The sequence below is a fragment of the Glycomyces sp. NPDC049804 genome (genome assembly GCF_040674615.1).
Classification (GTDB): Bacteria; Actinomycetota; Actinomycetes; order Mycobacteriales; family Micromonosporaceae; genus Glycomyces; species Glycomyces niveus.
The window spans coordinates 383,315-474,890 of record NZ_JBFAMQ010000002.1; the positions used below are offsets into that span (position 1 = coordinate 383,315).

Genomic DNA, 91,576 nt, shown 5'->3' on the forward strand with positions numbered 1-91,576 from the left:
TTTGGGCCGGCCGATGGGGGCGTGGGCGGCGTGGGCGACGGCGAGTTCGGCGTCGTCGAGTTCGTCGAAGCCCGCGAGGGCGGCGGCGCGCAGGGCCGCGAACGTGGCGTAGGGGCGGCCGGAGGCGAGCTTCGCGGCCCAGGCGCGGGAGGCGCAGCACGCGGTGAGCGCGGCGACCGCGTCGCCGGTGCCGGCGGTGTTGAACGCTCCGAGAGTCCACATCGGCGTCTCGCGCTCCCTTCCCTGTAGACGGCGGGTCGCCCTCACCGTCGCACGAACGGGCCGTGTGGGGTAAGTGAAGCGGAAAGCCGGGGCCGGGGGCACTGTGTTCGGCTATGAAAGCTTGGTTTCCCGGCCGTTAAATGCTGGAGGATCGTCCAAAGGCGCCTGGTGGGCGGCGCTATGGTGGAGTGGCCTACCGCGTCCCGACGCGCCTGCGAAGGCCGGACCCCTGGGGGCCACCATGCGACTCCGTTCACTGCTGCAGATGCCCGAGCTGGGTTTGACCCTGGTCTCGGGCCGCCACCACCTCGACCGGGAGATCCGGTGGGTGGTGCCCACCGACATGCACGACCCGCGCCGGTACCTCTCGGGCGGCGAGCTGGTGCTCACCGGCCTGATGTGGCGCCGGGCCGAGGCCGATTCGGATGCGTACGTGCGCAACCTGATCGCGGCGGGGGTGACGGCGCTCGGCGCGGGCGACCACCCGGAGTTCCCCTCGGTGCCGGCGGATCTGGTGGACGCGTGCGCGCGGCACGACCTGCCGCTGTTCGCGGTGGACGCGGCGGTGGCGTTCGCGGAGATCACCGAGCGGATCGTGCAGCGGCTCTCGGCGGGCCGCTCGGGCGACCTGGCGTCGCTGCTGGACCGGCACCGCCGGTTGATCGCGGCCGACGGGATCGGGCAGATCCTGGAGCTGATCCGCGCTGAGCTGGGCATGGAGTGCATGGTGCTGTCGCCGACGGGCCGGGCGCTGCGCGGCGGGCTCGAACTCGGTGAGACGGACCGGGCCGCGGTGGTCGCGCGGGCGCACGCCTCGGAGCGGCTGCCGCAGAAGGTGACGCTCGACCGGCACCGGGCCTATTCGGTGTTCGGGATCGGCTCGACCCTCCACACGGGCCGGTTCCTGGTGATCGACGACGACCACACGCGGTGGGCGCCGGAGCGGCGGCTCGTGGCCGAGCAGCTCGCGGCCCTGCTCATGCTCGAACTCGACGACCCGGCCGTGCGGCCCGCGCCGCACGTCGAGCTCGTCACCGCCCTGCGCGAGGGCCGCGTCGACGAGCACCTGATGCGCTCGGCGGGCCTCCCTTCGGGCGGGAGCGTCACCGTGATCGCGGCCGTGGGCGAACCGGCGGCGCTGCGGGAGGTCGTGGTCGCCGAAGCGGTCGCGGTCCAGGCGGGCGACTCGCTGGAGGCGCCCGTCGCGGCCTGGGCGAGCTTCGGGGACGAGACGGTCGCGGTGCTCGCGGGCGAGGCCGGCTCGGCCGAGGAGCGGCCGCGGCTCCTGGAGTGGTCCCGGCAGTGCGCGAAGGTCCTGTCCGGGCTGGGCGGGGGCGGCGCGGTCAGCGTCGGCGTCGCCGACCCGGTGCGCTCCCCCGCGGGCCTGTGCGGGGCGCTCGAGCAGGCCCGGCACACGGCGGCGCTCGCGCAGCCGCGCCCCGGCGGCGTCGACGTCGCCGAACCCGACCACCTCGTGTCGCACCGGATGCTCCTGGCCGCCGTCCCGGCCGACGTCAGCCGGGCCTTCCGCACCCGCGTCCTCGACCCGCTCCTCGAATACGACGCCCGGCACCGCTCCGACCTGCTGCCGACCCTCCGGCGGTTCCTCGAATGCGACGGCTCCTGGCGCCAGTGCGCCGCGAGCCTGCACCTGCACGTCAACACCGTCCGGTACCGCATGCGCCGCGTCGAAGAGCTCACCGGCCGCGACCTGCGCAACCCTCTCGACCGGATGGACCTCGCCCTCGCGGTGAGCCTGGAGTGAACGCGGCCCCGACCCGGGGCCGTGGAAGGGGGGAACACATGAAGAACACTGCGGGGCTGGTGCTCGCCGCGGGCGCCGGACGGCGCTTCGGCGGACCGAAGGCCCTGGCCGAGTTCGACGGCCGCAGCCTGCTCGACCGGGCGGTCGCGACCCTGCACGCCGGCGGGTGCCGGCAGGTCCTCGCCGTGCTCGGCGCCGGGGCCGAGCAGGCGCTCGCCGCCGCCACCGAGGCGTTCACGCCGGTGCTGAACCGGCGGTGGGGGCAGGGGCTCGCGACGTCCTTGAAAGCGGGGCTCGCGGCGGTCCCGGAGCGGTACGACGGGGTCGTCGTGACCCTCGTCGACCAGCCGCGCATCGTCCCCGAAGCGGTCCGGCTCGTCATCGCCGCCGCCGAAGAGGGCGCCTCGGTCGCCGTCGCCACTTATGAAGGCCGGCGCGGGCACCCGATGTACTTCGCGCGCGAGCACCTTGACGCGATCGCCGCCGGCGCCTCGGGCGACCGGGGCGCGCGCGACTTCCTCGCCGCGCACCCGCGGCTCGTGCGGGAGGTCCCGTGCCCGGGCGACCCGCTCGACGTCGACACGCCCGAGGACCTGGCCGCGCTCATCCGGCCCACGTCGCCGCCGAACCTGGTGGGCCGCAGTTGATCCCGTGAGAGACTCCGCGCCGCTGCCAGCGGCCTCGGCGAAGCTTGCGAGCCGTAGATTCGCAGCTGCCAGCGGTGCGGTCCTAAGAGGCGAACCAGAGGTCGATCTCGCGCTTCGCGGACGCCTCCGAGTCCGAGGCGTGGATGAGGTTCTGCTGGTTCGACACGGAGAAGTCGCCGCGGATCGTGCCCGGCTCGGCCTTGCGCCCGTCGGTCGCGCCCGCCAGCTTCCGCACCACCGGGATCGCCTCGTCTCCCGAGACGACCAGGGACACCAGCGGCCCCGAGGTCATGAACGTCTTCAGCCCGTCGTAGTACTCGCGGCCCACGTGCTCGGCGTAGTGCGCGTCCGAGAGGGCCGCGTCCATCGTGCGCAGCCGCAGCTCCTCGACGCGCAGCCCCTTGCGCTCCAGGCGGGACAGGACCTCGCCGATGAGCCCGCGCCGGACGGCGTCGGGTTTGATCAGGACGAGCGTGCGCTGTTCGGCCACGGGAGGACTCCTCGAAAGTCTCGGTCGGATGCTGGCTGTCATCGTAAGGGATGTTGTGTCCGTTGCCTCACCCACGTACGATTCACGTTGCAACCCGGTTCTCCCAGTTGTGGATGAGGTGTCCCCGATGGCGCGTGGCGGAAGCCAACCCCCGAGGCCGGCCCCGCGGCCTTCCAAGTCGCCCAGCAGGGGCGGCGCGAAAGGCGGGGCCGCGCGCGGCGGCGCGAAGAGCGGCGCCAAGGGCGCCGTCCCGAAGAAGGGCGCGCAGCCTGGCGCCCGCAAGGCCGCACCCGGCAAGGCCATGCCCCGCACCGGGCGCCAGCCGACCGCCCGGGGCATGACCGCCGAGCAGCTCCGGCAGCAGCGGCTCCTGCTCGACCAGCAGCGCCGCTCCCGCGAAGCGCGCTGGTGGGCGATCAACCAGCACGCCTTGAAGGACCTCCACGCCCGCCAGCACCACTCGGCCGGGGGCGAGGCGATCGGCACGACCCTCAACGGCGACAGGCGGATGCGGTGGCGCACCTCCCACGCGGTCGGCGCGATCACTTTACTGGTCGTCTCGCTCTTCCTGGCCTCCATGGCGGTCGGGGCGCAGAGCATGGTCATCGCCGTGTTCGCGTTCGCCTGCTTCGCGGGCTGCATCGCGTTCGTCACCGTCGAGCACTCGGCGCGGCGCTTCCCGCAACCGGTCCCGGTCCCGCCGCACATCGGGCAGCACCGACTCGAGGACCTCATCGTCGAAGACGACCCGCCGCGCCCCGCCGCGGTCAAGGAGCAGGCGCCCGGCTCACTGGACGACCTGTTCGAGCCGTCGCGCCCCGAGACCGCGCCCACGGCGACCGCGACCGCGCCGGTGGAGGAGGCGCTGAAGGTGCCGGCGCCGCAGCCCGAGCCGGTGCGCGCCCCCGAGCCGCCGCCCGCCGTCGTCATCGTCGAACCCGTTGAGCCCCAATCAGACACGGTTATCGCGGCCGCACCCGGGCGGACGCTCATCACCGAACCCGTCGACGCCGAACTCATCGAGGAGGAGGACGAGCCGCCTGCCGCGCCGCTCGTCGAATCCGCGCCGCTGCCGGGCCCGCCGCCGAGCAGCGCGCCCGCCGGGGCGTTCACGCTCCCCAGCGACCAGATCGGCGGCGACCCCAAGGGCGGCACCGGGAACGGCGGCACCGCGACCGCCGCCGCGCCGCCCGCGCCCGAACCGACCCCGCCCAAGGGGCCGATCGCCGAAGCCGTCACGAAGCTCAAGGCCCCGACCCCGCCGCGCCAGCGCACCTCGGAGGAGGGCAGCAGCCTCGCCCAGGACCTGGCCGGCCTGCTCCTCTCCGAGCAGCGCGTCGACGGCACCGACGTCACCGACGTGGCCGCCACGCTCGTCGTCGCCGACCTGCAGCGCTCCGTCGAGTTCTACACGGACGCTTTGGGACTCCACATCGCCGACCGCACCGACGAGGCCGCCGTCCTCGACGCCGGGTTCGGCAAGATCCTCCTGTGGGAGCGGCCCGACGCGCCACCCGGCGAGACCGGGGTCATGCACCTGACCTTCGAGGTCCGCGACATCGACGCCACATTCGCGGAGATGAACGAGGCCGGCGTCGAGTTCCTGCACCTGCCGCGCACCGCGCTGCTGGGCCAGAACTACCAGATGCGGGCCGCGGCCTTCCGCGACCCGGACGGCCACGGCCTGGCCATCACCGAGCACCGGGAGCGCGACTAGCGAGAGCCTTCCGCCACAATGCGAACGGAGCGAACGCCCATGCTCGTCGTCGGCGAGATCCACACCGCCCTGCTGCCGCACTCGCGCCCGCTCACGCCCGAGGAGGCCCGCGCGGCCCTCTCGCTCGCGGTCGGCGAGAGCGTCGTCCAATGGGCGCGCCCCGTCCCGCACACCGCCTCGCCGGTGCTCCTGCACGGCGTCGACTGCCGGTTCCCGCTGGGCCCCAAGCCCGACAGCCACCAGGGCGAAGCGGACGACCGCAACGGCTCGCTCCGCGCCGTCGGCTCCGTCGCCTCGCGGGCGGTCCTCACCGGCGGGCAGCTCCTCCAAGGGTCGGCGTGGGCGTCCGTGTCGCTCTCGCAGCACCCGCGCCGCATGCCCTGGTCGTACTACCTGTCGAAGCCCGGCACGCTCGAGACCATCGGGAGGTTCGACGCGCACCGCCTCGCCGAGGGGTACCTCATCGCCGAGCAGCGCGCCGACCGCGGCAAGCTCCTCGACACCGCCGCGGTCGCCCGGCACTCGATCCACGACGTGCTCGCCCGGCCCATGTTCGACCAGCGACCCCCGATCAAGACCGGGTCCACCCGGCTGCGCTGGGCCGCGATCACCGACCCGTCGAAAGGCGAGACGGTGGCGTTCCGGCTGGCGGGCAACGACAGGCGGCGGCTGCGCATCGTCACCGGCCCGGTCGACCCCGAGCAGGTGGCGGCCGCGGCTGAGGACCTGGCCGTCCACGACTGGCTGCTCACCGCCGTCGCCGCGCGGGTCGCGCTCGCGAAGATCGGCGAGGACTCGCGGCACACGCTGCGCACGCTCCGGCCCGTCGTCGACCACCTCCTGCACCTGTGGTCGGCGGGCGCCCGCACCGCCCCGGAACTCGAGTTCGTCTGGGACGCACTGGAACGGCGGCCCGGCCTGACGCGGCAGTGGACGACGATGACCGAGCGCGTGCGCTCGCAGATCGACTACGGCGCGGCCGATCTCGCCGCGCAGATCCTCGACCTCATGGAGCAGCGGCAGCGGGGCGGCTCCGGAGGCGCGTACCGCCGCTGAGACCTACAGCGGCCCTTGGAAGATGTAGGAGAGGCGGTCGGTGATCTCCTCGGGGAGGACCATGCCTTCCCGCTCCGCGGACTTGCGGATGATCTCGACCGCGCTCGCCTCGGGCCGCACCGAACCGCAGATGACCCGCACCGCGTGCTCGACCTCGATGTAGTTCACCGAGAGGATCGAGACGGTCCGGTAGGCGGGGAACGGGAACGCCACCGGCTCGAGCTGCAGGATCGGCGGCATCGCCTCCCACGTCTCGGGGAAGCGCGCCCGCGCGGGCCGGTCCGGGTCGTGGCCGTGCTCGTCGGGGACGACCGCCTCGACCGCCTCGGGCACGCCGATGCGGCGGCCCTGGTTGCGCAGCACGCCCAGGCGCAGCAGCTGCCAGACCGCGGCGAGCATCGGGCAGGACCAGCGCCGGCCCTCCTCGCTGTCGCTCCACAGCTCGACGTCGAGGAACACCGAGTGGTCGCGTTTCGCGTTCTGGCTCGGCGGCTTCCACTCCCCCGGGCCGACCATCGCGACGCCCTTCGGCTTCGGGCTCGGCACGCCGTTGCACAGCCAGCCCGAGCGGGCCACGCTCGGCCGGGAGCCGTTCGCGCCCGGCGGCGGCTCGAACACGATCCGGTCGGCCACGAGCCCGGCGAGCTCGAGCGGGCCCATGGTGGCGCACGCGGATTCGCGGGCGAGGTAGTCGATGCGCAGCCCCGCGTCGGCGGCGGCCTCGGTGATGACGGCGATGAGCTCCTCGGGCGGGGGCATGCCCTGCTGGCTGTAGTCGTCGACGAGGTAGCAGGTGCTCACGCGCGGGCGGCGCCCGCCGAGCCGCTTCGACAGGGCCTCGGTGGTGCCGTGGACCCAGGCGGCGGCCGAGGCCATCTCGGCCTTGAGCGTGTCGGGCCGGGCGAGGTCGTCGGCGTAGAGGTGGCCGACCTCGATCGACAGGTGCGACATGCCGAACCGCTCGGTCCGCTGCTTCGCGCTGGTCTCTTCGTACGTCATGGGACCACTCGATCGATGCCGCGGGCGATGGCCTCGAGTCCGGGCACGAACAGCTCCTCGGCGGAGCGCACGGCTAGCTCGGCGAAGGCCCTGACGGTCTCCTGGTTGGCGATGTCGAGCGTGACGGTGTCGGCGTCGGTGATGATCTGCTCGCGCCACTGCAGGACCGGGTCGAGCGGGACCGACCCGAGCAGGTTCATGCGGCCCAGCTTGAGGCGGGCGGCCATCTGGTGGAGGTCGGCGTCGATCTTGCGCAGCCAGCGCACCTGGGTGGGTTTGAGGCCGGAGAGGTCGGCGCCGTCGGGGTCGACGACGGCGGTGCGCACGTAGCGGATCGAGGCGAGGAGCTTGCGCTGGTAGTCCTCGCCGAGGGCCTTGCCGGTCTCGACGAGGCCGCGTTCGCCGTAGACGAGGGAGTGGGCGGCGATCACGTGCTGCTTGGTCCAGCGGTGGTAGACGATCCAGCGCCAGGGGAGGTTGGCGAGCTCGGGGCGGGCGGTGGCGGCCATGACCATCTCGGTGGCGTGGGAGCGGCCCGCGGAGAGGTCGACGATGACGAGGTCGAATTCGCGCGAGAGCTCTTGGAGGAGGTTGACGCAGCGGTCGATCGTGGTCTCGTCGCCGGGGAACTCGGAGCCGTCGGCGTCGCCGGGGCAGAGGACGAGTTCGCCCGCGCCGTCGGGCCGGGCCCGGAGCTCGGCGCGGTCGCTGGTGGCCCATACGGAGTGGCGCTCGGGCTCGGAGGCGAGGTCCTGGAGGTACTCGTGGATGCCGGCGCCGGGGGTGCCGTGCTCGAGGTCGTCGATGGCGAAGATCGCGCCCGCGGTCGGCGAGCCGAAATCGAAGTCCACATAGCACACGTTGGCGCCTTGGAGGGCGCGGCGGTATGCCAGGTTGGAGGAGGAGACCGAGCGTCCGGTGCCGCCCTTGTCCGAGGTCGCGAAGAGCAGCATCGTCACACTCCGGTCTCGGCGTCGCGCCCGGCGGCGATGAGCCGGTCGAGGTCGATGAGGGCCTTGACGCCGAGCGCGAACGCGGTGCCGGGGCGCTCGTCGACCACGTCCTTGGCGTGGCGGATGGTCAGGCCGACCGAGCGGATCTCCTGTGCCAGTGCGGGTCCCGCGGTGCCCGAGCCGCGCAGCAGCTCCTGGTCGTAGACGTGCTCGGCCTCGACGAGGAGTTCGTGCGCGAGGTCCTCCAGGCCGCGCGAGCGGGCGGGCTCGGAGGTCGCGAACTGGGCCGCGAGCACCATGGCCTCGACGACGCGGATGGTGAAGTGCCAGGAGGGGTCCTCGAACCAGTTGCCGAGCTCGTCGTAGACCTGCTTCGGCTGGTCCCACAGGCGGGCGGCCGCGCCTTCGCGGATGCGCCTGCGCGCCAGGTGGTCCCACACGAGGTCGGCGACTTCGAGCAGCTGGGCGCGGGCCTCGATCGTCACGAGCAGGCTCGCGGCGTGGTAGAGGCGCTTGAGCAGCAGGGGCGCGAAGTCGACCATGTTCCAGACCATGGCCGGGCCCTCGAGCTTCTCGATGCCGACGAGCTCGGCCTTCACGCCGGGGTAGTGCATCTCGACGGCGCGGTCCTCCCGGAGGGCGCGGCGGGTGATGCGGCCTCGGTTGCCGAGTTCGATGAGGACGTCGCCGAGGCGGATGAGGTCGTCGTCGCCGCCGCGGGAGGCCCCGAAGGTGTCGGTGGCGACCGCGCACACCAGCAGCGAGTAGTAGTCGTACTCGAGGCCGTCGGTGGTGCGCCAGGGGACGTCTTCGAGGGGCCACTTCGAGCCGCCGCCGAAGGAGGCGACCATGGCCCAGTAGCGGCGGGTGACGTCCATGCGCAGCTGCAGCGACTGGGCGAGGCGCTGCTCCTCCTGGGTGAGGAGGTTGCGGCGCATGACCTTGGGCGAGAACAGGGCCTGGATGGCTTCGAGGGCGACCACGGTGAAGTAGAGGTACGGGACGTCCTCGGCGCGGCCGACGCGCTGGGTCGAGGTGTCGGAGACGTCGGGGATGTCGGGGGCCTTCTCCACGACCGACCAGGACCACCCGATCTCGAAGAGCTTCGTGGGCGCTTCGACGCCCGCCGTGCCGCCGGAGCCGACGGTGATGGTGCGCAGGGTGGCGATGATGTCGTCGGCGCTCTCGCGGAAGCGGCGCACGATCTTGCGGTCGGCCTGGCCGTCGACGTTGATGAGGGCGAGGAGTTGCCTGCCGAAGTCGTCGTCGGCGTCGAAGGTGGACACCGCGAAGGAGCGCAGCAGGCCGGTGATCGCGCCGAGGAGGCGCCGGTGGATGGCCTCCTGCACCCGCTCGAGTTCGCGGCCGAGGTCGCCGCGGCCCATGCGGTCCACCGTGGGCTGGAAGTCGGCGAGGAAGGCGAGGGAGGTCAGGCACAGCGGGATCGCGAGCGCGAAGCCCTCCGTGACGTCGATGGCGCGCTGCTCGGGGTTGGCCTTCTGGGTGCGGTCCTTGCGGTGCATGTTGGAGCCGCCGGAGTACACCGGGACGCCCTCGGCGTCGACGTGCTTCTCCATGTACTCCTGGACCAGGCGCATGATCCGGATCGGGATCTCGACGGCGTCGCCGAGCCCGGCGAGGGCCCCGAGGACGGCGTCGCTGGTCGCGTCGGGGTCGGCGTAGTTGAGCTCGGCGAGCTCCTGGGCGGGGAAGAGCAGGCACAGCAGCTGCTGGGCGTCGCCCACGGCGTCGGACTGGTTGCGGCCGCCCCAGTGCCAGGTCTTGCGCTTGCCGCCGTCCTCGGGCAGCCGCCAGCTGTAGGCCACCTGAGCGCGCCAGATGTCGAGGAGCTGTTGCCGAGGCTGCATCTTCACAGGGGATCACCGCCGAGCGCTCGCAAGGGCCGAATCGGACAGGTCCACTATCGCACGCCCATGTGACGCGAATAGCCTCGCAGAACGCGATTTGTCGCTTACCCGACAGACTCTGAGCGTCCGCTGCAGCGCCTTCGAGCGTCCTATGACTAGGGTCGGCAAACCGGGCGTACCGGTACCCTTCAGGCGCAAGGAGTCGAGATGGTCGAACTGATCCTCGCGGGCGTGATCATCGGTGCCGTCTGCGCCGCGGCCGTCGTCACGGGCGTCCGCGAACGGCGTCGCGTCGCCGTCCGGCCCGACGCCGACCGCGAGCCCGGCGGCGAGCCGATCCCGAGCGGCTGGACCGCGCACGGCGGCGAGCAGGGCGGCGACCGCACGGACCCCGCCGCTGGCGCGGCGCCAGTACGCTGAGGCTCCGAAGCTCTACTCCGGAGGAGTCCCGATGGGCGCCATCGTCATCATCCTCGTCTTCATTCTCATCACCGCTGCGGTCGCCGCCCTCATTGCAGCGGTCTTCGGATCCGTGAAGCGCGCGCACCGCAGCCACGGCGACTACGGCGGCGGCAGCTACGGCGGCGCACATCACTACAGCTGGACCGGCGGCTCCGACAGCAGCGGTACCAACGCCGGCAACGACTGCAGCCCCAGCTACAGCGACAACTCGGGCGGCGGCGGATTCTTCGGAGGCGACTCCGGCGGTGGCGGTGGCGACGGCGGCGGCTCGAGCTGCTAGAGCGGCGCCCTGCGTTCGTAGACGCTGCAGGGGACTTCGAAGTCCGGGACTACGGTCTCGCGTTCGAGGACCATGCCCAGCTTCTCGGCGACGCGGACCGAGGCGGCGTTCTCGGTGTGGATGCAGGAGACGACGCGGTCGAGTCCGAGTTCGCCGAACGCGAAGCCGACGACGGCCCGCGCGGCCTCGGGCGCGTAGCCGCGGCCCCACCGGTCGCGGCCGATGCGCCAGCCGACCTCGGTGGCGGGCAGGATCTCCGGCAGGAACGACGGCGTCGCGAGGATGCCCAGGCCCACCAGATCGCCGGTGTCCCGCTCGCGCACCGCGAACGTGCCCCAGCCGTGCGCGTCCCAGTGCGCGGCCGCCTTCGCCACCAGCGCTTCGGTCTGCGCGAGGTCGCGGGCTCCGCCGTCGCCGATGTAGCGCATGACCTCCGGGTCGGCGTTGATCGCCGCGAGCTCGGCGGTGTCGCCGGTCGTCAAAGGGCGCAACCGGAGTCGGTCGGTCTCGAGTTCGACGGTCATCGTTTCGGCGGCTTCCCCAGGGCGATCTTGACATACCAGCAGTAGGCCCACACGAGCCCGAAGACGATCCCGGCCACGCCGAGCGCCCAGTGGATCGGCCAGCACGCGATCACCGCGACCTGCAGCACCGCGCCGGCCTGCCACACCCACGGGCGCTTCGCCATGCCCGCCAGGACCACGCACGCGAGCACCAGGACGAGGATCGCGACGATCGCGAACGTGCTGTCGTCCAGGATCATCCGCATCGGGACGATCGCCAGCAGCAGCGCCAGCGCCTCGAAGCTGAGCGCCATCGCCGCGAGGCTGCGGGCCGCGCGGGCGGGGTCCTTCAGGCCGGAGCGGTCGTCCCGCGGTTCGGTCCAGGGGGCCTCGGCCTCTTCGCCGTGCTCGGGGTGGTCGTGCTCGGCCTGCTCAGCCACGGCGGCCCACCAGGAGCTTGCGGGCGTCGGCGACGGTGAAGACCGAGCCGGTGACGAGGACGCCGCCGCCGGACTCGTACAGGTCGTCGGCCTCCTCGGCGAGCTCGATGCCGCGCGCGAGCGCGTCGGTCAGGTGCGGGAGGACGGTGACGCGCTCCTCGCCGAAGACCTCCTTGGCGATCTTCGCGAGGGTCGCCGCGGGCATCGCCCGGTCCGAAGAGGACTTGGTGATGACGATCTCGTCGAGCAGCGGTTCGAGGAGTTCGAGCATGTGGTCGGTCTCCTTGTCCGCGAGCATGCCGACGACGCCCACGAGCTTGCGGAAGTTGAACTCCTCTTCGACGGCCTTGACCATGGCCTCCATGCCCGCCGGGTTGTGCGCGGCGTCGAGGATGACCGCCGGGGCGCTGCGCACGACCTCGAGGCGGCCGGGCGAGGTGAACTCCGCGAACGCCTGGCCGACCACTTCGGCGTCGAGGGCCTTCGGCTCGCCCGCGCCGAGGAGGACTTCGACGGCGGCGAGCGCGAGGGCGGCGTTGTGGGCCTGGTACTCGCCGTGGAGCGGCAGGAACAGGTCCTGGTAGCGGGCGGCGCGGGTCTCGATGGTGATGAGCTGCCCGCCCACGGCCACTTCGCGGGCGGTGACCTCGAAGCCGCGGCCCTCGGGCACGAGCTTCGCGCCGACGGCGTTGGCGCGGCGCAGCAGCGGCTCCATCGCGGAGCGCTCCTGCACGGCGGTGACGAGGGTCGCGCCCTCATGCACGATCCCGGCCTTCATCGTGGCGATCTCGGCGAGGGTCTCGCCGAGCCACTTGGTGTGGTCGATGCCGATGGGCGTGATGACCGCGACCTCGGCGTTGAGGACGTTCGTGGAGTCGGTCTCGCCGCCGAGGCCGACCTCGACGACGCCGACGTCGATCGGCGTGTCGGCGAACGCGCCCATGGCGAGCGCCACGGTCATCTCGAAGTAGGTGAGCGGCTCGGACGCCTCGCGGTCGACGAGCTCGGCGAGCGGCGCGATCTCGTAGTACTGGGCGGCGAGCTTGTCGGGGGCGATGGGCTCGCCGTCGATCGAGATGCGCTCGTTGACGCTGTTGAGGTGCGGCGAGGTGAACAGGCCGGTGCGCAGGCCGTGCCCGCGCAGCAGCCGCTCGATCATCCGCGAGGTCGAGGTCTTGCCGTTGGTGCCCGTGATGTGCACGGAGCGGAAGGACCGCTGCGGGTCGCCCATCATGTCGAGCAGCTGCTTGATGCGGTCGAGCGTGAAGTCCCAGCGGGAGAACCCGCGGGCTTCGAGGAGCGCTTCGACTTGCGCCAGTTCGGCGTTCAATTCTTCCCCCTACTCGGCGACGCCCGCGCGCATGCGCTGGGGCGCCAGTGCCGCGGCCGCCCGGAGGCGGCCGCGGCCTACCGTATTACGCCAGTCGTTCGAGCTGCGCGGTGATGCGCGCGATGTCCGCCTCGGCGGTCGCCTTGCGCGCCTTGATCTTGTCGACCACGTTGTCGGGCGCCTTGGAGAGGAACGCCTCGTTGCCGAGCTTCCCTTCCGCCCCGGCCAGCTCCTTCTCGGCGGCCTTGAGGGCCTTGTCGAGACGGGCCCGCTCGGCGTCCACGTCGATCGAACCGGACGTGTCGAGCGCGACCGACAGCTCGTCGGAGACCGCGAGCTCGGCGGTGGGCGCGAAGCCCTCGCCCGCGGGCTCGAGTTTCACCAGGCCGCGGATGAACGGCTCCTCGTCGGCGAGGCCGACCGCGTCGAGGCCCGACAGGCGGGCCGGGAGCGGCAGGCTCTGCTTGAGGTCCTGGTCGGAGCGGAAGCGGCGCACCTCGGTGACGAGGTGCTGGAGGGCGGCCACGGCCCGCTCGGCGTCCTCGTCGGTCCCGGCCGACGCCGGCCAGGCGGCGACGGTGAGCGAGTCGCCGCGCTCCTCCCCGCCGGTGAGGGTGAGCCACAGCTCCTCCGTCACGAACGGGATCACCGGGTGCAGCAGGCGCAGCAGCTGGTCGAAGACGTGGCCGATCACGCGGCGGGTGTCCTCCGCGCGCTGCCCGCCCGCGGCGAGCACCGGCTTCGTCAGCTCCAGGTACCAGTCGAAGACGTCGTCCTTCGCGAAGTGGAAGAGCACGTCGATCGTCTTCGCGAACTCGTACTGCTCCAGGTGCGCGTCAGTGGCCTCGATCGTCTTCGACAGGCGCGAGAGCACCCACCGGTCGATGAGCGAGAGGTCGGTGGGCAGGTCGCCTTCGACGGTGGCGCCGCTCATGAGCGCGAACCGGGTCCCGTTCCACAGCTTGTTGCAGAAGTTCCGGGAGAGCTCGGTCAGCTCGATCGAGGCGATGCCGTCGGCGCCCGGATTGGCCTCGCGCGCCAGCATGAACCGCAGCGCGTCCGCCCCGTACTGGTCGACCACCTCGAGCGGGTCGATCCCGTTGCCCAGGGTCTTCGACATCTTCACGCCGTTCTTGTCCCGGAGCAGCCCGTGCAGGACCACCTCAGAGAACGGCGCCTTGCCCATGGCGTAGGTCCCGAACATCATCATCCGGACCACCCAGAAGAAGATGATGTCCCAGCCGGTGATGAGCGCGGCCGTCGGATAGAACTTCTCCAGCGCCGGGGTCTCCTCCGGCCAGCCGAACGTCGAGAACGGCCACAGCCCCGAGGAGAACCAGGTGTCGAGCACGTCCGGGTCCTGCACGTACCCCTCGGGCGCTTCCTCGCCCGGGCCCACGCAGACCTCTTCCCCATTGGGGCCGTACCAGATCGGGATGCGGTGGCCCCACCACAGCTGGCGCGAGATGCACCAGTCGAGGAGGTTGTCCACCCACGAGAAGTAGCGCTTCTCCATCTCCGGCGGGTAGATCTTCGTCTCGCCGTTGCGCACCGCGTCCCCGGCCATCTTGGCCAGCGATGCGACCTTCACGAACCACTGCAGCGAGAGCCGCGGCTCCACCGTGGTGTCGCAGCGCTCGCAGTGGCCCACGGCGTGCATGTACGGGCGCTTCTCGGCCACGATCCGGCCCTCGGCCCTCAAAGCGGCGGCGATCGCCGAGCGGGCCTCGAACCGGTCGAGCCCCTGGAACGGGCCGTGCGCGGTGATCACGCCGCGCTCGTCCATGATGAGGATCGAGTCCAGGTGGTGGCGCTGGCCGATCGCGAAGTCGTTCGGGTCGTGCGCCGGGGTCACCTTCACCGCGCCGGTCCCGAACTCGGGGTCGACGTGCGCGTCGGCCACGATCGGGATGCGGCGGCCCGTGAACGGCACCTCCACAGTGGTGCCCAGCAGGTGCCGGTACCGCTCGTCGTCGGGGTGCACGGCCACGGCCGTGTCGCCCAGCATCGTCTCGAGCCGGGTCGTGGCGACCACGATCGACTCGTCCCCGTCGCCGTACCGCATCGACACGAGCTCGCCCGCGTCGTCCTGGTGCTCCACCTCGGCGTCCGAGAGCGCGGTCATGCAGCGCGGACACCAGTTGATGATGCGCTCGGCGCGGTAGATCATGCCGTCGTCGTACATGCGCTTGAACATCGTCTGCACCGCGCTCGACAGGCCCTCGTCGAGCGTGAACCGCTCGCGGTCCCAGTCGACGCCGTCGCCGATCTTCTTCATCTGCGAGGTGATGCGCTCGTGGTAGGTGTCCTTCCACTCCCACGCCTTCGCCACGAACGCCTCGCGGCCCAGGTCGTGGCGGGACAGGCCCTCCTTGTCGGCGAGCTGGCGCTCCACCACGTTCTGCGTCGAGATGCCCGCGTGGTCGGTGCCCGGCAGGAACAGGGCCTCCTTGCCGCGCATGCGCTCGCGGCGCACCATCCAGTCGATCAGGGTGTGGTTGAGCGCGTGGCCCAGGTGCAGCTGGCCGGTCACGTTCGGCGGCGGGATCACGATCGCGTAAGGGTCGCGGTCCGAGTCGTCGGCAGACTTGAAGCGACCGTCGGCTACCCACTTCGCGTAGCGTCGCGCCTCTACCTCTACGGGCGCGTACGTCTTCGGCAGATGGGTTTCCATGTCCGGTGTCTTCTTCGCTGCGTCTGTCACCAGTCAAGTGTAAGGAGGGCGCGGGCTGGCACGCGAAGCGGTTTACGCGGTGTCGCCCAGAACCCTCCGGGCCGCGCTCGCCACATCCGTCTCACCGTTCGCCACCGCCTCCGCCAGCGCCTCCGGCACGGCGAACCGGGCGCGGAGCTCGGCGTCGACGCGGGCGCGGATCTCCGCCGCGGCGCGGCGGCGGCGCTGCTCGGCGAGGCGGTCGCCGTCCGCGAGCCAGTCGCGGTGCTTGCCGATGGCGGCCACGAGGTCGTCGATCCCCTTGGCTTCGGAGGCGACGGTGGTGCAGATCGGCTGCCGCCACTCGCCGGGCTCGCGGCGCACGAGGCTCATGAGCGCGCGCAGGTCGCGCACGGTGCCGTCCGCGCCGGGCCGGTCGGCCTTGTTGACCACGTACACGTCGGCGATCTCCACGACCCCGGCCTTGACGGCCTGGATGCCGTCGCCCATGCCGGGCGCGAGGAGCAGCAGTGTGGTGTCCGCGAGCGCCGCGATCTCGACCTCGGCCTGGCCGACGCCGACGGTCTCGACGATGACCACGTCGAAGCCGACGCCCTCGAGGACGCGCACGGCCGCGCCGGTGGTGGCCGCGAGGCCGCCGAGGTGCCCGCGGGTGGCGATGGAGCGGATGTAGACGCCCGGGTCGAGGGCATGGTCGGCCATGCGGACGCGGTCGCCGAGGATCGCGCCGCCGCTGAACGGGCTCGAGGGGTCCACGGCGAGCACGCCCACGCGCAGGCCCTGCTCCCGCCACGCGGCGATCAGCGCCGACACGAGGGTGGACTTGCCGACGCCGGGCGAGCCGGTGACGCCGACGACCGTGGAGTCGCCGCCCTTGACCAGGCGCGCGACCTCAGGGGCGTCCGCGGTGCCGTTCTCGACGGCGGTGATGAGGCGGGCGGTGGCCCGGCGGTCGCCCGCCCGGGCCGCCGCCACCAGGTCGGCGACCGGCATCAGGCTCCCTTGAGGACGATCGCGTCGCCCTGGCCGCCGCCGCCGCACAGGCCCGCCGCGCCCAGCCGGCCCGGGCCGAGCTGGCGGGCGAGGGTCTGGACCAGGCGCGCCCCGGAGGCCCCGATCGGGTGCCCGAGCGCGATCGCGCCGCCGTCGGGGTTGACCAGTTCGAGGTCCACGCCGAGCGTCTCGGCCGAGGCGAGCACGACGGCCGCGAACGCCTCGTTCATCTCGACCACGTCGAGGTCGGCGGCGGCGGCGCCGGCCGCCGCGAGCGCCTTCGCGATCGCGTTGGCGGGCTGCTCGAGCAGCGAGTTGTCGGGCCCGGCGACCGTGGCGTACGCCAGGATCTCGGCGGTCCACGACCAGCCGTTCGCGATCGCCGTGGACTTCTTGGCGAGCACCAGCGCCGAAGCGCCGTCGGAGATCTGCGAGGCGCTGGCCGCGGTGATCGTGCCGTTCTCGGCGAACGCCGGGCGCAGCTGCGCCAGGCCGGCCGCGGTGGACTCGGGCCGGACGCCCTCGTCGGCGGTCACGAGGCCTTTGCGGGTCTCGACGGAGGTGATCTCCTCGGCGAGCCGGTCGGCGGCCTTGGCGGCGCGCTGGTGCGAGTAGGCGGCGAAGGCGTCCTGGTCCTCGCGGGTGATCGAGCGGCCCTTGAGGTGGCGCTCGGTGGACTCGCCCATCGAGATGCCGTCGTAGGCGTCGGTGAGGCCGTCGTAGGCGAGGTGGTCGAGGAGCACGGCCTCGCCGTACTTGAAGCCGCGGCGCGAACCGGGCAGCAGGTGCGGGGCGCGGCTCATGGACTCCATGCCGCCGGCGACGACGACCTCGGCCGCGCCGCCGCGCAGGAGCTGGTCTGCCAGGCCGACGGCGGTGAGGCCCGAGAGGCAGACCTTGTTGACCGACAGGGACGGGACGCTCATCGGCAGCCCGGCAGCGACGGCGGCCTGGCGGGCGGGGTTCTGGCCGCATCCGGCGGGCAGGACCTGGCCCAGGATCACCTGGTCCACGCGCTCGGGGGCGACCCCGGCGCGTTCGAGGGCGGCTCTGATCGCGGTCCCGGCCAGGTCGGTGGCGGGGATGTCGGCCAGCGCGCCGTTGAAGCGCCCGATGGGTGTGCGGGCACTGGCGAGGATGACGGTGTTGTCGTCGTTCATGGGAGACCTCCGTTGGTCGATACCCTGATCGTATGACGTTCACTGAGGGAATCGGCTTGCGGCGCATCGATCACGTCGGGATCGCGGTCCCGGACCTGGATGCGGCCCTGGAGTGGTATGCGGGGACGCTCGGCGGGACCGAGGTCCACCGCGAGGTGAACGAGGCGCAGGGCGTGGTCGAGGCGATGGTGGCCTGGCCCGAGGGCGGCGCGCAGATCCAGCTCCTGGCGCCCCACGGGCACGGGTCGCCGATCGCGAAGTTCATCGACACGAAGGGGCCGGGGCTGCAGCAGCTGGCGTTCACCGTCGAGGACGTGGAGGCGGCCGCCGCCGCGCTGCGGGCGAAGGGGTGCCATCTGCTGTATGACGAAGCGCGCCAAGGGACCGCGGGTGCCAAGATCAACTTCGTGCACCCGCGGGACGCGGGCGGCGTCCTGGTCGAGCTCGTCGAACCCGCTTAGCCACCAGGGGAAGTGGCCGAGAGCGACGGCCCGACGGCGGCCACTGTCAGATAGATGACGCCGTTCGGGTGACACCTGGAGGACACCGAAACTTCACCGCGCACGAGTTCCGTGTCGTTTCAAGGATTTCGACCGTTTTGCGGCTAGTGTTGCGGGTGATTCGCCCTCCACAAACCCCTGACCTTGCTGTCGACATTCCCAGTCGCGTCTGCAAGTATTGGTCCATGTCGCAGCAGCCCTCCAGCAGTACCTTTTTCGACAACGACCAATCGGTGCCGGAATTCCCCGTGCAGTTGCGGGGTTACGACCGCCACCAGGTGGATGAGTTCATCCAGAAGAACCTCGGGAAGCTGAAGCAGACCGAGTCGCAGCGGACCGAGGCCGAGCAGCGGATGACGGACGCCCAGCGTCGTCTGCGCCAGGCGGAGCAGCGCATCCAGGGTCTTGAGCAGCGCCTCGCCGAGCAGCAGAAGCAGCTCGAGGAGAACACCCGCCCGACGCTCTCCGGGCTCGGCACCCGGGTCGAGCAGATCCTGCGGCTCGCCGAAGAGCAGGCCAACGAGCACCGCGCCGAGGCCAAGCGCGAGACCGAGGGCATCCTCTCGGCCGCCCGCCTCGAGTCCCGCGAGATCACCGACGCCGCCCGCGGCGAGGCTGGCTCCCTGAAGCAGAACGCCGAGCGCGAGGCCAACACCCTCCGCACCCAGGTCGAGCGCGAGGTCGCCGAGCTGCGGACCAACGCCCGCCGCGAGTGCGAGACCCTGCGCGCCGACGCCGAGCGCGAGACCAAGCAGCTGCGCACCGCGACCGGCCACGAGGTCGCCGAGCTCAAGGCGTCCGTCGAGCGCGAGGTCGCGACCCTCCGCGCCACGGCGGACCGCGAGATCACCCAGCTGCGCGCCAAGGCCGCCCGCGAGGCCGAGGAGAAGCGCGCCGAGGCCGCCAAGCTCTTCGCCGAGGCGAAGGAGAAGCGCGACAAGGACCTCCAGGCCCTCGACCTCGAGCTCGCCGAGCGCAAGGAGAAGGCCGAGCGCGAGGAGTCCGACCGCCACACCCGCGCGGTCGCCGAGACCCAGAAGCTCGTCTCCGACGCCGAGAACCGCGCCCGCGACGCCGAAGAGCGCGCCAAGGCCGCGGAGACCCGCGGCGAGGAGAAGCGCTCGGAAGCCGACAACTACGCGCAGGAGACCACCTCCAAGGCGAAGAAGGACGCGCAGAAGCTCGTCTCCGACGCCAAGGCCGAGGCCGAGCGGCTGCTCGCCGACGCCAAGTCGGACGCCGAGCGCGTCACCACCGACGCCGAGACCAAGGTGGCCGAGCTCACCGCGAAGCGGGACCAGGTGCAGGAGACCCTGCGGAACCTCAGCGGTCTGGTCAGCGGCGCCCTCGGCGGTGCCCTTGGGCAGCAGGGCGACGACAAGTAGAAAAACAGGACGACAAGTAAACCTGGCGAATCCGCGTTACCGTCGAAGTCTGCGACAGTGAAGAATGATCGCAGGCGTAGGTCGACGGTGGAGGAACCACAGCTTCGGCCGCGTCCCGTCACATCCGGTCCCTTGCCGGGTGCGGCGGGACGCGGCTTACGTGAGGATGAGGGTATGGCGCGTGAAGACAGACTGGACGACTCGGAACTGCTGACCGGATTCAACGAGGGTGGACCCGTCGAGTACGAGTTCGAGACCGCCTTGCGCGGATACGACAAGGGACAGGTCAAGCGGTTCCTGCAGCAGATGCAGCTCCAGATGGACACGCTGGCGGGCGAACGGGCCGAGGCGGTCGCCCAGATCGACCGGCTGGTGATCCAGATCCAGCAGCTCCAGGCCCAGATCCAGGAGCTGCGGCGGCGCAGCGCCGCCGGCGACAAGGCCTCCTACCGGCATCTCGGCGTGCGCATCGAGCACATGCTGACCCTCGCCGAGGAGCAGGCCGAGGAGATCAAGGCCAACGCGCACGCGCAGACCCAGCACCTGCACCACCACGCGGACAACCGCCTCCGCGAGGCCGAGGCGCAGATCGAGCAGGCCCGCAAGGACTTCGAGACCACCTTGAAGGCGCGGCGGGCCGCCGCCGAGAAGGCCGAGGCCGACCGGCGCGCGATCATCGACGCCGAGATCAACAAGCGGGCCCGCGAGGCGCAGGCCATGGTGGACCAGGCGAAGGAGCGCTCGGCCGCCCTCGTGGCCGAGGCGGAGCAGGACGCCGAGAACAAGCGCGCCGCCGCTGACGAGCAGACCCGGCAGCTGGTCGCTCACGTCGAACGCCTGCGCGCCGAGGCGCAGCAGCTCAAGGACGACGCCGCCCTCGCGGCCGAGCAGGCCGTCACCGAGGCCCGCGAGAAGGCCGAGCGGATCGCGGCCGAAGCCGAGGCCGAGGCCGAGCGCATGCGCGCCGAGCACGAGGCGGAACTGCGGGACCTGCGCACCGAGGCCGTCGAGAACCTCGAGAAGTTCAAGCAGGAGACCGAGACCTTCGCGCAGACCGTGCGCACCGACGCCGAGAACGAGGCCACACGCGTGCGGGCCGAGGCCGCGGACAACGCGACCCTGACGCGCACCGAGGCCGCCGACGAGGCCAAGCGGCTCCGCCAGGACGCCCAGCGGCGCCTGGAGGAGGCCGAGGCCGAGGCGCAGCGGCTCACCGCCGAGACCGACGAGAAGGTCGCGAAGCTCGCCGCCGAGGCCGCCGAGGCCGCGCGCCTGGAGCGGGAGGCCGCCGAGGCCAGCGCCCTGCGCATGGCCGAGGAGACCGAGCGCGAGACGCAGCGCCTGCGCGAGGAGGCCGCCGACGCGTCCCGCCAGGAGCGCGAGGCCGCCGAGGCCGCCGCCCGGAAGCTGACCGAGGAGACCGCCGCCGAGGTGCGGCGCCTGCGCGAGGAGGCTGCCGCCGAAGCCGAGCGCGTCACCGCGGAGGCGGCCGCTGAGGCCGCGAAGCTGCGCGAGAACGCCGACCGGGCGCGCGTGGAGGCCGAAGCCGAGGTCGAGCGCGCCCGCGCCGAGGTGGCCGAGATCGAGGCCGAGCGCGAACGGCTGCTCGCCGACGCCAAGGCCGAGGCCGCCCGCATCCTCGAGCAGGCCGGCCTGGAGGCCGAGCAGATCCGGGCCGAGCGCGACCAGTACGTGTCCGAGGCCGAGAAGAAGGCCGAGAACGCCAAGCGCCGCGCCGAGGAGCTCTCGAAGAGCGCCAAGCAGACCGCGCGTCGCGACTCCGAGGCGATCCTCGCGACCGCCCGCGCGCAGGCCAAGAAGCTCGTCGAAGAGGCCCGCGCGGGCCGCGCCGAGGAGCAGCCCGCCAAGACCGAGCAGGCCGCCCAAGAGGGCGCGCCCGCCTCGGACGCCTCCGCGGTCAACAAGCCCACCACCGGCCGCAAGCGCCCCCAGGGCGGCGGCAAGCAGACCAGCGAATCGGCCGAGAAGGTCAGGACCAACTGAGGCGACGCGAAAGGCCCGGTGCGGATCGCCGCACCGGGCCTTCGCCGTTCCACGACGTCGCCGCTTCGCCCCTCCCACCTTCGGGTGACACCGCCGCCGCGGAGGCCCGTTCTTGTCGGACCCCCGCGGAACGCTGGACAGTATCTTCCCCTCTTGTGGTGGGCGGGGGTTGTGGACGGCCGCACGCGAAAGGGCCCGCAGCGCTGGCGCGCTGCGGGCCCTGTTCTTTGTACTGTCGGCCGGTTACGAGATCGGCTTGTCGTCGGTCGTGGCGCTGAGCGTGCCCGCCTTCGCGGAGCCCTCGTCGACGCCCTCCTTGGCCTTGCGCTTCGCGTCGCCCGAACCGCCCGGTGTGGTGCCGACGATCGGCGGCATGAGGCCGCCGCCGGTGGCGCGCTTCTTGTTCCACACGTCGAACAGCACGGCGGCGAGCACGACCAGGCCCAGGATGATCTGGACCGTGTCGGTGGCGATGCCCAGGACCTGCATGCCCTGGCGCAGGACGCCCATCACGAGACCGCCGATGACCGCACCGATGATGGTGCCGACGCCGCCGGTGACCGAGGCGCCGCCGATGAACGAGGCGGCGATCGCGTCGAGTTCGAACGCGTTGCCCGCGCCCGGCGTCGCCGCGTGCAGGCGGGCGGTCACGATGACGCCGGCGAGGCCGGACAGCGCGCCCATGATCACGAAGACGAAGAACGTGGTCTCCTTGGTCTTGACGCCCGAGAGCATCGCGGCCTTCTCGTTGCCGCCGCCCGCGTAGACGTGGCGGCCGAACACGGTGCGGTTCGCGATGAACGTGAACAGCAGGACCAGGCCCAGCAGGATCCAGCCGATGATCGGCAGGCCCTTGTAGGAGTAGAACGTGTAAGCGGCGGCCAGCATGACGGCGGCGATCGCCGCGGTCTTGAGCAGCCACGTCGTCTGGGACGAGGCGGCGATGCCGGCCTTCACCTGGCGGTTGCGGCTGCGCACGGCGAGGAACACGAAGAGGGCCGCGCCGAGGATGCCGACGACGAGGGTCGGCACGCGCAGGTCGACGCCCAGGAAGTGGTAACCGGAGGCGAGCTCGTTGAAGGTGCCGGTGGTGCCCTTGGTCTCGGCGTCCAGGACCTTCAGAGTGAGGCCGCGGAAGATGAGCATGCCGGCGAGGGTGACGATGAACGCGGGGATGCGCACGTACGCGATCCAGAACGCCTGCCACACGCCGATGACGGCGCCCAGGCCGATCGCGAACAGCACCGCGACGTACCAGGGCCAGTTCCAGTCCGAGAGCGCGATCGCCGACATGGCGCCGCAGAACGCGAGGACCGAGCCGACCGAGAGGTCGATGTGGCCGTTGACGATCACCAGCATCATGCCGATCGCGAGGATCAGGATGTACGAGTTCTGCAGGATCACGTTCGTGATGTTGAGCGGCGTGATGAAGTTTTCGTTCTGCAAGGTCACGTTGAGGACCTGGAACAGGATCATGATCAGCACGAGGGCGATGATCATGCCGTAGGCGCGCAGGTTGATGTTGCGCACTGCCGAGATCAGGCTCGGCCGGGTCTTGGTCGGGACGGTGGTCATTGGCGTTGCTCTTCTCCCCCGCTGGCGGTCTCAAGGGTCATGAGACGCATCAGCTCTTCCTGTGTGGCGTTGGCCCGTTCGATCTGCCCGGTGATGTGGCCGGCGCTCATCGCGTAGATGCGGTCGCACATGCCGAGCAGCTCGGGCAGTTCGGAGGAGATCATGAGAACTCCCTTGCCCTGGTCGACCAGCTTGTGGATCAGCTCGTAGATCTCGTACTTCGCACCGACGTCGATGCCTCGCGTGGGCTCGTCGAGGATGAGCAGCTCGGGTTCGGTGAAGACCCACTTCCCGAGCACGACCTTCTGCTGGTTGCCGCCGGAGAGGTTTCCGGCGAGCGAGTAGACCGACGGTGCTTTGACGCCGAACTCGGTGCGCAGGCGCTCCGAGACGGAGTTGACCTTGTCCTGGTCGACGACGCCGCGCTTGGAGAGCCGGTCGAGGCCCGGGAGGGTGAAGTTCTCCCGCAGGTCGTAGTCGAGGTGCAGGCCGTAGTGCTTGCGGTCCTCGGTGGCGTACGCCAGCCCGGAATCGATGGCCTCGGGGACGTTGCGCAGGTGGAGCCGCTTGCCGTCCATCGTGGCCTCGCCGGAGATGTTGGCGCCCCAGCTGCGGCCGAAGACGCTCATCGCGAACTCGGTGCGGCCGGCGCCCATGAGCCCGGCCAGGCCGACGATCTCGCCGCGGGCGACGTTGATCGACGCCTTGTTGACGATCACGCGGTCGCGCTGCTCCGGGTGGTAGACCGTCCAGTCCTTGATCTCGAAGAAGACCTTGCCGACCTTCGGCTCGTGCGGCGGGTACAGGTGCTCGAGGTCGCGGCCGACCATGGACTTGATGAGCCGGTCCTCGGTGACGGCGCCGGACTCGGTCTCCATCGTCTCGATCGACTTGCCGTCGCGCAGCACCGTGATCCGGTCGGAGACCGACAGGACCTCGCCCAGCTTGTGGGAGATGATGATGCTGGTGACGCCCTCCTCGCGGAGCTGGCGGAGCAGTTCCAGGAGGTTCTCGGAGTCGGAGTCGTTGAGCGCGGCGGTCGGCTCGTCCAGGATCAGCAGCTTGACGTCCTTGGAGAGGGCCTTGGCGATCTCGACGAGCTGCTGCTTGCCGACGCCGATCTTCTCGACCAGCGTGGCGGGGTTGTCGTGGAGGCCGACCTTCTGCATGAGGCGGGCGGCCTCGCCGTTGGTGCGGTCCCAGGAGATGACGCCGCCGCGCTTGCGCTCGTTGCCGAGGAAGATGTTCTCGGCGATCGAGAGCTCGCCGACGAGGGCCAGTTCCTGGTGGATGATGACGACGCCGGCGGCCTCGGAGTCGCGGATGTTCTTGAACTGCGCGGGCGATCCGTCGAACTCGATCTCGCCTTCGAAGTCGCCGTAGGCGTAGACGCCCGAAAGGATCTTCATCAGCGTCGACTTGCCGGCGCCGTTCTCGCCGACGAGCGCGTGGATCGTGCCCCGCTTGACCCCCAAGTCGACCCCGGACAGTGCGAGCACGCCCGGGAACCGCTTGGTGATCCCCCGCATTCGGAGGATGTCTTCAGACATTGCTTAGTCCTATTTGAAAGATTGGACAGCTCTGGGGAGAGGTTCAGGGACGCCCGTGGCGGGCAAGGGCGTCCCTGAGGAAGGTCTTGATCTCGCGGGCTAGCCCAGCTCGGAAGCGTCGATGTAGCCGGAGTCGACCACGATCTCCTGGTAGTTGTTGACGTCCACGCTGACCGGCTCGAGCAGGTAGGCGGGGACGACCTTCACACCGTTGTCGTAGGTCTCCTCGTCGTTGACCTTGGGCGTGCCGCCGTCGAGGACCGCGACGACCATGTCGACCGTGGTCGAGGCGAGCTCGCGGGTGTCCTTGTACACGGTCATCGACTGCAGGCCGTCGATGATGTACTTGACCGACTCGACCTCGGCGTCCTGGCCGGTGATGACCGGCATCTCGGTGTAGCCGCTGCCCTGGAGCGAGGCGATGATGCCGCGGCTGATGCCGTCGTAGGGCGCGAGGACCGCGTCCACGACCGAGCCGTCGTTGTAGAAGTTGGACAGGATGTTGTCCATGCGCTCCTGGGCGACGGCGCCGTCCCAGTTCTCGGTCGCGATCTGCTCGAGCGTGGTCTGGCCGGACTTCACGACGAGCTTGCCCTCGGTGACGAAGGGCTCGAGGACCGCCCAGGCGCCGTCGAAGAAGTACTTGGTGTTGTTATCGGTCAACGCGCCGGCGAAGAGCTCGATGTTGAACGGACCGGGCGCGTTGGCCAGGTCGAGCGCCTCGACGATGTAGGTGCCCTGGAGGGTACCGACCTTGGTGTTGTCGAAGGACGCGTAGTAGTCGACGTCCGGCGTGTCGAGGATCAGGCGGTCGTAGGCGATGACCGTGATGTCCTGGCCCTTGGCCTGGGCGAGGACGCCGCTGAGCGACTTGTTGTCGATGGCCGCGATCACGAGCACGTCGACGTTCTGCCCGACCATCGTCTCGATGGCGCTGACCTGGTCGGCGGCGACGTCGTTCGAGTACTGGAGGGTGACTTCGTAACCCTCGTCCTCGAAAGCGCTCTTCAGGTTGTCGCCGTCGAGGATCCACCGCTCGGAGGTCTTGGTCGGCATCGCGATGCCGACCTTCTTGCCGCCCGAGCCGTCCCCGCCGCCGTCTTCAGAGGCGCAAGCGGAGGCGACCATGGCGACTGCTGCCGCGCCGATGGTGCCGGTCATCAGGTGACGTCGGTTGACGTTCATTAGTACTCCTTCGTACCGGGCGGTTTCGGTGCATGACCTACGTCGCCCTGGGGTCAAGACGGAATCGATAGTTCAACGTTTTTCCACAACCGTCAACAGCGGATGCGTCTCGTGTCCGAATCGTTGCTTTCCAACTGCGACGAATCCCGACACTCAGTTCCCTCCGTGCACATCGAACGCTCGATACCCCAACGATTATGACGGTCTGTATTCAATTCCTCACCCGATCGTGCCACATCCCTATAGCCGACTACCACTCGACCGATCGGATGGGATAGCCTCACATTTAGTGCCAAATCACGACACCGAACAGCTGACCCCCCGGAGGAGGTGAGGATGTCGACCACCCAGACCATCGGTCCCGCCGCCGTGCACCGTTTACTGCACCGGGACGCGGTGTGCAGCGTCTTCAGCGGCACCGTCGAGACGGGCCCGACCGATCTGCTGTGCGTCACCGTCGCCCATGAGCGCGTCGACGGCTCCCGGCGCGAGGTGTTCCTCGAATGGGCCGCGAAACTCACCGGCCTCCCCGCCCACCCCCATCTGTCCCCCTGCACCGCCGTCGGGCTCACCGAGAACGGCAGGCCCTACCTCGCGGTGGGCACCGCCCGCCGCAGCCTCGCCGACCTCCTCGCCGACCAGGGGCCCATGCCGCCCGGGCAGGTGCGCGCCCTCGGCGTGGCCTTGAGCGACGCCGTCGCCGTCTACCACCGCGCAGGCCTCATCCACGGCGCGATCCAGCCCTCCCACATCCTCGTCGGGACCGGCCACCACCTGCAGCTCACCGCCTACGACGTCACCGCCCCCGTCCTGGCCGCGCCGCTCCCGCCGACCCCGTACACCGCCCCCGAGCACCTCGACGCCGCCGTCGCGGGCGAGGTCGCGGCCAGCCCTTCCGGCGACGTGTACGCCCTCGCCACGGCCCTCTACGCCGCCCTCGGCGGCCGCCTCCCCTGGGTCAGGCACGCCCGCGAAGAGGCCGCCGACCCGCTGCTGCGCGCCGCCCCCGTCCCGCACATCCCCGGCGTGGACGCCGAGCTCACCGACCTCATCGGCGCGGCCCTCAGTCCCGACCCCCGCCGCCGCCCCACCGCGGACGCCTTCCGCGAGCAGCTCACCCGTCTCTCGCTGACCGGCCCGCGCGCCCACGGCGCGCGCCCGGACACCGTCGCGAACGGGCTCCTCCCCCGACGCGGCCTGCGGCCCGTCACCGTCGCGGTCTCGACCGAGCTCACCCCGTACCGGCCCGGCCGCGAACGCGTGGGCCTGCGCCCGCGCCTGCGCTCCATCGCCACGGCCACCGCCGGAGTCGCACTCACGGGGGCGCTCCTGGGCGGCGCCGCGCTCGCGACGTACGCGGCCACGAACCCCGAGAGCACCGAGTCGGTCTGCTCCGACCCGAACGTGCTGGACGGCCGCATCGACGAGCAGCTTGAGGACGGCCGCATCGTCGACAGCTGGTGCGCCGAGGAGGGCGGCTACGTGGCCGCCACCGTGGACTACCCGGGCGGCTCCGGGGGGGACGGCGACGGCCCCACCGAGCGCAAGGTGTGGCGCATCGAGGGCGAGAACCTGGTCGCGGTCACCGACTGCGCCGACGCGGCCCTCCCGGCCGCCATCGCCGACTTCCTCGAGTGCGCTTAGTCGCGTTCGGGCTTCGGCAGGCTCTGCTCTTGGCCTGCCTTCGGCAGGCTGTGCTCTTGGCCCGCCTTCGGCAGACCGTGCTCTTGGCCCGCCTTCGGCAGGAATCCGCCGAAGGCCGCCACGGTCTTGTTGGCGTACGCCGAAGTGTCGCCGCGCTCCATGGGACCGTCCCAAGTGGTCGGCAGCGGGGCGTGCTCGGGGAGGATGCGGGCCACGATGCGGTCCAGGGCCTCTTCGGCCTTGCCGACCCACAGGTGGCTGCCGTTCGCGATCGCGACGACCTCGGCCTGGGGCACGGCCGCGAAGCGCTGCTTGGCCTCCGGGTACTGGAGGTAGTCGTCCTGCTCGGGGATGAGCGCGAGGAGCGGGCGGCCGTCCTCGGCCCAGCGCGCCAGGTCGTCCTCTTTGGAGTAGCGCAGGGGCGGCGAGAGGAGCACGGCCCCTTCGACTCCCGGCTCGAGGCCGTACTTGAGGGTGAGGTCGGTGCCGAAGGACCAGCCGACCAGCCACACGCGCGGCAGCTCCGCGAACTCCGCGTACTCGACCGCGGCGGCGAGGTCGTAGCGCTCGCCCACGCCGTTGTCGAACGCGCCCTGGCTCGTGCCCTGCTGCGACTCGGTGCCGCGGGTGTTGAACCGCAGCACCGCCATGTTCGCGAGGGCCGGGAGCCGCCAGGCGGCCTTGCGGAAGATGTGCGAGTCCATCATGCCGCCGTGGGTGGGCAGCGGGTGGACGCAGATGATCGTCGCCTCGGGTTCGCGGTCGGCGGGCAGGGCGAGTTCACCGACGAGCCGGAGTCCGTCGGCGGTTTCAAGGGTGAGCGCTTCGCGTCGTGCGGGAAGCATGCTCGCGGATCTGATGACAGCCACGCCGGAATTATCCCCGGAATCGGTGGAAGGCGATAGGACGTGTGGCGCACCTTAAGTGCGGACCGCCGTCCCTGGCCCCACCCTCCCGGGAACTCCAGTGGCCGGCGTCCCGCGCGGGTACGACGAGAACGGCGTCCTGCGGCCCGCTTGTCACCCGAACGTGTCCGGGCCCATAGCTAGGCGAAGCGGGCCGGGCGCATCGCGGGGCGGGGCCGGACGGCCCCGCCCCGCGGTGCGTTCACTCCTCAGCGCCAGCGGCCGGGCTGGCGGCGGCTCCTGGCGTTCCAGCAGCCGGTGTGCCAGTGGCGGCGGTCGTCGCCGTCCCCGTCGTCGGCCCAGGCGACGACGTGCGGGGTGCCCGGCTGGATCTCGAGGTCGCAGCCGGGGCAGCGGTAGACCTTCTCGGCGTTGGAGCCGGGGATGCGGCGGACCCGGACGGGTCCGTCCGGGCCGTCGATGAGGCTCGGGTCCTGGGCACCGGAGGTCGGCCGCCGGGGTTCGCTCTGGCGGCGGTTCTTGCGCGGCATGGTCGGGCCTTAAGCGCGGGCGGGGTCGTCTCGCCCGGCGTCGGTCGCCGCGGCGGCCTCCGCCTCGGCCGCTTCGCGCGCCACCCGCTCGTTCAACCGCCGGACGTGCTTGTTCATCCCCCGGATGAGGAGGATCGTCACGACGACGAGGAAGACCGTCACGAACAGCCCGAGCGGCCCGGCCATCGCCTGGTCGCGCTCCGGCCCGAACTCTTGCTGCGCCAGGATCTCGATCACGGTTCAACCGTATCCCGCGGCCCTAGGCCTCCTGCAGCGCCGGAAGCCGCCAGTCGACCGGCTCACCGCCCTGCTCCTTGAGGAGCTCGTTGGCGCGGCTGAACGGCTTGGAGCCGAAGAAGCCGCGGCGGGCGCTCAGCGGGGACGGGTGGGCCGACTCGATCGAGGGGATCGAGCCGAGGAGGCCCTTGAGTTCGCGGGCGTTGTTGCCCCAGAGGATGGCGACGGCCGCGCCGCCGCGTTCGCTGAGCGCGCGCACGGCCTGCTCGGTGACCGCTTCCCAGCCCTTGCCCTTGTGCGAGGCGGGCGTGCCGGGGGCGACGCTCAGGGAGCGGTTGAGCAGCAGGACGCCCTGCTCGGCCCAGGGGGTGAGGTCGCCGTTGGCGGGGAGCGGGTAGCCGAGGTCGTCGCGGTACTCGTTGAAGATGTTGACCAGGCTCTTGGGGAGGGGGCGCACGTCGGGGGCGACGGCGAAGGAGAGGCCGATGGCGTGGCCGGGGGTGGGGTAGGGGTCCTGGCCGACGATGATGACCTTGACGTCGTCGAAGGGCTGCTGGAAGGCGCGGAGGATGTGCTCGGAGGCGGGCAGGTACTTGCGTCCGGCGGTGACTTCGGCGCGGAGGAACTCGCCCATCTTGGCGACGTCGTCGGCGACGGGGGCGAGGGCCTTCGCCCAGCCGGGCTCCATCAGTTCTTCAAGAGTTTTCTGCATGAGTCAGATGCTAGGACCCTCCACCGACACGAAATACCCCGCGTCGCGCAGGGCCGCAACGATTTCGGTCGCGTGTTCGGATCCGCGGGTCTCGATCGAGAGGTCCACGGCGACTTCGCCCACGGAAAGGCGCGGGTCGCTGCGCTGGTGGTAGACGTCGACGATGTTGCCGCCGTACGCGCCGACGAGCTGGAGGATCGAGGCGAGGGCGCCGGGGCGGTCGGCGCAGCGGAGGTTGGCGCGCATGAAGCGGCCGGAGGCGCCGAGGCCGTGTTCGATGAGCCGCATGAGCAGGAGCGGGTCGATGTTGCCGCCGGAGAGGACGGCGACGGTGGGGGCGTCGTACTCGACGGAGTAGTTCAGGAGCGCGGCGTAGGCGGTGGCGCCGGCGGGTTCGACGACCAGCTTGTTGCGCTCCAGGAGGGAGAGGAGGGCGCGGCTGATGTCCTCTTCGGTGACGGTGACGATCTCGTCGACGAGCCGCGCGACGTGGGCGAAGGGGACGTCGCCGGGGCGGCCGACCTTGATGCCGTCGGCGATGGTGTTCATCTTGTCGAGGCGCACGGGCCGCCCGGCGGCGAGGGAGTGCGGGTAGGCGGCGGCGCCTTCGGCTTGGACGCCGATGATGCGGATGCCGGGCTTGAGCTGCTTGGCGGCCGCGGCGATGCCGGCGATGAGCCCGCCGCCGCCGACGGCGGTGACGATGGTGCCGGTCTCGGGCATCTGCTCGAGGATCTCGAGGGCGATGGTGCCCTGCCCGGCGACGATGTCGCGGTGGTCGAAGGGGTGGATGAGGGTCGCGCCGGTCTCGGCGGCGAAGCGGTGGGCCGATTCGAGGGCGTCGTCGACGGTGTGGCCGCCGAGGATGACGTGGGCGCCGTATCCCTTGGTGGCGGCCACCTTCGGGAGCGGCGCGGATTCGGGCATGAACACGGTGCAGCGGATGCCGAGCGTGGAGGCGGCGAGGGCGACGCCCTGGGCGTGGTTGCCCGCGGAGGCGGCGACGACGCCGAGGGCGCGTTCGGCCTCGGTGAGGTGGGAGACGCGCATGTAGGCGCCGCGGATCTTGAAGGACCCGGCGCGCTGCAGGTTCTCGCATTTGAGGTGGACGCCGTCGAGGACGGGGTCGCGGGAGGGTTCGAGGGGGGTGCGTCGCACGATCCCGGCGAGGTCTGCCGCCGCGGCGCGGACGTCGGTGAGTGTCACGAGTTCCGTCACGCCTCGATCGTAGTGCCCGCCCGGGGGCGGTCCCGGGACGCCGCCGGGGCGGGGCCGCGACGGGCCGCATAAAGGTCGGAAAGCGATTACTGTAGACCGAAATGCCGACCTTGGACCCGCGTGGGCGTCCCGTGCAACCCACTGAAACCGCAGGTGGCACCAAGTACGAACGCGCGTTCGCGTCTCGTGAAAGCGGGTGACCGCCGTTACCCATCGAATAAGGAAGGCTTAAGCTACGAAGGGTCAATCCTTAACCAGGAAGAAGCCCGCGAGTCATGTGCGGCCGCCCGGACGCCCGCATGGCCCGCCTCGACACCGCCTCAATCCATCCCCTTAGAACCCCTGGAGTCAACGGTGACTGCTGTCACGCTGAAGAACGTCTCGAAGGTGTTCCCCGGCGAAACCCTGGCCGTGGACTCGCTGAGCATGGAAGTCAACCACGGCGAATTCCTCGTCCTGCTCGGCCCGTCCGGCTGCGGCAAGTCCACTGTGCTCAGAATGGTGGCCGGCCTCGAGACCCCGTCCGACGGCGAGATCCTGCTCGACGGCGAATACGCGAACGACCTGCCCCCGCGGGACCGCAACGCCGCCATGATCTTCCAGACCTTCGCGCTCTACCCGCACATGTCCGTCGCCGACAACATCGGGTTCCCCCTCAAGCTCGGCAAGCAGAACGGGGCCCAGTCGGTGCCTGATGCCGTCGGCGACATGGCCAGCGCCCTGGGCATCTCGGACCTCAAGGACCGCAAGCCGAACCAGCTCTCCGGCGGCCAGCAGCAGCGCGTCGCCATGGGCCGCGCGCTGGTGCGCCGCCCCAAGCTCTTCCTCATGGACGAGCCGCTGTCCAACCTCGACGTGGGCCTGCGGGCGGAGCTGCGCACCGAGATCTCCTCGCTGGTGCGCCGGCACGACGCGACGACCCTGTACGTCACGCACGACCAGACCGAGGCCTTGACGATGGCCGACCGGGTCGCGGTGATGCGCAAGGGGGTCCTGCAGGACGTGGGCACGCCGGACGAGGTGTACGAGCGCCCGGCGACGATGTACGTGGCCGCGTTCCTGGGCACGCCGCGCATGAACCTCATCGAGGCGCGCGTCAACGTCTACCTCGACCGCTATGTGGCCCTTGACTTCGGCGAGCAGGAGCTGCGGCTGCCGTGGCACGACCTGCGCGGGCGGGCCGTGGCCCGCTACCACGGGGAGACGATCGTGGTCGGGATGCGGGCCGAGGCGCTGGCGCCGGTCGCGGAGGGCCACGCGGGCCAGTCCATCCAGGGCCGCGTGCGCTTCTACGAGCACCACGGGCACGAGACGCTGGTGTTCCTCGACATCGGCGCGACCGCGGTGGTGCCCGACGGGATCGGCGACAAGCCGGACCTGGCGCGCAGCGGCTCGAAGCCGCGCCGCCGCCTCGGCGGCCTGTTCTCCGGGTTCGGGCAGTCCCAGGTCGAGCACCGCGACGCGGACACGGGTCCGATCCGCAAGCCCGCGGACCTGGTGTTCCGGCTCCCTCCGCACATCCCGGTCTCGGCCGGGCAGCCGATCACGGTCGCGGTGCACATGGACGCGCTGCACTACTTCGACAAGTACGGCAAGCGGATCGACGTCGGCTGGTCGGCGCGCGCGTAATAGGACGAGAACGCCGCGGGCACCTGTGCAGGTGCCCGCGGCGTCGTCGTATCGCTGTTCAGCCGGCGGAGCTTGCGGGCCGTGAATCAGCCGGTATCGGCGAAGCTTGCGGGCCGTGGATCAACCCAGGAACTTCTCGGCGTCGATGATCTTCACCGAGATCTCGGTGTCCCGGGGGGTCTTGTAGGCGACGGTGTCGCCGACCTTGTGGCCGAGGATGGCGGCGCCCAGCGCGGAGTCGGGGCTGTAGACGGTGAGGTCGGTGGTGGCGGCGATCTCGCGGGAGCCGAGGAGGAACTTCTCGGTGTCGTCGGGGTCGCCGTCGAAGGCGATGGTCACGACGGTCCCGATCTGGATCTCGTCGCTGTCCTTCGCCTCGCCGACCTTCGCGTTGCGCAGCAGGTCCTCGAGCTGGCGGATGCGGCCCTCCTGCTTGCCCTGCTCGTCGCGGGCGGCGTGGTAGCCGCCGTTCTCCTTGAGGTCGCCTTCTTCACGGCGCGCGTTGATCTCGGCGGCCATGGCGGGACGGTTCGCGATGAGCTCGTCCAGTTCGCTTTTGAGGCGGTCGTAGGCCTCTTGTGTGAGCCAGGTGCCCTGGTTAGCGTCGGTAGCCATGTGATCCATATCCTCCGAATAGTGCGATCCGTACTGCGGGGTGCGGTCTTTCGTGAACGTCCCCGCGTCCCGGGTTACGACCCCGGATAGCGAAAGGCCCGCCGACCGAAACGCGGTGCGACGGGCCGAAAGTCGATGCGTTCAGTCCGTCTGCCAACACCTCAGGACCTCGCCGGTGTTGGGCACGCCCTCGACTGCGAGGGGGTACGACATCACCACGCGGGTGGCGTCGTCCGGGATCTCGACCTCGGCGTACCCGATCTCGGCGCCCGCGAGGTCGCGGGACCTGACGGCGCAGACGGCGCCTGCTCCGGCCGGCTTGTAGACCTCGAACTCGACGGTGACCTGGCCGGGGACGGAGTCGTCGAAGCCGCGCAGGCGCTCGGAGACCTCGGTCTGGCCGTACAGTTCGGTGAGGCGCCAGGCGGCGAAGAGCCCTGCCAGGACGACTCCGATCGTGAGGGCCGCGGTGACCGCCGGGCGGCGGCGCTGCGGTTCGCGGCGGCGACCGTAGCGACCGTCGGGAAAGGCCACGTCGGCCGTTGCCGGCGCGCGCCCATCCGTGGTCTGCATCTCAGTCATTGCGTCGCTTTCCTTCGCGAACAGCGGTTTCACGCTGCGAGCCGCGGTTCTTGGCAGAACCGGGAAGTAATGATTATCGAGTATCGTTGCACAGAATGCCAGAGCCGACAACTACCGCAGTGCGCGAGTCGGTTCCAGTGCGCCGAGCCTTACCACCAGAAGCACCCGCCTGTGAGGTTGACCGACGTGACGAACCAGAGCAAGCTGCGCCTCATGTGCGTGCACGCCCACCCCGACGACGAGTCGAGCAAGGGCGCCGGCATGATGGCCCGCTACGTGCGCGAGGGCATCGAGGTGCTCGTCGTGACCTGCACGGGCGGTGAGCGCGGCGATGTGCTCAACCCGAAGATGGACCGGCCGGAGGTGCAGGAGAACCTGCCGCGCATCCGCAGCGAGGAGATGGCCCGCGCCCGCGAGATCCTGGGCGTCGAGCAGCACTGGCTGGGCTTCGTCGACTCCGGGCTCCCGGACGGGTGGCTCCCCGACTCCGGCACCGAGCTGCCGGAGGACGCCTTCTACCTCGTGCCCACCGAGGAGGCCGCCGCGCCGCTCGTGGAGGTCATGCGCTCGTTCAAGCCGCACGTGGTCACCACGTACGACGAGGAGGGCGGCTACCCGCACCCCGACCACGTGAAGACCCATGAGATCTCGGTCGCGGCGTTCGCGGCCGCGGGCGACCCCGGGCGGTACCCGGGGCTGGGCGAGCCGTGGCAGCCGCTGAAGCTCTACTACAGCCACTCGTTCGGCAAGGCGCGCATCGAGGCCCTGCACTACGCGATGGTCGAGGCCGGGCTCGACTCCCCTTACAAGGAGTGGATGGACGCGGGCGACTGGACCCGCGACAAGAGCGAGCGCGTGACGACCCGCGTCGAGTGCGCGGCGTACTTCGACATCCGCGACGAGGCGCTGAAGGCCCACGCGACCCAGGTGGACCCTGACGGGTTCTGGTTCGCCGTGCCGCGCGAGATCCAGCAGAAGGCCTGGCCCACCGAGGATTACGAACTCGTCGAGACGCGCATCGATTCGCGCCTGCCCGAGGACGACCTCTTCGCCGGGCTCCGCTGACGACTCCGGCACCGCTGCTTCACAACGGCCCCAGGGAACCCCTGGGGCCGTTCTTCGCACACGAGGCCACTGTGGCCCCTCCCGTAGGCGGTGCTGCACCGCATCGTCGGGTCCCGTGCACCCTCAGTGAGGAAACAACTGTCGGGCTCCCGACACCACGGTGTATTTCCTCGGAAAGTGCGGGAACCTTGCTGCAAGCGCGCCCCCGCGGGTTACCGTGCCGGGAGAACCGGGCCGAACCCGAGCCAGGGACGGATTCGCGGAGGCGGGCGCAGAACGGAGGTGGACCCATGGTCAGTCGCGAAACAACACCGGCGCGCACCAAGTCGTTCGTCGGCAGTCTCCTCGTCGCCACGCCCACGCTGCAGGACCCCAACTTCGACCGCACGGTCGTCATCGGCGTCGGGCACGAGTCCGACGGGGTGCTGGGCGTGGTCCTCAACCGGGCCACCGAGCGGAAGGTCGTCCACTACCTCGACCAGTGGGCGGACCTGGCGGGGCACCCCGCGGTCCTCTTCGAGGGCGGCCCGGTGCAGCCTGACGCGGCGATCGGACTGGGCTGGCGGAAGGCCGACGCGCCCTTCAACGACGCGTTCCGGCCCGTCCTAGGACGCCTGGGCACGCTCGACCTGGCCCGCGACCCCGACGAGGTCGCGCCGCTCCTGGAGGGGATGCGGGTCTTCACCGGCTACGCCGGCTGGGCGCCGGGGCAGCTCGAGGCCGAGATCGACGCCGGCGCCTGGATGGTCTTCGACGCCCTCCCCGCGGACCCGTTCTCGACCAACCCCGAGGAGCTGTGGGGCATGGTGTGGAAACGCCAGGGCGGCATGCTCTCGGCGATCGCGCAGTTCCCCGCCGACCCCGTCCTGAACTAGTCCCCCGGGCACCGGCCGCGCGGAGCCGCGGATCAGCCTCCCGGCCGCCAGGCCATGAGGACCACGACCACGACGTAGAAGACGAGGTTGAGCCCCGAGAGCGCGAGCAGGCGCCCGCGGTGCTGCTCCAGCAGTTCGCCGTCCATGGTGCCGTGCCCGTCCTGGAGTTCCTTGCCGATGCGCGCGAGCGCGCCCGGGATGACGGCCGCGCCGTTGACGACCCCGACCGCGTACAGGGTCGAGGCGATGACGACCCACGGGTCCGCGAACGAGTGCCGCTCGCTCGTCATCATCGTCAGCACCCCGAACAGCGCCGCCACGAGCGTGAGTGCGTTGAGGGCCATGCAGCGCCGCCCCGCGCGGTGCACGCGGTCCCCGTCGCGCTCGCGCAGCGCCCGCTCCCCCAGCCACGGCGTCAGCATGGCCGGACCGACGAACACCACGACCAACAGGACGTGCATGACCGACAACAGAGTGTACATATTGTGATCTTACGGACAAACCACCCAGCGTCACGCGGGACTCGGGCGCCGGCACGGCATGAAAAAGGCCCGGACGCTTTCGCGTCCGGGCCGCTATGGCTGTGGAGCTGCAGGGAATCGAACCCTGGTCCTCCGCTGCATCTGTGAGACTTCTCCGGGTGCAGTCCGCTGTGCCTTTTATCGAGCCCCACCGATCACGCGGACGAGACGGTGTGGCGGGCTCTAATCGCCGAAGATCTCGGCCGGACGTCCCAGCGATCAAGACGTCGGCCCAGCATCCTTAAATGATGCCGCGAACCCAGAGCGGATGCGCCCCTGGAGCGGCAACTTCACGGTCGCTTAGGCAGCGAGAGCGAAGTCAGTGCGTTTTGCGTTGGCACTTATTGGTTTCCAACGTTGGTTTACGAGACAGCGTTGGCTTCCTCGACCCGCTTCCCTCACCTCAACATACGGAGTCGAAACCGATCAGCCCCGAGATGAGTGAGTGTTTCACCCTGTTCAGTTGTGCCGTGACTCTGTTCAATTGTGCTCTGGCAGTCTAACCCAGTCCAACGGCGGGCGTCGAACCGATATTCCCCCGGCTCACTTCCCGCCGCGCTTGGCGGCGCGGCCCATGGCCCGCTCGATCTCGCGGTCGGACTCGCGCTTGGCGATGGCCTGGCGCTTGTCGTAGTTCTTGCGGCCCCGGGCCAGCCCCAGCTCCATTTTGGCGTACCCGTTGAGGAAGTACACCGAGAGCGGGACGAGCGTAATGCCCGACTCGTCGAGCTTGCCCGCGAGCTTCGCGATCTCGCCGCGGTGCAGCAGGAGCTTGCGGATGCGCCGGGGCGGGTGGTTGGTCCACGTCCCGTAGTCGTACTCCGGGATGTGGAAGTTGTGGACGCGCGCCTCGCCGTTGTGGATCTCGGCGAACGCGTCGACGATGTTCCCCCGGCCTTGGCGCAGGGCCTTGACCTCGGTCCCGGACAGGACCATGCCGGCCTCGTAGGTGTCCAGGATCTCGTAGTCGTGCCGGGCCTTGCGGTTGGTGGTCACCACCGAGCGCTCGGGACCCGAGTGCTTGACCTTCTCCTGCTGCTTCTTGGACACGCAGCAAGCTTAACGATCGAACAGGTGTCTGTCGAAACCAATTCGCTCCTAGGCGAATCACTACCGGCAGAGGCACCCGGGCAGGTACCCGACCGGGTTGACCCGCTCGCCGTGCACCCGCACCTCGAAGTGCAGATGCGGCCCGGTGCTGTCGCCGGTGCTGCCGACCGCGCCGATGCCCTCGTCGCGGTCGACGTGCTCGCCGTCGTTCACCCAGATCTGCGACTGGTGCGCGTAGCAGGTCGAGACGCCGCCGCCGTGGCTGATGCACGTCAGCTGCCCGTAGCCGGAGCTCCAGCCGGCGTAGACCACTTTGCCGGAGTCGGCGGCGTGGATGGTGGCGCCGGTGCCGGCGGCGAAGTCGGTGCCGCCGTGGAGGCGGGTCGTGCCGTAGATCGGGTGGCGCCGCCAGCCGAAGTCGGAGGACTTCCAGCCGTCGACCGGCACCACGAAGCCGCCGCCACCGCCGCCGCCGCCGCCTCCTGAGGACGAGCCGCCGCCGGAGCCGTTGTCGTCGTCGTCCTCGCGTGCGGCCTGGCGCAGCTGCTCGGCGATGCGCTCGGACTCGGCCTCGAGCTGGTCGTACTCGGACTGCGCATCGTCGCGGGCGTCCTCGGCGACCGCGAGCGCGGCCTCGTGCCGGCCCACGAGCTCCTGCACGGCGACCTGGGCGGCCTGGGCCTCGCTGTAGCGGACCTCGGCCGCGGCGAGCGCGTCGGCGGCCGCCGCCTCGGCCGCCTCGGCCTCGGTCTCGGCGAGGGACGCGGCGTTCTCGGCGTTGGCGGCCTCTCGGCGGACCTGGGTCACCTCTGCGACCGCCTGGTTCTTGCCTTCCATGAGGAACTCGAGGTAGGTGAGGCCGTCGACGGCGGTCTGCGGGTCGCCCGAGGCGAGCACCGCGTCCAGCGTGAGCAGTTCGGCGCCGCGGGCGGTCGCGCGGAACAGGGCGGCGCGGGCCTCGCGGGCGGCCTCGACGGCCGCGCGCGCGGCCTCGTACTCGGCCTCGGCTTCCTCGAGGGCCTCGCGGGCGGCGTCGGCCTCGCGCTGCGCCTGGGAGGCTTCGGCCTGGGCCGCCGCGACCCGTCCTTCGGCGACGTCGACCGCGTGCTCGGCTCCGGGCAGTTCGGCCTCGGTCTCGGCGAGGACCTGGCCCGCGGCGCGCACCTCGTCCGAGGCGTCCTCGAGCTGCGCGGCCATCTCGGCCTTCTCGCGCTCGACCTTGTCGAGGTCGCGCTGGGAGACCCCGAAAGCGGGACTGCTCGCGGTCCCTGCCAGGAGCAGGGCCGCGAGCAGCCAGCCGATTCGCCTCATAAGGCCCGAATGTAGTCCATCTGCGACAGACGTTCAGGCCATTCGGGACATAGGCCCCGATCGATATGAGGTCAGACCTTGATGTTGAAGCGCAGGGTGATCCACGCCGTGATCGCGCTGATGACCGCCGAGACGCCGACGAGGATCGGCAGCAGGACGAGGATCGCCTGCATCGTGATCGGGGGCATGAGCTTGAACAGGTCCGCGAACTGGCCGTCGATGACGAGGAACTTCGCGGCGATGAGCGTGCCGAAGGCGAAGATCGAGCCGATGACGCCGGCGAAGACCGCCTCAAGCACGAACGGCGCCTGGACGAACCAGTTCGGCGCGCCCACGAGCTTCATGATCGCGACCTCGCGGCGCCGCGAGTACGCGGCGACCTGGATCGTGTTCGCCACCAGCATGAGGGCGGCGACGCCCTGGACGAGCGCGATGATGAGCGTGAGGCGCTGGGCCCCGCCGAGGATGTCGAACACCTGCTGCAGGATCTCGCGCTGGTTGGTGACCTGGAAGACGCCCTCGCGGCCCTCGAACTGCTTGATGAGCTCGGGAGCGTCGGCGATGTCCTTCATCTTGACGCGGAACGCGGGCGGCAGGGCCTCGGCGTCCACGGACTTGACCAGGTCGGGCGTGTCCTCGAACGTGTCTTGGAAGCGCTCGTAGGCTTCTTCCTTCGACTCGTACTGGACCTCGGCGACGAGGTCGCTCTCCTTGAGCTCGGCGTTGATCTGGTCGGTCGTGGCCTGGTCGATGTCCTGCTGCAGGTAGACGACCACTTCGAGGTTCGTCTGGTAGTGCCGCTCGATCACGTCGACCTGGTTGTACAGCAGGAGGCCCGCGCCGAGCATCGTCAGCGAGACGGCCATGGTGATGATCATGGCGATCGTCATGGAGATGTTGCGCCACAGTCCGAGGAAGACCTCGGACATCACGTACTTCGCGCGCATGTGCTCTGTATCTGCCTTCCGCTAGCCGTAGACGCCGCGAGCCTGGTCGCGGACGATCTGGCCGTTCTCGATCTCGATGACGCGACGGCGCATCTGGTTCACGATGTTGGAGTCGTGGGTGACCATGAGGATGGTGGTGCCGGTGCGGCTGATCCGGTCGAGCAGCCGCATGATCTCGATCGAGGTGTCGGGGTCGAGGTTACCGGTGGGCTCGTCGGCCAGCAGCAGGAGCGGCCGGTTGACGAAGGCGCGGGCCACCGCGACGCGCTGTTGCTCGCCGCCGGAGAGCTCGTGCGGGTAGCGGTGCTCCTTGCCGCCGAGGCCCACGAGTTCGAGCACCTCGGGGACGACCCGGCGCGCGACCGAGCGCGGCTTGCCGATGACCTCGAGCGCGAACGCCACGTTCTCGGCCGCCGTGCGGTTCGGCAGCAGCCGGAAGTCCTGGAACACGCAGCCGATGCTGCGCCGGTAGGCGGGGACCTTCCACCGGCGGAGCCTCGTCACGTCGGTGTCCCCGACGGTGATCTTGCCCTTGTCCGGAACCTCTTCGCGCAGCAGGAGCTTGATCATCGTGGACTTCCCCGCACCGGTCGGACCGATGAAGAAGACGAACTCTCCCTTGTCGATGAAGACGTTCACGTCCTCGACCGAAGGGCGGTTCGACCGGGGGTAGTGCTTGGTTACACCCTCAAGCTGAATCACGAGGCGGAGTCTAGCCGCCGGACCTCGGCGCCGGTCGGGCGGCTCCAGTACAAGCGTGGCATATTTCGCAGTTTCAGCCCCATATGTCACGGCCGCGCAAGGGTTACGACGCGATTTCAGCCGAACGGTGGAAGCAGCTATGGTCAGGCGGCCCATCGATGCTCGGCGGAGCGTCATCGGGCGGCCACGAGCCGTCCACAGCGGATCGCATTTCCTATAGGAAACAGGGCCTACGACGCGGCTAGTCGGCGCTCTTCTCGCCGCTCTTGCGCCAGCGGATGCCGGCCTCGAGGAAGCCGTCGATGTTGCCGTCGTAGACGCCCTTGACGTCGGCGGTCTCGAAGCCGGTGCGCAGGTCCTTGACCATCTGGTACGGGTGCTCGACGTACGAGCGCATCTGGTCGCCCCACGAGGCCGTGGCCGAGCCGCGCAGCTCGTCGACCTTGGCCCGCTCCTCGTCGCGCTTGCGCTGAAGGAGCTTGGCCTTGAGGACGCCCATCGCGGTGGCCTTGTTCTGCAGCTGCGAGCGCTCGTTCTGGCAGGAGACGACGATGCCGGTCGGGAGGTGGGTCAGGCGCACCGCCGAGTCGGTGGTGTTGACGCCCTGGCCGCCGGGGCCGGAGGAGCGGTAGACGTCCACGCGGATCTCGTCCTCGGGGATGTCCTCGATCTCGTCGGTCTGCTCCAGGGCGGGCACGACCTCGACGGCAGCGAAGCCGGTCTGGCGGCGGCCCTGGTTGTCGTATTTGCTGATGCGCACGACGCGGTGCGTGCCCTGCTCGACCGAGAGGTGGCCGTAGGAGTAGGGGCCCTTGACGGCGAAGGTCGCCGAGCGGATGCCGGCCTCTTCCGCGTAGGAGATGTCGTACACCTCGGTGCCGAAGCCGTGGGCCTCGGACCACCGCAGGTACATGCGCATGAGCTGCTCGGCGAAGTCGCAGGCGTCGGCCCCGCCGGCGCCCGAGCGGACGGTGACGACCGAGTCGCGCTCGTCGTATTCGCCCGAGAGGAGGGTGCGCACCTCGAGCTCGTCGACGGCCTTGCGGATCGAGTCGAGCTCGGCGGCGGCCTCGGCGGCCGCGCCCGGGTCGGACTCGTCGTCGGCGAGCTCGAACAGGACTTCGACGTCGTCCATGCGCTCGTGGAGGGCGGCGAGCTTCTTGAGCTCGGCCTGGACGTACGACAGGCGGGAGGTGATCTTCTGGGCCTGCGCGGTGTCGTCCCACAGGCCGGGGTCGGCGGCCGCTGCCTCGAGTTCGGCCAGCTCGCGCCGGAGCGCGGGCAAGTCGAGCACGGCCTCGACGCTGCTGAGCGTCGCCTTCAGGTCACGGAGATCGGCGGAAACATCGACACTGGTCACAACAGATCAGACTACGCCTGTATTCGGGCTCATACGAAACGGGACGCGGGCCCCGCTGGGGCCGCGTCCCGTTACGTGCTTGATCGTCGTTTCCCGGGTCAGGACCCGGGCGCTGCCGTTACCGCTTCTTCAGCCAGCTGAGGGCCGAGCGGTGGTAGCCGATCGCGAACTCCATCGCGATCGCCGCGTTCGGGTCCTCGTCCGCGTAGTCCTTCGCAGCCGCGCGGGCCTCTGCCAAGGCCTCCTGGTGCTGCTCGGTCGCGTCGGCGAACATCTCCTCGGCGGTGTCCTTGGAGAGGTAGTCGAGGAAGGCCGTGCGCAGCGCGACGGGGTCGCGCAGCTGGCCGATGCGGGCCGGCTCGTTGAGCCAGCGCGTGAACGCCCGCTTGCCGTTGGCGCTGATCGTGTAGGGCACCGAGGCGCGCGGCCCCGGCTTCCCGACCCGAACGAGGCCGCCTTCGGCGAGGGCGGGGAGTTCGCGGTAGACCTGGGAACGCGTCATGGTCCAGTACGGACCGAGGCGACGGGTCGCCTCTGCCATGAGTTGTCCGCCGGTCATCGGTCCTTCGTGCAGCAAGCCCAGCAATGCTGCTGAGGTTGCGTTGAGTTCTTTTCCTGCCATGCCCGACAGGATGCCATGTAGATGCCCGCATGACAAGTGGACAGCTCCAATGTGTCGATAGACCGTTACCGATACTTGACTGGATGGGTTCACGGATTACGCTGCAAGCCTTGCGAAACGGCCGGAGTGGTCCGCAGGATTGCAACGCCTGTTTCGAGAATTCCAATCGTGTGATCCCGATCGCGCCATGGGTTGCGATGACTCGGCGTTGCCCGGCGGTCACGGATCATTATCGACTGTCGCTATCGCTTTCAGTTGTCGGGCATGGGAGATCCGATGAGATCGGATCCGGGCGAGTCGTCGTCGGAACCGCCCTCAGTGGAATCATCGCCGCCGCCTTCCGATTCGGACATTTCATCCGAATTCCGGTCAGGCGACTTGCTTTCGGCGTCCGGCCCTTGAGGAGTGGCCGTCTCCTCAGCGGGCGTCGCGCTCGGCTCAGGGCTCGTTTCCGTTGCGTCTGCGGAGGTCTCGTCCTCCACGGGCGCGGACTCGCTCGCACTCGGGGACGGATCGGCCACATCGTCCTCATCCGGGAGATCGGGGCGGGTGATGACCAGAAAGGCCCATACGGCCGCGATCACGACGAAGCCCGCCGCGGCGGCGAGGCCGATGACCCAGCCGCGCCCGAGCCTGTCGCCGTCCTTCCCGTAGACCGCGCCCGCGCGGTCGCCGCCCGCGGACCCGGCGGCGAGCATCGCGCCGATCGCGCCCGCCTCGACCTCCGGCGCGTTCGGGGTCACGGGGTCGTAGTCGAACGTCGCGGTCGCGTCCCGCTCCCGCAGCTCCGGCACGATCGGCGCGGTCGCCTGGTTCGACAGGCGCGGCGCGAGGCGGCGCAGCTCGGCGGCGACCGCGTCGAGGTCGCCGCGGGCGCGCGGGTCGAGGGCGAGCAGCGTCTCCACGGTCCGCCACAGTTCGGCGTCCACCGCGGCCGGCTTGACCGGGATCTGCGTCAGGTGCCGCTCGACCACGTCGGTGATGGAGCCGCCGCGGTAGGCGCTGTGGGCGGTGAGCGCCTCGTAGAGGACGAGCCCGAGCGCGTAGTTGTCGACGCCGGGGCTCGCGGAGTCGCCCGAGGCGACCTCCGGGGCGATGTACTCGGGGGTGCCGTGCGAGGGCGCGGTCTTGGACGCGGCCGCGCGCGCGATGCCGAAGTCGATGAACTTCAGGCCCTCGGTCCCGGACAGCATCAGGTTGCCGGGCTTGACGTCCCCGTGCCGGTACCCGGCGCGGTGGATCGCGGCCAGCGTCTCGGCGGCGCCCGCGCAGCGGCGCGCGGCCTCGGCGGCCGGGAGCGGCCCGTGCAGGCGCAGGTGCTCGCGCAGGTCGAGCCCTTCGATGAATTCGAGCACGACCGCGCACACCGTGTCGGTGACGATGAAGTCCTTGACGGACACGACTCCGGGGTGGTCGAGGGTGCGCAGGATGCCCGCCTCGGCGCGGAAGCTCTCGAAGATCTCCTCCTCGCCCCGCAGCTCCGGACGGAGGACCTTGACGGCCACGTGGTCGCCGGTGACCTGGTCGAGGCCTCGCCACACGACGCCGACCGCGCCGCGGGCGATCTCGTGCTCCAGGACGTACCGGTCGGCCAGAACCGTCTGCATGGGTGCTCCTAGGGGGCTGGCGAAGCGGGCTGAATCCACTGTAAAGGGGACGTCATCGCAGCTCAGCACCGGCATCGCAGGCTGGCACGAACGGGGGATACACGCGGGCGCGGGCGGGGCGGGGCGCACCGGGATCAAGGGTCGGCAGCGGAGAGTGGCGGGACACTACACTTGCGCCCATGTCCCTCGAACGGCCAAGCTTTGAACAGACAGCCGAATCCCGGTGCGGAATCAGTGGTGATCGCCTGTGACCGAATTGCGTTGGCGCTACGGCGCCGCGACCGACGTGGGCAAAGTCCGCGACCTGAACGAGGACTCCCACCTCGCGTCGCGGCGGCTGCTCGCCGTCGCCGACGGCGTGGGCGGCGCGGCCGCCGGCGAGGTGGCCAGCGGGGTCACCATCGCCGAGGTGACACGGCTGGCCCGCCGCTCCCCCGTCGAGGCCTCCGCCGAGCTCGGCGCGGTCGTCGACGCCGCCCGCGACCGCATCCGCGCGGCCGTCGCCGAGAACCCCGAATCGGAGGGCATGGCGACGACGCTCACCGGACTCTGGCTGGGCGACAACGCAGTCGACATCGTCCACATCGGAGACTCACGCGCCTACCAGGTGCGCGGCGAGGACTTCGTGCAGGTGACCGTGGACGACTCCTACGTCCAGCACCTCGTCGACGAAGGCGCGATCACCCCCGCCGAGGCCCAGGACCACCCGTACAAGTCGGTGGTCACCCGCGTGCTCCAGGCCAACCCCGCCCCCGCGCACTTCGAGACCCGCCCGGCCCTGATCGGCGACCGGTACATGCTCTGCTCGGACGGGCTGAGCGACGTCGTCGACGACGCCGTCATCGAGAACGTCCTGCGCGACTTCGCCGACCCCCAGGCCGCCGCCGACGAACTCGTGCGCCTCGCCCTCGAGGGCGGCGGGCCCGACAACGTCACGGTCGTCGTCGGCGACGTCGCCGAGCACCGGCAGGTCCGGCGCTGGCCGTGGGCGATCGCCGCGATCGGCGTGGTGCTCGTGATCGCGGCGATCGTGGTGGCGCTGGCCCTGAGGGCCTGAGTCAGACCTCGACGACCGTGACGGCGGCTTCGCGTCCTTTGAAGCCGTCGACGTTGCGGGTGAACAGCGGCATGTTGTTCACCGCCGCGATCGCCGCGATCATGAGGTCGAGCTTCCGCCTGCGCAGTCCACGGCCTGACGCGACCGCCATCGATGCGAGCCGCCCGAAGCGCGCGGCAGCCCGTCCGTCGAATGCGACACGGTCGAACTCGGCAATTGCCGCACCGAGCTTCTCCATTCGGTCCGCGCGATCGATCGGATTCCCGGCGACCACGACACCTTGCTGCAGTTCGGCGAACGTGATCGCGGTGAGCACGGGCCAGATGACGCCGATATCGATGAAGACACAGGTGTCCAGGACCCCGACTTCGGGTCGCTCACCCACGTCGGCGCTCCCAGGGGTCATCCTCGAACAGATCATCCGGGCCGAAGAACTCATCGATCTCGTCGCGCATCTTCTTGTGGTCGACCCGGGGAAGGTTTCGGTGACGCTCGTGCAGCTCTTCCGCACTCAGGCGCCGCCGCCGGTTCAGCGGTCTCAGTTCGGCGACCTCGATGCCGTTCCGAGTGATATGGAACGTCGCTCCCGCCGCCACCACATCCATGACGGCCGCGGAGGCGTTCCGGAACTCACGTTGAGTGATGGTCTTCATGCAAAGTCGTAGCATGATGAGACACATCGAGCTACATCAACGGAACCGAAGTCCGAGCCGCGCGCCTTCGGTGCGCGCGGTGTGGTCGAAGAAGAGGGCGTCGTCGGCGGTGACGTTGACAAGGTGGCCGTGGAGCTCGTAGCCGATGATGCCGACCAGGCGGTTCCAGGCGAGGATGAGCCGGGCGGTCTCGTCGGGGGTGAAGGCCTCGTCCTCCAGCAGCACCAGCATCTCCGGGGTGATCGCTTCGGGCGGGCAGACCGGTCCCGTTGGGGGCGTGAGGTTCCCGTCCCGCTTGGCGGCGGCGGCGATGCGCGCGAGGGTGAGCGGCATGCGTCCGGCGACCTCGACGGTGATGTGCGGGGCGACGTAGCCGGGGACGGGCGTGCCGAAGATGAGCGCGTACTCATGGCGGTTGTCCAGGGACCAGGCGCGCACCGCCCGCCAGACGGCGAGCCAGCGCTCCTCGGGCGCGGCGGCGGGGTCGTCGGCGTCTTCGGCGGCCTCGCCGACCTCGGTGTAGGCCTGGACTATCAGGGCGGTGAGGAGGTCGTCGCGGCTGGCGAAGTAGCGGTAGACGGCCGATGACGCCATGCCGAGCTCGCGGGCGACGGAGCGCAGGGAGAGCTGGGCGGTGCCACTCTCGCGGAGCTGGCGGCGGGCGGCGGCGAGGATCTCGGCGGTGAGCTCGGCGCGGGCCCGCTCACGGGCCGTTTTCGGCGCGTTCATCGGGTCAGTGTACCGAAACGAGAGCACCGCTCTTGCATTGTCGGGACCGGTATGCAATCATTGCTCACAACAGAGAGCACTGCTCTCGAGTTTGAGCAGTGAACCCCCAAGGAGCAGACATGACCGTCCCCCAGACCCGCCAGGACCCCCGCGCCCGCATGGGCGCCTTGGCTTTCGCGCTCGCCGGCGTCCTCTTCGCGATCTACGAGGCGGCCGCCCCGCGCCGCGACCAGACCACGCTGGAAGGGGCTGAGTCCTGGACGAGCACCGGCTGGACCGTCGCGCACCTCGCCGCGATCGTCGGCCTCATCTTGATCCCGCTCGGGTACGGCGCGCTGCGCGGCCACCTCGAGGGGACCCGGAACGAGAAGACGGCCTTCACGGCCGCGACGATCGGCTACATCGGCTCGGCCCTGACGATCTCGTACTACGGCGCGGAGGTCTACGGCCTCAAGGCGATCGGCGAACGGGCCGTCGCGGACGGCGACGCGACGCTGACCGAGGTGGGCGACGCGTTCCGCTACGACCCGACCGCCATCACGGTGTTCGCGGTCGGCCTGGCCCTCATCGCGGTCGCCGCCGTGCTCGCGGCGGTGGCGGTCTGGCGCTCGGGCACCCTGCGCAAGTGGAGCGGCGTGCCGCTCGCCGCGCTCCTGGCGACGATGCTCCCGCAGTACTTCCTCCCCCACGCCGGCCGCATCGCCTGGGGCGCACTGGTCATGGTCGCGGCCCTGTGGCTCGCCGCCGAGATGTGGAAGGCGGGTTCACGCAAACCGGCATGAGCCTGGCTCTAGCCTTCAAATCGGACACCCCGGGGACCCCCGATTCCATGGTCCCGCAAGGGTCCGACATGGCTGAGGCGTTGCGCAGGCGGCCTCGACAGGTCGATGCGAGCGAGACTCGCGAACGCGAAAGCGGCCCCGCACCTGCGGGGCCGCTTTCGCGTGCCCGTCCGAGTCGTGTCGTTTCGCCTACGCGGACAAGGCGATGCCGTCGAGGATGTCGTGCTCGGAGATGAGCACCGAGTCGATGCCGCTGCGCTCCATGATGGTCCGCAGGACGAGCGCGCCGCCGACGATGACGTCGGCGCGGCCCGGGTGCATGACCGGGATCGCCAGGCGCTGCTCGTGGTCCGCGGCCGCGAGGTCGGCGGTCACCTGCGCGACCTGCTCGTAGGAGAGGCGCGTGCCGTCAATCGCGTCCGCGTCGTACTCCTTGAGCCCCAAGGCGATCGCGGCGATCGTGGTCGCCGTGCCGGCGACCGCGACGAGCTCGGTCGCCTCGCGGCCCGCGTCGGCCACCGCCAGCGCGCCGTCGGCGATGCCGGTGATGTCGGCGACGGCCCCGGCGATCTCGTCGGCGTGCGGCGGGTCGGAGCGCAGGTGCCGCTCGGTCATGCGCACGCAGCCGACGTTCACCGAGATGGCCGCCGCGACGTCGGCGCCGGTGCCGCGCACGAACTCCGTCGAGCCGCCGCCGATGTCGATGAGGAGGCGCTGTCCTTCGTGGACCGGCAGGGTCGCGACCGCGCCGGTGAAGGAGAGGCGGGCCTCCTCGTCGCCGGTGATGACCTCGGGGTCCTGGCCGAGGACGGCCGTGACCATGGACTTGAAGTCGGCGGCGTTCTCGGCGTCGCGGCTCGCGGAGGTCGCGACCATGCGCACCGCCTCGACCCCGTGCTCGCGGATCTGGGCGGTGTAGTCGGCCAGCGCGACCCGGGTGCGTTCGAGGGCCGCGTCGGAGAGGCGGCCGGTGCGGTCGACGCCTTCGCCGAGGCGCACGACCTCCATGCGGCGCACCACGTCGTGGAGGCGCCCGGTTTCGTCGATGTCGGCGATGAGGAGGCGGATCGAGTTGGTGCCGCAGTCGATGCCTGCCACGCGGCGGGTCATGCGCCGTCCTCCTGGGGTTCGGTGTGGCCGGTGGCGCAGCTGCCGCGCTGCCACCATTCGGGGAGCATGTCGATGGCCTCGTCGCCGAAGGGGCTGACGCCGGGTCCGGCGGCGAGCGCGTGGCCGACGAGGGCGTGCAGGCACTTGACGCGGTCGGGCAGTCCCCCGGCGGAGATGCCCGCGATCTCCGCGACCTCGCCGAGATCGGCGCGGCGGGCGAGGTAGTCGTCGTGGGCGGCGCGGTGCCGGGCGGCGAGGTCGGGGTCGGCGTTGAGGCGCTCGTTCATGTCCTTCATGACCCCGCCGCCTTCGAGCCTGCCGATGGCCGAGGCGGCTTTCGGGCAGGTCAGGTAGTACGTGGTCGGGAAGGGGGTGCCGTCGGGCAGGCGCGGTTCGGTCTCGATGACGGCGGGCTGGCCGCAGGGGCAGCGCCAGGCGACGGCGTGGGCGCCGCGGATCGGGCGTCCGAGCTGCTTGCGGACGGCGGCGGCGTCGGCCTCGGTGACCGGTTCGGGCTGCTGGGGCCATTCGGCGGGTTTCACCGGGCGCCGCCCGGCAGCGCCGTCTTCAGTGCCGCGTGTCGTGGTTGCACAGCCTTCACTCCGCTGGTTCCTCTGTTTCGTCTGGTTCGAGCCGGTCGGCGTCTGCAAAGGTATCGGCCAGCTCGTCGTACCAGGTCCGGTCCTCGGCGGCTTCGTCGTCTGCGCCACCGGTGTGCTTGGGGTCGTCCTCGTCGATGACGATGACGAGGTCTTCGCCGGGGGGCACGAGGAGGAGGCTGGAGCGGATCTGCGCCTTGACGTACTCGGGGTCGTCCCACTTGACGCGTTCGGCCTCGAGCTCGTCGATGCGCTCGGACTGGGCCGACTGCTCGGCTTCGAGGCGGTTGATCTCGATGCGCTGCTCGACGTAGGTGCGGAGGGGGTAGGCGTAGGCGAGGGCCAGCGCGGAGAGAACGAGGGCGAGGATCGCGGCGCGGCGGGAGACCTTGCGGGCGGGGCGGTAGCGGACCCGTTTGACCTCGGTGCGGCCGGTCGTCCCGGGGGCGGGGCGGCGGGCGGCACGGGTGCGGCCGGGACCGGTGGATCGTCCTCCCGGGTGGCTGGGTCGGCGGCTCGCGTTCACGGGCCCAGCCTAGTCGATCGGGGTGCGCGGAAGGCCCCCGCGCCAGTCTCGGCGGCGCTTGCGAGCCGTCGATGGGTCCGGCGCGGGGGCCTTCCGCGTCGTGCTTACTTGCCGAACTTCGGCTCTACTTCACTTTCCCTGCGTGAACTTCGGGAATGCGGAGGCGCCGGCGTAGCGGGCGGCGTCGCCGAGGTCTTCCTCGATGCGGAGCAGCTGGTTGTACTTGGCGACGCGGTCCGAGCGGGCCGGGGCGCCGGTCTTGATCTGGCCGCAGGACATGGCGACGGCCAGGTCGGCGATCGTGGTGTCCTCGGTCTCACCGGAGCGGTGGCTCATCATGCAGCCGAAGCCGGCGCGGTGCGCCATCTCGACGGCGTCGGTGGTCTCGGTGAGCGTGCCGATCTGGTTGACCTTGACGAGGAGTCCGTTGGCGGCCTTCTCGTCGATGCCGCGGCGGATGCGCTCGGGGTTGGTGACGAACAGGTCGTCGCCGACGATCTGGAGGCGGTCGCCGACCTTGGCGGTGAGCGCGGACCAGCCGGCCCAGTCGTCCTCGGAGAGCGGGTCCTCGATGGACACGAACGGGTAGGCGCCGATGAGCTCCTCGTAGTAGGCGCTCATCTCCTCGCCGGTCTTCTTCTGGCCCTCGAAGAGGTAGGCGCCGTCGGTGTAGAACTCGGTGGCGGCCACGTCCATCGCGAAGGCGATGTCGGTGCCGAGCTTGTAGCCGGCCTTCTCGACGGCGACCGCGATGAGGTCGAGCGCGGCGCGGTTGGACTCGAGGTTGGGGGCGAAGCCGCCCTCGTCGCCGAGGCCGGTGGAGAGGCCGCGCTCCTTGAGGACCGACTTGAGCGCGTGGTAGGTCTCCGCGCCCCAGCGCAGGGCCTCCTTGAAGGTGGGGGCGCCGATCGGGGCGATCATGAACTCCTGCACGTCGACGTTGGAGTCCGCGTGGGAGCCGCCGTTGAGGATGTTCATCATCGGCACCGGGAGCAGGTGCGCGTTCGGGCCGCCGATGTAGCGGTAGAGCGGCAGCTCGGCGGAGTCGGCGGCGGCCTTGGCGGCGGCCAGGGAGGCGCCGAGGATCGCGTTCGCGCCGAGGTTGGACTTGTCCGGGGTGCCGTCGGCGTCGAGGAGGGCCTGGTCGACGAGGCGCTGCTCGGAGGCCTCGATGTCGATCAGGGCCTCGCGGATCGGGCCGTTGACGTTGTCGACGGCCTTCTCGACGCCCTTGCCGAGGTAGCGGCCCTTGTCGCCGTCGCGCAGCTCGATGGCTTCGAAGGCGCCGGTGGAGGCGCCGGACGGGACGGCCGCCCGCTGCAGCGTGTCGTCGTCGAGCAGGATCTCCACTTCGACGGTGGGGTTGCCGCGGGAGTCGAGGATCTCCCTTGCCCGGATGTCTTCAATTGCAGCCACTGTCACTCCTGAAATAGCCGAATCTGACGATCGGCACCGATTACGGGGCCGTGTCCGAAGGATTTCGGCCGACCCGACACTGCGTCGGCCACAGCTCCCGAGGATACGCCCCACGCTGCGCGACCATGCCTCCGAGCCGCGAAAAGGCCGCGCGGCGGCTCCGCGTGGTCGAGAATTGGTGTTGCCCGCGACGTGGGCGCTCGTGTTACATGGGCCGTGGACGGACCGCTATAGGGTGGAGTCCTATCTCAGATCAGACACCTGTGCTAGGCGTGCCCCCGGATGCCGCCGCGCAACGGCTATCCCCCTCGCCTGGCGCAATGGAAGTGGAGCCCCATGATCCTGCAGAACCCCCTGCGGCGCTGCGCAGTACTGAGCGCGGCGGCGCTCCTGGCCCTCGCCGGATGCTCGCAAGGCGCGGGCGGCGGCGAAGCGGCCTCGGAGGACCAGGCCGCGCTCACCGAGCTGAGCGGCCGCCTCGTCGAGGGCGACCAGCCCGCCTACACCGCCGAGTACCTCATCGAGGGCTCGGAGGAGTCGGTGCTGGTCGCCGTCGACCCCGAGGCGGGCACCGCGGCCGTCGTCGTCGGCGACCGGCCCAGCCTGTGGGCGGGCGACGATGTGGCCGGACTCACGGTGTGGCTGGACCAGGAGCTCGACGGCGTCCTGCCCTCGGAGGAAACGGTCGCGTCCTGGCTTTCGGCGACCGCCGTGGACTCGTCGGCCTCGACCGAGTTCTCCAACACGACGCTCGCGGGCGAACTGGCCGACTGCGTCGACGTGCAGGGCGCCGAGGACTCGCCGGTGGGCGCGTACGAGGTGTGCGTTACCACGGTCGGCGTCATCGCCAGCGTCACCGCGAAGGTCGGCGACAAGGCCTACACCGCGAAGCTCGTCAACTACCACGACGGCGTCGACACCGCCTGGCTCGACGAGATCACCGGCCAGGCGAGCACGGCCAACCAGTAGGATCCGCCGCCGTCCGGCGGCGGATCGCGTTACAGTCGCTCGGCGGGCCGAGGCCCGGCGCCACGGGGGTTCACCTGAAAAGGTGTCGGCGCCGGCCCGGCCCGCACCCGTTTCGAAGGCCCCCCAGGGTAGGCCGCGTCACAAGCGGTATCCCGGTTGCGGGACCCCCGCATCCTCCATGTAGAGTTGTCGTCGTTGCCGCGGCAAGCCGCGATCGACAAAGGCCAAGCTCCCGTCGTCTAGGGGCCTAGGACGCCGCCCTCTCAAGGCGGAAACGGCGGTTCGAATCCGCTCGGGAGTACAAGTAGATACGCAGCTCAGGGGCCAACTCCGGTTGGCCCCTGAGTCTGTCACCGGCTCTGTGATGGCACCGTGGTAGCAGGACCACCGCATTTCCGGTCACCTCCTGCTCCGTTCCCCAGAATCGGCCACCTCATTGGCCAGATCTCAGCCATCCTTCTTGGCGTACAGGTCGCGGTGGAGCGCGGTCGAGTCAGCCTTCACTGACTTTATCGCTGCTTCGAGCCCAGCTCCGCTGAGCCTGATGCACTCGGTGGCGTCCTGGACCCACAAGTGACCCAGGTACTGAACCAGGCGAGAACGGCTTGACGTCTCCTCTGAGCCCGGTCGCTTGACCTGCCCGGAGGGGGGACAAATACAGCAGCTCCTGGTAGTCGTTCAGGCAGAAATAGCGTTCGCCGTACTACCAGGAGCTTCCCCATGCCCGGAAGCATCTTGAACGCGTTGCGCTCCAAGCGATCACGCCCAGGATGCAACACTCCCAGTAACGCGCGGCGCTGGCTGCAGCAGAGGTGGCGGCAAAGTGCACTCGCGCGTGCCGACCGCTTAATTCTCGCAGGCGACCCCGTCGCCATCGCGGTCAAGATCGTCGCTGTACCCGGGGTCCCCTTCGTACAGTGGAGCAGCCCCATCAGCACGCGCTGCAGCGCAGTTCTCGTAGTAGGTGTCCGAATCACCGTTGTCTTCGTTGCCTCCGCCGTCGTTTTCGCCGTCGCCGAAATAGGGCTCGCAGGCGACGCCGTCGCCATCCGCATCGAGATGCGACGCGTAGCCCGGCTCCCCTTCGTATAGCGGAGCGGCATCGTCCGCTCGAGCCGCGTCACAGTTCTCGTAGTAGACGTCCTCGTCCTCAGAAGTGGTTGGAGGCGGAGGAGGAGGGGGAGGGGGCGGCGGTGATGGAGATTTGGGTGGAGACGAGGACGGAGTAGGGGAAGGTGGTGTGGGCGTAGGATCCGCGCTGCTGCTCGGCTCGAACGGCACTGACGGAGATTCCGTCTCGGTCTCCGATGCAGTTTCAGTGGGCGCAGATGGGCCGGGATCGGAACTGCAGCCGAGGATGCCCACTACCAAGATCGCGGCGGTCGCCACCACTTTCACCTTCCATGCCGCGCTGCGAACCGACCACAGCCTCGGAAGGTGAGGTCGGAAGCCATCGTCAGAAGATCGACCGTGCATGGCCACTCCCAGGGGCGAGAGGAAGCGCCGGGGGGCATGGATATCAGCGTGCCGATCGCGAGAGACGGAGAACCGTGCGTGCGATCAACTGCACTTCCGCCGTCAGCTCGTTAGGGCGACGACCATAAACAACTCAGATCAAGGGTAAGCCCCTTGACCTGAGTGATGGTCGGGTTGACCGAATTTGAACCTGCGAGCCTCTCGTCCCGAATTTGGCCGACACCCTCACCTTTTGCTTTGCGGGTCATCGCAGCCCATCTCCTCGACCAGCACCTCCCTCGACATCTCCTCCAGGGAGGTGGAAGTGCGGTCGAAACGACAGGGAAGCTCCATCAAAGCGGAAACGGCGGTTCGAATCCGCTCGGGAGTACCACAGTAAGACCACTTGAAGCCTCGGTTCACGCCGAGGCTTTCGTGTTTTCCGTGCATGGTTTGCGTGCGTTGGCCGGGGCCTGGGGACCCCGGCCGTGCTTTTTCAGATGCTGGGCCATTCGGTCGCGTTGTGGCGGGCCCGGCGGAGCATGAGCCAGCCGGCGAGGGCTGCCGCGAAGGCGATGGCGGCGAGGGTGGCGTAGAGGACTGCGGAGCCGCCGGTGACGGGGAGGGCCGTGTCGGGCGAGGTGGCGGGATCGGTCGGGTTCGGGCCGGAGGGGCCCGGGTCGGTGGGGTCTTCGGAGTCGCTCGGTGTCGGGTCGACAGGGTCGGGGCCGGTGTTGGTGAGGGTGCACCTGATGTCCTGGCCGACTGCGACTTCCACCTCGAGGGAGGTGCCGTCGCCGGTCGGGAGGCCGGCATCGGGTTGGCCGTGGTCGGTGCAGGTCCAGTTCCGGGTGTAGTCGGCGAGGTCGGCGCCGCCTTGCGCGGTCTCGGAGAGGATGAAGTCGCGGCCACCGAGGGCCGCGAGGACGGTCTCGGACTCGATGGTCCCGGAGTCGCCGCCGCCGGTCGAGCCCTCGCCGATGACGTTGTCGTCTTCGTCCACGATGGTCATGCCGAAGGAGTCGGTGGGGTTCACCTGGTTCACCACGGTCTTGTCCATGCCGACCTTGGCGGTGAGGACGCCGAAGGCCACGCCTTGGACGGCGTTCGCAGTGCGGTCGAGAAAGCCGATCGTCGCGGTGGAAGGGGCGACGGAGTAGAGGACGATCTCCTCGACGGGGAGCCCGCCGGCGGTGTTGCCCCTGCAGGTGACCGTGGTCGTGCCGAGCCCGGAGTACTCGCCGCCGCAGGCGGGCTGGGCGTCCGGCATCGTGGCGCGGGTGAGCTCCTGGATGGGCTCGTCGGAGGAGAACGTCAGGCCTTCGCCGCGGTTGGTGGTCTCGGCGTCGGCCATCACGATGCCGTAGCCGTTGAGAGGCGCGCCGGACGGGCCGGTGACGACGAGGTCCTCGATCGTGAGGGTGCCGAGGTCGCCCGAAGCGCCGGTGCCGGCGTCGACCTGCTGGTAGAGCGCGGGCTTGCCGGGCGTGCCGGTGTAGGTCGTGTTGCCGATCGGGGCCCTGCCGTACGTCGGGAACGCGGTCGCCTGGAGCACGCGGTACCCGTTGACGCCCGGATTGACCTTGAAGGTGAACGACATCGTGTAATCGGGGGTCAGCTCGATCGTCATCGGCTGCCCGGCCGGGGTCATGGCGGTCGCCTGGTCGAAGCCGGTCATGTCGATCCAGCAGATCGTGCTGGCGAGGTCGCCGCCCGAGCCGTACCCGCACCCGTCGAGTTGCGCCGACGCCGGGGTCCCGAGGAGGACGCCCGCGCCGATGACGGCGGACGCCGTCGCCAGCCTGGCAAAAGTCTTCACTGTGCATTCCCTGCGTGATCGCTGGAGAGAAACGAGACGCCGACCCGCGCGGCAAGAATGTCGCTTTTGTACAGTCGGCTCGTTCAGCTTAAGGGACGCCCGCGGCATGGCCGGTGCTGCGAAACGCGAAGGACGCGTCTCCGCGGTGGAGACGCGCCCTTGCAGGTGTCGCTAGGCGGCGAGGTGCTTCTGGAGGTCGTCGAGGATCAGGCCGGCGGCGGTGACGCCGATGCCGGTCATCCAGATCTCGTCGTCGACCGGGTAGGCCTTGCCGCCCTGGACGGCCGGGATCGACCGCCACAGTTCGCCGGCGGTGTACTCGGCGAGCATGGCCTCGCCGTCGGTGCCGTACGCGCAGTAGAAGACCACGTCGCCGCCGACGGTGTCGAGCTCCTCCGCGGAGACCTCGCCGAAGCGGCGGTCCTCGGCGCCGTTGAGCTGCTGGAGCTCGGGGCGGGCGAGGCCGACGTCGCCGAGCACGATGCCCGAGAACGAGTCCGGGCCGTAGTAGCGGATCTGGTCGGGCATGAAGCGCACCAGGCTCACCTGGGTGGCGAGCGCGTCGCCGAGGGACGCGCCGAACTCCGCGGCCCGGGTCTCGTACGCGTCGAGGAGCCCCTTCGCCTCCTCGCCCTTGCCGAGCGCGTCGCCGTCGAGGAGGAAGTTCTCCTTCCAGGTGACGCCGACCTGCTCGGTGAACACGGTCGGGGCGATCGCGTTCAGCTCGTCGTAGAAGGCCTCCTGGCGGAACTTCGAGCCGAGGATGAGGTCGGGCTCGAGCGCCTCGATGGCCTCCAGGTCGGGCTCGGCGGTGGTGCCGACGACCGCGACGCCGGAGAGGTCGCCGAGGTAGCCCGGCAGTTCGGCCTCGCTGGCGCGGGCCGCGCCGATCGGGGTGACGCCCAGGGAGAGCGCGGTGTCGATCTTGTCGGTGTCGAGTACGACCACGCGCTGGGGCTCGGCCGGGATCTCGGTGGCGCCCATAGCGTGCTCGACGGTGCGGGTCTCGCCTTCGGTCTCGTTGCGTTCGGCGGCGGGGTCAGAGGTCCCGCACGCGGCCAGCGCGAGCGCGCAGGCGGAGGCGGCTCCAAGGGCCAGGAGTCTGCTTCTCATTTCGGGTTCCTTTCGTCAGCAGCAGGTAGATGAGGTAGGCGCCGCCGAGCGCGGCGGTGAGGACGCCCGCGGGCATCTGGTAGTCGCCGAACGCGGTGCGGCCGATCCAGTCCGCGAGGACGAGGAGGACCGCGCCGGTGAGGGCCGAGGCGAGCAGCGGCGGGCGGGAGGTGCGGGCCAGACGGCGCGCGATCTGGGGTGCGGCGAGGGCGACGAACTCGACGGCGCCGACTTGGGCGACGGCCGCCGAGGCGAGGACGACGCCGAGGACGGCGAGGGCGATGCGCCGGCGGGTGACGGGGACGCCGATGCCGGTGGCGGTGGGGTCGTCGAGGTCGGTGGTGTCCAGGGCGCGCTGGGCCCAGGCGAGGGCGGGGAGGGCGAGGAGGAGGAACGCGCCTAGGAAGGCCGCTTCGGTCCAGCCGCGTCCGGCGAGGGTGCCGATGAGCCAGATCTGGGCGCGCTGGGCGTCGATGGCGTCGGCGGCGAGCAGCAGGATCTGGGTGCCGGACTTGAGGAGCACGGCGACGGCGACGCCCGCGAGGACGAAGCGGGGCGCGGAGAGCGCGCCTCGGGCGGCGGCTCCGCCGCCACGGGCAGCGACGAGGAGGACGACCGCGGCGGCCGCGAGGCCGCCGGTGAGGGCGGCGGGCGCGAGGAGGGCGTAGGCGAGTCCGGCGGTGAGCGCGAAGGTCGCGGCGAGGCCGGCTCCGGCGGTGACGCCGATGATGTCGGGGCTGGCGAGCGGGTTGCGGGCGACGGACTGGATGAGGGCTCCGGCGATGCCGAGGGCGGCTCCGGCGGCGACGGCGAGGACGGTGCGGGGCAGGCGCAGGACCTCGATGGTGCGGTCGTAGCCGGTCTCGCCGGTGAGGGTGGCGATCGTGTCCGCGAAGGTGATGTAGGTGTCGCCCAGGCAGAGTGCGGCCGTGACCGCGCCGAGGAGGGCGGTGAGGAGGAGGGCGCAGACGAGGGCGCTGCGGCGGTGGACGGTGATGGAGAGGTCGCCGGATCGGAGGACGGTGCGGCCGGGGAGCCGCAGTGCGCGGGGCTCGGACCGCTGGAGTTCGGTGCGGCTCATGCGGTCACCGCCGAGGTTCGGTGGCGGGCTTCGGCACGGTGCGTCGACACGCGGGAAGGCGCGTGGCCGGTGCGGGTCATGGGGCGACCGTCCTTGCCCTGCGCACCAGGATGATCAGGAGGGGCGCGCCGATCACGGCGCAGATGACGCCCGCGGGGGCTTCGCCGGGGACGATGACGCGGCCGATGACGTCGGCGGTCAGGAGCATGCAGGGGCCGAGCATGAGGCTCAGGGCGATCTGGCTGCGGTGGGCCGCGCCCACGGCCCAGCGGGCGAGGTGCGGGATGGCGAGGCCGATGAAGCCGACCGGTCCGGCGGCGGCGACGGCCGCGCCGGTCAGGAGGGCGACGGTGATCGCGGCGACGGCGCGGGTGAGGCCGACGCGGTGGCCGAGTCCGGCGGCGGCCTCGGTGCCGAGTTGGAGTCCGTCGAGGCCGCGGGCGGCGAGGAGCGCGAGGGCGATGCCGCCCAGGAGGAACGGGGCCATGCCCCAGGCGACCTCGGCGTCGCGTCCGGCGAGGGAGCCGACCGCCCAGAAGCGGTACTGGTCGAAGGAGTGCACGTCGGTGGCGAGCACGGCGTAGACGATCGCAGAGAGGCTGGCGTCGAGCGCGGCCCCGCAGAGGGCGTAGGTGACGGTGCCGCCGCCGGTGTTCTTGGCGGCGACGGTGGAGACGGCGTAGCCGACGAGCCCGGCGGCGAGGGCGCCGGCGATGCCGAGCCACACGTACTGGCCGATGCCGGTGAGCCCCATGACGCTGAGGCCGATGACGACGCCGAGGCTGGCGCCGGCGGCGACGCCGAAGATGCGCGGGTCGGCGAGGGGGTTGCGGGTGAGGGTCTGCATGAGGACTCCGGCGACGGCGAGCCCGGCGCCGGCGAGGAGGCCGACGGCGGTGCGGGGCACGCGCTGTTCCCACAGGACGGCGGCGGTGATGGGGTCGGTGCGGGTGAGGCCGCCCCAGAGTTCGGCGGGGGTGAGGTCGCGGGCGCCGAAGGCGAGGGAGGCGATCACGATGAGGCCCAAGGCGGTCGCGGCGGCGACGATCGTGAGGGTCCGCCCGCGCGCGGTCCGGGCGGGGCGCAGGGGGGCGGCGGGGAAGGGCACGCACTAGAGCATAGGCGAGCCTAACCTAATGGGAAAGCGTCGTGTGCGGAATGTGACGTGCGTGCCCGGAGTAGCAGGTCATTCGGGGTAGCGGATGCCTTCGGCGACGGCCTTGACCGCTTCGAAGCCCTTGCGCTCGAAGGGGTCGCGGATCTCGACGGCGAGGCCGGGCTCGATGAGGCGGGCGATCTCGCGCTCGCTCGCGAACCCGTCGTCGCCGAAGTCGGTCGGGTTCCAGTCGTCGCCGCGCTCGTGGTACTCGAGGAGGAACGCCTTGAGCGCCTTGACGTCCTCGAGGCGGGGCGCGCGCATGACCTGCACCTGGAGGTCGACGCGCCACGAGCCGGGCTGGACCTCGGTCTCCCACACCCGCTGGGTGCAGTCGACGCCCTCCCACTCGGTCACGAAGTCCGAGGGGGTGCCGAGGTCCTCGGGCAGGTAGGTGAGGGCGAGGCCGTCCAGGCGAGATTCGGTGCCGCTGATCGTCATGCCGCGATCGTACCCAGTCGTCCGCCTCCGAAACCGGACTTGGCGGGACGCATGCCGCCGGCACCCGGATGTCCACATGGGGATGATTTCGTAAGTTTGCAATGACCTGTAGGTAAAAGATGGCCTTCGCCCCTTGCGCTCCAATGACATCCCATGATTCGATGATTCGCGAGTGAACGTCGCATTCGCGTGCGCCGTTCCCGCCCGTCCCCCTGAATCCGCCGGTCACTCCCCCACAGGAGCCTCCATGCAAGCAGTCAAGCGCGCCGCGAAGCGTGCCGTCGCCACCGCCGCGGCCGCATCGCTCGCCGTCCTCACCGTGCTCGTCCTCGACACCGCCCCCGCCCAGGCCGTGCGGCCCCCCGGTATCCCCTCGCTCGCCACCGTCCAATCCGAGCTCAACCAGCTCACCGTCAGGAACGAGGCGAACGGCGACTCCTACGACCGCGACCTCTTCCCGCACTGGTCCTCGGTCGGCAGCGGCTGCACCGCCCGCCAGTACGTGCTCAAGCGCGACGGCCAGGACGTCGTGACCGGCTCCGACTGCCAGCCCGACTCCGGCCGCTGGCAGTCCGACTTCGACAACACCTGGACCACCACGGTCTCCAACGCCACCGTCGACCACGTCGTGGCCCTCTCCGAGGCCTGGGCCTCCGGCGCGAGCCAGTGGACCACCGCCGAGCGCGAGGACTTCGCGAACGACGTGAACTCCCCGCAACTGTGGATCGCCACCACCTCCGTCAACTCCGCCAAGGGCGACAAGGACCCCGCCGAGTGGATGCCGCCGAACACCTCGGTGCGCTGCGACTACGTCAAGGCCTGGACCCACGTGAAGTACCTGTACGGCCTCTCCGTGAACTCCGCCGAGAAGACCGCGATCCAGTCGCACCTGAACACCTACTGCTAGACACAGGAAGAAGGCGGCCGACTCGATCGAGTCGGCCGCCTTCTCCGTCGCGTCTAAGCGGTCGCCAGCGAGATCAGGCCCACCAGGACGGCGAGGCCGCAGGCCACGATGCCGAGGATGAGGCCCGTCGTCGCCACGCCCTTGCCCGAGACCCCGCCCTGCGCGGCCCGGATCTGGCGCTTCCCGTACACGCCCAGCGAGAGCGAGCCGATCCCGAACAGCGCCGCGGACATGAAGAACGTGAGCCCGGCCCAAGGACTGAAGATCACCCCGATGAGCCCGATGATCGAGCCGACGATGCCCGCGATCCCGGCCACCAGCGCGCCGATGGCCGGGCCCGAGGGGATCGGCTTGAGGCGCGGCAGCACGAGGTGGAAACCGTCGACCATGGCAGGTGCGGGGACTGCCATCGGCTGCCAGACGGGGTGCATCGGCTGCATCGGAAAGGGATGGGGATAGGAGTAGGGGTAGGGCTGCGGATACGGGTGCTGGTACGGCGGCTGCGCGTAGCCGTGGACCGGCGGGGCGGGCGGCGCCTGGGGCGGCGGCTGCATGTGAGGTTGGTACGGATCCTGCGCGGTCACGACTCCAACAGTAGCGGCTGGCGCTAGTTGCCTCGAAGGGATCTCGCGACCGCCGAGAAGTACTCGTCGACCTCCCTGGTGTCGTACCCGCGCATGGTCAGCTGGAAGCCCAGGTTGGTGAGGGAGTCGGGGTGCGGAGGCGCGCCGGCCTCGGTGGCTTGCCTGATGCGGGCCACGGCACGGTCGACTTGGGCTCGGTCGTATCCGCGGAAACGGACAGAGAAGAAGGGGTTCTCCATACGTCACAGTCTGCCAGGTCTACGCCACTGAGTGGGATCGCCCCGGCCCTCATCAAATTTCGACGGTCATAACAACTCGTAACGGCCACAAGTTAAGTGAGGAAACGTCTCACCCAATTCACTTGATGCCGAATTGTCCGCGAGAAGGGCGCGACCAATGCCGCAGCCGCGTCCGCGTCGGCCTCCGAGACCGCCCCCGGGGCGAAAGCCGCGGCGTTCACCAGACGCGGCAAAGCGCCGATGTCACCCTTGAGCGGCGCAAGCCGCCCCGCGGCCTCCTCGGCATTCGCATGGACCGGCACCTTCACGCCCGCCCGCGCGGCCTCCTCCAGCACCTCGGCCCAAGCGCCCGCGACACGCTCCGCCGGCGTGCCCTTGCGCAGACGCCTCCGGCGACGCAGCGCCCGCCGCAGCTTCAGCGCCAGCGGCACGCAGGCCAGCAGCAGCCCCGCCGCCGCGTACCAGACCCAGCGCGGCACCCCGCCCTCGTCCTGCCCGGCCTGCTCGTTGAAGTCGCCGTCCTGCTCCAGCGCCTCGTCGTTGAAGTCCTCGGCCTCACCGCCGCCGCCCTCGGCCTCCTCCGGACTCGGCGTCTCCTCCTCCATCTGCTCCAGCGTGTCCTCCGGCGGGATCGGGGCGACCCCGGCCGCGGGCATCGGATCGAACCGGACCCACCCGGGGCCGTCGAACGCGACCTCCGGCCAGGCCTGGCCCTGCGCCGCCGTCACCGTGCTCGCACCCGACGGCACGTCGAAGCCCACCACGACCCGGCTCGGCAGGCCCACGAGGCGCGCGATCACGGCGTACGCGGCCGCGAAGTGCTCGCTGGTGCCGCGCTGGCCGCCCGCGGTGACGGGGCTGCCGAGGAAGAACCCCAGCGCGGGCAGGTCGTGCCCGGAGGGCGCTTCGGCGTCGAACGCGTAGTGCTGCGAGAGGAAGTCCGCGAGCCCTTGGGCGCGTTCGTAAGGCGTGTCGTAGGTGGCGTTGATGTACTCAGCGATGTGGGCCATGATCTCGGGTGTCCCGGGCGGGACCGCCACGGTCGTGACGTCGGAGAGGTCCGGGCGGGCCGTCTCGATGCCCGCCGGGTCGTTCGAGACGAGCGCGGAGTCGACATGGAAGCTCGTGCCCGTGGCGAGGCCGTCCGGGGTGAGCAGGCACTTCGTGTAGAGGTTCACGGCGATCGGCAGATTGGTCACGCTCGCGGGGTCCGCCGGGGCCGGCACGAGCTTGCCGCCGAGTTCGATGATCTCGAGGTCGGCGGAGTAGGTGGCCTCGCCGGCCCCCGGGACGACGGTGCCGGCGGTGCGGAAATCGCCGGTGGCCTGCCAGGTGGTGCCGTCGTACTCGGTGAGCACGGCCAGGCGCATCCACGCGTCGCCGCTCGTGTCGGCCTTGAACAGCTCCTGCTCGGGGTACTTGGCCCACTCGGCGATGCGCACGAGCGGATTGAGGTCGATGTCGGTGAGCTGCGGCGGCTCCACGTACTCGCGCGGGTCGCCGGGACTGGTCGTGACGAGCCGGGCCGCGGCCGGGCCGAGCAGCGCGACGGCGGCGAGGAGCACGGTGGTGGTGAGCACCGCGCCCATGAGCGCGGGCGTGCGCGACGGCGGCTGGCCGTCCACAGTGGCGTCGGAGTCGGGGCGGCGCTCGGGCGGCGCGGCGGTCACCGCGAGCGCGGCGGCGGCGAGCACGCAGAAGACGATCGCGTAGAGCGGTCCGGCGTCCGCGTTCGGGCCGACCAGGTAGAGGCCCGCGCCGTACTGAAGCGTCGGCGGCAGGCAGCCGAGGAGCGTGCGGCCGTATCGGATCGCGAACTCGCACGAGAGCGTCGCGGCGAGCCACGTGAGGAAGACAGGCACCACGACCGTGTCTGGGGCGGGCTCGATCGGGATGAGCGCGGTCAGCGTGCGCGGCACGGCGTTGACGAGCGCGTCGACGATCGCGGTCCCGAGCGGTGCCGTGCCGTCGCTGGTCAGCGCGATCGCCCCGAGGAGGTACGCGGCCAGGCCCGTGGCCGAGAGGCCGGGGGCGAGGAACGACGGCTTGTTCCGCAGCGCGAACCCGATCGCGAACGCGCCGAACGCGGCCCCCGCGACCAGGAGGAGCAGCAGCTGCCCGTGGTAGACGCGGGCGGCCACGGTGCCCGCGACCAGGCACATGAGGGTGAGGCAGGCCGCGACGGCCGCCACGCGCAGCCGGTACCGGGTGCGCCTTCTGGTCTGCGCGTTCACAGCCGGGTCCCGCCGTTGTTCCAGGCGGCCGCGAACTGCTCGCCGTCGGCGGCGCGGATCGTGGGCACGCCTCCGGCCAGCGAGGCCGAGGCCGGCAGGCCGAGCGCGAGGTGGACCGCGATCACGGTCGGGTACGCGCGCTTGAGGACCGCGAGCCGGTCCGTGGGCGGCTCGACGCCCGTGATCCACACGAGCGTGTCGCCGTAGCGCGCGGCGGTGAGCCGCGAGACATACGCGCCCAACGACTCCGGCGCGTCCGGCGTGAGCTCCGCGAGAAGGTCGCCGTAGGAGTCGCGCCCGGCCCCGGAGACGACCGCGCCGGACGCGGGCACGAGCGCGGCGTGGTACTCGGCGCGGAAGCACGCGGTGAGGATCGAGTACGCGGCTTCGCAGGCGGCCTCGAACGGGTCGCCGGGCGCTGTCGATTGATGGCTCGCAAGCTTCGCCAAGGCTGCTTGCGAGACCGGCGCGGTCGGCCAGCTTTCCGCGCGGTCGTCGATCGCGATCGCGACCGTGGGCAGCGAGGTGTCCAGGTGCTCCTTCACCATGAGCTTGCCGATGCGGGCCGAGGTGCGCCAGTGGACGTGCCGCAGCTCGTCGCCGATCACGTACTCGCGCAAGGCGTGGAAGGTGAGCGAGCCCTGCTCGACCTTGTCGGCCGTGCCCTCGAGCGAGCGGGCGAGGCCGTCCGGGGTGCGGCCCAGCTGGTGGAGGCGCGGGTGGATCCACAGCCGCGCGGTGCCCCCGAAGTTCCCGGCCGTGGCGGCCAGGCCGAGCAGGTCGCGCTTGCCGATGCCCAGCGGCCCGGCGTCGACCACCCCGCGCCGCTCCGCCCGGATCGCGTAGCTCGCCCCGGCGCTCTTGCCGGGGCGCAGGCGCGCGAGGGGGACCGCGACGCGGCGCGTCTCGAGGCCCGGCCCGCCGTACGCGTCGACCGCGCGGGCGTTGACCGATCGCCAGCGGCCCGCGTTGCGCACGTTGAGTTGGACGGTCGCGTCGTCGCCCACCGAGATCCGGTCGGGCACGACGGAGCGTTCGACTTCGAGGCGCGGCTTCGCGGCGATCACCGACCCGGCGGCCAGGCACGCGAGCGCGGCGGCCGCGCCGAGGGCCGCGAGTTCCGGGTAACCCCAGATCCAACCGGCGGCGAGCAGACCGGCCGCGGCGACGGCAAGGGCCGCACCGCGGCTCGTGATCGGGACGGCCAGCGCCAGGTTCGTGAGACGTTCAAGCCGCTGACCAGCCAAAATGGACTTCTCGGCCTCGCCCGGTCCGGCTCCGGCGGCCTGACCGGACTCGCTCATGCCGCCGAGGCCGGCAGCGGAACCGGGACCTGGTCGAAAGCGTCCGAGACGATCTGAGCACCGGTGATGCCGCGCATGGCGGCGTCGGGCGCGAGCTGGACGCGGTGCGCGAACACCGGTCCGGCCAGGGCCTTCACATCCTCCGGGATGATGTACGTGCGGCCCTGCGAAAGCGCGAACACGCTGGCGGCCCTGGTCAAGGCGATGAGACCGCGCGGGCTGACGCCGACGGCCACCTGCGGGTGGTTGCGGGTCGCGTTCGCGAGCTGTACGAGGTACGCGTACAGCGGCTCGGCGATGTAGACGTGCTTCGCCATCTCCGCCATCTGCGCGACCGTGTCGGTGTCGACCACGGGCGCGAGGTGCTCGGGGCTGCGCTGGTGGGTGCCGCGCAGGACCTCGATTTCGGCCGCTTCCACGGGGTAGCCGACCGAGAGCTTCACGAGGAATCGGTCGAGCTGGGCCTCGGGGAGGCGGTAGGTGCCGTCCATCTCGACCGGGTTCTGGGTGGCGACCACGAGGAACGGCTGCGGCACCTGGTGCGGGTTGCCGTCGACGGTGACCCGGCCTTCCTCCATGACCTCGAGGAGCGCCGACTGGGTCTTCGGGCTGGCCCGGTTGATCTCGTCGGCGATCACGATGTTCGCGAACACCGGGCCGGGGTGGAACTCGAACGAGCCGCTGGCCTGGTTGAAGATCGTCACGCCCGAGACGTCAGAGGGCAGGAGGTCGGGCGTGAACTGGATGCGCCGCCACTGGCCCGAGACCGCCGCCGCGATGGTGCGGGCGAGGGTCGTCTTGCCGGTGCCGGGCACGTCTTCGAGCAGGATGTGGCCCTGCGCGAACATGGCCGTCAGCGCCAGGCGCACGACCTCCTGCTTGCCGAGCACGACGGTGTCCACCGCCGCCGCGAGCGCGTCGAACGTCGCGGCGAACTGCTCGGCCTGCGCGGCGCCCAGCTGGACCGGTTGCTGCTGAATGCGCCTAGGCACTTGCAGCGGATGGGTCTGCGAGGTGTCGTGCATCGGTGTCTCCTGCTAGCACTGGGGAAGGTCCCCGGTGGAGTTCTTATCGACCCCGTCGATGTTGAACCATACGAATGGGATGTACGCGTTGGCAGCGTAGTCGATCTTGATCCACTTGTTCGAGGCCTCTTTGCCCGGGTGATAGTCGACGGACTGGCCGCCCTCGGTGCCGCGCGGATTGATGGTGGCGTCTCCCGTCGTCCAGCAGTACGCCTTGTAGCTCGTCGGCGTATTGGTGGTGCCGAGACTGCTGCCGGACTGGCTGGCCTGCGGGTAGACGCCCACACCGTCGACCGAATCGCAGTAGTCGGTGTTGTAGCCCTCGTCGCACCGGAAGTACACCTTGCCGGTAATCGTCGTGGTCGAGGCCGTGTGCGAGCCCGACGTGCCCGACCCGGCCGGGTTGGTGATCCGGACGGTGTAGGTGTGCTCGGTCGAGGCCTTCAGGCCGCCCTGGGTGAGGCTGTCGCACGACCCGCTCGCGGCCAGGTCCCTGCCGTCGCGCAGCAGTTCACAGGTGACGTCGCCGCCGCCGTTGTCGTACGTCATGTTGACGGTGATGGAGTTCGCGGTCGACGAACTCCCGGTGATCTGGACGGTCGGTGCATTCATCGTGTTGGACGTGGTCGTGGCCGGTTCGGACTCGCCTGCCTCGTTCACGGCGACCACGGTGACGGTCACTTCCGCGCCGTTGTCGAAGCCCGAGACTCGCGCCTTGGTGGTGTTCCCGTCGACTTCGACGGTCTGCTCGCCGGCCCGGACGATGTACTTCGTGATGTCGCGGCCGTTGTTCGACGGCTGCTGCCAGGTCACGTCGATCGACCCGGCCGCGTCGGAGGCGGTCTCCGCCAGGAGCTCGGTCGGTGCGTCGGGCACGTTGAACGGCGTCACGGAGTTCGACGGCGCCGAAGGCGTCGAGGCCGCGGCTCCCGACAGCGTCGTCACCTGGAAGACGTAACCAGTGCCGTAGTCAAGGGCCCCTTCGGGAACGGTGAACGTCGTCGTGTCGGACTGGCCGACCACCGACTGCTTCCCTGAGGCGATGGCCTCGATCTGGTAGCCGCTGACCTCGTTGCCCTGGCCGTTGGCCTCGTCCCACTTCACGGTGACGGTGCCGTCGTTGTTGGCCGTGGCCTCGACGGTCGTGACCGGGTCGGGCACGTCGGCCGAAGGCGTGATCGAAGGCGAGGTGGCGCTGTCGCCCTGGCCCTCGGCGTTGTGGGCGGTCACGGTGAAGGTGTACGGCGTGCCGTTCTCGAGGTCGCCGATCTCCAGGACGCGCTGGTCCGGGGCGATCTCCCACGAGTCGCCCGCGCCTTCGATCGTGTACTTCGTGAGGGCTGAGCCGTTGTTGGGCGCGGCGTCCCACGAGAGGTTGATGAGGCCGTCGCCGACGGTGCCGCGCAGGTTGGTGACCGCGCCGGGCGGGCCGATCTGCGGGGCGGACTCTTCGTTACCGTCCTCGTCGCCTTCGTCGCCTTCGGCGTCTTCGTCCTCGGGCGGGGCGTTGCCGCCGAGGATGTCGTCCCGGTCCTTCTCGGCCTGGCGGGCGTTGCCGTCGGAGGAGACGACCACGGCCGCGTTCGTGTTGACCGCGTTGGCGAAGAGCGTGTCGCCGGTGTGGTAGAGCTCGACCGGGCCGCCGCCCGCGTCGATCTCGATGCGGTCGAGCTCCTTGCCGTCGAGGTCGTAGACCCAGACCAGGCCCGATGCGCCGTCCGGCACGTAGATGCGCTGGTGGAACTCGACGGAGGCGCCGAGGAGGTTCGAGGAGGCGGCGGAGATGGAGAAGGTCTTCGCCTGCTCGTCGTTGACCGTGACGATCGACGGGGGCTCGGTCACGGTGACCGAGGCGATGGTGCCGGGGCTCGTGTCGGCGGTCTCGGCGGGGCCGACCAGCTCGACGTCGGTCACCGACTTGCGGCCGTCGGCGCGCAGGGTCGTCATCTGCTTGGCGGTGGAGTTGAGGACGGCGACGCCGTCGCCGAGGACGGTGAGGGCGAGTTCCTGGCGCGGCTCGGCCACGACCTCGGTCGCGACGGCCCGGGCGCCCTTGTCCTTCGGCTCGATCTGCACGATCGTGCCCTCGCGCGGCACGCCGATCCAGAGCTTCCCGGTGGTGTCGAACGCGCCGCCGGTGAGACCCGCCGGGAACTGCAGCGGGTCGCCGATCGCGACGAGCGAGCTCGGGTCGACCTGGTTGACCAGGCCCTGGGTCTGGTCGATGATGAACGCGCCCTCGTCGGCGAGCGCGAGGCGCACGCCTTCACCCGGGGCGGTCTCGGCCTCGCCGGTGAGTTCGAGGGTGGAGAGGTCGATCGCGGAGACCTTCCCCGAGGCGATCTCGCGCAGCAGCAGATGCGAGTCCGTCTGCTCGATCTGGACGGCGTTGCCGGCCGCGTCGGTGAGGGGGAACCGCACGTCGGTCGCGGCGGTGAGGCCGTTGACGCGGGCGATCTCGCCGGCCGGGGTCGTCCACAGCCACAGGCTCTCGTCTTGCAGGTCGCTGTCGCGGCTGAACGCGCCCGTGCCGAGGAGGGTCGCGACGAGCGCGCCGACGAGCACCACCGGCAGGCCTATCGCGATGAGCAGGCCCTTGACGTTGAGGCGACGGGCGTCGACGTTGCGAGTGGTCATAAGGGGGAATTCCTCTGCGGGGTCAGCTATGCCGGGTTGTGGGGGCGCGAGCGCCAGAAGGGCCCCAGGTGCCTCGGGGGGCGGCACACGAACCCGAGCCTAATTCGTCGGTGCAACGAGGACTAGGCTGCCATTGTCACAAGAAGGTATCGGTCTGGGGTGGCCCAAAGTGGCCTAAGCGGGTCAGGATACCGGCACGTACAGACAGGGCGAAAAGGTCCTGTAAACGCAAAGGGGCGGTGCGCTGCGCGCACCGCCTGAGTCGTCTGCCTGTGTTGTGCTGTGCGGCGATGCGGTGGGCATCGCCGGTCTATGTCTTCGCATGGGTCCCCGCTAGGCGGCCTCGCCGAGCTCGAGGACGCCGGCGCGGCGGGCGCGGGCGACGTTCGCGAGCGCCAGGATCTCCTGGGCCACATGCGCCTCGGCGAGTTCGCCGGGGGTGTAGACCGGGGCGTCCATGCCGGCAGTGGCCTCGCGGATCGCGAGCTGCGACTGGGTGAGCTTGCCGGACGCGGCGATCACCGGGAGGCCGAGGCCGCGCAGGTGCATCGCGCCGTAGCGGGCGCCGGCGGCGTCGGCGGCGGCGAGGACCACGCCGTCCACGAGTTCGCGCACCAGCGGGTGCTCGAGCAGCGCGGAGGTCTCGGCCTGGAGGATGCCGTCGGCGATCTCCATGACCACGGCCTCGACGTCGTGCGCGGCGGCGTGGTGGTAGAGCGTCTGGGCGAGCTCGGCCAGCTCGGGCACCGGGATGCCGGCGGTGGTCGGGTAGCCGCCGTCGGTGAAGTCAGCGGCGACGACCGCGCCGGAGTCGCGGAACATCCACGGGTCGCCCCCGGCGCCGGTGCCGGTGATCTTGATGCCGGCGACGCGGCGGCCGCCGCGCGACAGGCCGCGGATCACGCTGGCGGCGGTGGTGGACTTCCCGGCGTTCATGGAGGTGCCGACGACGCAGACCACGGGCGGGTGGTCGCCGAGCCCGAACGGCGCCAGGACGTTGTAGCGCCGCAGGTCGAGCGGGACGCCTTCGCGGTCGGCGAGGATGCCCAGGGGCTCCAGCCGGGTCGGGGGGCGCATGTCGCCGTGGCGCGAGAGGACCTCGCCGGCGACGCCGCCGGCGGCGACCAGGTCGACGGAGGTGCCGAGGACGTCGGGCACGCGGGATTCGTACTGGTCCGGCGCGTACCGCTCGCCGAAGGCCAGGAGGATCTCGTCTCCCGGGTAGATGGCGGCCTTGCGGCCGGTGCCGAGCTCGAGCCAGTTGTGGTGGCCGATCGCGTCGACCCGGGCGGCGAGGATGTGGCCGGGTCGCGGCGCGCATCCGTCTACCAGGGTCAGCCCGGGCGATGTCAGGTCGACGTTCCGGACCGCGTAGGCGACTTTCAGCCGCGAAGCGAGCTCAGCAGAGAACTCACGAATGCGCATGCACACTCCAAAAAGGACAATAAGGGTCAGCGGGGTCACCCGCTTGAATGGAAGTACACCAGTGGTGCAGAACGTGACCATGGTGGTTTAGCGCAACGATCGCTGCGCTGTTGATGGACGAATATTACGGCCTGTGTTCAGGCTTGTAAAGAGTGGATCAGGTAAAACTGCGGCGGCGCCGGAGTGAACCTCCGGCGCCGCCTGAATTTCAGCCTCTACCTGCGGGAACTCACAGTTCGCGGGCCCTCCCCGCGACGTCCCCGATGACGATGACGGACGGGTGGTGCGCTTCGGTGACGCCGAGGTCGGCGAGGGCGCATTCGCGGACGGTCTGGTTCTTCGTCGTCGCGTTCTCGACGATCCGCACGGGCGTCTCCGGGGCGCGGCCGCCCTCGATGAGCGCGGCGGCGATCGCGGCGCGGTTCTTGACGGCCATCAGCAGCACGATCGTCCCGTTTCCGGCGCCCAGCGCGGTCCAGTTGACCTTGCTCTGCGGGCCCGGGGGCACATGGCCGGTGGCGACGGTGAAGTCGTGGACGACGCCGCGCTCGGTCACGGGGACCCCGGCGGCGGCCGGCCCGGCGATGGAAGAGGAGAGGCCCGGGACGACCTCGACGGGCACGCCGGCCGCGAGGCAGGCGTCGAGCTCCTCGGCGCCACGGCCGAAGACGAAGCCGTCGCCGCCCTTGAGGCGGACCACGAACTTGCCTTCGAGGGCGCGCTCGACCATGACGGCGTTGATCTGCTCCTGAGTGGTGTGCCGCCCGTAGGGGAGCTTCGCGGCGTCGACGATCTCGACGTCCTCGGCGAGCATGTCGAGCAGCTCCTGCGGGGCGAGCCGGTCGGAGACGACCACTTCGGCCTGGCGGAGCAGTTCGAGGCCGCGGAGGGTGATGAGGTCGGCGTCGCCGGGGCCGGCGCCCACAAGGGCCACGCCGGCGGGGCGGACGGTGCGGCTGCGGGGCGCGTCGATGTCGCCGGTGCGCAGGCCCGCGGCGATCGCGTCGCGGACCGCGGCGGCGCGGCGCGGGTCACCGGAGGCGGAGACCGCGACGGCGACGCCGTCGAACTCGGTGTGGGCGAGGGTCCAGGCGTCGGAGGCCGCGGCGTCGTCGGCTCGCACGCACCAGGTGCGGCGGGCCTCGGCCTCGGCGGCGACGGCCGCGTTCACCTCGGGGGCGTCGGTGGCGGCGAGCACGAACCAGGCGTCGTCGCCGTCGCCGGAGCGCCATTCGCGGCGCTCCCACTGGATCTCGCCGGCGGCGGCGTAGTCGGAGAGGGTGGTGGTGGCCTCGGGGGCGACCAGCAGGACGCGGGCGCCCGCGGCCAGCAGGCGGGGGACCCGGCGCCCGGCGATGGAACCGCCGCCGACGACGAGCACGGGCTTGCCCTGCAGCCGCAGACCGATCTCGTAGACCGACACGTGTGCCTCCTCCAGCACTCCCAGTAAGACTCGACAAGCGTATGCGGGTTTCGTCGCGTGCATCTAACCGGCGGATTGCGAGCCTGTTACGCGAAACCCGCGATGCGGGACTTGCCAGAGTTATGCGAGCACGCATTACATTCGGCGCCTTGGGGAAAGCAATGCCAACGGTCGTGAGGTTTTTCACCTTGCGGCCATCCGTGTGCCCTAGGCTGGATATATGCGCGATCGACCCCGCCAGCACCGTGTGCCCGGACTGTCCACACACGGGAGCGATGAACCCGGACCGTCCGCCGAAGGCGTGTACGCGCTGCTGCGCACGAGCCTGCTCGCCGGGCTCGCCATCGCCGCACTGCTCTTCCCGCTGGCCGCCATGGCGGGCTTGAGCGCGAAAGCCGGGTTCAACTCGATCGACACGCTCTCCGTCGCGGTCACCGAGACCGACCCGCCGCTCACCTCGTACGTGTACGCGGCGGACGGCGAGACGCTGGTGAGCCTGTTCTACGACGAGTTCCGCCGCCACGTCAACCTGGACGAGGTCGCGCCCGTCATGCAGCAGGCCATGGTCTCGGCCGAGGACGCGCGGTTCTACACGCACAACGGCGTCGACTACCGCGGCATCGTGCGCGCCATGGTCGCCAACAACTCCTCCGGCGGGGTCCAGCAGGGCGCCTCCACCATCACCATGCAGTACGTGCGCGGCGCGCTCCAGCTCAACGCCGAGACCATCGACGAGGTCATCGCCGCCACCGAGCAGACCGCCGTCCGCAAGCTCCGCGAGGCCCGCCTCGCGATGGCCGTCGAGGAGCAGCTCACCAAGGACGAGATCCTCGAGCGGTACCTCAACCAGGCGTACTTCGGCCACAACGCGTACGGGATCTTCGCCGCCGCCCAGGTGTACTTCTCCAAGCACCCGAGCGACCTCAACCTGCAGGAGTCGGCCACGCTCGCCGGGCTCGTGCAGGCCCCGTCCGCGTACGACCCGATCACCTCCGACCAGACGCAGGCGCTCGCGCGCCGCAACTGGGTGCTCGACCGGATGGTCGACATCGACTACCTCTCCCACGGCGACGCCTCCCAGGTGCGGGGCCTGCCGATCGAACTGGACGTCTCGGACCCGCCGAACTCGTGCATCGGCATCGAGGGCACCCCCTCCGAGTTCGGGTTCTTCTGCGACTACTTCCGCCGCTGGTGGCGCGAGCAGGACGCCTTCGGGGCGACCCCGGCCGAGCGCGAGCGCGAACTGCGCCAAGGCGGGTACACCATCATCACCACGCTCGACCCCGAGCTGCAGACCATGGCGAACAAGCACGTCAACAACGCCAAGAGCGACGAGTCGAAGCTCGCGCACGGCGCCGTCGTCATGGAGCCGGGAACCGGCCGCGTCAAGGCGCTCGGCCTCAACCGGGTGTTCTCGTACGACCAGAAGCACAACGGGCCGCACTCGAACCCGTCCTTCGACCGCAAGGGCAACTACCCGAACACCGTGAACCCGGTGCTCGGCGGCGGCGCCGAGGGCGGCTACCAGGCGGGGTCGACGTTCAAGATCTTCACGATGCTCGCCGCGCTCGACGCGGGCTACCCGCTCGACTACAACATCCACTCCCCCAACCGGGTCGCCACGAGCTTCGTCTCCGCCACGACCGCGTGCGGCGGCAGATGGTGCCCGAAGAACGGCTCGGCGGCGATGGCGGGCAACCGCGACATGTGGTCCGGGTTCGGGATGTCGGTGAACACCTACTTCGCGCAGCTCATCGACCGCGTCGGCGCCGACAAGGCGGTGGAGATGGCCGAGCGGATGGGCCTGCAGTGGCGCTCCGAGGGCGACGCGTACTACGCCTCGGAGGAGCGCCGCTCGGGCTGGGGGCCGTTCACGCTGGGCGTCTCCGACGTGCAGCCGATCGAGATGACGAACGTGTTCAACACGCTCGCCGCCGACGGCCTGTACTGCGAGCCGCTGCCCGCGCTGCGCATCATCGACCCCGAGGGCCACGACCTCGACGCCGCCTCGCCGCGCTGCCACCAGGAGCTCGACGCGGACGTGGCGCGGGCCGCGACCGACGCGGGCCGCTGCGTCACCGAGACCGAACGCAAGGGCGCGCAGTGCGGGCCCTGGGGCACTTCGAAGGTGGTGGGCACCCTGGCCGGGCGGCCCATCGCAGGCAAGTCCGGTACGACGGACAACAACCGGGCCTCGTGGTTCCTGGGGTACACGCCGCAGCTGACCGTGGGCGCGTTCATGGCCGACCCCGACTACATCTTCAACCCCGTGGGCACGGGCAACACGTCCACCTCGAAGGAGACCGTGGGGAAGATCTTCAGAGACGCCTTGAAGGGCGAGAAGGTCATCCCGTTCAAGCCGCCCTCACGCGACATCATGTACGGGGACTAGACCTCCTCGGACGCAGCGGCCTCCGGCTCACCGCCGGGGGCCGCTTCCTTCTCGGCCTCGTCCATCTCTTTGCGCTCGCGGCGCACCAGGACGGACCAGCCGACCGGGACCATGGCCGCGAACAGCGCCCACTGCACGGCGTACGAGTAGTTCTGCCAGTCCTTGAACGAGGGCGTCTCCAGCGCGGTGAAGCCCTCGGCGGGCTCGACGTCGGCGACCCACGCCCCGCGCAGCTCGTAGTCGTAGTGCCCCTCGAGCATCTCGAGGCTGAGGCGGCGCGACTCCAGGTGCCCGTCGACCTCGGTCACCGAACCGCCCTCGGGCTCGGACTCGTAGAGGCGGCCGGTCACCGTCACCTCGCCCGAGGGCGGGGCCGGGTAGTCGGGCACGTGCCCGGTGCTCTCCGAGGCGACGAAGCCGCGGTCGACGAGAAGCGCGCTGCCGTCCTCGAGGACGAGCGGCGTGACGATCTCGAACCCGTTGACGCTGTCGTTCGTCTGCGCGCGCAGAACGACCTCGTGCTCGGCGTCGTAGACCCCGGTGGCCTCCACGAGGGTCCAGCGGTCCGCGTCGTCCAGTGCCGCCCCGGCGGGCAGCACCTCCTCGACGGGCGCGGCGACGCGGCTCTCCTCGATCACCTCGTTCGCGGCGGCGCGCATGACCGCGCGGTCCCACTGCCACTGGGACAGCAGCCCGCACACGACCATCACGACCAGGCCCGCCGCCGTCAGCAGGAGCCAGCGCGGTGCGAGGACGAATCGGAAGCGCTGCATCACGCCGCCGAGTCTAGACCCGGCATAGGATTGCGCTCCATGAGCGATGTTGTGAATGCGGTGCGCGCCGCCATGCCTGCCGTGCGCGCCGATCTGGAGGCCCTCGTCAAGATCCCGGCGATCGCCTTCGAAGGACTCGACCACGAGCCGGTCCGACAGGGTGCGAACGCCGTCCAGCGGCTCCTCGAGGAGGCCGGCGCCGCCGAGACCAGGCAGCTCTCCCACGGGGGCGGGCAGCCGAGCGTGTACGCGCACTTCCCCGCGCCCGCCGGCCAGCCGACGGTGCTGCTGTACGCCCACCAGGACGTCCAGCCGGTCGGCGACCTCTCCAAGTGGGAGCAGCCCGACCCGTTCACCGTGGTCGAGAAGGACGGGCGGCTGTACGGCCGCGGCGTCGCCGACGACAAGGCCGGGGTGATGGCGCACATCGCCGCGCTGCGCGTCTTCGGCGGGAAGCCGCCGGTCGGCGTCAAGCTCCTCATCGAGGGCGAGGAGGAGTTCGGCTCCCCCACGCTCGAGGGCCTGCTGCGCGAGCACCAGGACCTGCTGGCCGCCGACGTGGTGGTCATCGCCGACTCGCAGAACTGGCGCACCGAGGTCCCCGCGCTCACCACGACCCTGCGCGGGGTCATCAACGTGTACGTGGAGGTCGCGGTCCTCAAGGGCGCGGTGCACTCGGGGATGTTCGGCGGGCCGGTGCCGGACGCGCTGACCGCGCTGGCGCGGCTCGTGGCGACCCTGCACGACGAGAACGGCGATGTGGCCGTCGCGGGCCTCGCGACGGGCCGCAGCAGCGACCTCGACTACGACGAGGCGGCGCTGCGCCACGAGGCCGGGATGCTGCCGGGGGCCGAGTTCATCGGCACCGGGCGGCTGACCGAGCGCCTGTGGTCGAAGCCGACCGCGACGGTGCTCGGCATCGACGCGCCGGGCGCGGCGGAGTCGGCGAACGCGTTGCAGCCCAAGGCCCGTGCGAAGGTCTCGTTCCGGTTGGCGGCGGGCGACACGGCGGCGAACGCGCTGAAGGCGGTCACCGAGCACCTGATGGCGAACGCCCCGTGGGGCGCCGAGGTGACGGTGACTCCCGAAGGCGGCCTTGGCGACCCGTGCGCGATCGACGCGACCGGTCCGTCCTTCGACGCGGCGCGCGCGGCGTTCGCGGAGGCCTGGGACGGCACGGAGCCGGTCGAGATCGGCGTGGGCGGTTCCATTCCGATGATCGCGACCTTCCAGGAGCTGTTCCCCGAGGCCGCGATCCTGGTCACGGGCGTCGAGGACCAGTACTCGAACCCGCACGGCCCCAACGAGTCCCTCGACATCCGGATGTTCGAGCGGGTGTGCGTGGCCGAGGCGCTGCTGCTGGAGAAGCTCAAGCGCTAGCGGCGGAAGGAACGGGCTCCATCCTCAGCGGATGGAGCCCGTTCCGTTCGCCTAGAAGCCTTCGCGGACCTTCCGCAGGACCTTGGCGAGGGGGTCGCCGGAGGCCTGGAAGGCGTGCCGGTACGAGTTCGCGGCGGCCTTGGCCTCGGCCGCGATGGAGGCGTCCTTGTCGTCCTCGCGCTTGGGGTAGTCCCCGGCGAGGTAGTCGCGGTACTCGCCGTCGTCGATCCAGGACTTGACGGCGGCGGCGCGGGCCACGGCGAAGTCGTGGCTGCGCGTCTCGAGCAGCATGAGTTTGAGGAAGCTGTCGCGCAGGTCCCCGCCGGTCTCGAACTCCTTGGCCTGCTCCAGGAACGCGGCGGTGTCCACGTCGTGGAGGTCGCCGCCGCCGGCGAGCTTCGCCATGACGCGGATGGCGGCTGCCGGATCCTGGACGGCGAGCGCGCCGGCCCGGTCGGCGGAGAGCTCGGACTTGCGGGCCCATTCGTAGAGCGCGGCGGTGATGACCCGCAGGCCGACGACGCCGACCGGGACCCAGGCGACGGAGGTGGTGAGCCGCACCAGGACCATGAGGAGGGTGCGGTACAGGCCGTGCCCGGAAAGCGCGTGCCCCAGCTCGTGTGCGAGCAGGAACCGCAGTTCGGCCTCGTCGAGCACGTCGAGCGAGCCGGAGTTGATGACGATGACGGGCTTGTCGATGCCGATGCACATCCCGCCCAGGTCGGGGTCGCGGGTGATGTACAGCTCCGGCAGCTCCTGGGCGTCGAGCACCGCGCCGACCTGCTGATAGGCCTCGTAGACGCGCGAGTACTGGTGGCGGTCGACGCGGATCGAGGAGCCCATGAGGCTCAGCCGCAGGGCCCGCTCGGAGACCATCCCGGAGACCTTGCGGAGGACGACGTCGAAGCCGCGCAGCTCCCGCAGGGCGACCAGCGCGCCCCGGTCGGCCGGGTGCTCCCAGGCGCGAGTCGATATGCCGCGCAGAATGACCGGCCCGCGAGCCGCATCCCTGGTCTCGACCGGACCGCCTTCGGCCGGTGACTGGTCGTCGCTCATGCCCGCTCCTCACGGTTGGCTCTGGTGCAAGTGTGGCACGGCGGCGCCAGCGCCGGAGTCCGCTCGGGAACGGCAGGGCCCCAGGCCGATCCGGCCGCGGCGGTGAGCGGCGCCGCGCCGCGGTGTCGGATTTCACCCGGGAAGTCCGCAAGGGCCCCAAGCAGTCACGACGCATAGCGGGCATTGCCGCCCACAAGGGGGCGAGATAACGAATCGGCGTCAACACGCCGCACGGCGCTTGACACTCACGCCCGCAGGCACTACTCATTGATACGGGTCAGCAATTCCGGGGCGTCGTGGAGAATCGTTTGGGGTGTTCTTGCGACGCCCCGTATCCATGCCCTCCGCAGGGCTCCCGGGTCCCCCGAGGGACCGGTCTCCGGGTATTCTTAGCGCTGGCGCGGTGCCCTGTGCGACGTCGCCGTGCCTCAGTAGCTCAGCTGGATAGAGCACCGGACTTCTAATCCGATGGTCGCAGGTTCGAATCCTGCCTGGGGCGCTCAAGCCCTCCGTACCGCTAGGCGCCCGAGTCCTCCTCTTCGCGGTAGATCACGTGCTCGATGCCCTCGATGGCCCGCAGTTTCACGGTCAGTTCCGCGACCACGCCGCGGCCCGTGAGCACGAAGTCGGTGGTGCGCACGACGCCCTGGCCGTTCTCGCCCTGGATCTCGGCGACCTTGAACCCTTCCTCGGTGCATCTGGCGAGCGCGGCGGTGAGCGCGGCCGAGCTGGTGTAGCGGATCTGGAGGCGGCCGGCGTGCTTGGCGTGCCGGGCGATGACATCCTCGACCGGGGCGAGCCCCGCGACGATCACGAGCTGCGCGGCGGCGACGGCGACGGCCGCCCAGTACAGGCCCGCGCCGCACGCGAGCGCCATGGCGGTGGTCGACCAGATCGACGCGGCCGTGGTCATGCCGTGGACGATGTTCCGGTTGAAGAAGATGACGCCCGCGCCGAGGAATCCGATGCCGGTCACGACCTGCGCGGCGATGCGGGCGGGGTCGACGCCGGGCGTGCCGGGCACGGTCTCGGGGAAGCCGTAGCGGCCGGCGAGGACGAACAGGCAGGTGCCGACCGCGATGAGGGCGTGCGTGCGCATGCCGGCGGGTTTGCCCTGCCATTCGCGTTCGGCGCCGACGGCGAGGCCGAGCACCAGGGCCAGCCCCAGCGGTCCGAGATAGGTCCAAGCATCCATAGCTGGCGGGGGTACCCCGATCGGCGTCCGCGGAATCCCAGGTCAGGCCAGCAGGTCGGTCTCCCAGTCGGCTCCGGGGCCGCGCTCGCCCCTGACCAGGCGGTAGTGCTCGGCCGCGAGGGCCTCGTCGCCGAGCTTGTCGCCGAGCACGTCGAGCCAGTCGCCTGGGGCGATCTGGGTGGCGTAGGCCGCCATGGCGGCGCGCTTCTTGGCGGTGTCGGCGGCGTCGCCGGTGACGCAGGCGTCGATCTGGTCGTCGGGGACGCCGAAGGGCAGCTCGTCGGCGGAGGCGACGCCGGCGAAGGGGTTGTCGGTGGCGCCGGTGAACGCGTCGAACTGGGCTTCGATGATGCTGCGGGGCATGGTGGTCCAGTAGACCTTGCGGATCTGGTGGGCCGCGCCGAGGTCGGGCCGCCACGCGGGGTCGGCGGCGAGGTCGGCGGCGCGCATGGCGACGCGGTGGGCCTGGATGTGGTCGGGGTGGCCGTAGAAGCCGTCGGGGTCGTAGGTGACGAGCACTTCGGGGGCGCGGTCGCGGATGACCGCGACGAGGTCGGCGGCGGCCTCGTCCACGTCGGCGCCCCAGAACGCGCGCGGGTGGTCGTTCGAGGGCAGGCCCATCATGCCGGAGTCGCGGTAGCGGGCGACGCCGCCGAGGAAGTGGGTGTCGGTGACGCCGAGCGCTTCGGTGGCCTGGCGGTACTCCCAGTAGCGGTAGCCGCCGAGCTGGTCGGCCTCGCCCGCGGCGAGCCCGGCGAGGTGCGGGACGCGGACCTCGCCCTCCTCGCCGAGGGTGCAGGTGACGACGGTGACGTGCGCGTCGGGCCGGGCGGCGTAGTGGGCGACGGTCGCGCCGGTGCCGACGGTCTCGTCGTCGGGGTGGGCGTGGACGAAGATGATCCCGCGTGCGCTCATGGGTTCAAGCCTAACGGTGCGCCCGCGCCACTCGCGCCACAAGAGACGCGAGGAGGCCTCAAGCGAAACTTTGCAATCTACTGTCCCAGTCAGAGAAAAGCTCGTAAATGTGATGTACCCCATGGACTTACGTCACAGGTTCAGCGATATCCTGCGCTGATGACCACGACCGAAGACAGTGCCGTCTCGTCGCCGCCCCGGGCCGCCATCAAGGCCCGCAACCTGCGGACCGACAACTGGCGGCGGGGCCCGATCCTGACCGTTCTCGGGATCACCGTCTGGGTCGCGTACGCGACCTTCCGGGTCTTCTACCAAGGCGACTACTGGGTGGCGGACTACCACTACCTGACGCCGTTCTACTCCCCTTGCGTCTCAGAGGGGTGCGTCCCCGAATCCGCCCACTTCGGACGGTTCCTGCCGGACCACCCGCTGATCCCGTACGCGGCGCTGAGCCTGCCGTTCCTGCTGGCGTTCCGGCTCACCTGCTACTACTACCGCAAGGCCTACTACCGGTCCTTCTGGCTCTCGCCGCCCGCGTGCGCCGTCCCCGACGGGCACCCGCGCTACACCGGCGAGACCCGCTTCCCGCTGGTCCTGCAGAACTTCCACCGGTACTTCTTCTACCTGGCGTTCGCGATCTCGCTCGTCAACAGCTGGGACGCGATCCTGGCCTTCCACTCCCCCGACGGCTTCGGCATCGGCCTGGGGAACGTCGTCCTCCTGGCCAACGTGCTGCTGCTGTGGTGCTACACGCTCGGCTGCCACTCGTGCCGCCACGTCATGGGCGGGCGGATGCGGCACTTCTCGAAGCACCCGATCCGCTACCGCCTCTGGACGTTCTCCAGCGTGCTCAACGCCCGCCACATGATGTGGGCCTGGATCACCCTGGCGTCCTTGGCGCTCACGGACTTCTATGTCATGGCCGTCGCCGCCGGCTGGATCACCGACCTCCGATTCGTCGGATAGAGGGGCAGACCATGAACGACATCAACGAGGTCGAGCACCTCTCCTGCGACGTCCTCGTCATCGGCGCGGGCGGGGCCGGGCTCCGGGCCGCCGTCGAGGCGCGGCTGGCGGGCAAGAGCGTCATCGTCATCTCCAAGTCCCTGTTCGGCAAGGCGCACACCGTCATGGCCGAGGGCGGCGCGGCCGCCGCGATGGGCAACGTCAACTCGAACGACAACTGGCAGGTCCACTTCCGCGACACGATGCGCGGCGGCAAGTTCCTCAACAACTACCGGATGGCCGAGCTGCACGCCCAGGAGGCGCCCGAGCGAATCTGGGAGCTCGAGACGTACGGGGCCCTGTTCGACCGGACCGCCGACGGCAGGATCAGCCAGCGCAACTTCGGCGGCCACGAGTACCCGCGCCTCGCGCACGTGGGCGACCGCACCGGGCTCGAGCTGATCCGCACCCTGCAGCAGAAGCTCGTCTCGCTGCAGCAGGACGACGAGGCGGCGGGCGAGACCGAGCCGAAGCTCCAGGTCATCGATGAAACGACGATCACCGAGCTGTTCACCGCGGGCGGCGCGGTGAAGGGCGCCTTCGGGTACCGGCGCGGCACCGGGCGGTTCATGGCGGTCGCCGCGCCCGCGATCGTGCTCGCCACGGGCGGCATCGGCCGCTCGTTCAAGGTCACCTCGAACTCGTGGGAGTACACCGGGGACGGCCACGCGCTCGCGCTGCGGGCCGGGGCGAAGCTCGTCAACATGGAGTTCATCCAGTTCCACCCGACCGGGATGGTCTGGCCCCCTTCGGTGCGCGGCATCCTCGTCACCGAGTCGGTGCGCGGCGACGGCGGGGTGCTGAAGAACGCCGAGGGCAGGCGGTTCATGTTCGACTACATCCCCGAGGTGTTCAAGGCGCAGTACGCCGACAACCCCGAGGAGGCCGACCGCTGGTACACCGACCCCGACCACAACCGCCGGCCCCCGGAGCTGCTGCCGCGCGACGAGGTCGCGCGGGCCATCAACGCGGAGGTCAAGGCGGGCAGGGGGACCGAGCACGGCGGCGTGTACCTCGACATCGCGTCCCGGCGCAGTGCCGAGTACATCCGCGGACGGCTCCCCTCGATGCACCACCAGTTCAAGGAACTGGCCGATGTGGACATCACGACCGAGCCGATGGAGGTCGGCCCGACCTGCCACTACATCATGGGCGGCATCGAGGTCGACGCCGACACGACCGCTTCGGCCGTCACCGGCCTGTTCGCGGCCGGGGAGGTCTCGGGCGGGATGCACGGCTCGAACCGGCTCGGCGGGAACTCCCTGTCGGACCTGCTCGTGTTCGGCAAGCGCGCGGGCGAGTACGCGGCCGCGCACGCCTCGGCGGCCGAGCCGCCGAAGCTCGGCGACGACGAGATCGCGGCGGCGGCCGAGGACGCCTTGCGGCCCTTCGGGAACGACGGCGAGAACCCGTTCGCGCTGCAGAACGCCATGCAGGCGATCAACGGCCGCCTCGTCGGGATCATCCGCCGGGCGGGCGAACTCCAGGAGGCGCTCCACGAGCTCGCGGCCCTCGAGGAGCGGATCGCGAACGTCAGCGCGACCGGCGGCCGGGCCTACAACCCCGGCTGGCACCTGGCGCTGGACCTGCGCAACATGTACCTCTGCTCGGTCGCGACCGCGATGGCCGCGCTGGAGCGGGACGAGTCGCGCGGCGGGCACACCCGCGAGGACGCGCCGGGCATGGACCCCCAGTGGCGCAAGGTGAACCTGGTGGCCTCGCTCGATGGCGGCGAGGTGCGGCTGGAGCGGCAGGCGGTCCCGGCGATGACCCCGGAGCTGCTGGGCCTGTTCGACGAGGCCGAGCTCGCCAAGTACATGACCCCCGAGGAATACCGGCCCGGAGCGGCCGAGGAGGAGTCCCGATGAGCGAGCGGACGTTCAGGGTGTGGCGGGGCGACGCCGGAGGCGGCGAGTTCGCCGAGTTCGACGTCGAGGTCAACGAGGGCGAGGTGATCCTCGATGTCGTCCACCGCATCCAGGCCGAGCAGGCGCCCGACCTCGCCGTGCGATGGAACTGCAAGGCCGGCAAGTGCGGTTCGTGCTCGGCCGAGGTGAACGGCATGCCGCGGCTGATGTGCATGACCCGCATGAACCTGTTCGAGGAGGGCGAGGCGGTCACGATCACGCCGCTGCGGACCTTCCCGGTCGTGCGCGACCTCGTCACCGACGTGTCCTTCAACTACGAGAAGGCGCGGCAGATGCCGGCGTTCGCGCCGCCCGCCGACCTCAAACCGGGCGAGTACCGGATGCAGCAGGTCGATGTGGAGCGGAGCCAGGAGTTCCGCAAGTGCATCGAGTGTTTCCTGTGCCAGAACACCTGCCACGTGGTGCGCGACCACGAGGAGAACAAGCCGCCGTTCTCGGGCCCGCGCCTGTTCATCCGCGCGGCCGAGCTCGACATGCACCCGCTCGACGCGCGGGACGACCGGCGCGAGCAGGCCCAGGACGACCAGGGCCTGGGCTACTGCAACATCACCAAGTGCTGCACCGAGGTGTGCCCCGAGCACATCAAGATCACCGACAACGCGATCATCCCGATGAAGGAACGCGTCGCCGGGGACCGGTACGACCCGCTGGTGTGGCTGGGCCGCAAGATCTTCCGCAAGTAGGGGAAGGGGTCCGCGCCGTCCGGCGCGGACCCCTTCCTCCTCACCCTGCTCAGGCGGTCTGGACCAGGTCGACCTCGACCTGGATGTTGCCGCGCGTCGCGTTGGAGTAGGGGCAGACCTCGTGGGCCTTGGCGACGAGGCTCTCGGCGACCGAGCGCTCGGCGCCCGGGGTCGAGACCTCGAGGACGGCGCTGAGCCCGAAGCCCTCGCCCTGCTTGTGGATGCCGACGGAGGCCTCGACCGTGGAGTCGCCGAGGTCCACCTTGGCCTGGCGGGCGATCATCTGGAGCGCGCTGTGGAAGCAGGCCGCGTAGCCCGCGGCGAACAGCTGCTCGGGGTTGGCCTTGCCGCCGGGGCCGCCGAGCTCCTTCTGGATGGCCAGGTCGAGGGCGATGATGCCGTCGCCGGTGGTGACGTGCCCGTTGCGGCCTTCGCCGGAGGAGACGGCGTTCGCGACGTAGAGCGCTTGTTCCATGTGTTTTCCCTTGCCTATTCGGTGGTTTCGCGGGTGCGGATGGCGGCGGTGAACTCGTGGAGCTTGTCGCGCAGGGCGACCAGTTCCTCGTAGGACATGTCCGAGGCGGTGCCGACGACCTGGGTGACCTCGCAGCCCTCGCGCTCGAGCGCGGCCCCGGCCTCGGTGAGGTGCACGGTGACGCGCCGCTCGTCGTCCGACTCGCGGCGGCGCTCGACGAACCCGGCGGCCTCGAGCCGCTTGAGCAGCGGCGAGACGGTGCCGGAGTCGAGCTGGAGCTCGTCGCCGAGGGCGGTGACGGTGAGGCCGTCGGTCTCCCACAGCGCCATGAGGACCAGGAACTGCGGGTAGGTCAAGCCGAGCTTGTCGAGTAGCGGCCGGTAGAGGCCGGTCACCGCGCGGGAGGCGGTGTACAGCGCGAAGCAGGCCTGCTCGCGGAGTCTCGGTGTCCTGTCCATGGTGACGACGATAGTGCACAACTCAGTTGTGCGCAACCTAGTTGTGTGTGACTTGGACGCTAGGAGTGCTTGCCGAAGCGGACGTGGGTCGCGATCTCCCGGAGCGCGGCCTCGGGGTCGTCCTTGACCACCTGCGGGAAGTTCCCGCCCATGAGCAGGCCCGCGAAGCCGTGGACGAGGGACCAGGCGCCCAGCGCCTCGGCGTTGAACGCGGCGTCGGGGCGCTGCGCGCCCGCGCCGCGCACGAGCGCGTCGTTCGAGCGCGACTCGGCGCGCTGCAGGTCGGGGTCGTCCTCGTGGAGCAGCTCGGGTCGGAACATCGTCTCGAAATACGCCTTGTTGTCGATGGCGAAGCGCACGTAGGCGACGCCGACCTCGACGAAGTCGCCGGTCGCCTCCCACGCCCGCTCCAGTGCGTCCGCGAAGCGGTCGTAGCCCTCGGCGGCGACCGCCGTCAGGAGCCCGGCCTTGTCGCCGAAGTGGTGGGCCGGGGCGGCGTGCGAGACGCCCGCCCGCTTGGCGACGGCCCGCAGACTCAGGGCGCTCGGCCCGCTCTCGGCGATGGCCTCGACGGCGGCCGCGATGAGCGCCCGGCGCAGGTCCCCGTGGTGGTAGCGATCGGTCACAAGCGCCACTGTAGCGCGGATCTTGACAGTGTCAAACACCACTGCGATCATCGAGGCAACCAACTTGACACTGTCAAGACTCGCGCGTACGTTGGGTTTCCACACCTTCACGATTGGAACCCCCTGATGTTCGAGTCCACTCTCGCCCTCAGCGACGCCTCCCGCATCATCGCCGGCGTCGTCCTGCTCACCATCGTCACCATCGAGTTCGGCGGCACCTTCCTGCTGCGCATCGCCGCGGGCAAGGTCCCGCTCACCGACTTCCAGAAGGCGTTCTCGCGCGCCGGGCACGCCCACGCCGGCGTCCTCGTCATCCTGAGCCTCGTGACCTTGATCCTCGCCGACGCCACCGGACTCGAGGGCCTCTGGGGCTGGGTCGGGCGCATCGCGGTCCCGGCCGCCGCGGTCCTCATGTCCGGCGGGTTCTTCGCCGCCATGGCCGGAGCCGGGCGCACCGTCCCCAACCGCAGCATCGCGCTCGTCTACGCCGGCGCGGCGAGCCTCGCGCTCGGCGTCGTGACCCTCGGGATCGGCCTGCTGACCGCCTAGCGCACATCACCAGGTCGCGCCGTGCGGCGGCGGCGCGGCCCCGCCTAGACTTGACCCTCGTGAAACTCAGCATCGGCATCGTCGGCCTGCCCAACGTCGGCAAGAGCACGCTCTTCAACGCGCTGACCCGCTCGGAGATCCTGGCCGCGAACTACCCCTTCGCGACCATCGAGCCGAACGTCGGCGTGGTCGCCGTCCCCGACGCCCGCCTCCCGAAGCTGGCCGAGGTCTACGAGTCGGAGAAGATCCTTCCCGCCACGGTGACCTTCGTCGACATCGCGGGCCTGGTCAAGGGCGCTTCCGAAGGCGCGGGCAAGGGCAACCAGTTCCTCTCCAACATCCGCGAGACCTCGGCCATCGCCCAGGTCGTGCGGGTCTTCGAGGACGGCAACGTCACCCACGTCGACGGCAAGGTCTCGCCCGTCGACGACATCGAGACGATCAACACCGAGCTGATCCTCGCCGACCTCCAGACCGTCGAGAACGCCCTCAAGCGCCTCGAGCGCGAAGCGCGCATGAACAAGGACGCCAAGGCCAAGCTCGAGGCCGTCCAGACCGCGCAGCAGGTCCTCGACTCAGGCAAGACGGTCTTCGCCGCCGGACTCGACACCGAGCTGCTCTACGACCTGCACCTGCTCACCGCGAAGCCGTTCATCTACGTCTTCAACGTCGACGAGGACCAGGTCGCCGACGAGGAGCTGGCCGCGAAGCTCCGTGCGCTCGTCGCCCCCGCCCAGGCGGTGCTCCTCGACGCCAAGTTCGAGTCCGAGCTCATCGACCTCGACGAGGCCGAGGCCCGCGAACTGCTCGAGTCCACCGGCCAGACCGAGCCGGGCCTCGACCGCCTCGCCAGCGTCGGCTTCGAGACCCTGGGCCTGCAGACCTACCTCACCGCGGGCCCGAAGGAGACCAGGGCGTGGACGATCAAGAAGGGCGCGACCGCCCCTGAGGCGGCCGGCGAGATCCACACCGACTTTCAGCGCGGCTTCATCAAGGCCGAGATCGTCTCCTTCGACGACCTCATGGAGGCCGGCACCATGCAGGCCGCCAAGGCCGCCGGCAAGGTCCGCATGGAGGGCAAGGACTACGTCATGGCCGACGGCGACGTGGTCGAGTTCCGCTTCAACGTCTGACCACGGCAGCGTCTGAACACCGCCACGGGCGACCTCGGGGTTTAAACACGCCTTTCCTTGAGCACTAAGGAATCTGACGCCGCGACGATCGGGTCGCGGCGTCTTCGAATTCGGAGGTGGGCCATGAGCCGTGAAGTGGCGGTCGTGACCGGCGGCGGGCAGGGCATCAGGAAGGCGATCGTCGAGCGGCTGCTCGCCGAGGACCGGGGCGTCGTCGTCGTGGAGATGCGCGACGAGCGGCTCGAATGGCTCGACGAGGCGATCAGCGAGAGCCGGGCCTGGGTCGTCGTGGGCGACGCGGGCGAGGACGCCGTCGCCGCGCGGGCCGTCGCCGCCGCCGAGTCCCTCGGCGCGCTCACCGGCTGGGTCAACAACGCCGCGCTGTTCCACGACGCCTGGCTCCACGAGGTGGGCGGCGCGGGGGTCATGGAGCTGGTGCGGCGCAACCTCCAGCCCTGCCTCGCCGGGGCGGCCGCCGCCGTGGCCGCGTTCCGGGTCCAGGGCGTCCCCGGCAGCATCGTCAACATCTCGTCGCATCAGGCGCAGCGGGCCGTGCGCGGCGCGCTGCCGTACGCGACGGCGAAAGCCGCGATGGAAGGGCTGACGCGGGCGCTCGCGGTCGACTACGGGCCTTGGGAGGTACGGGTGAACGCGCTGGCGCTGGGGTCGGTGGCGACCGAGCGGCTGCGTTCGCTCGAGGAGTCGGGCGCCGAGGCGTACGCGCGGGTCGAGGCGGCGATCCGGGACCTGCACCCGCTCGGGCGGGCGGGCGAGGCGGCGGAGGTGGCCGAGACGGTCGCGTTCCTGCTCTCGGCGCGGTCCTCGTTCATCAGCGGCGCCGTGCTCCCGGTCGACGGCGCCCGCGCGGCGCAGGGCCTCGACCCCGAGGCGGGAAACCCCGGGTGAACGGCGGTGCCGCCGAGGGCGTCACTCCCACCAGAACCGCTCGCCCAGGATCACGAAGGCGAGCAGCATCGGCAGCGCGCCGAACGCGATCCAGCGCGCCCCTCTGGCGGCGGGCGCGTGCCTCGCGGCGATGGCGAGCGTGAACGCGCCCATCGCGGCCAGGAACGCGACGAGCATGATGAGCCCGACCACGACCCCCCGCCAGTTGTCGTCGAGGGCGTTCGGGCCGTCGATCGCCACCCAGAGGTAGTACCAGGCGATCGCGGTCGGAGGCCCGGCCAAGGCCGCCACGCCGAGGCGGAACGCCCAGCGGAAGCTGCGGCCGGCACTGTGGCGGATGAGCGGGTCGCCCGCCGGAATCGGTCTGAGCGCCATCGGAATCGCCTCCTATGGGTCCGATTCGTCTCCCATAGGCCGATTCTCGCAGGGTTCGTGCGCAGGTGAAAGAGGCCTAAAGTCCCTCGAGCCGGGACTTCGGCCCGGACACGCGAGCGGCGGACCGAAGGGGAGGTGGGGTCCCCGGCGGTCCGCCGTGCGGGTTCGTCTATTCGCCGCGCCGGAGCCAGCGGAAGCGGCCCTTGGAGGAGTCCTCCGGGGCGGCGAGTTCGCCGGCGATGGTGATGTAGGCGGTCTCGACGCGGCCCGCGAAGGTCACGTCGGTGAGGCTGAATCCGCCTTCTCTGGCGAGCACGATGAGCGTGGCTTCATCGGTGCGCGACACGTCGGGCCTGACCCCGAGCGTGTCGGCGAAGATCTTGATGTGTTCGGCGAGCTCCGCGTGCTGGGAATCGTCGAGCGGCAGCGACCGCGAGAGGCGGCCGTCGCCATCCGCTACCCAACCGTTGAGCTCCCTCAGTGCATCCAGCAGCACGTTGTCGTCTTGCTCCGTTCTCCCCATATGGCACCATCGCCATTTCGTCCTGGCCGCGTCCGGCAAAGCGGTGCCCTGCCGAAGCAGGGCCGCGACCGATCAGTAAGGTTGGTCTGATTCGGCTCCGACGGACACGGGGGCTTCGTGTCTGAATTGTCGCCGGATCTTTATCGTTTCTGAACCGAGTCTTGCGCGTCTCCCAGTTTCTGTCCAGACCGGCAAATGGGATCAATCGGTAATACCGGATGCGGCAGTACAGTTCTTGTCTGGTTTTGTGCTGGCGGACACGATTCCTGACCGTAGGGTCTACCACGCATCATCCGAACGTATGAACAACACGTTGCTCATTAGCGGTCACTGCTCGTGATCCGACGCGCCAAAGATAACGAAACGCCCTCAACCCGGCAACGGCCGCGAACCACGGGCGGCCGCGCGGCGCCGATAAGCTCTTGCGGTGAACGAACCGAAGGTCGTAGTGGGCGCCGCCATCCGCGCCGGCGACCGCGTCCTCGCGGCCGCGCGCGCCTACCCGCCCGAACTCGCCGGGCTCTGGGAGTTCCCCGGCGGCAAGGTCGAACCCGGCGAGACCGAGGCCCAAGCGCTCGTGCGCGAATGCCGCGAAGAGCTCGGCGTCGAGATCGCGGTCGGCGAGCGCGTCGGCGGCGACCTCGCGACCGGCGGCGGCCGGTACCTCCTGCGCGTCTACTTCGCCGAACTGACCGGGGGCGAGCCGCACGCGAAGGAGCACGCCGAGCTGCGCTGGCTCGGCCCCGCCGAGCTCGACTCGGTCCCCTGGCTCCCCGGCAACCGCCCGGCCGTGGAGACGCTCAAGGCCCTCCTGAGCGCCTGAACGCCGCCTCCCGAGGGCCGAGACGCGACTGGTGGCGACCCTCTGGCCTGCATAGACTGACGCTCCGTGCCGTATGGGGGAGGTCGCCGAGTGGCCGCAGTGGACATCGTGATCCGGGGAGCCGAGATCGCCGACGGGACCGGTGCGCCCCGGTTCCGGGCCGACGTAGGGGTCGACGGCGGCCGGATCGCGTCGATCGGCGAGCGCCTCGACGGCCGCCGCGTCATCGACGCGGGAGGCCTGGTCCTCTCCCCCGGCTTCATCGACATGCACGCGCACTCGGAGCTGGCGGTCCTCGCCGACCGCGACCACCTCGCGAAGCTCGGCCAGGGCTGCACCCTCGAAGTGCTCGGCCAGGACGGCCTCTCGTACGCGCCGGTCGACGAGGCCACTGCGCCGCAGATGTGGGAGGCCATCGCCGCGTGGAACGGCCGCCTCGACGTGGAATTCGACTGGCGCACGGTCGGCGAGTACCTCGACCGCCTGGACCGAGGCATCCCGACGAACGCGGCCTACCTCGTCCCCCACGGCACCGTGCGGATGCTCGCGATGGGCTGGGAGGACCGCGAACCGGCGCCCGCCGAGCTCGAGGCCATGAAAGCCCAAGTCGCCCAAGGCATGGCAGCGGGTGCGTTCGGACTCTCGGCGGGTCTGAGCTACGCCCCCGGCATGTACGCGAACACCGCGGAGCTGGTCGAATTGTGCAAGGTGGTCGCCTCCTACGGCGGCTACTTCAGTCCCCACCAGCGCAGTTACGGCGCTGGCGCGATGGAGGGCTACGCCGAGATGATCGATATCGGCCGCCGGGCGGGCTGCGCCCTGCACCTCGCGCACGCCACCCTGAACTACCCGGTCAACGAGGGCCGCGCCGCCGAACTCCTCAAGCTCATCGACGAAGGCCTCGACGAGGGCCTGCCGATCAGCCTCGACACCTACCCGTACCTGCCGGGGATGACGATGCTCGCGGCGCTACTGCCGAGCTGGTCGGTCGCGGGAGGCTATGGGGCCCTTGCCGAACGGCTGCGCAGCGACGAGCAGCGGGCGCGCATCCTCCACGAGCTCGACGTCGAGGGCACCGACGGGGCGAACGGCGTCCCCGTCGACTGGTCCAAGATCGAGATCGCGGGCGTCGCCAAGCCGGGCCTGCGGCACCTGGTGGGCCGGCGCGTCGCCGAGGCCGCAGGGGCGGAGCGCCCCTCGGCGTTCTTCCTCGACCTCATCACCGAGGACGACTTCAGCACCGCCTGCCTCATGCACGTGGGCAACGAGGAGAACGTCCGCGCGATCATGCGCCACGGCGTCCACACCGGATCGACGGACGGCGTCCTCGCGGGCGACAAGATCCACCCGCGCGCCTGGGGCTCGTTCGCCCGCTACCTCGGCCACTACACGCGCGACCTCGGCCTCATGACCGTCGAGGACTGCGTCGCCCATCTCACCGGCCGCCCCGCCGCGACCCTCGGCCTCACCGACCGGGGCCTCGTCAAGGAGGGCTTCGCGGCCGACCTCGTCCTCTTCGACCCCGAGACCGTGGACGCCCGCTCGACCTTCGAGGAACCGCGCCGCCAGGCGGCGGGCATCCCGTTCGTGTTGGTCAACGGGCACATTGCGATTGACGAGGGAATTAGGACCGAGGCTCGCGCCGGCCGCGCGATTCGACGCGGCGGCGATCAGCGCTGAACCGTCGGCTTGCCGGTGACGAGATCGGCGAGGTTCACGCGGCGGCGACGACAGGGTCCCGATCGAGCACGGTTGCGGAGGCGGCGTCTGCGCCGTGTCGGTTGCGGTCAGAGCGGGCAGCGACAAAAGGGCCTGAGGGCGGTCGGGGTGTGCATTGCGGCCGAGGCGCAGCGCGGTGCGAGACGGCGCTCGCGAAACGACGGTCCGCGTTGCACCCCAAGTCATTCGGGGCGGGACGCGAGTGTCCCTCATGGATTATTCACCCCTTTGAGTGATGACACCGATACGCTCGCCTGTCATCATTGAAGTACGAACGCGCAAGCGAAAACAGTCAGACCATTCGAGAACGGTGGAAGGAGGCGAGCCCCCGATGAGCAGCTGCACCCACACCCACACCCCGGGCTCCGAACGCGCAGCCGCCATCCGCTCCGCTCTCGATGACGCCGCCTCTTTGATCAACGCCCAGCACGCCCAGGTCCTCTCCTGGGTGATCGAGATGAAGGAGCAGGGGCTCCACCGCTCGGCGTTCGGGTTCTCCGCCCTGCGGGATCTGCTGGTCTCCCAGTTCGACTTCCACAACCGCACCGCCGCCGACATCGCGGCCATCGCCCGCCTGTCGGGGAAGTTCCGCCTCCTGGCCCAGGCGGCGGTGTCCGGAGCGGCGAGGATCGACCAGGTCGCCTACGCCGTCCGCCAGCTCGAGCAGACCCCGGCCATGCGCCTGTTCGCCCGCACCCCCTTCCAGACCCCGGCCCCCTCCCCCTTCGACCCTGAGACCCTGTGTGCGACTCCTGAGGCCATGGTCGCCCAGTACTGTGCACACGCCACCTTCACCGAGCTGCGCCGCCACCTCGATGAACTCTGGACCTCGATCGCCGAAGCGACCGAACTGATCGATGCACTGGGCGAGCAGTCCATGCAGCGCCTCGAACTCACCCCGCAGAGCAACGGCATGTGGGCCTTGGAAGGCCAACTGTGCGAGGCCACCGGGCGCCTGCTCGACAAGTACCTGAAGACCGCCTGCCCGCCCCCGCGCCAAGAAGACCAGGACCAGGACGCCGACGGTGGGGGTCTGCTGCCCGCGCAGGCGAACCGGCACGCCGAGGCTCTCCATCAGCTCCTTGCCGGGTACGGGTCCTCCCCCCAGGCCGCGACCCGCCACGGCCACACCGCCACCCTCGACCTGACCGTGGACATCGAGACGCTGCAGGGCAAGGACACCGGCCGCCTGCCCCTCCTCGAGGGCCAGCCCATCTCGGTCGCCCGCGCCCGCCTCCTCGCCTGCGAAGCCGCCATCATCCCCTCGGTCTTCAACTACCAGACCGGCGAAGCGGTCGAGCTGGGCCGTGCCCTGCGCCTGCCGAATGCGGCCCTTCGCCGCAAGCTCGAACTCGAACAGAGCGAGGGTTGCGCTTGGCAGGGCTGTGACCGGCCGGTGGCGTGGACTGAGGCGCACCACATCCAGCATTGGGCCGATGGCGGGCCAACGGTCGCTGAGAACCTGATCCTGCTGTGCCGGTTCCATCACGGCCGCATACATACTGCGGGCTGGAGCGTGGAGAAGACCGGCCCCGGCCAAGCGGTCATCACCCACCACGACGGCCACAAGATCGCGAGCGCCCCCGTGGAGCACTCCGGGTGCGGCTGCTCGGACTGGCGCACCGATGCCGACATGGATGCCGAGAACGAGGGCACCGAATGGGATGTGTTCCCCACCGGGCTCTACCGGACCGAATGGTCCGAGGCCATGAAGCCCGACCTGGACGCCGTCACAGAAGCGATCGAGAGGGATCGGGCGATCAAGGCCATGCGGACAGCCAGGGCGAAATGCCGAGAGCGGTTCGCGGCGCCCACGCCAGTGCCGGTCTTAGGCTGCCCCAGCGGGCGACTGCTGGGGGAAGCGCAGCACGCATCAAGCAGCGCAGCCCGACCCGCATGGGTTCGGGCCCCTCCGCATGCCCAGAACCGGAAACCAACCCCCGCCCCACACCCTCCCCTCGCCGCCCGACCGAACCCCAACCCGATCGGGCCGGGAACCGCAAACGGCCCCAGTGCCTTCCCTGCCTCGTCATCGCTGCCCGCTGTCAGTATTGGGTTGTGCCGGTTAAGCCATGATCGGTGCACCGGGTCGGATCTGACCTAGCTGCCTGCTGGCTCCGTTGGATG

85 protein-coding genes, 2 tRNA genes, 1 other RNA gene and 2 pseudogenes (1 of these 90 only partly in view) are annotated in these 91,576 nt (G+C 70.5%); 30 read left to right on the top strand and 60 right to left on the bottom strand.

Translation table 11 applies throughout. The features are described 5' to 3' along the window. Positions 1-222: the 5' portion of a 2-oxo-4-hydroxy-4-carboxy-5-ureidoimidazoline decarboxylase gene (gene uraD, locus AB0K52_RS04280; protein WP_363525930.1), read on the bottom strand. 282 nt of this gene lie to the left of the window's left edge; only the first 222 of its 504 coding nucleotides appear in the window; its start codon is at positions 220-222; its stop codon lies off the left edge, out of view. Between the two features lie 241 nt (positions 223-463). Here uraD and AB0K52_RS04285 point away from each other — a divergent pair, with 241 nt between their 5' ends. Both AB0K52_RS04285 and AB0K52_RS04290 read left to right on the top strand, forming a co-directional pair. After that, positions 464-1,987: a PucR family transcriptional regulator ligand-binding domain-containing protein gene (locus tag AB0K52_RS04285; protein WP_363525933.1), complete on the top strand. Its 1,524-nt coding sequence runs from the start codon at positions 464-466 to the stop codon at positions 1,985-1,987. A gap of 38 nt (positions 1,988-2,025) precedes the next feature. Continuing rightward, positions 2,026-2,634: a nucleotidyltransferase family protein gene (locus tag AB0K52_RS04290; protein ID WP_363525936.1), complete on the top strand. Its 609-nt coding sequence runs from the start codon at positions 2,026-2,028 to the stop codon at positions 2,632-2,634. An 82-nt stretch (positions 2,635-2,716) separates the two neighbouring features. On the opposite strand, the gene ndk is transcribed toward AB0K52_RS04290, so the two are convergent. Continuing rightward, positions 2,717-3,166 carry a nucleoside-diphosphate kinase gene (ndk, locus tag AB0K52_RS04295; protein ID WP_363525939.1) on the bottom strand — a complete coding sequence of 150 codons (450 nt, stop codon included), beginning with the start codon at positions 3,164-3,166 and terminating at the stop codon, positions 2,717-2,719. Between the two features lie 85 nt (positions 3,167-3,251). Here ndk and AB0K52_RS04300 point away from each other — a divergent pair, with 85 nt between their 5' ends. Together AB0K52_RS04300 and AB0K52_RS04305 are read left to right on the top strand one after the other, a co-directional pair. Beyond that, positions 3,252-4,841, top strand: a complete 1,590-nt coding sequence (locus AB0K52_RS04300; RefSeq protein ID WP_363525942.1) for a VOC family protein — start codon at positions 3,252-3,254, stop codon at positions 4,839-4,841. 18 nt (positions 4,842-4,859) lie between these two features. Continuing rightward, a complete protein-coding gene (locus AB0K52_RS04305) occupies positions 4,860-5,897 on the top strand; it encodes an SCO2521 family protein (RefSeq protein WP_363525945.1) in 1,038 nt (345 codons plus the stop codon). Positions 5,898-5,900: 3 nt separating this feature from the next. On the opposite strand, the gene AB0K52_RS04310 is transcribed toward AB0K52_RS04305, so the two are convergent. From AB0K52_RS04310 to AB0K52_RS04320, 3 genes are read right to left on the bottom strand one after another with little or no spacing between them, the layout of a single operon-like run. After that, a complete protein-coding gene (locus tag AB0K52_RS04310; protein ID WP_363525948.1) occupies positions 5,901-6,896 on the bottom strand; it encodes an SCO2522 family protein in 996 nt (331 codons plus the stop codon). Continuing rightward, positions 6,893-7,849, bottom strand: a complete 957-nt coding sequence (locus AB0K52_RS04315) for an SCO2523 family variant P-loop protein (RefSeq protein WP_363525950.1) — start codon at positions 7,847-7,849, stop codon at positions 6,893-6,895. The genes AB0K52_RS04310 and AB0K52_RS04315 overlap by 4 nt, the downstream gene beginning before the upstream one ends. 2 nt (positions 7,850-7,851) lie before the next feature. Then, positions 7,852-9,717, bottom strand: coding sequence for an SCO2524 family protein (locus AB0K52_RS04320; protein WP_363525953.1), 1,866 nt, complete (start codon positions 9,715-9,717; stop codon positions 7,852-7,854). A gap of 207 nt (positions 9,718-9,924) precedes the next feature. Between AB0K52_RS04320 and AB0K52_RS04325 the strand changes: the two genes are divergently transcribed. Further along, on the top strand, positions 9,925-10,137 hold the full coding sequence (locus AB0K52_RS04325) for a hypothetical protein (RefSeq protein WP_363525955.1): 213 nt from the start codon (positions 9,925-9,927) through the stop codon (positions 10,135-10,137). Between the two features lie 31 nt (positions 10,138-10,168). After that, entirely contained in the window at positions 10,169-10,459 is a 291-nt protein-coding gene (locus AB0K52_RS04330; RefSeq protein WP_363525957.1) for a hypothetical protein, read from the top strand. Here the strand turns inward: AB0K52_RS04330 and AB0K52_RS04335 are convergent. From AB0K52_RS04335 to AB0K52_RS04360, 6 genes are all read right to left on the bottom strand, one after another. After that, positions 10,456-10,983, bottom strand: a complete 528-nt coding sequence (locus AB0K52_RS04335; RefSeq protein WP_363525960.1) for a GNAT family N-acetyltransferase — start codon at positions 10,981-10,983, stop codon at positions 10,456-10,458. The genes AB0K52_RS04330 and AB0K52_RS04335 overlap by 4 nt on opposite strands. Continuing rightward, positions 10,980-11,402: a DUF4233 domain-containing protein gene (locus tag AB0K52_RS04340; protein ID WP_363525963.1), complete on the bottom strand. Its 423-nt coding sequence runs from the start codon at positions 11,400-11,402 to the stop codon at positions 10,980-10,982. The genes AB0K52_RS04335 and AB0K52_RS04340 overlap by 4 nt, the downstream gene beginning before the upstream one ends. Continuing rightward, positions 11,395-12,732, bottom strand: coding sequence for a cyanophycin synthetase (locus tag AB0K52_RS04345; RefSeq protein WP_363525966.1), 1,338 nt, complete (start codon positions 12,730-12,732; stop codon positions 11,395-11,397). The genes AB0K52_RS04340 and AB0K52_RS04345 overlap by 8 nt, the downstream gene beginning before the upstream one ends. A gap of 85 nt (positions 12,733-12,817) precedes the next feature. Beyond that, the gene (locus tag AB0K52_RS04350) at positions 12,818-15,439 is read right to left on the bottom strand and encodes a valine--tRNA ligase (RefSeq protein ID WP_363526174.1); all 2,622 of its coding nucleotides are present in this window, start codon (positions 15,437-15,439) and stop codon (positions 12,818-12,820) included. Between the two features lie 39 nt (positions 15,440-15,478). After that, positions 15,479-16,399: a methylmalonyl Co-A mutase-associated GTPase MeaB gene (meaB, locus tag AB0K52_RS04355; RefSeq protein WP_363525969.1), complete on the bottom strand. Its 921-nt coding sequence runs from the start codon at positions 16,397-16,399 to the stop codon at positions 15,479-15,481. Next, the gene (locus AB0K52_RS04360) at positions 16,399-17,559 is read right to left on the bottom strand and encodes an acetyl-CoA C-acyltransferase (protein WP_363525972.1); all 1,161 of its coding nucleotides are present in this window, start codon (positions 17,557-17,559) and stop codon (positions 16,399-16,401) included. Before AB0K52_RS04360 ends, meaB begins: the two co-directional genes overlap by 1 nt. Positions 17,560-17,591: 32 nt before the next feature. Between AB0K52_RS04360 and mce the strand changes: the two genes are divergently transcribed. The 3 genes from mce to AB0K52_RS04375 all read left to right on the top strand — a co-directional run bounded on the left by mce (position 17,592) and on the right by AB0K52_RS04375 (position 21,448). After that, positions 17,592-18,020: a methylmalonyl-CoA epimerase gene (gene mce, locus AB0K52_RS04365; protein ID WP_363525975.1), complete on the top strand. Its 429-nt coding sequence runs from the start codon at positions 17,592-17,594 to the stop codon at positions 18,018-18,020. A 224-nt stretch (positions 18,021-18,244) separates the two neighbouring features. After that, positions 18,245-19,444, top strand: a complete 1,200-nt coding sequence (locus tag AB0K52_RS04370) for a cell division protein DivIVA (protein WP_270120918.1) — start codon at positions 18,245-18,247, stop codon at positions 19,442-19,444. A gap of 174 nt (positions 19,445-19,618) precedes the next feature. Continuing rightward, positions 19,619-21,448, top strand: coding sequence for a DivIVA domain-containing protein (locus AB0K52_RS04375; protein WP_363525978.1), 1,830 nt, complete (start codon positions 19,619-19,621; stop codon positions 21,446-21,448). Between the two features lie 243 nt (positions 21,449-21,691). On the opposite strand, the gene mmsB is transcribed toward AB0K52_RS04375, so the two are convergent. The 3 genes from mmsB to chvE all read right to left on the bottom strand — a co-directional run bounded on the left by mmsB (position 21,692) and on the right by chvE (position 25,758). After that, positions 21,692-23,023, bottom strand: coding sequence for a multiple monosaccharide ABC transporter permease (gene mmsB / locus AB0K52_RS04380; RefSeq protein ID WP_363525981.1), 1,332 nt, complete (start codon positions 23,021-23,023; stop codon positions 21,692-21,694). Next, positions 23,020-24,573, bottom strand: a complete 1,554-nt coding sequence (mmsA, locus tag AB0K52_RS04385) for a multiple monosaccharide ABC transporter ATP-binding protein (protein ID WP_363525984.1) — start codon at positions 24,571-24,573, stop codon at positions 23,020-23,022. Before mmsA ends, mmsB begins: the two co-directional genes overlap by 4 nt. A 99-nt stretch (positions 24,574-24,672) precedes the next feature. Further along, positions 24,673-25,758, bottom strand: coding sequence for a multiple monosaccharide ABC transporter substrate-binding protein (gene chvE / locus AB0K52_RS04390; protein WP_363525987.1), 1,086 nt, complete (start codon positions 25,756-25,758; stop codon positions 24,673-24,675). 336 nt (positions 25,759-26,094) lie between these two features. Here chvE and AB0K52_RS04395 point away from each other — a divergent pair, with 336 nt between their 5' ends. Beyond that, positions 26,095-27,402: a protein kinase gene (locus AB0K52_RS04395; protein WP_363525990.1), complete on the top strand. Its 1,308-nt coding sequence runs from the start codon at positions 26,095-26,097 to the stop codon at positions 27,400-27,402. 110 nt (positions 27,403-27,512) lie between these two features. Here the strand turns inward: AB0K52_RS04395 and AB0K52_RS04400 are convergent. The 5 genes and pseudogenes from AB0K52_RS04400 to ilvA all read right to left on the bottom strand — a co-directional run. Beyond that, positions 27,513-28,247: pseudogene (locus AB0K52_RS04400) on the bottom strand (alpha/beta hydrolase); the annotation flags it as partial. Between the two features lie 269 nt (positions 28,248-28,516). Further along, entirely contained in the window at positions 28,517-28,798 is a 282-nt protein-coding gene (locus AB0K52_RS04405) for a hypothetical protein (protein WP_208496216.1), read from the bottom strand. Between the two features lie 9 nt (positions 28,799-28,807). Then, the gene (locus tag AB0K52_RS04410; RefSeq protein WP_208496215.1) at positions 28,808-29,035 is read right to left on the bottom strand and encodes a hypothetical protein; all 228 of its coding nucleotides are present in this window, start codon (positions 29,033-29,035) and stop codon (positions 28,808-28,810) included. Between the two features lie 22 nt (positions 29,036-29,057). Beyond that, positions 29,058-29,747 (bottom strand): uracil-DNA glycosylase, encoded by a 690-nt coding sequence (locus AB0K52_RS04415; protein ID WP_363525994.1) that lies wholly within the window; start codon positions 29,745-29,747, stop codon positions 29,058-29,060. Between the two features lie 3 nt (positions 29,748-29,750). Continuing rightward, positions 29,751-30,965, bottom strand: coding sequence for a threonine ammonia-lyase (gene ilvA / locus AB0K52_RS04420; protein WP_363525997.1), 1,215 nt, complete (start codon positions 30,963-30,965; stop codon positions 29,751-29,753). 354 nt (positions 30,966-31,319) lie between these two features. On the opposite strand from ilvA, the gene AB0K52_RS04425 reads away from it, so the two are divergent. Then, positions 31,320-32,594 (top strand): ABC transporter ATP-binding protein, encoded by a 1,275-nt coding sequence (locus AB0K52_RS04425; protein ID WP_363526000.1) that lies wholly within the window; start codon positions 31,320-31,322, stop codon positions 32,592-32,594. A 120-nt stretch (positions 32,595-32,714) separates the two neighbouring features. Here AB0K52_RS04425 and greA read toward each other — a convergent pair whose 3' ends face one another. Together greA and AB0K52_RS04435 are read right to left on the bottom strand one after the other, a co-directional pair. Continuing rightward, positions 32,715-33,209 carry a transcription elongation factor GreA gene (gene greA / locus AB0K52_RS04430; protein ID WP_208496211.1) on the bottom strand — a complete coding sequence of 165 codons (495 nt, stop codon included), beginning with the start codon at positions 33,207-33,209 and terminating at the stop codon, positions 32,715-32,717. Between the two features lie 141 nt (positions 33,210-33,350). Continuing rightward, positions 33,351-33,791: a DUF4307 domain-containing protein gene (locus tag AB0K52_RS04435; RefSeq protein WP_363526003.1), complete on the bottom strand. Its 441-nt coding sequence runs from the start codon at positions 33,789-33,791 to the stop codon at positions 33,351-33,353. Between the two features lie 213 nt (positions 33,792-34,004). On the opposite strand from AB0K52_RS04435, the gene mca reads away from it, so the two are divergent. Both mca and AB0K52_RS04445 read left to right on the top strand, forming a co-directional pair. Next, complete coding sequence (mca, locus tag AB0K52_RS04440; protein WP_363526177.1) at positions 34,005-34,856, top strand: mycothiol conjugate amidase Mca; 852 nt, start codon at positions 34,005-34,007, stop codon at positions 34,854-34,856. A gap of 290 nt (positions 34,857-35,146) precedes the next feature. After that, a complete protein-coding gene (locus AB0K52_RS04445) occupies positions 35,147-35,731 on the top strand; it encodes a YqgE/AlgH family protein (RefSeq protein ID WP_363526005.1) in 585 nt (194 codons plus the stop codon). A gap of 32 nt (positions 35,732-35,763) precedes the next feature. On the opposite strand, the gene AB0K52_RS04450 is transcribed toward AB0K52_RS04445, so the two are convergent. From AB0K52_RS04450 to AB0K52_RS04490, 9 genes are all read right to left on the bottom strand, one after another. Further along, positions 35,764-36,213, bottom strand: a complete 450-nt coding sequence (locus AB0K52_RS04450; protein ID WP_363526007.1) for a DUF2269 family protein — start codon at positions 36,211-36,213, stop codon at positions 35,764-35,766. Between the two features lie 99 nt (positions 36,214-36,312). Further along, positions 36,313-36,686: a transfer-messenger RNA gene (gene ssrA / locus AB0K52_RS04455) on the bottom strand. A gap of 109 nt (positions 36,687-36,795) precedes the next feature. Continuing rightward, positions 36,796-37,302, bottom strand: a complete 507-nt coding sequence (smpB, locus tag AB0K52_RS04460) for an SsrA-binding protein SmpB (protein ID WP_363526010.1) — start codon at positions 37,300-37,302, stop codon at positions 36,796-36,798. A gap of 60 nt (positions 37,303-37,362) precedes the next feature. Continuing rightward, the gene (locus AB0K52_RS04465) at positions 37,363-38,613 is read right to left on the bottom strand and encodes a M23 family metallopeptidase (RefSeq protein WP_363526013.1); all 1,251 of its coding nucleotides are present in this window, start codon (positions 38,611-38,613) and stop codon (positions 37,363-37,365) included. A 71-nt stretch (positions 38,614-38,684) separates the two neighbouring features. Further along, positions 38,685-39,560, bottom strand: a complete 876-nt coding sequence (ftsX, locus tag AB0K52_RS04470) for a permease-like cell division protein FtsX (protein ID WP_363526016.1) — start codon at positions 39,558-39,560, stop codon at positions 38,685-38,687. 21 nt (positions 39,561-39,581) lie between these two features. Next, positions 39,582-40,262 (bottom strand): cell division ATP-binding protein FtsE, encoded by a 681-nt coding sequence (gene ftsE, locus AB0K52_RS04475; RefSeq protein WP_205326604.1) that lies wholly within the window; start codon positions 40,260-40,262, stop codon positions 39,582-39,584. A gap of 241 nt (positions 40,263-40,503) precedes the next feature. After that, positions 40,504-41,622 carry a peptide chain release factor 2 gene (gene prfB, locus AB0K52_RS04480; protein WP_208496203.1) on the bottom strand — a complete coding sequence of 373 codons (1,119 nt, stop codon included), beginning with the start codon at positions 41,620-41,622 and terminating at the stop codon, positions 40,504-40,506. 118 nt (positions 41,623-41,740) lie between these two features. Beyond that, positions 41,741-42,244, bottom strand: a complete 504-nt coding sequence (locus AB0K52_RS04485; RefSeq protein ID WP_030155315.1) for a PadR family transcriptional regulator — start codon at positions 42,242-42,244, stop codon at positions 41,741-41,743. Between the two features lie 251 nt (positions 42,245-42,495). Further along, entirely contained in the window at positions 42,496-43,851 is a 1,356-nt protein-coding gene (locus tag AB0K52_RS04490; RefSeq protein WP_363526025.1) for a protein kinase, read from the bottom strand. A gap of 247 nt (positions 43,852-44,098) precedes the next feature. Here AB0K52_RS04490 and AB0K52_RS04495 point away from each other — a divergent pair, with 247 nt between their 5' ends. Continuing rightward, complete coding sequence (locus AB0K52_RS04495) at positions 44,099-44,908, top strand: protein phosphatase 2C domain-containing protein (protein WP_363526027.1); 810 nt, start codon at positions 44,099-44,101, stop codon at positions 44,906-44,908. 1 nt (position 44,909) lies between these two features. Here the strand turns inward: AB0K52_RS04495 and AB0K52_RS04500 are convergent, their stop codons facing one another. The 3 genes from AB0K52_RS04500 to AB0K52_RS04510 form a co-directional block, all read right to left on the bottom strand. Further along, entirely contained in the window at positions 44,910-45,224 is a 315-nt protein-coding gene (locus tag AB0K52_RS04500) for a PIN domain-containing protein (RefSeq protein WP_363526030.1), read from the bottom strand. A 61-nt stretch (positions 45,225-45,285) separates the two neighbouring features. Beyond that, positions 45,286-45,561, bottom strand: coding sequence for a PhdYeFM domain-containing protein (locus AB0K52_RS04505; protein WP_363526032.1), 276 nt, complete (start codon positions 45,559-45,561; stop codon positions 45,286-45,288). Positions 45,562-45,597: 36 nt separating this feature from the next. Further along, positions 45,598-46,290: a TetR/AcrR family transcriptional regulator gene (locus AB0K52_RS04510; RefSeq protein WP_363526035.1), complete on the bottom strand. Its 693-nt coding sequence runs from the start codon at positions 46,288-46,290 to the stop codon at positions 45,598-45,600. Positions 46,291-46,409: 119 nt separating this feature from the next. Here AB0K52_RS04510 and AB0K52_RS04515 point away from each other — a divergent pair, with 119 nt between their 5' ends. Beyond that, entirely contained in the window at positions 46,410-47,072 is a 663-nt protein-coding gene (locus tag AB0K52_RS04515) for a hypothetical protein (RefSeq protein WP_363526038.1), read from the top strand. Positions 47,073-47,261: 189 nt separating this feature from the next. On the opposite strand, the gene AB0K52_RS04520 is transcribed toward AB0K52_RS04515, so the two are convergent. From AB0K52_RS04520 to eno, 4 genes are all read right to left on the bottom strand, one after another. Then, positions 47,262-48,182: a Ppx/GppA phosphatase family protein gene (locus AB0K52_RS04520; RefSeq protein WP_363526041.1), complete on the bottom strand. Its 921-nt coding sequence runs from the start codon at positions 48,180-48,182 to the stop codon at positions 47,262-47,264. After that, complete coding sequence (locus AB0K52_RS04525; RefSeq protein ID WP_363526044.1) at positions 48,179-48,724, bottom strand: DUF501 domain-containing protein; 546 nt, start codon at positions 48,722-48,724, stop codon at positions 48,179-48,181. The genes AB0K52_RS04520 and AB0K52_RS04525 overlap by 4 nt, the downstream gene beginning before the upstream one ends. Positions 48,725-48,779: 55 nt before the next feature. Further along, positions 48,780-49,307, bottom strand: a complete 528-nt coding sequence (locus AB0K52_RS04530) for a septum formation initiator family protein (protein WP_363526047.1) — start codon at positions 49,305-49,307, stop codon at positions 48,780-48,782. A 129-nt stretch (positions 49,308-49,436) separates the two neighbouring features. Beyond that, positions 49,437-50,723, bottom strand: a complete 1,287-nt coding sequence (eno, locus tag AB0K52_RS04535; RefSeq protein ID WP_363526050.1) for a phosphopyruvate hydratase — start codon at positions 50,721-50,723, stop codon at positions 49,437-49,439. A 336-nt stretch (positions 50,724-51,059) separates the two neighbouring features. Between eno and AB0K52_RS04540 the strand changes: the two genes are divergently transcribed. Both AB0K52_RS04540 and AB0K52_RS04545 read left to right on the top strand, forming a co-directional pair. Further along, complete coding sequence (locus tag AB0K52_RS04540; protein WP_363526052.1) at positions 51,060-51,692, top strand: hypothetical protein; 633 nt, start codon at positions 51,060-51,062, stop codon at positions 51,690-51,692. Positions 51,693-51,920: 228 nt separating this feature from the next. Further along, positions 51,921-51,993: transfer RNA gene (locus tag AB0K52_RS04545), tRNA-Glu, on the top strand. Positions 51,994-52,538: 545 nt separating this feature from the next. On the opposite strand, the gene AB0K52_RS04550 is transcribed toward AB0K52_RS04545, so the two are convergent. From AB0K52_RS04550 to AB0K52_RS04575, 6 genes are all read right to left on the bottom strand, one after another. Beyond that, positions 52,539-53,168: an excalibur calcium-binding domain-containing protein gene (locus AB0K52_RS04550; RefSeq protein ID WP_363526055.1), complete on the bottom strand. Its 630-nt coding sequence runs from the start codon at positions 53,166-53,168 to the stop codon at positions 52,539-52,541. Positions 53,169-53,643: 475 nt separating this feature from the next. Then, entirely contained in the window at positions 53,644-54,966 is a 1,323-nt protein-coding gene (locus tag AB0K52_RS04555) for a CshA/CshB family fibrillar adhesin-related protein (RefSeq protein WP_363526058.1), read from the bottom strand. Positions 54,967-55,137: 171 nt separating this feature from the next. Continuing rightward, positions 55,138-56,079, bottom strand: coding sequence for an iron-siderophore ABC transporter substrate-binding protein (locus tag AB0K52_RS04560; protein ID WP_363526060.1), 942 nt, complete (start codon positions 56,077-56,079; stop codon positions 55,138-55,140). Then, positions 56,006-57,160, bottom strand: coding sequence for an iron ABC transporter permease (locus AB0K52_RS04565; RefSeq protein WP_363526063.1), 1,155 nt, complete (start codon positions 57,158-57,160; stop codon positions 56,006-56,008). The genes AB0K52_RS04560 and AB0K52_RS04565 overlap by 74 nt, the downstream gene beginning before the upstream one ends. A gap of 76 nt (positions 57,161-57,236) precedes the next feature. Beyond that, positions 57,237-58,268, bottom strand: coding sequence for an iron ABC transporter permease (locus AB0K52_RS04570; protein WP_363526066.1), 1,032 nt, complete (start codon positions 58,266-58,268; stop codon positions 57,237-57,239). Positions 58,269-58,346: 78 nt separating this feature from the next. Continuing rightward, on the bottom strand, positions 58,347-58,757 hold the full coding sequence (locus AB0K52_RS04575) for a hypothetical protein (RefSeq protein WP_363526069.1): 411 nt from the start codon (positions 58,755-58,757) through the stop codon (positions 58,347-58,349). Positions 58,758-59,004: 247 nt separating this feature from the next. Here AB0K52_RS04575 and AB0K52_RS04580 point away from each other — a divergent pair, with 247 nt between their 5' ends. Next, on the top strand, positions 59,005-59,664 hold the full coding sequence (locus AB0K52_RS04580) for an HNH endonuclease family protein (RefSeq protein ID WP_363526071.1): 660 nt from the start codon (positions 59,005-59,007) through the stop codon (positions 59,662-59,664). 53 nt (positions 59,665-59,717) lie between these two features. On the opposite strand, the gene AB0K52_RS04585 is transcribed toward AB0K52_RS04580, so the two are convergent. The 8 genes from AB0K52_RS04585 to cobA all read right to left on the bottom strand — a co-directional run bounded on the left by AB0K52_RS04585 (position 59,718) and on the right by cobA (position 70,535). Continuing rightward, the gene (locus tag AB0K52_RS04585; RefSeq protein WP_363526073.1) at positions 59,718-60,218 is read right to left on the bottom strand and encodes a hypothetical protein; all 501 of its coding nucleotides are present in this window, start codon (positions 60,216-60,218) and stop codon (positions 59,718-59,720) included. Between the two features lie 53 nt (positions 60,219-60,271). Continuing rightward, complete coding sequence (locus AB0K52_RS04590; protein WP_363526076.1) at positions 60,272-60,487, bottom strand: DivIVA domain-containing protein; 216 nt, start codon at positions 60,485-60,487, stop codon at positions 60,272-60,274. A 92-nt stretch (positions 60,488-60,579) separates the two neighbouring features. Then, a complete protein-coding gene (locus AB0K52_RS04595) occupies positions 60,580-62,721 on the bottom strand; it encodes a transglutaminase-like domain-containing protein (RefSeq protein ID WP_363526078.1) in 2,142 nt (713 codons plus the stop codon). Continuing rightward, positions 62,718-64,025 carry a DUF58 domain-containing protein gene (locus tag AB0K52_RS04600; RefSeq protein ID WP_363526081.1) on the bottom strand — a complete coding sequence of 436 codons (1,308 nt, stop codon included), beginning with the start codon at positions 64,023-64,025 and terminating at the stop codon, positions 62,718-62,720. The genes AB0K52_RS04595 and AB0K52_RS04600 overlap by 4 nt, the downstream gene beginning before the upstream one ends. Further along, positions 64,022-65,050, bottom strand: a complete 1,029-nt coding sequence (locus tag AB0K52_RS04605) for a MoxR family ATPase (protein ID WP_363526083.1) — start codon at positions 65,048-65,050, stop codon at positions 64,022-64,024. Before AB0K52_RS04605 ends, AB0K52_RS04600 begins: the two co-directional genes overlap by 4 nt. Positions 65,051-65,062: 12 nt before the next feature. Then, entirely contained in the window at positions 65,063-67,687 is a 2,625-nt protein-coding gene (locus AB0K52_RS04610; protein ID WP_363526086.1) for a fibronectin type III domain-containing protein, read from the bottom strand. 333 nt (positions 67,688-68,020) lie between these two features. Then, positions 68,021-69,112 (bottom strand): DUF1611 domain-containing protein, encoded by a 1,092-nt coding sequence (locus AB0K52_RS04615; RefSeq protein WP_363526088.1) that lies wholly within the window; start codon positions 69,110-69,112, stop codon positions 68,021-68,023. A 229-nt stretch (positions 69,113-69,341) separates the two neighbouring features. Beyond that, positions 69,342-70,535: a uroporphyrinogen-III C-methyltransferase gene (gene cobA, locus AB0K52_RS04620; RefSeq protein WP_363526091.1), complete on the bottom strand. Its 1,194-nt coding sequence runs from the start codon at positions 70,533-70,535 to the stop codon at positions 69,342-69,344. Between the two features lie 220 nt (positions 70,536-70,755). On the opposite strand from cobA, the gene AB0K52_RS04625 reads away from it, so the two are divergent. After that, complete coding sequence (locus AB0K52_RS04625; RefSeq protein ID WP_363526094.1) at positions 70,756-72,927, top strand: transglycosylase domain-containing protein; 2,172 nt, start codon at positions 70,756-70,758, stop codon at positions 72,925-72,927. On the opposite strand, the gene AB0K52_RS04630 is transcribed toward AB0K52_RS04625, so the two are convergent. Then, positions 72,924-73,700 carry an SURF1 family protein gene (locus tag AB0K52_RS04630; protein WP_363526097.1) on the bottom strand — a complete coding sequence of 259 codons (777 nt, stop codon included), beginning with the start codon at positions 73,698-73,700 and terminating at the stop codon, positions 72,924-72,926. The two genes, AB0K52_RS04625 and AB0K52_RS04630, sit on opposite strands and share 4 nt — an antisense overlap. A gap of 39 nt (positions 73,701-73,739) precedes the next feature. Between AB0K52_RS04630 and AB0K52_RS04635 the strand changes: the two genes are divergently transcribed. Then, the gene (locus tag AB0K52_RS04635) at positions 73,740-75,080 is read left to right on the top strand and encodes a dipeptidase (RefSeq protein WP_363526100.1); all 1,341 of its coding nucleotides are present in this window, start codon (positions 73,740-73,742) and stop codon (positions 75,078-75,080) included. Between the two features lie 51 nt (positions 75,081-75,131). Here the strand turns inward: AB0K52_RS04635 and AB0K52_RS04640 are convergent, their stop codons facing one another. Continuing rightward, entirely contained in the window at positions 75,132-76,136 is a 1,005-nt protein-coding gene (locus AB0K52_RS04640; protein ID WP_363526103.1) for a M48 family metallopeptidase, read from the bottom strand. Between the two features lie 425 nt (positions 76,137-76,561). Between AB0K52_RS04640 and AB0K52_RS04645 the strand changes: the two genes are divergently transcribed. Beyond that, positions 76,562-76,635: transfer RNA gene (locus tag AB0K52_RS04645), tRNA-Arg, on the top strand. Between the two features lie 18 nt (positions 76,636-76,653). Here AB0K52_RS04645 and AB0K52_RS04650 read toward each other — a convergent pair. Together AB0K52_RS04650 and mshB are read right to left on the bottom strand one after the other, a co-directional pair. Then, positions 76,654-77,331 (bottom strand): MgtC/SapB family protein, encoded by a 678-nt coding sequence (locus AB0K52_RS04650; protein ID WP_363526106.1) that lies wholly within the window; start codon positions 77,329-77,331, stop codon positions 76,654-76,656. Between the two features lie 42 nt (positions 77,332-77,373). Continuing rightward, the gene (gene mshB / locus AB0K52_RS04655; protein ID WP_363526109.1) at positions 77,374-78,246 is read right to left on the bottom strand and encodes an N-acetyl-1-D-myo-inositol-2-amino-2-deoxy-alpha-D-glucopyranoside deacetylase; all 873 of its coding nucleotides are present in this window, start codon (positions 78,244-78,246) and stop codon (positions 77,374-77,376) included. 159 nt (positions 78,247-78,405) lie between these two features. Here mshB and AB0K52_RS04660 point away from each other — a divergent pair, with 159 nt between their 5' ends. The 3 genes and pseudogenes from AB0K52_RS04660 to AB0K52_RS04670 all read left to right on the top strand — a co-directional run. Continuing rightward, positions 78,406-79,212 carry a hypothetical protein gene (locus tag AB0K52_RS04660; RefSeq protein ID WP_363526112.1) on the top strand — a complete coding sequence of 269 codons (807 nt, stop codon included), beginning with the start codon at positions 78,406-78,408 and terminating at the stop codon, positions 79,210-79,212. An 11-nt stretch (positions 79,213-79,223) separates the two neighbouring features. After that, a complete protein-coding gene (locus tag AB0K52_RS04665; RefSeq protein ID WP_363526115.1) occupies positions 79,224-81,119 on the top strand; it encodes a fumarate reductase/succinate dehydrogenase flavoprotein subunit in 1,896 nt (631 codons plus the stop codon). Further along, positions 81,116-81,859: pseudogene (locus AB0K52_RS04670) on the top strand (succinate dehydrogenase/fumarate reductase iron-sulfur subunit); the annotation flags it as partial. The gene AB0K52_RS04665 and the pseudogene AB0K52_RS04670, both read left to right, overlap by 4 nt. 52 nt (positions 81,860-81,911) lie before the next feature. On the opposite strand, the gene AB0K52_RS04675 reads toward AB0K52_RS04670, so the two are convergent. The 3 genes from AB0K52_RS04675 to AB0K52_RS04685 are packed head-to-tail and all read right to left on the bottom strand — an operon-like array spanning position 81,912 to position 83,421. After that, positions 81,912-82,337 (bottom strand): organic hydroperoxide resistance protein, encoded by a 426-nt coding sequence (locus AB0K52_RS04675; RefSeq protein WP_363526118.1) that lies wholly within the window; start codon positions 82,335-82,337, stop codon positions 81,912-81,914. 14 nt (positions 82,338-82,351) lie between these two features. Beyond that, on the bottom strand, positions 82,352-82,795 hold the full coding sequence (locus AB0K52_RS04680; RefSeq protein WP_208499739.1) for a MarR family transcriptional regulator: 444 nt from the start codon (positions 82,793-82,795) through the stop codon (positions 82,352-82,354). Between the two features lie 59 nt (positions 82,796-82,854). Then, entirely contained in the window at positions 82,855-83,421 is a 567-nt protein-coding gene (locus AB0K52_RS04685) for a TetR/AcrR family transcriptional regulator (RefSeq protein WP_363526121.1), read from the bottom strand. A gap of 126 nt (positions 83,422-83,547) precedes the next feature. Here AB0K52_RS04685 and AB0K52_RS04690 point away from each other — a divergent pair, with 126 nt between their 5' ends. The 3 genes from AB0K52_RS04690 (at position 83,548) to AB0K52_RS04700 (ending at position 86,009) form a co-directional block, all read left to right on the top strand. Beyond that, positions 83,548-83,970 carry a hypothetical protein gene (locus AB0K52_RS04690; RefSeq protein ID WP_363526124.1) on the top strand — a complete coding sequence of 141 codons (423 nt, stop codon included), beginning with the start codon at positions 83,548-83,550 and terminating at the stop codon, positions 83,968-83,970. A 59-nt stretch (positions 83,971-84,029) separates the two neighbouring features. Then, positions 84,030-85,103: a redox-regulated ATPase YchF gene (ychF, locus tag AB0K52_RS04695; RefSeq protein WP_363526127.1), complete on the top strand. Its 1,074-nt coding sequence runs from the start codon at positions 84,030-84,032 to the stop codon at positions 85,101-85,103. 123 nt (positions 85,104-85,226) lie between these two features. After that, positions 85,227-86,009: an SDR family oxidoreductase gene (locus AB0K52_RS04700; protein ID WP_363526130.1), complete on the top strand. Its 783-nt coding sequence runs from the start codon at positions 85,227-85,229 to the stop codon at positions 86,007-86,009. Between the two features lie 21 nt (positions 86,010-86,030). Here AB0K52_RS04700 and AB0K52_RS04705 read toward each other — a convergent pair whose 3' ends face one another. Continuing rightward, positions 86,031-86,384, bottom strand: coding sequence for a hypothetical protein (locus AB0K52_RS04705; protein ID WP_363526133.1), 354 nt, complete (start codon positions 86,382-86,384; stop codon positions 86,031-86,033). A 169-nt stretch (positions 86,385-86,553) separates the two neighbouring features. Further along, a complete protein-coding gene (locus AB0K52_RS04710) occupies positions 86,554-86,907 on the bottom strand; it encodes a hypothetical protein (protein WP_208499733.1) in 354 nt (117 codons plus the stop codon). Between the two features lie 427 nt (positions 86,908-87,334). Between AB0K52_RS04710 and AB0K52_RS04715 the strand changes: the two genes are divergently transcribed. The 3 genes from AB0K52_RS04715 (at position 87,335) to AB0K52_RS04725 (ending at position 91,553) form a co-directional block, all read left to right on the top strand. After that, positions 87,335-87,730 carry a (deoxy)nucleoside triphosphate pyrophosphohydrolase gene (locus AB0K52_RS04715; RefSeq protein WP_363526136.1) on the top strand — a complete coding sequence of 132 codons (396 nt, stop codon included), beginning with the start codon at positions 87,335-87,337 and terminating at the stop codon, positions 87,728-87,730. Between the two features lie 99 nt (positions 87,731-87,829). Further along, complete coding sequence (locus tag AB0K52_RS04720; protein WP_363526180.1) at positions 87,830-89,410, top strand: D-aminoacylase; 1,581 nt, start codon at positions 87,830-87,832, stop codon at positions 89,408-89,410. 370 nt (positions 89,411-89,780) lie between these two features. Then, positions 89,781-91,553, top strand: a complete 1,773-nt coding sequence (locus AB0K52_RS04725) for a DUF222 domain-containing protein (protein WP_363526139.1) — start codon at positions 89,781-89,783, stop codon at positions 91,551-91,553. The last annotated feature ends 23 nt before the right edge of the window (positions 91,554-91,576 follow it).

Bases quoted from the DNA above. Each gene is read 5' to 3' on its own strand.
- AB0K52_RS04290 (WP_363525936.1), top strand. From the start codon at position 2,026: ATGAAGAACACTGCGGGGCTGGTGCTCGCCGCGGGCGCCGGACGGCGC.
- AB0K52_RS04435 (WP_363526003.1), bottom strand. From the start codon at position 33,791: ATGACTGAGATGCAGACCACGGATGGGCGCGCGCCGGCAACGGCCGAC.
- AB0K52_RS04630 (WP_363526097.1), bottom strand. From the start codon at position 73,700: ATGCAGCGCTTCCGATTCGTCCTCGCACCGCGCTGGCTCCTGCTGACG.
- AB0K52_RS04490 (WP_363526025.1), bottom strand. From the start codon at position 43,851: ATGCAGACGGTTCTGGCCGACCGGTACGTCCTGGAGCACGAGATCGCC.
- AB0K52_RS04540 (WP_363526052.1), top strand. From the start codon at position 51,060: ATGATCCTGCAGAACCCCCTGCGGCGCTGCGCAGTACTGAGCGCGGCG.
- AB0K52_RS04565 (WP_363526063.1), bottom strand. From the start codon at position 57,160: ATGAGCCGCACCGAACTCCAGCGGTCCGAGCCCCGCGCACTGCGGCTC.
- AB0K52_RS04510 (WP_363526035.1), bottom strand. From the start codon at position 46,290: ATGAACGCGCCGAAAACGGCCCGTGAGCGGGCCCGCGCCGAGCTCACC.
- AB0K52_RS04705 (WP_363526133.1), bottom strand. From the start codon at position 86,384: ATGGCGCTCAGACCGATTCCGGCGGGCGACCCGCTCATCCGCCACAGT.
- AB0K52_RS04285 (WP_363525933.1), top strand. From the start codon at position 464: ATGCGACTCCGTTCACTGCTGCAGATGCCCGAGCTGGGTTTGACCCTG.
- AB0K52_RS04330 (WP_363525957.1), top strand. From the start codon at position 10,169: ATGGGCGCCATCGTCATCATCCTCGTCTTCATTCTCATCACCGCTGCG.
- AB0K52_RS04665 (WP_363526115.1), top strand. From the start codon at position 79,224: ATGAACGACATCAACGAGGTCGAGCACCTCTCCTGCGACGTCCTCGTC.
- AB0K52_RS04415 (WP_363525994.1), bottom strand. From the start codon at position 29,747: ATGCAGAAAACTCTTGAAGAACTGATGGAGCCCGGCTGGGCGAAGGCC.
- AB0K52_RS04465 (WP_363526013.1), bottom strand. From the start codon at position 38,613: ATGAGGCGAATCGGCTGGCTGCTCGCGGCCCTGCTCCTGGCAGGGACC.
- AB0K52_RS04310 (WP_363525948.1), bottom strand. From the start codon at position 6,896: ATGACGTACGAAGAGACCAGCGCGAAGCAGCGGACCGAGCGGTTCGGC.
- AB0K52_RS04690 (WP_363526124.1), top strand. From the start codon at position 83,548: ATGTTCGAGTCCACTCTCGCCCTCAGCGACGCCTCCCGCATCATCGCC.
- AB0K52_RS04700 (WP_363526130.1), top strand. From the start codon at position 85,227: ATGAGCCGTGAAGTGGCGGTCGTGACCGGCGGCGGGCAGGGCATCAGG.
- AB0K52_RS04625 (WP_363526094.1), top strand. From the start codon at position 70,756: ATGCGCGATCGACCCCGCCAGCACCGTGTGCCCGGACTGTCCACACAC.
- AB0K52_RS04505 (WP_363526032.1), bottom strand. From the start codon at position 45,561: ATGAAGACCATCACTCAACGTGAGTTCCGGAACGCCTCCGCGGCCGTC.
- AB0K52_RS04445 (WP_363526005.1), top strand. From the start codon at position 35,147: ATGGTCAGTCGCGAAACAACACCGGCGCGCACCAAGTCGTTCGTCGGC.
- AB0K52_RS04680 (WP_208499739.1), bottom strand. From the start codon at position 82,795: ATGGACAGGACACCGAGACTCCGCGAGCAGGCCTGCTTCGCGCTGTAC.
- AB0K52_RS04395 (WP_363525990.1), top strand. From the start codon at position 26,095: ATGTCGACCACCCAGACCATCGGTCCCGCCGCCGTGCACCGTTTACTG.
- AB0K52_RS04725 (WP_363526139.1), top strand. From the start codon at position 89,781: ATGAGCAGCTGCACCCACACCCACACCCCGGGCTCCGAACGCGCAGCC.
- meaB (WP_363525969.1), bottom strand. From the start codon at position 16,399: ATGCCGGTCGCCGACCTGGTGGCGGCGGCCCGGGCGGGCGACCGCCGG.
- AB0K52_RS04635 (WP_363526100.1), top strand. From the start codon at position 73,740: ATGAGCGATGTTGTGAATGCGGTGCGCGCCGCCATGCCTGCCGTGCGC.
- AB0K52_RS04650 (WP_363526106.1), bottom strand. From the start codon at position 77,331: ATGGATGCTTGGACCTATCTCGGACCGCTGGGGCTGGCCCTGGTGCTC.
- AB0K52_RS04405 (WP_208496216.1), bottom strand. From the start codon at position 28,798: ATGCCGCGCAAGAACCGCCGCCAGAGCGAACCCCGGCGGCCGACCTCC.
- AB0K52_RS04580 (WP_363526071.1), top strand. From the start codon at position 59,005: ATGCAAGCAGTCAAGCGCGCCGCGAAGCGTGCCGTCGCCACCGCCGCG.
- AB0K52_RS04660 (WP_363526112.1), top strand. From the start codon at position 78,406: ATGACCACGACCGAAGACAGTGCCGTCTCGTCGCCGCCCCGGGCCGCC.
- AB0K52_RS04590 (WP_363526076.1), bottom strand. From the start codon at position 60,487: ATGGAGAACCCCTTCTTCTCTGTCCGTTTCCGCGGATACGACCGAGCC.
- AB0K52_RS04360 (WP_363525972.1), bottom strand. From the start codon at position 17,559: ATGAACGACGACAACACCGTCATCCTCGCCAGTGCCCGCACACCCATC.
- AB0K52_RS04300 (WP_363525942.1), top strand. From the start codon at position 3,252: ATGGCGCGTGGCGGAAGCCAACCCCCGAGGCCGGCCCCGCGGCCTTCC.
- AB0K52_RS04485 (WP_030155315.1), bottom strand. From the start codon at position 42,244: ATGGCAGGAAAAGAACTCAACGCAACCTCAGCAGCATTGCTGGGCTTG.
- ftsX (WP_363526016.1), bottom strand. From the start codon at position 39,560: ATGCGCGCGAAGTACGTGATGTCCGAGGTCTTCCTCGGACTGTGGCGC.
- mshB (WP_363526109.1), bottom strand. From the start codon at position 78,246: ATGAGCGCACGCGGGATCATCTTCGTCCACGCCCACCCCGACGACGAG.
- AB0K52_RS04315 (WP_363525950.1), bottom strand. From the start codon at position 7,849: ATGCTGCTCTTCGCGACCTCGGACAAGGGCGGCACCGGACGCTCGGTC.
- AB0K52_RS04675 (WP_363526118.1), bottom strand. From the start codon at position 82,337: ATGGAACAAGCGCTCTACGTCGCGAACGCCGTCTCCTCCGGCGAAGGC.
- AB0K52_RS04575 (WP_363526069.1), bottom strand. From the start codon at position 58,757: ATGACGATCAGCGGCACCGAATCTCGCCTGGACGGCCTCGCCCTCACC.
- AB0K52_RS04605 (WP_363526083.1), bottom strand. From the start codon at position 65,050: ATGCACGACACCTCGCAGACCCATCCGCTGCAAGTGCCTAGGCGCATT.
- AB0K52_RS04520 (WP_363526041.1), bottom strand. From the start codon at position 48,182: ATGACCCGCCGCGTGGCAGGCATCGACTGCGGCACCAACTCGATCCGC.
- AB0K52_RS04370 (WP_270120918.1), top strand. From the start codon at position 18,245: ATGTCGCAGCAGCCCTCCAGCAGTACCTTTTTCGACAACGACCAATCG.
- AB0K52_RS04610 (WP_363526086.1), bottom strand. From the start codon at position 67,687: ATGACCACTCGCAACGTCGACGCCCGTCGCCTCAACGTCAAGGGCCTG.
- AB0K52_RS04375 (WP_363525978.1), top strand. From the start codon at position 19,619: ATGGCGCGTGAAGACAGACTGGACGACTCGGAACTGCTGACCGGATTC.
- ndk (WP_363525939.1), bottom strand. From the start codon at position 3,166: ATGACAGCCAGCATCCGACCGAGACTTTCGAGGAGTCCTCCCGTGGCC.
- mca (WP_363526177.1), top strand. From the start codon at position 34,005: ATGTGCGTGCACGCCCACCCCGACGACGAGTCGAGCAAGGGCGCCGGC.
- mmsB (WP_363525981.1), bottom strand. From the start codon at position 23,023: ATGACCACCGTCCCGACCAAGACCCGGCCGAGCCTGATCTCGGCAGTG.
- mce (WP_363525975.1), top strand. From the start codon at position 17,592: ATGACGTTCACTGAGGGAATCGGCTTGCGGCGCATCGATCACGTCGGG.
- mmsA (WP_363525984.1), bottom strand. From the start codon at position 24,573: ATGTCTGAAGACATCCTCCGAATGCGGGGGATCACCAAGCGGTTCCCG.
- chvE (WP_363525987.1), bottom strand. From the start codon at position 25,758: ATGAACGTCAACCGACGTCACCTGATGACCGGCACCATCGGCGCGGCA.
- AB0K52_RS04335 (WP_363525960.1), bottom strand. From the start codon at position 10,983: ATGACCGTCGAACTCGAGACCGACCGACTCCGGTTGCGCCCTTTGACG.
- AB0K52_RS04450 (WP_363526007.1), bottom strand. From the start codon at position 36,213: ATGTACACTCTGTTGTCGGTCATGCACGTCCTGTTGGTCGTGGTGTTC.
- greA (WP_208496211.1), bottom strand. From the start codon at position 33,209: ATGGCTACCGACGCTAACCAGGGCACCTGGCTCACACAAGAGGCCTAC.
- AB0K52_RS04305 (WP_363525945.1), top strand. From the start codon at position 4,860: ATGCGAACGGAGCGAACGCCCATGCTCGTCGTCGGCGAGATCCACACC.
- AB0K52_RS04550 (WP_363526055.1), bottom strand. From the start codon at position 53,168: ATGCACGGTCGATCTTCTGACGATGGCTTCCGACCTCACCTTCCGAGG.
- AB0K52_RS04585 (WP_363526073.1), bottom strand. From the start codon at position 60,218: ATGCAGCCGCCGCCCCAGGCGCCGCCCGCCCCGCCGGTCCACGGCTAC.
- AB0K52_RS04320 (WP_363525953.1), bottom strand. From the start codon at position 9,717: ATGCAGCCTCGGCAACAGCTCCTCGACATCTGGCGCGCTCAGGTGGCC.
- AB0K52_RS04615 (WP_363526088.1), bottom strand. From the start codon at position 69,112: ATGCGCATTCGTGAGTTCTCTGCTGAGCTCGCTTCGCGGCTGAAAGTC.
- AB0K52_RS04710 (WP_208499733.1), bottom strand. From the start codon at position 86,907: ATGGGGAGAACGGAGCAAGACGACAACGTGCTGCTGGATGCACTGAGG.
- AB0K52_RS04515 (WP_363526038.1), top strand. From the start codon at position 46,410: ATGACCGTCCCCCAGACCCGCCAGGACCCCCGCGCCCGCATGGGCGCC.
- AB0K52_RS04325 (WP_363525955.1), top strand. From the start codon at position 9,925: ATGGTCGAACTGATCCTCGCGGGCGTGATCATCGGTGCCGTCTGCGCC.
- AB0K52_RS04600 (WP_363526081.1), bottom strand. From the start codon at position 64,025: ATGAGCGAGTCCGGTCAGGCCGCCGGAGCCGGACCGGGCGAGGCCGAG.
- AB0K52_RS04640 (WP_363526103.1), bottom strand. From the start codon at position 76,136: ATGAGCGACGACCAGTCACCGGCCGAAGGCGGTCCGGTCGAGACCAGG.
- AB0K52_RS04560 (WP_363526060.1), bottom strand. From the start codon at position 56,079: ATGAGAAGCAGACTCCTGGCCCTTGGAGCCGCCTCCGCCTGCGCGCTC.